The sequence below is a fragment of the Planococcus antarcticus DSM 14505 genome, from assembly GCF_001687565.2.
GTDB classification, from domain to species: domain Bacteria; phylum Bacillota; class Bacilli; order Bacillales_A; family Planococcaceae; genus Planococcus; species Planococcus antarcticus.
Genome location: NZ_CP016534.2, coordinates 3329617 through 3444959, shown reverse-complemented (window position 1 = coordinate 3444959; position 115343 = coordinate 3329617). Strand labels below are relative to the sequence as shown.

The 115343-nt window shown below is 42.3% G+C and carries 113 protein-coding genes, 8 pseudogenes and 3 riboswitches (1 of these 124 running past the window's edge); of the genes and pseudogenes, 82 read left to right on the top strand and 39 right to left on the bottom strand.

Annotated features, from left to right (window positions below; translation table 11 throughout):
• A protein-coding gene (locus BBH88_RS16915) for a forkhead box protein (RefSeq protein ID WP_065536432.1) crosses the window boundary here: on the bottom strand, positions 1–83 show its 5' end (the start). The gene continues 217 nt to the left of window position 1, outside the view; 83 of the gene's 300 nt are visible here — the first part of the coding sequence; the start codon lies at positions 81–83; its stop codon lies beyond the left edge, outside the window.
• A gap of 313 nt (positions 84–396) precedes the next feature.
• Here BBH88_RS16915 and BBH88_RS16910 point away from each other — a divergent pair, with 313 nt between their 5' ends.
• Entirely contained in the window at positions 397–1347 is a 951-nt protein-coding gene (locus BBH88_RS16910; protein ID WP_006831276.1) for a ribose-phosphate diphosphokinase, read from the top strand.
• A gap of 326 nt (positions 1348–1673) precedes the next feature.
• Here the strand turns inward: BBH88_RS16910 and BBH88_RS16905 are convergent, their stop codons facing one another.
• The 5 genes and pseudogenes from BBH88_RS16905 to istA (BBH88_RS16885) all read right to left on the bottom strand — a co-directional run bounded on the left by BBH88_RS16905 (position 1674) and on the right by istA (BBH88_RS16885) (position 6545).
• On the bottom strand, positions 1674–2387 hold the full coding sequence (locus BBH88_RS16905) for an ATP-binding protein (protein ID WP_065537345.1): 714 nt from the start codon (positions 2385–2387) through the stop codon (positions 1674–1676).
• A gap of 37 nt (positions 2388–2424) precedes the next feature.
• Positions 2425–3168, bottom strand: a complete 744-nt coding sequence (istB, locus tag BBH88_RS16900) for an IS21-like element helper ATPase IstB (RefSeq protein WP_065536433.1) — start codon at positions 3166–3168, stop codon at positions 2425–2427.
• Positions 3165–4712: an IS21 family transposase gene (istA, locus tag BBH88_RS16895; protein ID WP_065536434.1), complete on the bottom strand. Its 1548-nt coding sequence runs from the start codon at positions 4710–4712 to the stop codon at positions 3165–3167. Before istA (BBH88_RS16895) ends, istB begins: the two co-directional genes overlap by 4 nt.
• Before the next feature lie 145 nt (positions 4713–4857).
• Positions 4858–5016, bottom strand: a pseudogene (locus tag BBH88_RS16890) (ATP-binding protein); the annotation flags it as partial.
• Positions 5013–6545 (bottom strand): IS21 family transposase, encoded by a 1533-nt coding sequence (istA, locus tag BBH88_RS16885; RefSeq protein WP_006830733.1) that lies wholly within the window; start codon positions 6543–6545, stop codon positions 5013–5015. The pseudogene BBH88_RS16890 and the gene istA (BBH88_RS16885), both read right to left, overlap by 4 nt.
• A gap of 410 nt (positions 6546–6955) precedes the next feature.
• Here istA (BBH88_RS16885) and BBH88_RS18990 point away from each other — a divergent pair.
• Together BBH88_RS18990 and BBH88_RS16880 are read left to right on the top strand one after the other, a co-directional pair.
• Positions 6956–7099: pseudogene (locus BBH88_RS18990) on the top strand (DUF6366 family protein); the annotation flags it as partial.
• Positions 7100–7140: 41 nt separating this feature from the next.
• A complete protein-coding gene (locus tag BBH88_RS16880; RefSeq protein WP_006831275.1) occupies positions 7141–7551 on the top strand; it encodes a DUF4181 domain-containing protein in 411 nt (136 codons plus the stop codon).
• 370 nt (positions 7552–7921) lie between these two features.
• Here the strand turns inward: BBH88_RS16880 and BBH88_RS16875 are convergent, their stop codons facing one another.
• Positions 7922–9106, bottom strand: a complete 1185-nt coding sequence (locus BBH88_RS16875; protein WP_065536436.1) for a MalY/PatB family protein — start codon at positions 9104–9106, stop codon at positions 7922–7924.
• Between the two features lie 264 nt (positions 9107–9370).
• Here BBH88_RS16875 and BBH88_RS19715 point away from each other — a divergent pair.
• Positions 9371–9550: pseudogene (locus tag BBH88_RS19715) on the top strand (DUF6366 family protein); the annotation flags it as partial.
• Positions 9551–9562: 12 nt separating this feature from the next.
• Entirely contained in the window at positions 9563–9973 is a 411-nt protein-coding gene (locus BBH88_RS16870) for a DUF4181 domain-containing protein (RefSeq protein WP_065536437.1), read from the top strand.
• A gap of 49 nt (positions 9974–10022) precedes the next feature.
• Here the strand turns inward: BBH88_RS16870 and BBH88_RS16865 are convergent, their stop codons facing one another.
• Positions 10023–11432, bottom strand: a complete 1410-nt coding sequence (locus BBH88_RS16865; protein ID WP_006831271.1) for a DHA2 family efflux MFS transporter permease subunit — start codon at positions 11430–11432, stop codon at positions 10023–10025.
• Between the two features lie 1011 nt (positions 11433–12443).
• Here BBH88_RS16865 and BBH88_RS16860 point away from each other — a divergent pair.
• A complete protein-coding gene (locus tag BBH88_RS16860) occupies positions 12444–13343 on the top strand; it encodes an ABC transporter ATP-binding protein (protein WP_006831270.1) in 900 nt (299 codons plus the stop codon).
• Positions 13330–14541 (top strand): ABC transporter permease, encoded by a 1212-nt coding sequence (locus BBH88_RS16855; RefSeq protein WP_006831269.1) that lies wholly within the window; start codon positions 13330–13332, stop codon positions 14539–14541. The genes BBH88_RS16860 and BBH88_RS16855 overlap by 14 nt, the downstream gene beginning before the upstream one ends.
• Before the next feature lie 159 nt (positions 14542–14700).
• Here the strand turns inward: BBH88_RS16855 and BBH88_RS16850 are convergent.
• A pseudogene (locus tag BBH88_RS16850) lies at positions 14701–15210 on the bottom strand (MepB family protein).
• Between the two features lie 324 nt (positions 15211–15534).
• On the opposite strand from BBH88_RS16850, the gene BBH88_RS19285 reads away from it, so the two are divergent.
• Positions 15535–15702, top strand: a complete 168-nt coding sequence (locus tag BBH88_RS19285) for a hypothetical protein (RefSeq protein WP_154669178.1) — start codon at positions 15535–15537, stop codon at positions 15700–15702.
• Between the two features lie 514 nt (positions 15703–16216).
• Here BBH88_RS19285 and BBH88_RS16845 read toward each other — a convergent pair.
• Positions 16217–16600, bottom strand: coding sequence for a membrane lipoprotein lipid attachment site-containing protein (locus BBH88_RS16845; protein WP_238323352.1), 384 nt, complete (start codon positions 16598–16600; stop codon positions 16217–16219).
• A gap of 909 nt (positions 16601–17509) precedes the next feature.
• Between BBH88_RS16845 and BBH88_RS16840 the strand changes: the two genes are divergently transcribed.
• The 4 genes from BBH88_RS16840 (at position 17510) to BBH88_RS19710 (ending at position 20107) form a co-directional block, all read left to right on the top strand.
• Positions 17510–18691 carry a metal-dependent hydrolase family protein gene (locus tag BBH88_RS16840; protein WP_065536439.1) on the top strand — a complete coding sequence of 394 codons (1182 nt, stop codon included), beginning with the start codon at positions 17510–17512 and terminating at the stop codon, positions 18689–18691.
• Entirely contained in the window at positions 18681–18860 is a 180-nt protein-coding gene (locus tag BBH88_RS19940; protein ID WP_331243682.1) for a hypothetical protein, read from the top strand. The genes BBH88_RS16840 and BBH88_RS19940 overlap by 11 nt, the downstream gene beginning before the upstream one ends.
• Positions 18861–18961: 101 nt before the next feature.
• On the top strand, positions 18962–19897 hold the full coding sequence (locus BBH88_RS16835) for a M20 metallopeptidase family protein (RefSeq protein ID WP_331243680.1): 936 nt from the start codon (positions 18962–18964) through the stop codon (positions 19895–19897).
• Positions 19898–19993: 96 nt separating this feature from the next.
• Positions 19994–20107: a dihydrodipicolinate synthase family protein gene (locus BBH88_RS19710; protein ID WP_238323350.1), complete on the top strand. Its 114-nt coding sequence runs from the start codon at positions 19994–19996 to the stop codon at positions 20105–20107.
• Positions 20108–20491: 384 nt separating this feature from the next.
• Here the strand turns inward: BBH88_RS19710 and BBH88_RS16830 are convergent, their stop codons facing one another.
• Entirely contained in the window at positions 20492–22021 is a 1530-nt protein-coding gene (locus BBH88_RS16830) for an FAD-dependent monooxygenase (protein ID WP_065536440.1), read from the bottom strand.
• Positions 22022–22417: 396 nt separating this feature from the next.
• Here BBH88_RS16830 and BBH88_RS16825 point away from each other — a divergent pair, with 396 nt between their 5' ends.
• From BBH88_RS16825 to BBH88_RS16775, 12 genes are all read left to right on the top strand, one after another.
• Entirely contained in the window at positions 22418–23338 is a 921-nt protein-coding gene (locus tag BBH88_RS16825; protein ID WP_006831260.1) for an ABC transporter ATP-binding protein, read from the top strand.
• A complete protein-coding gene (locus BBH88_RS16820; protein ID WP_006831259.1) occupies positions 23331–24287 on the top strand; it encodes an ABC transporter permease in 957 nt (318 codons plus the stop codon). Before BBH88_RS16825 ends, BBH88_RS16820 begins: the two co-directional genes overlap by 8 nt.
• Positions 24288–24332: 45 nt before the next feature.
• A complete protein-coding gene (locus BBH88_RS16815; protein WP_006831258.1) occupies positions 24333–24758 on the top strand; it encodes a DUF4064 domain-containing protein in 426 nt (141 codons plus the stop codon).
• 705 nt (positions 24759–25463) lie between these two features.
• Positions 25464–26117 (top strand): ABC transporter permease, encoded by a 654-nt coding sequence (locus BBH88_RS16810; RefSeq protein WP_006831257.1) that lies wholly within the window; start codon positions 25464–25466, stop codon positions 26115–26117.
• A gap of 18 nt (positions 26118–26135) precedes the next feature.
• Positions 26136–27128, top strand: a complete 993-nt coding sequence (locus BBH88_RS16805) for an ABC transporter ATP-binding protein (RefSeq protein ID WP_006831256.1) — start codon at positions 26136–26138, stop codon at positions 27126–27128.
• A 4-nt stretch (positions 27129–27132) separates the two neighbouring features.
• Positions 27133–27870 carry an ABC transporter permease gene (locus tag BBH88_RS16800; RefSeq protein WP_006831255.1) on the top strand — a complete coding sequence of 246 codons (738 nt, stop codon included), beginning with the start codon at positions 27133–27135 and terminating at the stop codon, positions 27868–27870.
• 27 nt (positions 27871–27897) lie between these two features.
• Entirely contained in the window at positions 27898–28806 is a 909-nt protein-coding gene (locus tag BBH88_RS16795; RefSeq protein WP_006831254.1) for an ABC transporter substrate-binding protein, read from the top strand.
• 269 nt (positions 28807–29075) lie between these two features.
• Positions 29076–29576 carry a hypothetical protein gene (locus tag BBH88_RS16790; protein WP_238323348.1) on the top strand — a complete coding sequence of 167 codons (501 nt, stop codon included), beginning with the start codon at positions 29076–29078 and terminating at the stop codon, positions 29574–29576.
• Positions 29577–30762: 1186 nt separating this feature from the next.
• Complete coding sequence (locus BBH88_RS16785; protein WP_006831252.1) at positions 30763–30993, top strand: hypothetical protein; 231 nt, start codon at positions 30763–30765, stop codon at positions 30991–30993.
• A 367-nt stretch (positions 30994–31360) separates the two neighbouring features.
• Positions 31361–31693 (top strand): hypothetical protein, encoded by a 333-nt coding sequence (locus tag BBH88_RS16780; RefSeq protein WP_006831251.1) that lies wholly within the window; start codon positions 31361–31363, stop codon positions 31691–31693.
• Positions 31694–31784: 91 nt separating this feature from the next.
• Positions 31785–31916: a hypothetical protein gene (locus tag BBH88_RS19845; protein WP_269147321.1), complete on the top strand. Its 132-nt coding sequence runs from the start codon at positions 31785–31787 to the stop codon at positions 31914–31916.
• A gap of 258 nt (positions 31917–32174) precedes the next feature.
• Positions 32175–32387 carry a hypothetical protein gene (locus BBH88_RS16775; RefSeq protein WP_006831250.1) on the top strand — a complete coding sequence of 71 codons (213 nt, stop codon included), beginning with the start codon at positions 32175–32177 and terminating at the stop codon, positions 32385–32387.
• Positions 32388–32904: 517 nt separating this feature from the next.
• Here BBH88_RS16775 and BBH88_RS16770 read toward each other — a convergent pair.
• On the bottom strand, positions 32905–33705 hold the full coding sequence (locus BBH88_RS16770) for a GNAT family N-acetyltransferase (RefSeq protein WP_006831249.1): 801 nt from the start codon (positions 33703–33705) through the stop codon (positions 32905–32907).
• A gap of 1258 nt (positions 33706–34963) precedes the next feature.
• Here BBH88_RS16770 and BBH88_RS20055 point away from each other — a divergent pair.
• The 6 genes from BBH88_RS20055 (at position 34964) to BBH88_RS16745 (ending at position 39145) form a co-directional block, all read left to right on the top strand.
• The gene (locus tag BBH88_RS20055) at positions 34964–35110 is read left to right on the top strand and encodes a helix-turn-helix domain-containing protein (RefSeq protein ID WP_154669177.1); all 147 of its coding nucleotides are present in this window, start codon (positions 34964–34966) and stop codon (positions 35108–35110) included.
• Positions 35111–35186: 76 nt separating this feature from the next.
• A riboswitch (TPP riboswitch) is annotated at positions 35187–35287 on the top strand.
• Between the two features lie 86 nt (positions 35288–35373).
• Positions 35374–35979 carry a thiazole tautomerase TenI gene (gene tenI / locus BBH88_RS16765; RefSeq protein WP_065536442.1) on the top strand — a complete coding sequence of 202 codons (606 nt, stop codon included), beginning with the start codon at positions 35374–35376 and terminating at the stop codon, positions 35977–35979.
• A gap of 34 nt (positions 35980–36013) precedes the next feature.
• Positions 36014–37150: a glycine oxidase ThiO gene (thiO, locus tag BBH88_RS16760; protein ID WP_065536443.1), complete on the top strand. Its 1137-nt coding sequence runs from the start codon at positions 36014–36016 to the stop codon at positions 37148–37150.
• Positions 37151–37155: 5 nt separating this feature from the next.
• Entirely contained in the window at positions 37156–37359 is a 204-nt protein-coding gene (gene thiS, locus BBH88_RS16755; protein ID WP_006830901.1) for a sulfur carrier protein ThiS, read from the top strand.
• 2 nt (positions 37360–37361) lie between these two features.
• On the top strand, positions 37362–38129 hold the full coding sequence (locus BBH88_RS16750) for a thiazole synthase (protein WP_065536444.1): 768 nt from the start codon (positions 37362–37364) through the stop codon (positions 38127–38129).
• Entirely contained in the window at positions 38126–39145 is a 1020-nt protein-coding gene (locus BBH88_RS16745) for a thiazole biosynthesis adenylyltransferase ThiF (protein ID WP_065536445.1), read from the top strand. The genes BBH88_RS16750 and BBH88_RS16745 overlap by 4 nt, the downstream gene beginning before the upstream one ends.
• 349 nt (positions 39146–39494) lie before the next feature.
• Here BBH88_RS16745 and BBH88_RS16740 read toward each other — a convergent pair whose 3' ends face one another.
• Complete coding sequence (locus BBH88_RS16740) at positions 39495–39902, bottom strand: MerR family transcriptional regulator (RefSeq protein ID WP_006830940.1); 408 nt, start codon at positions 39900–39902, stop codon at positions 39495–39497.
• Between the two features lie 253 nt (positions 39903–40155).
• Here BBH88_RS16740 and BBH88_RS16735 point away from each other — a divergent pair, with 253 nt between their 5' ends.
• The 4 genes from BBH88_RS16735 to BBH88_RS16720 all read left to right on the top strand — a co-directional run bounded on the left by BBH88_RS16735 (position 40156) and on the right by BBH88_RS16720 (position 44009).
• The gene (locus BBH88_RS16735; protein ID WP_006830941.1) at positions 40156–41196 is read left to right on the top strand and encodes an NAD(P)-dependent alcohol dehydrogenase; all 1041 of its coding nucleotides are present in this window, start codon (positions 40156–40158) and stop codon (positions 41194–41196) included.
• 325 nt (positions 41197–41521) lie between these two features.
• Positions 41522–42160, top strand: a complete 639-nt coding sequence (locus tag BBH88_RS16730; RefSeq protein WP_006830942.1) for a pyridoxamine 5'-phosphate oxidase family protein — start codon at positions 41522–41524, stop codon at positions 42158–42160.
• Between the two features lie 184 nt (positions 42161–42344).
• Complete coding sequence (locus BBH88_RS16725; protein ID WP_006830943.1) at positions 42345–43277, top strand: LPXTG cell wall anchor domain-containing protein; 933 nt, start codon at positions 42345–42347, stop codon at positions 43275–43277.
• A gap of 84 nt (positions 43278–43361) precedes the next feature.
• Entirely contained in the window at positions 43362–44009 is a 648-nt protein-coding gene (locus tag BBH88_RS16720; protein WP_065536446.1) for a class D sortase, read from the top strand.
• A 175-nt stretch (positions 44010–44184) separates the two neighbouring features.
• Here the strand turns inward: BBH88_RS16720 and BBH88_RS16715 are convergent, their stop codons facing one another.
• The gene (locus BBH88_RS16715) at positions 44185–45804 is read right to left on the bottom strand and encodes a sensor domain-containing diguanylate cyclase (RefSeq protein WP_065536447.1); all 1620 of its coding nucleotides are present in this window, start codon (positions 45802–45804) and stop codon (positions 44185–44187) included.
• 896 nt (positions 45805–46700) lie between these two features.
• Between BBH88_RS16715 and BBH88_RS16710 the strand changes: the two genes are divergently transcribed.
• The 6 genes from BBH88_RS16710 to BBH88_RS16680 all read left to right on the top strand — a co-directional run bounded on the left by BBH88_RS16710 (position 46701) and on the right by BBH88_RS16680 (position 52957).
• On the top strand, positions 46701–48104 hold the full coding sequence (locus BBH88_RS16710; RefSeq protein WP_065536448.1) for a hypothetical protein: 1404 nt from the start codon (positions 46701–46703) through the stop codon (positions 48102–48104).
• Positions 48105–48166: 62 nt separating this feature from the next.
• Complete coding sequence (locus tag BBH88_RS16705) at positions 48167–48907, top strand: class F sortase (RefSeq protein ID WP_006831661.1); 741 nt, start codon at positions 48167–48169, stop codon at positions 48905–48907.
• Between the two features lie 571 nt (positions 48908–49478).
• The gene (locus BBH88_RS16700; RefSeq protein ID WP_065536449.1) at positions 49479–49817 is read left to right on the top strand and encodes a hypothetical protein; all 339 of its coding nucleotides are present in this window, start codon (positions 49479–49481) and stop codon (positions 49815–49817) included.
• Positions 49818–50458: 641 nt separating this feature from the next.
• Positions 50459–51820: a copper amine oxidase gene (locus BBH88_RS16690; RefSeq protein WP_065536451.1), complete on the top strand. Its 1362-nt coding sequence runs from the start codon at positions 50459–50461 to the stop codon at positions 51818–51820.
• Positions 51821–52004: 184 nt separating this feature from the next.
• Positions 52005–52358 (top strand): anti-sigma factor, encoded by a 354-nt coding sequence (locus BBH88_RS16685; protein WP_006831064.1) that lies wholly within the window; start codon positions 52005–52007, stop codon positions 52356–52358.
• A gap of 50 nt (positions 52359–52408) precedes the next feature.
• The gene (locus tag BBH88_RS16680; RefSeq protein WP_065536452.1) at positions 52409–52957 is read left to right on the top strand and encodes a copper resistance CopC family protein; all 549 of its coding nucleotides are present in this window, start codon (positions 52409–52411) and stop codon (positions 52955–52957) included.
• A 665-nt stretch (positions 52958–53622) separates the two neighbouring features.
• Here BBH88_RS16680 and BBH88_RS16670 read toward each other — a convergent pair.
• The 4 genes from BBH88_RS16670 to hxlA all read right to left on the bottom strand — a co-directional run bounded on the left by BBH88_RS16670 (position 53623) and on the right by hxlA (position 56291).
• On the bottom strand, positions 53623–53979 hold the full coding sequence (locus tag BBH88_RS16670) for a winged helix-turn-helix transcriptional regulator (protein WP_006831067.1): 357 nt from the start codon (positions 53977–53979) through the stop codon (positions 53623–53625).
• The gene (locus tag BBH88_RS16665) at positions 53951–54811 is read right to left on the bottom strand and encodes a Cof-type HAD-IIB family hydrolase (RefSeq protein WP_065536453.1); all 861 of its coding nucleotides are present in this window, start codon (positions 54809–54811) and stop codon (positions 53951–53953) included. Before BBH88_RS16665 ends, BBH88_RS16670 begins: the two co-directional genes overlap by 29 nt.
• 282 nt (positions 54812–55093) lie before the next feature.
• Positions 55094–55648: a 6-phospho-3-hexuloisomerase gene (gene hxlB, locus BBH88_RS16660; protein WP_065536454.1), complete on the bottom strand. Its 555-nt coding sequence runs from the start codon at positions 55646–55648 to the stop codon at positions 55094–55096.
• Position 55649: 1 nt separating this feature from the next.
• Positions 55650–56291 carry a 3-hexulose-6-phosphate synthase gene (gene hxlA, locus BBH88_RS16655; RefSeq protein ID WP_006831070.1) on the bottom strand — a complete coding sequence of 214 codons (642 nt, stop codon included), beginning with the start codon at positions 56289–56291 and terminating at the stop codon, positions 55650–55652.
• Positions 56292–56572: 281 nt separating this feature from the next.
• On the opposite strand from hxlA, the gene BBH88_RS16650 reads away from it, so the two are divergent.
• From BBH88_RS16650 to BBH88_RS16640, 3 genes are all read left to right on the top strand, one after another.
• Positions 56573–57136, top strand: coding sequence for an NADPH-dependent FMN reductase (locus BBH88_RS16650; RefSeq protein WP_006831071.1), 564 nt, complete (start codon positions 56573–56575; stop codon positions 57134–57136).
• 395 nt (positions 57137–57531) lie between these two features.
• Positions 57532–59304, top strand: a complete 1773-nt coding sequence (locus BBH88_RS16645) for a SulP family inorganic anion transporter (protein WP_006831072.1) — start codon at positions 57532–57534, stop codon at positions 59302–59304.
• A 17-nt stretch (positions 59305–59321) separates the two neighbouring features.
• A complete protein-coding gene (locus BBH88_RS16640; protein WP_040852833.1) occupies positions 59322–59660 on the top strand; it encodes an ArsR/SmtB family transcription factor in 339 nt (112 codons plus the stop codon).
• Positions 59661–59742: 82 nt separating this feature from the next.
• Here BBH88_RS16640 and BBH88_RS16635 read toward each other — a convergent pair whose 3' ends face one another.
• On the bottom strand, positions 59743–60213 hold the full coding sequence (locus tag BBH88_RS16635; protein WP_006831074.1) for a DMP19 family protein: 471 nt from the start codon (positions 60211–60213) through the stop codon (positions 59743–59745).
• Between the two features lie 384 nt (positions 60214–60597).
• On the opposite strand from BBH88_RS16635, the gene BBH88_RS16630 reads away from it, so the two are divergent.
• From BBH88_RS16630 to BBH88_RS16615, 4 genes are all read left to right on the top strand, one after another.
• The gene (locus BBH88_RS16630) at positions 60598–61581 is read left to right on the top strand and encodes a ring-cleaving dioxygenase (protein WP_006831075.1); all 984 of its coding nucleotides are present in this window, start codon (positions 60598–60600) and stop codon (positions 61579–61581) included.
• Positions 61582–61646: 65 nt separating this feature from the next.
• On the top strand, positions 61647–62189 hold the full coding sequence (locus tag BBH88_RS16625) for an NADPH-dependent FMN reductase (RefSeq protein WP_065536455.1): 543 nt from the start codon (positions 61647–61649) through the stop codon (positions 62187–62189).
• Between the two features lie 431 nt (positions 62190–62620).
• Complete coding sequence (locus tag BBH88_RS16620; protein WP_006831077.1) at positions 62621–63226, top strand: flavin reductase family protein; 606 nt, start codon at positions 62621–62623, stop codon at positions 63224–63226.
• 308 nt (positions 63227–63534) lie between these two features.
• Complete coding sequence (locus tag BBH88_RS16615; RefSeq protein ID WP_006831078.1) at positions 63535–64071, top strand: glutathione peroxidase; 537 nt, start codon at positions 63535–63537, stop codon at positions 64069–64071.
• 57 nt (positions 64072–64128) lie between these two features.
• Here the strand turns inward: BBH88_RS16615 and BBH88_RS18975 are convergent.
• Together BBH88_RS18975 and BBH88_RS16610 are read right to left on the bottom strand one after the other, a co-directional pair.
• A pseudogene (locus BBH88_RS18975) lies at positions 64129–64525 on the bottom strand (RidA family protein).
• Positions 64526–64576: 51 nt separating this feature from the next.
• On the bottom strand, positions 64577–65530 hold the full coding sequence (locus tag BBH88_RS16610; RefSeq protein WP_269148239.1) for a carbon-nitrogen hydrolase family protein: 954 nt from the start codon (positions 65528–65530) through the stop codon (positions 64577–64579).
• A 518-nt stretch (positions 65531–66048) separates the two neighbouring features.
• On the opposite strand from BBH88_RS16610, the gene BBH88_RS16605 reads away from it, so the two are divergent.
• Genes BBH88_RS16605 through BBH88_RS16585 form a run of 5 tightly spaced genes read left to right on the top strand, consistent with a single transcriptional unit; the run spans position 66049 to position 69797 of the window.
• A complete protein-coding gene (locus BBH88_RS16605; protein ID WP_083387806.1) occupies positions 66049–67740 on the top strand; it encodes an AAA family ATPase in 1692 nt (563 codons plus the stop codon).
• A gap of 26 nt (positions 67741–67766) precedes the next feature.
• The gene (locus tag BBH88_RS16600) at positions 67767–68228 is read left to right on the top strand and encodes a hypothetical protein (protein ID WP_065536456.1); all 462 of its coding nucleotides are present in this window, start codon (positions 67767–67769) and stop codon (positions 68226–68228) included.
• 2 nt (positions 68229–68230) lie between these two features.
• On the top strand, positions 68231–68443 hold the full coding sequence (locus BBH88_RS16595; protein WP_065536457.1) for a DUF2997 domain-containing protein: 213 nt from the start codon (positions 68231–68233) through the stop codon (positions 68441–68443).
• A 2-nt stretch (positions 68444–68445) separates the two neighbouring features.
• Positions 68446–69174, top strand: a complete 729-nt coding sequence (locus BBH88_RS16590; RefSeq protein WP_065536458.1) for a ComEA family DNA-binding protein — start codon at positions 68446–68448, stop codon at positions 69172–69174.
• Positions 69174–69797, top strand: a complete 624-nt coding sequence (locus BBH88_RS16585; protein ID WP_065536459.1) for a 4Fe-4S single cluster domain-containing protein — start codon at positions 69174–69176, stop codon at positions 69795–69797. Before BBH88_RS16590 ends, BBH88_RS16585 begins: the two co-directional genes overlap by 1 nt.
• Positions 69798–69829: 32 nt before the next feature.
• On the opposite strand, the gene BBH88_RS16580 is transcribed toward BBH88_RS16585, so the two are convergent.
• Complete coding sequence (locus BBH88_RS16580; protein ID WP_331243669.1) at positions 69830–70276, bottom strand: nitrilase-related carbon-nitrogen hydrolase; 447 nt, start codon at positions 70274–70276, stop codon at positions 69830–69832.
• A 97-nt stretch (positions 70277–70373) separates the two neighbouring features.
• Here BBH88_RS16580 and BBH88_RS16575 point away from each other — a divergent pair, with 97 nt between their 5' ends.
• A complete protein-coding gene (locus BBH88_RS16575) occupies positions 70374–71366 on the top strand; it encodes a 2-hydroxyacid dehydrogenase (RefSeq protein ID WP_065536460.1) in 993 nt (330 codons plus the stop codon).
• Positions 71367–71510: 144 nt separating this feature from the next.
• Here BBH88_RS16575 and BBH88_RS16570 read toward each other — a convergent pair whose 3' ends face one another.
• The gene (locus BBH88_RS16570) at positions 71511–71888 is read right to left on the bottom strand and encodes a hypothetical protein (protein WP_065536461.1); all 378 of its coding nucleotides are present in this window, start codon (positions 71886–71888) and stop codon (positions 71511–71513) included.
• A gap of 277 nt (positions 71889–72165) precedes the next feature.
• Positions 72166–73521: a hypothetical protein gene (locus BBH88_RS16565; RefSeq protein ID WP_065536462.1), complete on the bottom strand. Its 1356-nt coding sequence runs from the start codon at positions 73519–73521 to the stop codon at positions 72166–72168.
• A 269-nt stretch (positions 73522–73790) separates the two neighbouring features.
• On the opposite strand from BBH88_RS16565, the gene BBH88_RS16560 reads away from it, so the two are divergent.
• The 3 genes from BBH88_RS16560 (at position 73791) to BBH88_RS16550 (ending at position 77704) form a co-directional block, all read left to right on the top strand.
• Positions 73791–74183 carry a (deoxy)nucleoside triphosphate pyrophosphohydrolase gene (locus tag BBH88_RS16560; protein ID WP_006831084.1) on the top strand — a complete coding sequence of 131 codons (393 nt, stop codon included), beginning with the start codon at positions 73791–73793 and terminating at the stop codon, positions 74181–74183.
• 43 nt (positions 74184–74226) lie between these two features.
• Complete coding sequence (locus tag BBH88_RS16555; protein WP_065536463.1) at positions 74227–77121, top strand: DEAD/DEAH box helicase; 2895 nt, start codon at positions 74227–74229, stop codon at positions 77119–77121.
• A gap of 136 nt (positions 77122–77257) precedes the next feature.
• Positions 77258–77704: a methionine sulfoxide reductase gene (locus BBH88_RS16550; protein WP_065536464.1), complete on the top strand. Its 447-nt coding sequence runs from the start codon at positions 77258–77260 to the stop codon at positions 77702–77704.
• A gap of 306 nt (positions 77705–78010) precedes the next feature.
• Here BBH88_RS16550 and BBH88_RS16545 read toward each other — a convergent pair whose 3' ends face one another.
• Entirely contained in the window at positions 78011–78997 is a 987-nt protein-coding gene (locus BBH88_RS16545; RefSeq protein WP_065536465.1) for a YhdH/YhfP family quinone oxidoreductase, read from the bottom strand.
• A 112-nt stretch (positions 78998–79109) separates the two neighbouring features.
• Between BBH88_RS16545 and BBH88_RS16540 the strand changes: the two genes are divergently transcribed.
• Positions 79110–79532: a MarR family winged helix-turn-helix transcriptional regulator gene (locus BBH88_RS16540; protein ID WP_065536466.1), complete on the top strand. Its 423-nt coding sequence runs from the start codon at positions 79110–79112 to the stop codon at positions 79530–79532.
• Positions 79533–79575: 43 nt separating this feature from the next.
• Here the strand turns inward: BBH88_RS16540 and BBH88_RS16535 are convergent, their stop codons facing one another.
• A complete protein-coding gene (locus tag BBH88_RS16535; RefSeq protein ID WP_238323346.1) occupies positions 79576–80811 on the bottom strand; it encodes an AI-2E family transporter in 1236 nt (411 codons plus the stop codon).
• A gap of 424 nt (positions 80812–81235) precedes the next feature.
• On the opposite strand from BBH88_RS16535, the gene BBH88_RS16530 reads away from it, so the two are divergent.
• Entirely contained in the window at positions 81236–81607 is a 372-nt protein-coding gene (locus BBH88_RS16530; RefSeq protein WP_065536468.1) for a DUF4181 domain-containing protein, read from the top strand.
• A 48-nt stretch (positions 81608–81655) separates the two neighbouring features.
• The gene (locus tag BBH88_RS16525) at positions 81656–82030 is read left to right on the top strand and encodes a DUF4181 domain-containing protein (protein WP_065536469.1); all 375 of its coding nucleotides are present in this window, start codon (positions 81656–81658) and stop codon (positions 82028–82030) included.
• Positions 82031–82126: 96 nt separating this feature from the next.
• Here the strand turns inward: BBH88_RS16525 and BBH88_RS16520 are convergent, their stop codons facing one another.
• Positions 82127–82711, bottom strand: coding sequence for a TetR/AcrR family transcriptional regulator (locus tag BBH88_RS16520; protein ID WP_065536470.1), 585 nt, complete (start codon positions 82709–82711; stop codon positions 82127–82129).
• Positions 82712–82868: 157 nt separating this feature from the next.
• On the opposite strand from BBH88_RS16520, the pseudogene BBH88_RS16515 reads away from it, so the two are divergent.
• Positions 82869–83603, top strand: a pseudogene (locus BBH88_RS16515) (glucose 1-dehydrogenase).
• Between the two features lie 40 nt (positions 83604–83643).
• Here the strand turns inward: BBH88_RS16515 and BBH88_RS16510 are convergent.
• On the bottom strand, positions 83644–84243 hold the full coding sequence (locus tag BBH88_RS16510) for a hypothetical protein (RefSeq protein WP_065536471.1): 600 nt from the start codon (positions 84241–84243) through the stop codon (positions 83644–83646).
• A gap of 77 nt (positions 84244–84320) precedes the next feature.
• Positions 84321–84665, bottom strand: a complete 345-nt coding sequence (locus BBH88_RS16505) for a hypothetical protein (RefSeq protein WP_065536472.1) — start codon at positions 84663–84665, stop codon at positions 84321–84323.
• Positions 84666–84787: 122 nt separating this feature from the next.
• Here BBH88_RS16505 and BBH88_RS16500 point away from each other — a divergent pair, with 122 nt between their 5' ends.
• Positions 84788–85177 carry a DUF4181 domain-containing protein gene (locus BBH88_RS16500; protein WP_065536473.1) on the top strand — a complete coding sequence of 130 codons (390 nt, stop codon included), beginning with the start codon at positions 84788–84790 and terminating at the stop codon, positions 85175–85177.
• Positions 85178–85182: 5 nt separating this feature from the next.
• A complete protein-coding gene (locus tag BBH88_RS16495; RefSeq protein ID WP_065536474.1) occupies positions 85183–85587 on the top strand; it encodes an RDD family protein in 405 nt (134 codons plus the stop codon).
• A gap of 674 nt (positions 85588–86261) precedes the next feature.
• Here the strand turns inward: BBH88_RS16495 and BBH88_RS16490 are convergent.
• Genes BBH88_RS16490 through BBH88_RS16480 form a run of 3 tightly spaced genes read right to left on the bottom strand, consistent with a single transcriptional unit; the run spans position 86262 to position 88426 of the window.
• A complete protein-coding gene (locus tag BBH88_RS16490) occupies positions 86262–87329 on the bottom strand; it encodes an IS3 family transposase (RefSeq protein WP_065536475.1) in 1068 nt (355 codons plus the stop codon).
• Complete coding sequence (locus BBH88_RS19510; RefSeq protein ID WP_065536476.1) at positions 87326–87838, bottom strand: transposase; 513 nt, start codon at positions 87836–87838, stop codon at positions 87326–87328. Before BBH88_RS19510 ends, BBH88_RS16490 begins: the two co-directional genes overlap by 4 nt.
• A 60-nt stretch (positions 87839–87898) precedes the next feature.
• Positions 87899–88426: a hypothetical protein gene (locus tag BBH88_RS16480; RefSeq protein ID WP_065536477.1), complete on the bottom strand. Its 528-nt coding sequence runs from the start codon at positions 88424–88426 to the stop codon at positions 87899–87901.
• A gap of 174 nt (positions 88427–88600) precedes the next feature.
• Here BBH88_RS16480 and BBH88_RS16475 point away from each other — a divergent pair, with 174 nt between their 5' ends.
• Positions 88601–89326 carry a class I SAM-dependent methyltransferase gene (locus BBH88_RS16475; protein WP_065536478.1) on the top strand — a complete coding sequence of 242 codons (726 nt, stop codon included), beginning with the start codon at positions 88601–88603 and terminating at the stop codon, positions 89324–89326.
• Between the two features lie 132 nt (positions 89327–89458).
• Positions 89459–90517, top strand: a pseudogene (locus BBH88_RS16470) (LLM class flavin-dependent oxidoreductase).
• Between the two features lie 45 nt (positions 90518–90562).
• Here the strand turns inward: BBH88_RS16470 and BBH88_RS16465 are convergent.
• The 3 genes and pseudogenes from BBH88_RS16465 to BBH88_RS16455 all read right to left on the bottom strand — a co-directional run bounded on the left by BBH88_RS16465 (position 90563) and on the right by BBH88_RS16455 (position 93284).
• The gene (locus BBH88_RS16465; protein WP_006831099.1) at positions 90563–91237 is read right to left on the bottom strand and encodes an HAD family hydrolase; all 675 of its coding nucleotides are present in this window, start codon (positions 91235–91237) and stop codon (positions 90563–90565) included.
• Positions 91238–91537: 300 nt separating this feature from the next.
• Positions 91538–92476, bottom strand: coding sequence for a Gfo/Idh/MocA family protein (locus BBH88_RS16460; protein WP_006831100.1), 939 nt, complete (start codon positions 92474–92476; stop codon positions 91538–91540).
• Positions 92477–92617: 141 nt separating this feature from the next.
• Positions 92618–93284: pseudogene (locus BBH88_RS16455) on the bottom strand (sulfite oxidase-like oxidoreductase).
• Positions 93285–93359: 75 nt separating this feature from the next.
• Positions 93360–93470, bottom strand: a riboswitch (SAM riboswitch).
• Between the two features lie 169 nt (positions 93471–93639).
• On the opposite strand from BBH88_RS16455, the gene modA reads away from it, so the two are divergent.
• The 5 genes from modA (at position 93640) to BBH88_RS16430 (ending at position 97377) form a co-directional block, all read left to right on the top strand.
• The gene (gene modA, locus BBH88_RS16450) at positions 93640–94410 is read left to right on the top strand and encodes a molybdate ABC transporter substrate-binding protein (RefSeq protein WP_006831103.1); all 771 of its coding nucleotides are present in this window, start codon (positions 93640–93642) and stop codon (positions 94408–94410) included.
• Positions 94407–95090 carry a molybdate ABC transporter permease subunit gene (gene modB / locus BBH88_RS16445; protein WP_040852838.1) on the top strand — a complete coding sequence of 228 codons (684 nt, stop codon included), beginning with the start codon at positions 94407–94409 and terminating at the stop codon, positions 95088–95090. Before modA ends, modB begins: the two co-directional genes overlap by 4 nt.
• A gap of 4 nt (positions 95091–95094) precedes the next feature.
• Complete coding sequence (locus tag BBH88_RS16440) at positions 95095–95733, top strand: ATP-binding cassette domain-containing protein (protein WP_006831105.1); 639 nt, start codon at positions 95095–95097, stop codon at positions 95731–95733.
• Positions 95734–95823: 90 nt separating this feature from the next.
• Entirely contained in the window at positions 95824–96843 is a 1020-nt protein-coding gene (locus tag BBH88_RS16435; RefSeq protein ID WP_006831106.1) for a ThiF family adenylyltransferase, read from the top strand.
• Positions 96844–96861: 18 nt separating this feature from the next.
• On the top strand, positions 96862–97377 hold the full coding sequence (locus BBH88_RS16430; RefSeq protein WP_065536479.1) for a MogA/MoaB family molybdenum cofactor biosynthesis protein: 516 nt from the start codon (positions 96862–96864) through the stop codon (positions 97375–97377).
• Between the two features lie 193 nt (positions 97378–97570).
• Here the strand turns inward: BBH88_RS16430 and moaC are convergent, their stop codons facing one another.
• Positions 97571–98059 (bottom strand): cyclic pyranopterin monophosphate synthase MoaC, encoded by a 489-nt coding sequence (gene moaC, locus BBH88_RS16425; RefSeq protein WP_006831108.1) that lies wholly within the window; start codon positions 98057–98059, stop codon positions 97571–97573.
• Between the two features lie 219 nt (positions 98060–98278).
• Here moaC and BBH88_RS16420 point away from each other — a divergent pair, with 219 nt between their 5' ends.
• Complete coding sequence (locus tag BBH88_RS16420) at positions 98279–98905, top strand: Yip1 family protein (protein WP_006831109.1); 627 nt, start codon at positions 98279–98281, stop codon at positions 98903–98905.
• 43 nt (positions 98906–98948) lie between these two features.
• Here the strand turns inward: BBH88_RS16420 and BBH88_RS16415 are convergent, their stop codons facing one another.
• Together BBH88_RS16415 and BBH88_RS16405 are read right to left on the bottom strand one after the other, a co-directional pair.
• Positions 98949–99767: a YsnF/AvaK domain-containing protein gene (locus BBH88_RS16415; protein WP_006831110.1), complete on the bottom strand. Its 819-nt coding sequence runs from the start codon at positions 99765–99767 to the stop codon at positions 98949–98951.
• 143 nt (positions 99768–99910) lie between these two features.
• Positions 99911–100732 carry a YsnF/AvaK domain-containing protein gene (locus BBH88_RS16405; protein WP_065536480.1) on the bottom strand — a complete coding sequence of 274 codons (822 nt, stop codon included), beginning with the start codon at positions 100730–100732 and terminating at the stop codon, positions 99911–99913.
• A 293-nt stretch (positions 100733–101025) separates the two neighbouring features.
• Between BBH88_RS16405 and BBH88_RS16400 the strand changes: the two genes are divergently transcribed.
• The 5 genes from BBH88_RS16400 (at position 101026) to BBH88_RS16380 (ending at position 103813) form a co-directional block, all read left to right on the top strand.
• Positions 101026–102144 carry a GTP-binding protein gene (locus tag BBH88_RS16400; protein WP_006831113.1) on the top strand — a complete coding sequence of 373 codons (1119 nt, stop codon included), beginning with the start codon at positions 101026–101028 and terminating at the stop codon, positions 102142–102144.
• A gap of 12 nt (positions 102145–102156) precedes the next feature.
• Complete coding sequence (gene rpmG / locus BBH88_RS16395) at positions 102157–102306, top strand: 50S ribosomal protein L33 (protein ID WP_006831114.1); 150 nt, start codon at positions 102157–102159, stop codon at positions 102304–102306.
• A 48-nt stretch (positions 102307–102354) separates the two neighbouring features.
• Complete coding sequence (gene rpsN, locus BBH88_RS16390; RefSeq protein WP_006831115.1) at positions 102355–102624, top strand: 30S ribosomal protein S14; 270 nt, start codon at positions 102355–102357, stop codon at positions 102622–102624.
• Positions 102625–102701: 77 nt separating this feature from the next.
• Entirely contained in the window at positions 102702–102821 is a 120-nt protein-coding gene (locus BBH88_RS20050) for a hypothetical protein (RefSeq protein WP_169823204.1), read from the top strand.
• Between the two features lie 137 nt (positions 102822–102958).
• Complete coding sequence (locus tag BBH88_RS16380; protein ID WP_006831117.1) at positions 102959–103813, top strand: STAS domain-containing protein; 855 nt, start codon at positions 102959–102961, stop codon at positions 103811–103813.
• A gap of 34 nt (positions 103814–103847) precedes the next feature.
• Here the strand turns inward: BBH88_RS16380 and dapA are convergent, their stop codons facing one another.
• The gene (dapA, locus tag BBH88_RS16375; RefSeq protein ID WP_006831118.1) at positions 103848–104738 is read right to left on the bottom strand and encodes a 4-hydroxy-tetrahydrodipicolinate synthase; all 891 of its coding nucleotides are present in this window, start codon (positions 104736–104738) and stop codon (positions 103848–103850) included.
• A 128-nt stretch (positions 104739–104866) separates the two neighbouring features.
• Positions 104867–105045: riboswitch (Lysine riboswitch) on the bottom strand.
• A 106-nt stretch (positions 105046–105151) separates the two neighbouring features.
• Here dapA and BBH88_RS16370 point away from each other — a divergent pair.
• From BBH88_RS16370 to BBH88_RS16340, 7 genes are all read left to right on the top strand, one after another.
• Complete coding sequence (locus BBH88_RS16370; protein WP_065536482.1) at positions 105152–105763, top strand: class I SAM-dependent methyltransferase; 612 nt, start codon at positions 105152–105154, stop codon at positions 105761–105763.
• Positions 105764–105821: 58 nt separating this feature from the next.
• Complete coding sequence (gene ypfJ / locus BBH88_RS16365; protein ID WP_065537348.1) at positions 105822–106667, top strand: KPN_02809 family neutral zinc metallopeptidase; 846 nt, start codon at positions 105822–105824, stop codon at positions 106665–106667.
• A gap of 494 nt (positions 106668–107161) precedes the next feature.
• Positions 107162–108328 (top strand): TraB/GumN family protein, encoded by a 1167-nt coding sequence (locus BBH88_RS16360; protein WP_040852841.1) that lies wholly within the window; start codon positions 107162–107164, stop codon positions 108326–108328.
• A gap of 123 nt (positions 108329–108451) precedes the next feature.
• Positions 108452–108697, top strand: coding sequence for a hypothetical protein (locus tag BBH88_RS16355; protein WP_065536483.1), 246 nt, complete (start codon positions 108452–108454; stop codon positions 108695–108697).
• 100 nt (positions 108698–108797) lie between these two features.
• On the top strand, positions 108798–111845 hold the full coding sequence (locus tag BBH88_RS16350) for an efflux RND transporter permease subunit (RefSeq protein WP_006831124.1): 3048 nt from the start codon (positions 108798–108800) through the stop codon (positions 111843–111845).
• A gap of 424 nt (positions 111846–112269) precedes the next feature.
• A complete protein-coding gene (locus BBH88_RS16345; RefSeq protein ID WP_065536484.1) occupies positions 112270–113700 on the top strand; it encodes a DHA2 family efflux MFS transporter permease subunit in 1431 nt (476 codons plus the stop codon).
• A 164-nt stretch (positions 113701–113864) separates the two neighbouring features.
• Entirely contained in the window at positions 113865–115076 is a 1212-nt protein-coding gene (locus BBH88_RS16340) for a NupC/NupG family nucleoside CNT transporter (RefSeq protein ID WP_006831126.1), read from the top strand.
• Positions 115077–115343 lie beyond the last annotated feature (267 nt).

Below are 115343 nucleotides of genomic sequence, written 5' to 3'. Positions count from 1 at the left end.
TAAATTTCTTCTAGAGATCCTTTTCCATCGAGTGAAATTAAAGCAACTACTATTTCCTCAAACCACTTATTAGAATTTCTCACTTTATCTCCTCTTTTCTCTTTTACACGGAAATACTTCTTCTGTAAGTAACTTTAACACTAATAAGTACATAGTAGAAAAAAGAGCAGATAAGCCTGCGATAGAATACTTATTTTAAGTGAGCAGCTAAAACATATAATGTACCTTCAAACTAAGTCTTTTTATAAAGGAAATCTCATTCAACCAATGGCTATTCCCCCAATAAAGAGTTATCATAAAACCAACTGCTGCAAGTCAAGTGCTAGTAGATTGACGTGCATAAGAGCTAGTTATCCATCAAATTTCATAAAAAAAATTATCGAAGGAGGCTATCAAGTGGCTTATCAATTAGGGGAAAACTTTAAGCTGTTTACATTGAATTCAAATCCAGAACTGGCCCAGGAAATTGCGGATGAGCTCGGTTGTCAGCTGGGGCAAAGCTCCATTAAACACTTTAGCGATGGGGAAATTCAAATTCACATTGAAGAAAGTGTTCGAGGTGCAGAAGTCTACCTGATCCAGTCGACGTCTCAACCCGGAAGTGAACATGTCATGGAACTATTAATCATGATTGATGCGTTAAAACGGGCATCTGCAGAAACCATCAATGTGGTCATTCCTTATTACGGCTATGCGCGTCAGGACCGGAAAGCGAGTTCGCGCGAACCCATTACAGCAAAACTGGTAGCCAATATGCTAGAAAAAGCAGGAGCTACTCACATTATCACAATGGATTTACATGCTCCTCAAATCCAAGGATTCTTTAATATGCCGGTAGATCAGTTGCTGGGTGGAAAGATTTTAGAGAAGCATTTCTTTGATAAAGGATTGGCAGATGCCATTGTTGTAGCGCCGGACAATGGAGGACTGGGAAGAGCTCGTAAGTTGGCAAGTCATTTGGACGCTCCGATTGGTTTTATCGATAAGCGCCGGATGCATCCGGGGGAGCCCGAAGTGGTGAATATTGTCGGAGACATTAAAGGCAAGAACGTCATCATCATTGTGGATATTATTGATACTGCAACTACGATTTCTTTAGCAGCTAATGTTCTGGTTGAAAATGGCGCGAAAGCTGTTTATGCTTGCTGCACGCATGCTGTTTTATCAGGCCAAGCAGTTCAAAGAATCGAAGAGTCGGCCATTACGGAACTGGTTGTTACCAATACAATTCGCTTGCCTGAGGAAAAAAAGATTCCAAAAATCACGGTTCTTTCGGTCGCTCCTCTGTTGGCTGAAGCCATCGAACACGTTCATAACGAAAAACCAGTCAGTCCTTTATTCGAATAAACTCTCGTGTTCTGTAGTAGACAGGGGACTTCTGCTATCAAGGAATGATTCGAAAAGTTCTACCTAATCCCACAAAAAAGCACCGCAGAAGATTTTTCTGCGGTGCTTTTTCTAGTTGTTTTGCGTTCATTTTCAATGGCTGTGAAATTTGTTCTTTTGTTTTTTGTGCAGTACATAAAAAAACGCGGCAATAGCTAAAGAAGCAACAAAGGCTCCGATTGTAATTTCACCAGGAAACAGAAACGACAAAATTAAAAAGGAAACGCTGTAACCGTCAAGTAGAAATCAACAGTTTTCCAAAAATAAGTTCCAACAGTTTTCACCAATTAAGATTCAACACCTTGATTGCTGAATAACGTTTTTCGATATCTCATCCGGATACTGTCTTGCGTCTCGTCGAATGTGAGAATCTCGCTTCTGTGAAGAAGGCGATCTAAAATGGCCGTCGTTAAGGTCGGATCCCCTAAGAATTTGCCCCATTCACCTGGGCCTTTATTCGAAGTCAAAATGAATGCCGCTTTGTCGTACATTTCATAAATGAATTGGAAAAACAGGTGAGCCTCTTGAGGCTCATAGGCCATGTACATCACATCATCGATGATGATCAAGTCAGATGCGGTAATGCGTTTATATCTGGTTTTGGATTTGCTGGTGTATTCTTTGGATTTTAGGACATAGATCAAGCGCTCCATCGATATAAACGACACCTGATACCCACGTTCGATGGCGTGGATACCTAAGGCAGTCGATAAATGGGTCTTACCGGCGCCTGTCGGCCCCATCATGATTAGCGTGAAGCAGTCATCAATCCAAGACAATTCCTTTAGCACATTCAGCTGCTTTTCTCCGATGGCTGTCTGTTCCTCCAAGCGGAAATGCTCAAATGTCAGTAATTCAGGGAACTCCGCCCATTTCATTAGCTTCTCGCTGGTTTTTCTTTCCCGGCTGAAGAAGGACAAGCTCGAGAACCACTCGTGCCATAAAATAGAACCAGCTCGGACAAAAACCAGAACCACTTCGGACATCTGAGAACCAGTCATAAGAATAAGAAGACCGCCCAAGGGCGGCTTCTTATTCTTATGACTGAATCCCGAGTCTTTCACGCATAGAAATCTTGCCATCAATGAAAATGGAATGCGAACTATGGATGACCCGATCAAGAATGGCATCGGCTAGCGTCGCTTCACCAATCTGTTCATACCAACCGCCAGGTTCAAACTGCGAACAGAAAATGGTGGAGGCATTCTGGTATCTCGATTCGACGATTTCCAATACATCTCGAGCTTCATGCTCGGTCAATGAAACAAGTAGCCACTCGTCTAAAATTAATAAATTTACCTTTCGGTAAGCTTTCATGATCTTTTGATACGTCCCATTTAATCGAGCCAGGGCCAGTTCATCCAGTAATTCCGGCAGGCGCATATATTTGGCCGTATAGCCGTTTCGGCAAGCACTGACGCCAAACGCGCATGCTAAATAGGATTTCCCGTTTCCGGATGCTCCTTTTAGGATGACGTTCTGTTTTTCACCGATGTAATTGCAGCTGGCTAAACGCAAGATAGTGGTGCGATCCAGCTTGCGGTCTTCGTAATAGTGGATGTCTTCAATGCAAGCGCCTGGCATACGAAAATTCGCTGTACGGATCAGCCGATCCAATTTGTTGTTCTTCCGGCGGATATACTCGCTGTCGATCAATAAATTGAAGCGATCTTCGAAAGATAGCTCCCGGTATTGAGGATCGTTCATTTGGTTGTAATAGGTGTCAGCTATAGCGTTCAGGCGCATTTCGTTTAGTTTGGTGATCGTAGATTCAATGGTCATTTATCTTTCCTCCCGTAGTAGTCTGCCCCTCTGACAAATCCATGCTCTTTTGAAAGGCTGACAGTTTTCTTTTGCGACTGAGTCGCCGTTTTGATGTCACGCTCGGTTTTGAGTATCGTTTTGATCGTATTGAGGCTCACTCTTGGAGAGAAGGCCAATGACTTCTCACAAGCCACCTCAAGTTCGTGTTCACTATATTGTGCAACGAGTTTAGAGAGCCCTAAGCACAGCTTGAGTGCCTGCTTTTCATTGGTTCCATTGGCTAGAATCGTGCGGACAGCTTTTTCCGTAGAGGGTCCGACGGACTCTCCCCATTCAATGAAATGCGCGGGTGTAAACGTTAGAAACTGCTGATGCTTGGCTGGCAGATGTTCGAAAAGCGTAGACGATTGGCCGTCTTTACCGAATAATCGCTTGTGAGAGGCAATTCGGAAGTTGTTGAAGAACACCTCCACCATTGTTCGGGTCACCCGAATTTCCACAACGTGTTTAATGTATTCATAAGGCACGGAATAATACATCTTGTCTTCTTCGATATGATAATCTGGTTGTAAAGTAGCTTTTTTCCATTGAGCCATTTCGTACCGGGAAGCAGGCAGTGGGAGAAGCGCAAACTTCTCCTCTTCCAAGAAGGCAGTGAGCCGGCTTCCTTTTTTCTTTTGAAACTCTTTTTTATTAAATTCCTCGAGCTTAAGCCGGACGGCTTCATTCAGTTCTTGCAGTGAAAAGAACACTTGATTCCTCAGGGAAGCGATAATCCAAGTGGTGATGGTACCAACGGTTCCTTCGACACTGGGCTTGTCCTTAGGTTTTCTGACGCGTGCCGGTATAATGACGGTCTGATAATGTTCCGCCAACTCTTGATATGTCCGATTGATCACCGGATCGATATAAGATGGTTTTTCAACTCCGGTCTTCAAATTGTCAGGTACAATCGTCTGTGTAATGCCTCCAAAGAATTCAAATGCATGGATATGTCCGGTAATCCAATGAAGCGAATTCATTGAATAGAACCCTTCGACATACGAGTAGCCACTACAGGACAAAGTAGCCGCAAAAAGAGAGACCTCGTGAACTTCACCGGCTGTTTGATCTCGGACGCTCATAGTAGAACCTGCCCAATCAACTTCAAGGGTTTCGGCTGGCTTTCGTTTGATGCGCATAGTCGCTTTGGTTGACGTGACGAACTTGGTGTATTCCCGGCAGAATTGACGGTAGCTGTAAGGAATCTGATTTCCGTTTCGGCAGATAATCACATACTCATGCCACAGGAGCGAGAGCGTCACACCCGTTTTCGCCATTTCTTTATGGACGTAGTCCATATCAGGCAAGTATCTTTCATCTTTCACATGCTTCTCGGGAAAAAGAAGCTTTTGAAGTTCTCTGTCTCCGAGATCCTCTGGCAAGGGCCAGGAAATCCCTTTCTTTTCTGCCTGTTCCAGCACTTCAGTGATCGTATTCCTTGAACACTTACAACTGGCTGCGATTCCACGTTTGGATACCTCCTGAGCATCCAGCCGTAGAATCTCTCGATATTTGATCATAAAAAACCTCCTACACAATCAATTTACGGAATATTCCGCAAACTAATTATATAGGAGTGGTTCTCTCATGTCTTAAGTGGTTCTATTTTTTGTCCGAAGTGGTTCTAAAATATGGCACAGGTGGTTCTATTAAGTGGCTGTATGCACGGCAACGCATTTCATAGCTAAGCACTTCATGGATAAACTCATGATAAGTCCATCCTTTTGATTCGGCTTCACGAAGGAAATTCGGCAATTCTTTGGCCGTCTCTGCCAATCGCAAGGTTCGGCACTTTTCTTGTAGCCCCTCGTAGGGATGACTCATCGCTGCTCACCTCCTTGAAGGACGGAGAGGTAAATGTCCGCTGTCCGTTCGGGAGCCACGAGGTCTTTGTATTTCTCATTGATCGTGCCCACTTTTGACAGGTTCTTTTGTTGCTGAATCTCTAACGAGCTGGCGATGTCCCGTAAATCATTCGCACTCGACAATTTGAGACGTTTCAACTCATGCAGTGCTTCATCGACAAAGTCTGGGTAGTTTGCGATAACGGATTGCACAACCTTCAACTGATCGATTAAATGACGCGGGTATCTTTCGGTCAATTGCTCAATTAACCAGTCGGCCATTTTGGTATCCGTCAACTGTTCTTGAATCTGTTCGATCAATAAATCTCGCTTGATCGTATTCCGTTCTCGGTGGGATTCTTCGGAAATGAGTTCTCCTTTGCCGGTCGCCAGTGGGTGCTTCGCTAAAACCTCTCCGTGTTGCTGAAGGCGGATGTACAAGTAGGCGCCATCGCTTTGAACATAGACAATGTTCGGTGCCCCTTTTCGGTAGGTACCGCGCGGTACACTGTAACGGTTGGCGTCAAAGCGAATGACATTGTCAGGGCCAACATCTCTTGTTATACTCGAAGTGAAAACTTTTTCAAAAATGTAAGTACCAGAGACCTTTTGCAGGTGTTCCTTTTCCAGGGCGTGCACCTCAAAGGGTCTTTTTTTAATATTGTGATGGACTTTGTAATTGCCGGTCCGTTTAAGCCACTTCATGCAGGCATCCTGCCAATCGATTAAATTGGCAAACGTGCGGTTTTTAACGAAATTGTATTTTACATATTTGATGACTTGTTCGATTTTCCCTTTGGACTGCGGATCCGATTTCCGGCAAAGGTAGACTTTGAATTTTCGCGTCTGCTGGTACTTGGTAAATTCGGCCGTCATAATCAAATCTCCGGAATTCTCACTGACCATTAATAGCCGGTCTTGGTCGTAAACGATTTCTCGGGACATGCCCCCAAAATGGCGAAAGGCATTCTCATGCATATGTATCAGATCGCTTGCCCGGAAGGGCCGGTCCAAGAACTCCACATACTTAAACCTCGAATGCGCCAGCACAAAACCGATAAAATACAGACGTTTGAAAGTACCATCGGTTGTCAGTACCTTTTTCTGCCCAAAATCCACTTGAATCTGTTGTCCCATGGGAAGCTCCGGAACGGCACTGAATGTTCGTTCTTCTGCTTGCTTGGGAATGTGATAAATCTCCCGCAGCTCATTCACGTAATTCCTCACGGTATTTTCAGCGATAGCACTTACGCCCAACCGCTCTTCCAACCAATCAAAAATCTGTGCCCCTGTCAGATCCGGATGTTCCTTCAGCCAGCCGACAATCTCCTCATGATACGGATCCAATTTCTTGCTTCTGTTTTGAAGCGACAGAACGAATTCACAAAAATCATCGGGCGTCATATTTCCGTAATCAATCACCCGGTTTCTGGATATCTTCAGCTTCTTGGCGATTGCGCTATTTGAAAAGCCCGTGTCGCGCAGTTGATGAATCTCATTGTAAATCATAAACTTTTCCACTCCTCATTCCTCACTTTCAATAGACTCTCTCAAGTATATTAAAAGTGCATTGGTATTGGTAAACTGTTGTGCCTTATTTGGTGAAATCTGTTTACCTTTATTTGCGGAAAACTGTTTAGTCTAGTTTAGCGTTTACAAACGCCGACAATCACCATTACGATCGACAACAGCAGGTTTACATGCATAGATTTTCCCTCCGTCCTATTCAAAATTTCGTATCTTATTCAAATGCCCTTTTTAAAAAACAATAAAGAGCAAAATCGAAAATATATGTCATAATAGCATTATGAATTAATTGAATTATTAGTAAATTGAGGAGTGGATAGCCAGGTGGATACAAAGAAGAATCCAAAAGAAAAAAGAGAAGATTTGAGGCAAAGCGAGCTGAAAAAAATCCCGGAGGATCTCTGCGTGATGGGTTTGATCGTGGCAGTGGCGGCAATTTGACGGACGTATCGGGCGACATGGGCTGGAAAGGGATGGCCTTATTAATTCTAGTATTATTTCTGGGCTACGTCATCTATCAATTCTTTTTTAGTTGAAGGAGGAAGTTTGATTATCAATCACTCAATGAGGCACTTGCATGGTGTGGCTAAAAATCGGATTGTCTTTTGTGATTTTGTTTGTATGGATGTCGTTAGTGAAATTTTCCTTGAAAAAAATATTTAAAATCGAGAAAGAAAAACAAGGCTGGGTTTCCTATAACCATATCAACAAACTGCACCAGAAAGTCGACTGGACTGTAAGAATTACGGCGATGCTTGCACTTATCACCATCATATACTTGCTGATGTTCATAGAATACCCATTAAATTTTTTCTGGGGGGCGTGGATTTTGCTGACGGTTATAGACTATTCCGTAAGAGGCTTTTTTGAATGGAAATACTCGGACAATCCGAAGCAATCTATCCTGACGATGGGAGAGATGGTTATTTTGGTAATCGGAATAGTGGTAATTCTTCAGTTTGATATGCTCAACTTGGTATATTATTAATACGACTATTCTCCAAAAGGAATCCAGATGCCATGTGCCAGTTCCTTTGGGATTAATGAAGTGTTTGATTTGATTACGGAGCGTAAGGGCAAGAATAAACTTTCTCAAACAGTCTGCCAGAAGCATAGTGCCGCCATCCTTTTATCATGTGCCGCATAAGTGGTTATCTAAAATACTATTATACTCGTTCTGCTGGTGGTTGCTGAAGAAGCTGAAAAAAAGAAGAAAAACCAGTCAGCGATAAAAAGGCAGTTAAGATTTCTGCATACGCACCCCGAAAAAAAAGAAGAAAAAACAAAGCCTTCAGCAATTCCTCCAATGGAATACCTGAGGCTTTATTTATTGGATTGACAGTCTTTTGAACATGAAATTAAGTATCGTCATTGTTGGTTAACGCGAAAGCAATCCGGTCAATGCCTTCGGACAACGTAGCTCTCGGACATGCTGCATTTAATCGCAAATACCCCAGACCTGCGGATCCATACTTGCTTCCGGGCTCTAATGCGACTTTTCCGGTAAACAATAGTTGTTCCATGACTTCATCTTCTGTTAAGCCCAGTTCACTGTAATCGATCCACAACAAATAAGTCGATTGTGGCTCCATGACGCGCAAGCCTGGGACTTTTTTCTGCAATTCTCTAATGGCAAAATCGATATTGTCAGAAATAATCGTCAGCATTTCCTCAAGCCACAGCTCGCTGTCATTGTATGCAGCGGTTAAAGCAGCAGGCGCAAAAGCATTGAGCATGCCAGAGCCGTGAGCGAGGGCGTGTTTTTCTAACTTGGCGCGTTTTTCTTTATCAGTTGCCACAATCATCGCCACTTGGATACCGGCTAGATTAAATGTTTTTGTCGGAGCCATACACGTAAACACTCTGTCGCTTTCAGTACCTGCGATTTTTGCCAGCGGCGTATGACGACTTTCACCCATCATTAAATCACCGTGTATTTCATCTGAAATAATAAGGACATCATGCTTGCTGCACAACCGAATAATTTCGGTTAACTCTTCTGGTGTCCACACGCGGCCACCCGGATTGTGCGGGTTGCAAAGAATGAAGAGAGCAGCATTTTGCAATTTTTCTTCAAAGTCTTCGAAGTCAATCGTGTATTGTCCATCTTGCACAATTAGTGGTGAGTATAGAACTTCTCGGTCTTGATGTTCAGCCAGTTGGAAAAAAGAAGGGTAGACGGGAGGTGTCACCACTATTTTATCGTTCTTTTCGGTGAAGGTTTCAATGATAGATGCAATTGCCGGGATAATGCCTTGATGAAAAAGAAGCCAATCCCTTTCGATTTGCCAATCGTTTCGTTTTGCTTGCCAATTGATCACGGCAGTCCGGCAGTCTTCACACATAAAAGAATAGCCGAAAATTGAATGCTCGACGCGGTCATGCAACGCTTTTAGGACAGGGGGCGGTGCAGGGAAATCCATATCTGCAATCCACATCGGCAAAATGTCTGAGCTGTCTTCTAGATTGTATATCGTTTTCATGGAATCCCATTTAACAGAACGGGTATTTTTTCGATCGTATATGTGCTGAAAAGAATTCATGTTGGTATCCCCTTATCAAGTTGATTTTAGAAAATCCATTAGCTCTAATGATAGAGCAACGGAGAGAATTGCCAAAGCAACTAATGAGAGCATAGCCCGTTCCTGTCAATCTTTCAAGCCGGTCTTCAATTGCTTTTTGTTGAATACTGTAGAGGGTCTATCCAATATATGTCATAATAGGGACAAGATGATTGAGCGTTTCGGAAATGAAGAATAGGAGCATGCCCTATAGACGCAAAGAAAACGACATAAGAAAAAAGACAGCAATGGAGACAAAATGAGCAAAAGAACAATCAGACAGGAAATCTACGCGATGGAATCGATCGAGGAGAAGGAAATGGCAATGTAATAGACATAGCAGGAGATATGGGTTGGAAAGGCATGGCTTTATTAATTTTGGTATTGTGTGTGGGCTACGTCATTTACCAGTTCTTTTTTAGTTAGAGGGGGATTCAGATGCTTTGGTTGAAATTCGGTTTGTTTTTAGTGGCTTTATTTGGTGCGATTTGGTTAGTGAAATGGGTTTTAAGAAAAATATTCAACATTGAGAAAGAGACAACCAACTGGTTTTCGAATAACCATGTCAATCATCTGCATAAAAAAATGGACTGGGGAATCAGAATTGCGACGATGATTGCAATGTTCGTGGTGCTGTATTTGTTTTTTTACAAAGAGTATCCATTCGCTCTTTATTTAATCATCTGGGTTGCATTCATGTTTATCGATTCCTCGGTAAAAGCGTTTTTCCAATGGAAATACACCGATAACCCCAAACAGTGGATTCTGACGATGAGTGAAATTACGATTTTGGTCATTGCCGCACTTGTTGCAACAATTCAATTAGATTTGATTAATCTTCGACTCTAACTGCAAAAAAATACACCGATCCTTTAATTAGGATGGGTGTATTTTTACGTTATTTGGTAGCGGCCCGAGTGTTTTTGATAAACAAGGAACCAACCAATCCAATAGCTGCAGCGACCAATACTGCGTAAAACGCATAATGGGTACCGAACGCCAGAAACTCTGGAGGAATACCTGCGCCAAACTCTGCAATGTAATTTTGTTGACCGGCTGTGAATAAAGTGATCGCAATTGCCGTACCGGCAGCTCCTGCCAGTTGAGTGAGGGTATTCATGGCGGCTGATCCATCCGCGTATAACTCTGGTGGCAGCTGATTCATCGCGTGGGTTTGCGCGGGCATAATCGTCATAGAGATACCCAGGAACAAAATACAAAGAGCAGCAATGACTTGCCATACCGGAGTTGTCGCTGACAAAATCAATAGGAAGACGATAGCCGCAACCGTCACGAGTGCAAAGCCGGCACGTGTGAAGATGCGGGCACCCACACGGTCAAAATTGGATCCGACGATCGGAGCCATGATGATGTTAATCAAGTTAGCTGGCAGCATCAATAGGCCTGCGGCAATCGACGTGTAAGCCAGTACACTCTTCAAGTAAATAGGAATCAGGATCGCCACTGAAAGAATGACGAACAAAGTGATGAACATCAACAATGTGCCCAGCGCGAACATAGGGTATTTGAAAACGCGAAGGTTGACCATCGGCTGGGGCATCTTCAGCTGACGACTGATGAACAGCAGCAAGGCGATCATGCCTGCCAGTAGCGGAGCCCAGACAGTTGGCTCTGTAAATGACGTTTCTGCCAATGTCGCCAATGAAAAGATAATGCCTCCAAAAGAAACTGTCGATAGGACGAGCGATGCGACATCAATTTTTGGCTTGGAAATATCGGAAACGTTTTCGGTCTTTAAGGCACCTATCAATAACAGGATATTCAACACGATCATCACCCAAAAAATATAATGCCAGCTGCTGGCATTGATGATCAATCCGCTTAAGGTAGGCCCTAAAGCTGGGCCTGCCGTGATGACCAAACCAACAATGCCCATCACCGATCCGCGCTTTTGGATCGGGAAGATCAGCAGAATGACACTGAACATTAAAGGTAGGAATATGCCTGTTCCGATCGCTTGAACTAAGCGGCCGATCAGCAAAACAGAGAAACTAGGTGCCAATGCGGCAAGCAACGCACCCAGCGAAGAAATGAGCAATGCTGAAACGATTAACTGGCGTGTTGTGAACCAGCGAACTAAGTAGGCAGACAACGGCACCAAAATGGCTAACACCAATAAATAGCCAGTCGTAAGCCACTGGGCAGTACCCGCACTAATGGAGAAGTCTTCCATAATATTGGTCAACGCCATATTCAATGCAGTTTCACCAAATAAGCCAATAAAAGACCCGATCATTAAGATAGCAGCCATCGTTTTTGGTTTTTTAACGTGTGCATGAGAGTTCATAAGGCAACTTCTTTCTATCTGTAGTTTTAACGTGCAAATTTCCTCGAAACACCGATACTTTCAATAACACCAACGAATCTATTTGCAACTATAGCAAAAATTCGTTAGAAAACTCAATGTAATTCGGAGGGCGAGAAGGGTTCTCTGCCACAGGTTAGCCATATTTTCTTTTTCAACTAGCCATCAAAATGGATATGGAAGTGTGTTAGATCGATTAGTCATAATGAAAACGCCCGTACTAAATATTCGGGGATCTACTGCTGCTTGGAGATTTCTGAACTAGCCTGTTGCAGCAAGGGCTAAAGCCCTTTTGGAACATGTGCTACTACTTCTTGAAAAACCTCAATAGTCTTTTGGAAAAAATAGCAAAATAAAACCAAAATGATTAATTTGAAAAATAGAACTTTATTGAACCCACCACACATTATCCTAAAAGAATGCGGCAGTACCTTATCAGTTCTCAAACGGAAAAGCACAATCGACTTAGAAACTGTCGATTGTGCTTTTGCGATTTAGTGGCTTAAGAGAAGCTGTCTTTTTAAAGAACTAGCAATACCTGTGTGACAACAGCAAAGACTGGGGCAACTCAAGCAAAGGGCTGATCATTAAGGTTAAAGCAATCTGTGGTTAACCTGGAAATGCGGTCATTGCAAGCGCCAATGCGATAGAGGCAGGGCGCAAATATTGTAGGATTCAAATTGGCTTTGTTTGCATATAAGAATCCAGTTGGTTCAAACAATAGAGGAATGGCCCCACTAATTCGCGGTTCAAAAAGTGGCAATCGACGAATCCACCGTTACGATTTAGTTCTTTTAAAGGAGAGTGTTATCGAATGGAAGAATCACTTAGGAAAGATTAAATAGGAGAGCCTGTTATTTTTTGTTAGATCGGTTTTCAATTGTAAAATCCACTAATTCAATGGAAATTATTCTATGTTAAGATATAATCTAGGACTTAGAAAAGCAAATCGTTAAAAAATTCTGCACAGATTTATTCTAAGGAGGGGTCAAAATGGATTTAGTCATAAAAGAGTTAAACAAATCATTTAATAACAAACATGTATTAAAAGGGATCAACTTAACGATTAACTCAGGACAGATTTTTGGGTATTTGGGGAGAAATGGCGCTGGAAAAACAACGTCCATGCGAATTTTGATGGACGTGTTTGAAGGAGATAGTGGATCGATTCTGATGGACGGCAAAGAATTTAAACCGACTGACCATAGAATTGGCTACTTGCCTGAAGAACGCGGAATGTATTCGAAGTTTAAAGTGAAAGATCAATTGGTTTATTTTGCTGAACTCCGAGGTGCTAGCAAAAAAGAAGCTCAGCATTCCATGAAAAAATGGGCCGAAGAATTTGGTATTGCTATTTATTTAGACCAAAAGCTTGAGACGCTATCAAAAGGAAATCAGCAAAAAGTTCAAATTGCACAAGCTTTTATTTGTGAGCCGGATATTTTGATTTTGGATGAACCGTTTTCGGGGCTAGATCCTGTCAATTCGAAAATCTTTCAAGATTCTTTATTGAATTACATAAGAGAAGATCGAATCATTATCTTTTCTTCCCACCAAATGGGGTATATCGAGTCGTTTTGCGACGATATTGCCATTATCAATGACGGGAAGATTGTATTAGATGGAGATTTGAATGACATTAGAAAACAAATGGGCGAAGGAAAGCTTCGTTTAAGAGTTGCTGATCAGCGAAACTTAGATTTTTTAGCAGCATATGATTATACAATCGAAAAAGAAGACATTATTTTAACGCTTCATCCAAATGAAACGAAACGGTCATTTATTGAAGGGGTATTCAGCCAAGGGATCGAGCTGACGATGTTTATGGATTACTTACCGAGTCTTCAAGAAATATTCATTGAGAAAACAGGTGATCAAAATGAAAAAGCTTAAAACCGTTTTTAATTTCGAATTGCGTGGAATGATTCAAAAGAAAAGCTTGCTCGTGACAACAGCCATCATGTGCGTGATTGTGCTGCTAATTACCACGATCCCCACTTTTATGATTTGGTTTGAAGGGGAAGAAACAGAAGAAAATCCAAGTAAAGCAGCCGAGGAATTTACGTTAGTATACGAAAATGATGAGCTCAAAGAAGCCATCAGTCCCATGTTAGGTGAAGAAACCTACTCGACGGAAGAGGAACTAAAAGATGCAGTTCAAAGGGAGGAAGTGACTTCTGGATTTGTCGTTGAGGACTATGACCGCTATACCTATATCTCCTACGACAGCAAAACGGATTCAACTGAACAACTGATTTTCGAGTCGCAGTTGGAACAACTCAATGAGAATCGATTGTTTGACGAAAAAGGGATGGATAGTCAAGAAGTCCGCGAAATTTTGAATCAACCCATCGAACAAGAAACCGTCTATCTAGGGAAAGATGCCGGATCTGGAACAGCTATTGCCTTTGGTGTCATGATTACGATGTATTTGCTCATCCTCTTGTATGGAGCGAACGTTGCGACATCGGTAGCAAGAGAAAAAGACTCACGTACGATGGAACTACTTATCACATCCAGTAACCCGCGAACATTTATACTCGGAAAAGTAGGAGCAGTAGGACTGACAGGTATTTTACAAGTCGCATCGTTGATTGTATTTGGTGTCATTGGATTTATGCTCAATAAAGAAAATTACCCTGACGTTCTTCTGGATATGGTGCAAGGGTCCATGACGATAGATGTACTACTGATTTATATCTTATTTTCAGTACTAGGCTATATCTTATACTTGTTTATCTATGCGGCTTTAGGAAGTTTGGTTTCAAAAGTGGAAGATGTAAACTCTGCAGTTACGCCGATTACGTTCTTGTTTGTCTTGGCTTATCTAGCTGCAACATTTGCAATGATCGTGCCGGATAACCCCGTTGTAAAAGTCACATCGTTTATACCGTTTATCTCGCTATTTACGATGCCGATTCGGTACATGCTGACAAGTGTACCGATGACATCTCTGTTAGTTTCCAGTGCGATCATGGTGTTAACAGTAGTGCTATTTGCCGCGTTATCCATTCACATTTATAAATTCGGCTCCTTAAATTATGGAAACCGTCTCAAATTAAAAGACGTAATCAGATCGTTTAAAAAATAGTTCAAGGGCCTTGTGCGAGCAAGGTTCTTTTTTATGGAGATCTAAACCTGTGCATAAGAAAGAACTGCGCGTAAAGGTTTTTCTGTTTAACTAGTAAATTCGACTTCATTTAATCAGTAGAATCTGTCTTCACAGCAATCATGTCCAGGTTACAGAAAATTATAGAGAATATAGTTCTATGATTTTTTCTTTGGATAATTTAGTTGGGTTGCTCATATCAACAAAATAAGGCAACTGCCATTCCTATGTTTTCATCGCTTGTTTGCTAGTAGTACTATCCCAGCCTGGGTAAACTCGTATGGCCATTTTTCCCTTTGTGGAACTGGACTTAAGAATATTCTGTTTGAAAAGAATTTCTTTTGGGAAAATAAATTGTCCAAATTCAGTATCATTTTTACATACAGTTACAACTAATAAATCAGGTGCTTCCTCATACGAATAAGGCTGATTTTTATTGTTTTCATCTTTTTCCCAAAATACAACAAACTGTCCGGTTTTCGTCGGTGTTGTATTCGCTACTCTGAATCGAACTGTTCTAAAAGATAGTTGGAATGTACCAGCACCATACGTTGAATTTTGCTTTTCTTCTTGAATCGACGTCAACATCAATTCATGGGGTTCATAAATCATTTTACTTACATAGCTTAATGCTGTATAAAAATCCTTCATTATTCTACTCCTAAAATTCATAGTTATATGCTCAATAGTAACGCCCGCTTATAAGAATACCACCGGGTTATGAAAATAGAGGAATGCCGATACTTTCCGTATGATCGCCCACAAGCTTTCGTTCGATTTCACTTGCCCCATACAAATTCACACTAAGAAACCCGCCTTCACCTCAACCCTAAAATAAAGGGAAAAGCACAAATGAAAAAAGAGTAGCTAAAGCCACTCTTTTCTGAAATGTTTGCTTAACAATATCCCTTAATTACAAAAATAGAAACTTAACGATTCTTTTGCCATTTGTAAAAAGATATAGAAAAAGTGCTAATGAACAACACTAAAAAAGAAGCTCCTAAAATTAATGGGATAAATGTGAAAGCATCAATACTGCCACTCGAAGTTGTCCAACTTGAAGCACCAGCGGGTCTTGAGAGCATGATTGCCATCCCTTCTCCGTTAGCTCCAAATATTAAAAACAAAATACCCAAGCACTAAAAAGCAGTAGGAATTCCAAACAACTTAGTCATTTTATTTTTCATTTTATTCTCTCCCCGTATTTTAAAAAGTGGCCCGTTTGTTAAAGATCAATCTTTCTTAATCACGCAGTTAGCTAGCACAATATGCCAGTAAGCCATGACATCAACAGCCTCATTTGCGACTTCTTCTGATCTTTCGTCAATGCGAATTAACGCCCCATTTTTCGATCTCAACCTCACTCATTGGTATATATGCTCAATAGTAATGTCTGTATATAAGAATCCCACTTGGTAAAAAACAGAGGAATAGTGAAAATGGTATCTTGCTGTAACCGTCAAACTAAAAGGAGGTGTCACAACACCTCCTAAAGCATACACAGAAGGCCAATTGATCGACCCGATGAAAAATTTTAGTGAATCAACAGATGATGAGGAAGACCTGGGAATTCTTAAAGAAGTTGAAGGTACACTTTGGCAATCTGTCTTCAATTTGACAAACTGTCATGTGAAAAATGACACCGCTTAAAGTGATATCATTTGTCGGTTGTTACTATTAGATTTTCTGTCTGTCCGTTCCACGTAATTTCCACTTTTATTTCCTCATCTTCTTGAATAACAGCACAACCTCTACAAGCTCCATTTGCAATACTTCCCGTTCCATCTTTTATGGTTATCCCAGTTCCTTCTGATGTACCCAAATTAGCTTCAAGTTTGTATTCTATTGTTTCTGGAGGATCATCTTCACCGGTATATGTTACTATTCCATCTTTTACTTGATTAGTACCGTCGGAAACATCCACGACATAAAAGACATCCCAATTTTCGCTGCTACCTGAAAAGGTGTATCTATCCCCATTTACGCAACCAGTCAGGATAAATAAAAGTACTAAAAACATAATCATTTTTTTCACAAGCATTCCTCCAATCCTAATTGTAAATGATCAGTAATGACTTCTTTTCCCTATTCTACCTTATTATTCATAGAGTAATAACAAGTTCCACAAAATTAATGAAAAACTCAATTAGTTTTTTGTTTGACCTCTCGAATTTAAGGTCTTAATTCAATGTTTAAGCAGCCATAAAATTAGTGGGATCTACAAGCGGTTTAATAGCTGGAAATAACATCCTATAAGGCTCGCTCGACGTGAGGATAAACTAAGTTTAAACAACAGAGAAATGTCTGGAAAGAAAGCTGTACATCCTCCAAGTGCAAGGTAACGAAATTTTTTCATGCGTATATAATAGCCCACTTCCCACAACCATAGTACTGCTTTTTCTATAGCCCTCCGGTCGACATCGGTAGCATACGAATATTTCTGCTGATAGCGATTCCATAATTGTTCCATTGATAACTCATACATATTCTTAGTAAAAGAATCGAAGACCAACTGCTCCTGCATTGCTGCGCCGACAAGAAAGCAAGCCTAGTTTGTGACATTTTCAGAGAGACGGACATCAGTTTATTTTTCACTCCACTTATACAGAATGTTTTGGGCAATGTTAGAATTTCTTTATTTTTCGTAGGATCTTGTGACTTTCCACGAAGAATCACTTACTTATTCGCGTCATACGCTATATAGTAAGTAGACGAAACAGAATAGTATTTTGATAATTCGAACTATATAAGTTAGTTCGTAGACAAAAGAGCAAGTGATGCAAAATAGAGCTTTTTTGAAGACTTCTCACCAAAGTAGAAATTTGCAGAAACAAGTTGTCGCATTTTATTCCACTTATGCTTTTAGTTTATTCGCTGCCTGGTTGTTGATTGGATTGACGTTCAGTCGCTAGTAGAAATAGTAATTGACCATAATAGAGGAGGAATTTGATTGTCTTTGAAAATAGAAAATGTCACGATTTATACAGGGAGAGGCGACAAGCTAGTCGAGTCGGCTATTGTCATTGAAGATAACAAAATCATTGCTGTTGGAGAAGAAGCAGTTGAAAGAAATGCAGAAAATACAATGGATGGTCACGGGAAAACCATTTTGCCTGGTTTTTTTGATATGCACATTCATCTGGGCATGGATGGTATTGCCGATCCATTCGCTCAAATTGCCACGGACAGTCAAGCGACTTCTGCCTATCGCCATCAGGCTAATGGGAAAAAACAATTGGAGTCAGGTGTCACAAGCGTCCGTAACTTAGGTTCTAAATGGCATATTGACTTAGCATACCGCGATGCTGTGGCGGCAGGTCTTGTAACGGGTCCAACGGTTTACGGTTCTGGTCAACCCATCGTCATGACGGGTGGCCACGGATACCCACTTGCTTCTGAAGCAGATGGAGAAGACGAAATCCGTAAAGTGGCACGTCAAACTTTAAAACAAGGCGCTGACGTCTTAAAGCTAATGGCGACTGGTGGAGTGATGACGCCTGGAGTCGATCCGGGCTCTCCGCAGTTATCGGAAAACGAAATGAAGACGGCAGTTGAAGAAGCGCTTCACGCTGGAAAAACGACCGCTTCACATGCACAAGGAACCATCGGCATTCAAAATGCTGTACGTGCAGGAATAACGACCATTGAACACGGCATTTTCCTTGACGATGAAACGATTGAACTAATGATCAAACACGGCACCGTAATGGTTCCGACTCTTGCAGCGCCTTATTATATTGTGAAAAATGCAGATTCAGGTGCGATTCCACCGCATGCCGTCAAAAAGGCTACGCATTGCTACGAAGCTCATAAAGAAAGTTTCCGAAAAGCAGTAGAAGCAGGTGTTAAAATTGCAGCGGGTACCGATGCAGGGACACCGTTTAATTTACACGGCGATTTTGCTAAAGAACTTGAATTGATGCATGAAGGCGGGATGACTGTTCGTGCCATCATTTCTGCTGCAACTTATGATGCGGCTTCTGTCTTGAATGTTCAAAACGAAACCGGGTCATTGGAAAAAGGGAAAATAGCCGATTTTATTATTCTTTCTGAAGATCCAGAAGTAAGTTTTGCTGCTTTTCGAGCAGTCGATACCGTTTATAAGCGAGGAGAAATTGTTTATGTCAATTAATACAAAGAAGTTGTCTGTACAAAATGAAAAACTCCAGCAACTGGTAAGCAAATTAGAAAATCTTTACCCTGAAATGGTCAGCATCCGCCGCCACCTTCATCAATATCCTGAGATTTCCATCAAGAAGTCGAAACACCCAACTACATTGCAGAATACTACCGCGCGTTAGGGTTAGAGGTTAGAACCGGTGTGGGTGGACGGGGTGTAGTCGCTAAATTCAATGCGGATCATGCATAAAAAACCATTGCGTTTCGTGCGGATTTTGATGCTTTGCCAATTCAAGATCAAAAAGATGTGCCTTACAAATCGACCATTCCAGGCGCTATGCATGCTTGTGGTCATGATGGCCATACAGCGGCACTCATGGTTTTTGCCAAAACTTTAGCTGAAAACCCAGAACAAGTGCATCATAACGTAGTCTTTATCCATCAATTCGGAGAAGAAGAATATCCAGGTGGTGCACAAGCCATGATCGCGGACGGTTGCCTTGAAGGCGTTGACGCAGTTTATGGCTGCCATCTTCAAAGCATGATGCCCTCAGGAACCATGTATTACAAAGAAGGCTATATCCAAGCAACGGTCGATACGTTCGTCATTACCGTTACCGGAAAAGGCGGTCATGGTGCCATTCCGCAGGAAACAGTCGATCCGATTGTCACGGCTTCACACATTGTCACGGCACTTCAGTCGATTGTCAGCCGCAACACAGATCCCCTAAAGCAATTGGTTGTTTCGGTCGGATCCATTAACAGCGGCCAAGCCAATAATGTGATTCCAACAACAGCGGTCATGACTGGGACCATTCGCTCGTATGAACCAGAAGTTCGCTCGCTTGCTACCGAAAAATTGGTCGCAATCGCTTCTCAAATTGCAAAAGCGTTTGGCGCTGAAGCTGATACCATTTTTGAAAAAGGCTACGACGCTGTGTGGAATCACTCCGCGGAAACCCAGTTAGCGAAGCGTGCAATGGAAGGGGTGTTAGGCGCTGAAGAGGTAGCCGAAACACCTTCTGTTATGCCTGGTGAAGACTTTTGCTACTATACACAACATGTGCCCGGTTCTTTTATTTTTGCCGGCGCTCAATTAGCGGAAGACGAAAGCGTTTATCCGCACCATCACGCTCGGTTCGACTTTGATGAAACAGCGATGCTCAATACAGCTAAATCATTTGCTGCAATCTTAATCGAATACGATTGTGTGAAATAAAACAAGCAACTATTCAATAAATCTCACATCCAAAGCCAGTAGAGAAAAAGCATTGCTTTTCTCTACTGGCTTTTATTATTTACAGGCTTTGATGAAATGCTTCTCTCAGTGACAGTTCTTGGAGCTGATGGGGCGATTGGCAACACATTCAACATCAACGGACAACGAGCGAGGAGGATTTTTGAACTTACCAACCAAGGTGGAATTTAAAAAGCTAGAGAAATTCATCATGAAACTAATGATTTCACCACCAAGCTTTTAAACAATGGCCCTTACCAAACCTTAAAAAAATTTTGAAAGAAAAAGGCATCAATGCCGGATATTGCCGTCAGCCAATGAAAGAGTTAAGTGAAGAAAAAAGTGAGATTACTAAGGAAATTGCAGCAAAATATTTTTAAATTTTACCAGTTATTATAGAAAGCTATTTGCAACGATAGAGAAAGAAAGTAGATATCAAAAAAGGAAGGAAAGCTAAAAGCTTTCCTTCCTTTTTTGATTCCTAAACAAAATTAGTAATGGCACTAAGTATAGAAGTAGATCAATCGTCCTCTAGGGAACCCAAAGAACACAAAACCTCAAAAATCCGTTACAAAATCACTTTGCATGAAAAGCGACTATTCCAAACTCATCTAAATAGTCTTTCAACACACTGACCTCTTGTGCTTTGTTTGCTAAAGCCACATGACCATCAGGGCGAACGAGGTACAAAGCATTTTGCTGGAATCCCGCCTTCTGCATTTTGGGCTCCCATGCAAATTCATGGACCTCAAGAGATTGCGCGTGGGCAAAGTCCATCAGTTCTTTGCTGGCTTGACCGTAAATATGGATTTGCCAATCAACAGATCGCAACGGAAAGAAATTGTCGCTGCCAGCTAGTTCGATCCACGGCAACCGCATGCCAGCAAAAACTTTTCCTGCTTTGCCTTTGCTAAGGGCACTTTTCCGGTAGTTAATGTGAATCTGAGATAAAATTTTAAAGCCGTTCTTTTTGGTAAGTGAGACTTTGAATAATGAAGGCAAAACGTATGGGATAAAAAATTTACGCAAAACCGTACCCGGAAGCTTTTGATTGATAATGGTTTGGAATGCTTTATCGGTCGTAGCGACTAATGTCCGCGCAAACGCAATCCGTTCTGTTTCGTACGTTTCCAATATGCTGTGAGCGGCTTTTTCTTTAATTACTGCTGCCAGTTTCCACGATAAATTGAATGCATCCCCGATGCCGGTATTCATGCCTTGTCCGCCTGCAGGACTATGGAGATGTCCTGCGTCTCCCAATATAAAGACGTGGCCTTTAGCAAAATGGTCACTTACGCGGTTATGGACGCGGTAAGTGGAAAACCAATTGACGCGCGAAGCAGTTACTTCGATTTTCTTTTCGATGTAATCGCTAATGTTGCTGTATTCAATTGCCATATTGTCATTGAATTCCTCCGGTACAACGCCGAGGATTCTTTTTGTGTATTTATTTCGGACGGACATATACAACATAAAGCCGTCATTATCCATATACATGTCCATCTTTTCCATTTCAACTTCCGATTTTTCGGTTTCTACATCAGCCACAAAGAATAATTGATCATACGTACCACCAGGAAATCCGAGGTCCAGCCCTTTTCGGACAGTACTACCCGCACCGTCACAACCGCATAGGTAAGCGAAATCAGCCGTTTCTTCCGGGTGACCTTCTTTTTTCAATACCGCATTTACGGTTTCTCCAGTGTCTGTAAAAGAAGATAATTCCGTATTCCATTCCACTTTGATTCCTAGTTTTTTTAGTTCATCAACGAGAATTTCTTCATGTTCATCTTGAGGCAAACTGAGGATAAAAGGAAACGGACTCAGCCCTTTGCCGAAATCATGAAATTTCAAATTAGCTTTGACTTCTTTTCCATCACTCAAATCTAACGACAAAATCGGTTGCCCTCTGCTGACGATTCTGTCGGACAAGCCCAGTTGCTGGTAATGCTCTAATATTCGCGCATGAACAGCCAGTGCACGTGACGCTGTACCGGTTCCGGATTTTTTTTCGATGATCCGAAAAGGGACGCCAAAATTTGCAAGGCTGTACGCAAGATCAAGTCCGGTTGGGCCGGCTCCTACGATTAATATTTGTGGTTTCACGATGAAGACCTCCTATTGAGTTGATCGGCTATTTACTGATGGAATTTCCAAGTTAAATTTAAAAGATAGCTAAAAACGAATATAGGGAAATTTATAAAAATGTCACAGCAATATTTTCTGTTTGATCTTGTTGGTGTAATGCAAGGTTGGTTGAGCAACGGATGAAACGAAATGCCGCAAGAAATATTATCTTGTATTTCTACTATATCCTTAATCGGTCCACTTCAAGCAAACAAGGTTTAAAATAAATCGTAAGTTAAAGACAATCCATAAGCAGCAAAGGAAAATCCTTTGTTTCTTTTTATTCTTCTTTTTTTATCTAATTTCCCATTTCTAGGAACTATTTACCTTCTTATTCGTAAAATAAGAAGGAAGTAAATTTATGGAGGTGATTTTATGTCAAAACCAGCGATGCAACTGGTCAATTTAAAAAAGACGATCGGTAAAAAACCGATTATCAAAGGACTGGATTTTGAAATAAAAGCAGGAGAAGTGTTTGGTTTTTTGGGGCCGAACGGAGCGGGCAAGACGACAACAATCCGTATGATGGTCGGCTTAATCGATATCACAGAAGGTGATGTGCTGATTGAAGGAAAAAGCATCAAAACGGATTTCAAAGGAGCCATCCAACATGTCGGGGCGATTGTTGAAAATCCGGAGATGTACCCATTTTTAAGCGGTTGGAACAACTTGAAACAATATGCGCGGATGGTTAACGGTGTCACAGAAGATCGCATGAAACAAGTAATTTCACTCGTAGGGTTGGAAAAAGCGATCCACGAAAAAGCGGGAAGGTATTCACTTGGAATGCGACAGCGTTTAGGGATTGCACAGGCTTTGCTTCACCGACCGTCAATTTTGATACTAGATGAGCCGACCAACGGACTGGATCCTTCGGGAATTCGGGAAATTCGCAAATACATACGTAATTTAGCTGAAAAAGAAAATGTCGCGGTTATCGTATCTAGTCATTTACTGACGGAAATTGAATTGATGTGCGATCGGATCGGCGTTATCAAAAACGGTGAATTGATTGCCATCGAAGCTGTCCGAGGCGTCGAAAACGAAGAGGCTTTAAAAGAAGTCTTTATCGAAGTTGAGCCACTTGAGCCTGCTAAAACTTATTTGGAAACGCAGTTGGCGAACAAAATCGGGGTGACAGCGAAGGAACTTTCTATATCGGTCAAACATGAAGAAATTCCTGCCATTTTAAAAAAGTTGATGGAACAGGGGGTTAGTATTTATGGCGTCCGGGTGCTGCAAGCCACTTTAGAAGATAAATTCTTTGACTTGATTGGAGAGAATACCATTGAGTAACTTCATGAACCTGATCTGGAACGAGCAAATCAAATTGTATGCCAAAAAATCGACTTGGATAATGTTCGCTGTGTTAGCAGTTATTGCTTTAGGCGGGGGACTTTTGACGAAATTTATGGATACTGAATCTAATTTTAAAGAATACGGGGAAAACTGGCAGGCGGAAGTGCAGGAAGAAAATGTACAGCTAGCAGCCGAAATGGAAGAAGATGAATTTCTGGAATTTTCCAATCCTATAATTATTGAAGAAAATAACTATTATTTGGAAAACAATATCAAACCCCAACCTTATGATGGCTGGGAATATGTGCTAGAAAATAGCTTCCTTTCTTCACTGATTAGCTTGTTCACCATTATTGTGGCAGCAGGCATCATTTCAAACGAATTTAAATGGGGAACAATCAAATTATTGCTGATCCGTCCGATTTCGCGGACGAAAATTCTATTTGCTAAGTATGCTTCGGTATTAATCTTCGCACTGTCGTTGCTGCTCTTCTTGCTTGTGGCCTCGTGGATTACAGGCGCATTGCTGTTCGGTCTAAATGGGTTGAATCCATCTATTGTTCAGCAACAAGCAGGTGGCTTCGCCCAAAATGGAGCATTGGGTGAAATTGTGCAGGCCTATGGATTGAGTCTGGTAACGCTTGTCATGATGGCGACTTTCGCATTCATGATTTCTGCTATTTTCAGAAGCAGCGGGATGGCAATCGGCTTGGCAATTTTCTTGATGATGGCAGGCAATGCGATTGTTGCGTTCCTGGCACAATACGAGTGGTCTAAATATATTTTGTTTGCCAATACGAACTTGGAGCAGTATATGGGGGGCGGCGAGCCGATGATCGAAGGAATGACGCTGACATTCTCGCTTGTCGTGCTATTGGTCTATTTCGCACTATTCTTAGGAGCGGCATGGACAGCATTCACAAAACGCGATATCGCAGGGCAATAAAGACGAATTTCAATTAAAGCAAGATTAAAAATTAGGAGGATGATTATGAAAAGAACAGTAGAAGTCGTATTAGGAATTATTGGTGCTTTAGTTTATGCACTTACCGCAGCATTAGGAGGATTTATGGTTTGGCTCCAAAACAATAGAGACATACTGGAAGAATCACTTAATGAAACAGCTGAACAAAATACGGAAATTGGCACGGGCGATGTGGAAGCAATGATTGATGCATTAGGTACAGGCGGCTGGTTACTCGCTATCGCTTCGGTTGTTGCCGTTATTTTAGGGATTGTGGCGATGGTCTTACTTAAGGGCAATAAAAAACCGATGGTGTCCGGAATTATCTTCATTGCGACAGCAGTGATCGTAGCGATTGTCACGGGCGGAGCTGGCATTATAGCAGGCATCTTTTATGTAATTGCCGGTATCATGTGTCTCGTCCGGAAACCTAAGCAAATGATTGAGGGATAAGTTAGGATGTAGAAATGGACGGTCCGGCATATGCAGTTGTATATGCCGGGCCGTCTTTTTATGTTAGGGGACTTGGTTCGTAACAAGCGAACATGAATTTGACTTTGACGCCAGCGGCAAAAAAAGGGAAGTACACTTAGCTGATGACGAAAATCGGGGATCTTGGCTTTTATAGAGCGCTTAAAGAATCTCTTGAAACGTCCGTAGACCATAAAGGGATTTTTACGTTTCATATGCAAATCCAGCTCTTTTGCCAAAGTTTGGAGAGTAAATATCCCGAAAAATGGAAAGTGAAAAAGGACACTCGGTTTTTCTAAATCAGCTTAACTTCCTGCTGGAATCAAAGCCGAAATAGCTATCCTAACCTCATACGGTCAAATAAGTAGCAAATAATATGATATACTTGAAAATATCGAAGAAAAATACTTGGCTAACGGTAAAAATTGAAAAATGCTTTTTTAATCATTTAAGAAAAAAGCGTGCAAACGTAAAAGGCTTACAGTCGGAAAAGTTGCTGCCATACAACAGCACTCAAATTCTCGGGGGCTTGTAAAATGTGGATCAGGCAACTTAAGAACGCGACATCACGTCGCGTTCTTAAGTCGCCTTTTGTTTTTTTTGCGCGTATGCTTTTTGAAATTTACCGCCATCGAATAAAGTTCGATGTTAGCCGTTGTTTTCTGATCGTAGAAGGGAGGTGTTTCAATGGAAAAGTGGGCACGTTTTCTTGAGGTGAACGCTTCTCGTATTTTAGAATTGACAATTGACCATGCCATACTTGTTTCGTTGGCAATTATCGTGGCGCTATTGATCGGCATCCCGCTCGGCATTTACTTGACCACGAACCAATACCTTGCAGACACAGTTCTTCAAATTGCTTCTATTACATTGACGATTCCCAGCATTGCACTTTTTGGTGTGATGATTCCTATCTTTTCTCTGATCAACCAGGGAATTGGATTTGTACCAGCTTTTGTAGCATTGGTATTGTATTCACAGCTGCCGATTATCCGTAATACCTATACGGGCATAAAGAATGTCAACCCGGAAATGCGTGATGCTGCCATCGGCATGGGCATGAAAACGCATCAGCGTTTGTTGCGTGTCGAGATTCCGAATGCATTGCCAGTTATTATGGCTGGTGTCCGGACCGCGGTTGTCATGAATATCGGAATAGCTGTCATCGCTTCTTACATAGGTGCTGGCGGTCTTGGCATTCTGATTACACAAGGGATCAGCAGAGGCGACAATTATTTGATCATCAGTGGCTCCATCGCTGTTGCGATACTTGCGATCATTGCGGATTCTATCTTACTATTGATTCAAAAACGTTTTACGATAAAAGGATTAGTCGATTAACTGCAGAGAGGTGAGTCTATGATTTCATTTAATCATGTAACAAAAAAGTACGGAGAAGATATAACAGCGATCAACGATGTTGATTTTACTGTTGAACAAGGGAAAATTGTCGTGTTGCTTGGCCCCTCAGGCTGTGGAAAAACAACATTGTTAAGAATGGTCAACCGGTTGGAGTCTATTTCAGAAGGCGAAATCATTATCGATAATGAAAACTCCAAGGATTTGAACCCCATTGAATTAAGAAGAAAAATCGGATATGTCATTCAAAGCAACGGGCTTTTCCCGAATATGACGATTGAAGAAAACGTTATGCTGGTTCCAGACCTTCTGGGGTGGAGCAAAAAAGACAAGCGGGAACGCTTCGAGTACTTGATGAATCTGATCGGACTGGATGTCAAAGATTACGGAAAGCGCTTTCCTCACGAATTGTCGGGCGGCCAGCAACAGCGCATCGGCGTGGTGCGCGCACTTGCCGCCGATCCTCCGGTTATGCTGATGGATGAACCGTTCGGCGCGCTTGACCCGATTATTCGCGACAAGATACAGGAAGAGTTTTTGCAAATCCAGCGTGAAGTGAAAAAGACGATTCTTTTTGTCAGCCACGATATCGACGAAGCGATCAAAATGGCGGATAAAATCGTGCTGTTGCGCGACGGTGAAATTATGCAATTCGATACGCCTTCGGAAATGTTGGCGCATCCGAAAAATGAATTTGTTTCCCAGTTTTTCGGCAAAGACCGTGCCATTAAGAGCTTAAGCTTGCATACGGTTGAAAATTTGAGGGAAGTCATCGGACTTGGTCCTGTTGATGAATCCGTCCAAGATACAAAAACGATCAATGTGCATCAGGATTTACGTAATACATTGTCAATGCTGTTGAACCAGGAAGCTGATCAAGTTATTGTAAAAGATGATCAAGGTGAAAGCATCGGAACGATTACAATCGATCTTGTCCAAAAATACCTGCATTTTGAAATAAAAGGGAAGATGTCCGTCTCCCAGGAAGGGTGATCCGGTGAATCGCAAAAAGTTGATAGGTAATATGGTAAGATACTCGCTTTATGCATTGGTCGCCGCATTTTTTATCTGGGCGATTTCCAATAACTATTTTGACTATATCTTCACTCAATCGGAAACATTTTTGGTGTTGTTGAGACAACATATTGTACTGGTGCTGGTTTCTTCACTACTCGCTATTTTAATAGCGGTGCCGGCCGGCATTCTCATCACCAGACCGAAATTCAAAAAAGCGGAATGGCTGGTTTCCAATGTCGTTAATTTGGGACAAACAATTCCCAGTCTGGCAGTCCTTGCGCTAATGATCAGTATTTTAGGCATTGGATTTCAAACAGCAGTTTTCGCGCTGTTCATTTATTCGATTCTGCCTATCTTCAGAAACACAGTGGCAGGCATTGACTCTATTGACAAGAACATGATCGATGCGGCAAAAGGGATGGGCATGAAACCACATCAGATTTTATTTCGCATCGAACTTCCCAATTCAGCTTACTCAATTCTTGCAGGTATCCGGACGGCTGTCGTATTGAATATTGGTACAGCGGCTCTTGCCTATGTAGTGGGTGCAGGTGGTCTTGGAGTTTGGATATTTACCGGAATTAACTTGTTTGATAACGGTTTCCTGATTTCTGGAGCCATACCGGTAACTCTATTGGCGATTCTGGCTGATTATATACTGCGTAAAGTGGAATATGTTGTTGTGCCAAAAGGATCAAGGCGTATTGAGAAAGCGTAGCGAAGAAAATAGGAGGTATCAGAATTTGTGATTAAATCACTCAAACTTATCCCTCTGCTGATCATCACGGTAATCCTGTCGGGCTGTTCGGGCTTTGGAGTTGCAGGAAAAGAAGTGACTGTAGGGGGCAAAAACTTTACTGAACAATATTTATTGTCAGAGATGACGGCTTTCTTATTAGTAGAAGAAGGATTCAAAGTCAACCAAATGAACAACCTGGGCAGCAGTGTTGTTCGCTCAGCACTAGAAAACGGTCAAGTGGACATGATGTGGGAATACACAGGAACGGCGCTCATCACTTATATGGGCGAAGAATCCATCGCTGATCCCGAGGCTGCTTTTCAAAAGGTGAAAGAAATTGATAGCGAAAACGACATCCACTGGATGAATATGTCGGGAGTCAACAACACCTATGCGCTCGTCATGAGAAGCGAGCAATCGGAAGAGCTCGGGATCAAATCCATTAGTGACCTGTCAGCCTATATTAATGATAATCCTGGTGAGTTAACGATGGCTGCCGATGCTGAATTTGCGAATCGTTCAGACGGCTTACCAGGGGTAGAAGAGACCTATGGCTTTGAATTCGGTTCCGGCCAAGTACGCCAAATGGATCTGGGTTTGACACAGCGGACGTTGAACAATGAACAGGTTGACGTTTCAGTAGCCTTTGAAACAGATGCCACTGTTAGAAGTTATGACCTAGTGGTATTGGAGGACGACAAACAATTCTTCCCTCCATACAGAGCAGCTGTGGCGATCAATCAAGAGGTATATGAAGAATATCCCGAAATTGAAGAAATCACAGCTCGTTTGGCAGAAAACTTAAACAGCGACATTATGAGAGAGTTGAATTATTTAGTTGACGTTGAAGGACAGAGTGTTTCAGTTGTTGCTTATGAGTGGCTTGTTGAAAATGGCTTTCTGGAAGAAGAGTAGGAACAACGAGAAGAGGAAAGAAACTCTTCTGAAATCCATCTGACGCAGGACGGGAATCCGTCACACCATGAGCAGATTGGCTGAGAAGGCGTATCCGGAGGGCCATAAAAAGTTCGTGTAACACAAAAGCAGATACTGGATTTCTCATAGAAAACGCACCAATCCTGAGTTGTAACCGGCTCTGGGATTGGTGCGTTTTTGCTTTTTCTGGCTTGTTGTGGTGTAACTTTTCTCCTAACACGGTGTCTAATGGACATAAGGGGGCAAAGATGATGAAATTCAAACTATTCTTTTTGGTTGTAGTTATACTTTTGGCAGCAACAGCTTGCTCTGAAGAACAAGGAGATGTGGTGGATAACAAAATCACGAATCCCGCAATAGAATATCCGGAAGAAATGCCTAAAGCGCCTCCAAATCTCAAAGTAGCGGTAGACGGAATTGAAGTTTCCGCTATTCTCGGCGCACATGCATGGAGCTATTTCGATGAAGAAGAGAATGCTCGGGTATCTGTTGAAGCAGAAACCATTTCTCCTTTAGAAATAGCCATGAATCAGAAAGCCCCTCCAGTAAATGAAATTGCAGTGATCGAGCTTAGATTTGAAAAAGAGCCCAACTCCTATGGTTTCTATATATGGGGATCAAAACATCGTATGAAAGGACCATACAGCAAAATCATACTTGACGAGTCCACCGGGAAAACGGTTTATGAAGTTGTCGCAGCTTGGGAACAAGGGACTGCGCATTATGTTTTTTCTTTAACAATTGAGTAGGATGCCTGCTGCTGAATTAGGGTGTTTGTATAGGAACCTTATGAACAGCTGATATGCAACATCGTCGGGTTTTAGTAGGATGCGCGTCTATATACGTTGAACTAATTATTTATAATGGGAACGAATAAAGATTCGGAGAAGGAAAAGTGGAAGTCGGCAAAAAACCAACTGCTCTTGTATCGTTATGCCGGTTTCATTGGAAAGATACTGCTCAAAGTTCTTTGGTCTATAGCTTTGCGACGAAGCTAGCGTAGCGATGCAGGAGCATATCTTTGCCCTTCGCCGTCTTACACTCTTTATTCTAAGCATCCTTGAGCAACAAGCCACCAAGATACGAAGCAAACCAGCGGAGGCTCCTATGAGAGCAGCGTAAGTGACATGGAAAGTGGAAGCCCTAGTTCGCGTTCGGTGCAAGCTCTTAGCAGCTGATTTGCGGAACATTAACAGGCCGGAATCACATATAGTTATAAATTAAGTTACATTCAGAAACCTGCTTTTTATAAACTTTAAAAGAAAATAGGCGAGCATACACTTTTTAGAAAAATGATAAATTCAAAAGGTTATTTCTTGCTGAATGTGGCTTACGTATTGTCGATTATCGAACTTCTTCTCTTTTTTTATCAGCTAAAAAATCACCTCAGCGCAAAAAGAGAAAGCTAACTATTTAGTGGAAATTCAAGGAAGGACGCAAGGGTAATTAGAACCCTCCGTCCTTCCTTTTTATAAGTTCTTCAAAAAAACTAGTTTTAATAGGAATAACTCATTGTCATTAATAAGTTTTCATAAGAATGCACGGGGGATCATTGAAAAAGAAATGTATTTAGGGTGTATTTATTAATAAACTGAAGGATTATTTTAAATTTTATGTTTTTTTAAAAATGGGTATAAAATAATGGGATATAAGTACATTTATAACTTTTTATTTTTCTTTATTTACCTAATTGCTCATTAATTTTTATTTTAATTAAAAAAATAGTGAATTACAGGTAGATAGAACTAAATAAATATGGTATAAATAAACAATGTAATCTGAATTACTCGATATATGAGAAAAATTAATTTTTTAAAAGTTTTCAAAAAAAACAAAATATTTAATAGGAAGCGACATTTTTCTAGCGAGGTATTCTGTTGGACTCTTTACAAAATAGTTCATAATTAACGAATTTTCAACGGGTGGTGGGAATCCATGAAATACATGCAGTATAAAAGTGTGATTGAGCGAGAACATAAAAAGTCTCTTAAAAAAGTGATGTATAGAATTTGCGTAGATGAACACTTAAACACTAATGAAGGCGCAAAAAAGTTGGGAATAGCAAAAGAACTCTTCGTTTATTGGCGGCATTACTATCGTTTCGATAAAAAGCAATTACTATTTGATGAAATAGCAAATGGCTTAACGACTTCAAAAAACCATTAGCTGATTGATTTGAAAAATCTTGATTTAAAAAGTCCCTCTTCATTTGAGCAAAAGGTTCGTTTGAGAGCTTAAAGGAAGCAATCAATCATTGAATTGATTAGCACAAATAGTCTTTGTAGCCACGTCGTTGGATTACCATCGAAAAAACGAAGCTGCTAGTGGTCGAAATGGGACAAGATGTCGGTTATAAACAGTAGAAACAAATCTGGAAATGGTAAGTCTATGCGGAATAAATGTTTAAAATATTAGCGAACCAGTTAAATTTTCTACTTTTTTTCGTGCGTCATGACTAGGTAAAAGACCTCAACTTCATTTCAGCTGACATATCGACTAACTAAGAAAAGAAATACAAAGGAGATAAAAGAAAATGCCCGAAAACCAGCTGGTTCCTTTAGAATCAATCACCTACTTTTTTACACGCTCAAAAGATGTGCATGAAGAAAACGGCACCCTGTTCGTTACGTTATTTGCCCGTTTAACGAGAGAGTTTACGAAAAGCGGTGGGCAAAAGAAAGTAGAATCTGTATGGGTCGATATAGAGGAAAAAAAGATGGAGCATGCGACCAAACAAATGATGGTCTTACCAAATTACATTCACCGATATAACATTTCGAAAGAAGTGTTTTGGGGGCTATTTAAAGTTTCTGCAGACTGTCGGAAAGAACTTTATTATGTAACACCTTTCTCAATCTTGAAGTAGGATTAAAAAACGATTTTCTTTAAGACAAATTGCACTTGTACAGTAGATAAAATATGCAAAACTTATTGAAAACAAAAGGAGGATATACATAATGGTTGTTATCACAAAAGGCTTTGTGAAAATGGGGAATGCGTCTACACGACGTCAGCTGACTTATGAGGAGTTCATTGAAAGTTACAAACAATACAAAGCCGAAAAAGCTAAACTAGCCGCTCAAGCTTAGTAAGTTCAGATCCATAGAAAACTGAAAAGGCGCTGTTATCCAACTGAGGCAGGTGTCTAGTCAGTTCAACCTTGTACGCCAATCTATTAAATGAGGATGTGGAAAAAGGAGTGAGTGCAGAATGGGGGCCATTGTAAAAGGAGGAAAAAGAGTCTGTAGACCTACCAGCATTCATCCGCAAACTTATGAGGAAATTAAATACAGAATATAATAGAGACAAAGCCAATCTGCACGTAAAGGCCGGGGAGGATATGACTCATGGTAAACAACAGCGACATAAAAAAACTGACAGATGAAGATGTATATTTTCTTCTCTATTTAAACAAAATCAAAGGATTGCCGTTTCATCAGTTAGAGGAAGAGTTTACTCTCAGTAGAGATTCTGTCGAAAAAATTATGGATGGCAGATCTCGAAACAAGTGCTATCTAGGTTACATGGCAATCGAAAAATACCTCAAAGAGACGGCATAATAAGTTAAGAAAGATTTATTGGCTTATTAAATGACCAAACGAAATACACATCTTTACTGTTTGCATGCGACAGCTTATAAAAAGCTGCTTGGATATAAAAAAGGAGAGAAGAGGTTGAGCAAGTACCTCTTCTCTCCTTTTTTGTTGGTAAAAATGAATGAATAGTTTCCACTTAGTTGGACAGAAAAAACAATAAGCACATTTACATTGATCAGACCACAAGAAAGTGTTCCGGAAATCTGGTGGTATGCGTGGTGTCAGGACGATGGCAGTGCCTTTCTTTCAAATGGGTGTAGTGTGGTTTTAGTAGAAAGTGGTCAAGAATTTTTACCTTAACCTAGAAGCAAACGAGTGATTTGAAAAGTATACGTCAATAATGTAAATTCATCATTCAACAATAGAAGATTTGCATATCGCCAGTTATCGAACGAATTAACTAACTGCAGAAGAATCCACCAAAAATAAAAATGAAAACAGGAGAAAGGGCAAACGCATGGTACCAAGCGTTTGCCCTTCTTTAGTAAGCCAACATCTTGGCCATGTAAATTTCATTTTGCGGTTCGTTGTGAATGATCATGGAGTTTCTGCGAATGCCTTCTGATTCGTAACCATTTTTTTCGTAAAGCGTTCGAGCTGGAACATTTGCCTCTAAAACAGTGAGTTCAAGTCTACTGATGGCTTTTGTGATTGCCCATTCCTCTGCTTTCTGAAGAAGCGAGGATGCGATTCCTTTGCCTTGCGAATTTGCTTGAATGGCAAGGCGCAGTTCAGCGCGATGCGTGGCTCGTTTGGCATCATTGCCCTTGACCATCAAGTAGCCAACGTGCTGTCCATTTAGAATAGCAAGAAAGATGATCGAATGGCCGCTTTGCTTCCACTCAATAATTTGCTTTCTCACTTTTTGTGTCGACAGTGCGCGCTCCTCTTTTCCGTACAGTAAAAAGTCTGATTCTCCTTCGATGCTTTTCTGTAAATCTGCGAGAAAACGGGCATCACCGTGTCCGGCAGAGCGTATGAGTAAGATGTCTTCATTGTTTTTGATTGCTTCTTTTTTATTCAAAAGATCTATCCTCTCAAAAATGACATAGCGATTAGGTTCAACGTGATTGACGGTGTAGCCTGCATCTGTCCAGGCCTGAAAATGCTTAGCGGGTGCTTTCGTCTTTTTCCACCAGCTGTGATTGAGGTAAGCACTATGAGGGAGATTTTGCCCCATAATCTTTTCGATTTCAGTAAAATGTAATGTAATAGTCGGGTTTGTTGATGTTGAAAAATAGTCTGCTAATGGGATATATTTCTTTTCTAATGTCGTGTTCATTGAGTTAAATTCCTTTCGATTGACATATTTTTAGGTAATGGAATTACAACATTCGATAATATTTTTTACTTCATCCGCATAAAAAAGCGGCTTGTGGTTTATGCTTTTTATCGCTTGATCAAATAATCGCTGCCTTTTTTAAAAAGGGTAATAATGCTGTCAAGAAATGAATATTTCTTTGGCGATACGCAGTTTTTTGCCCCCTCTACAGTATTCAGTCTTTCTACCACATAAATTTCATGCAGCAAGCTTTTAAAAGCCTTTTCTCTCGATAGTGCTTTTGAAACGGCTGTGTTTCACTAGAAAACTTCTTGAATGATAAAAAATGCGAACTGCTAGTAGGCGGTTCCTAAGCCCCCGCTCACCTCTACTTTTGATTCTCATAAAAACTTTTCGAAATCCCAATAGATGGTGTTTGTAAGACACGATATTCGCACAGCAGGTAACTCATCATGGTAAAAAGAAATGCCTTGCTGTTCGTCTTGTTATATGATTTTTAACATTCTTTGAAATAATCAATACAACCATCTTCATGTCGAAATTTTTTCTATTTGTCTAAATCGTGCCTTAATATCCATTAGCATTTAATAGACATAGACCTTATATACCCACTATTCTTATTTTTATTTACATATTTTAAAATTGATAGACCTTTATACACTAAATTCTTCGTTTTTTTGGAATAGAAGTAGGGAATGAAGGTTCTTAAATTCAAGCAGTAGACTCAAAAAAAAGTCAGATAAAGCATATCTTCTGAGCGGAACTTATCAACAAGTGGGTGGTCCGAGTTGGACAAAGGAATTTGACAAGTTAGCGAAGTGCAAGTAAATAATTAAGAAAATTGGCATAAGGATTTTGTCTCTCGTTCTCGGAGAAAAGGAATTGAGAAAAGTATTGTAGGCGACGCAATCGTGCAAAGATAATCCGAATTAGTAGGTGCATCTGTGTAAAAAGATGGAGGTATTATAGATTTGTTCGGATGCAGAGGGTTAGTGGTATATTCAGCATACGACTTTGAAACCGATTGGACTGTATAAAATGAAGCTAGTTATCACCGCAAATTATACAAGGATCATCAGAAAGGATAGACAGTAAATGTTCTTTTTTACTATTTAACATTTTCTGAAAAGCGTATTCTTTTTCATGTATACTCTGGTTAAAGTCCAACGGTATAGGAGATATGGATGTCGGTTGGCGTTTGTCAAAAATGAAATTCGTTTTCCAGATGAACATGAATCGAGAAACAGAAGCTAGTTGAATGGATGTGATCCACAGAGCCTGTAAATTCCGTCTCTATCCTGACCAGGAATTGCAGATGGCCAAAAGATTCGACTGTTTTCGTTGGCTACTAAAAACAACAGTCGAGAAGCCCCCACTTCAAACAACCGGCGATGGCGTTATGTAGCGGGTAGTTTACTACGAACTGGATAAATATCACAGGAGATGTTACGCTTACTTTAGATATTTTGAAAAAACTGAATATAAAACACTGGGGGAGTCTTTTAAGACTGAGACGGAGAAATCCGGACCCTTTGAACCTGATCTAGTTGAAACTAGCGTAGGGAAGTGGTCACTATATGTTGTATCAACACATAAGATATAGTCAAAACCACTCCGTCGCTGGAGTGGTTTTTTATGCTTAAGGATTTAGATTGGAGGAGTAAATATATGGAGAATAATAAGCTGCATATTATTTCAACAGGAAAGCAAAAGCCGGAACTATTAGCAGATATTGTCGGTAGGATTCATCCTTACATCGATTGCATACATCTTCGTGAAAAAACGAAAACAGCAAAAGAAATATATAAAATGGTCGAGCTTTTAATAGATCAACAAGTTCCTCTTTCAAAAATAGTGATTAATGACAGGGCGGATGTTGCCTATGTTTCAAATGCAAAAGGAGTTCAATTAGCCTATCATTCGCTACCTGTCGAAATTGTAAAAAGAAAATTTTCGAATTTAACAGTTGGCTGTTCCGTTCATTCTATTGAAGAAGCTCAAATGGCCGAGCAACAAGGAGCGGATTATCTAATTTTTGGCCATGTGTATTCGACTCAATCAAAACCAGGGCTACGTCCAAAAGGGATAGATCAGTTAAGGTCCGTTTCTGAATCAGTTTCAATCCCAGTCATTGCGATTGGTGGAATAATGCCGGCGAATATTAAAGATGTTATCAAAGCAGGAACACAAGGAGTCGCTATAATGTCAGGGATATTAGAAGCAAAAGACCCCTTTGAGACGGTACAGCAATATCGGTCCTATTTGTCTAGCTAACGTTTTTTACTTAAGCGGTTAAAGGAGGATTTTAATGAATAAAACTTATGATGCCATTGTAGTCGGCGGCGGCGTCAATGGCGGGGCAATAGCATATAATTTGGCGAAAAGAGGGATGGAAGTCTTATTGCTGGAAAAAGACAGGCTTGTAAGTAAAGCATCCGGAGCTGCAGCAGGGATGCTGGGCGCCCAAGCGGAGCTGGATGGAAAGGGTCCACTTTTTCAATTGGCTAGGGCGAGCAGGACGATGTTTAGTAACTTAGCGGATGAACTGAAAATGGCGAGCGGAATTGATATTGAACTTGTGAATAAGGGAATGCTGAGACTCGCCTTAACTGATGATGAGCAACAGGAATACCATCGGATCATTGAGGCCCATAGACAGAACGGCGAGCTAGCAGAATGGCTCACCGGCGAGGAAGTAAGAAAAAGAGAGCCAGCATTGTCTAGTGAGATAATTGGTGCAATGTATCTCGAAAAAGATGGCCAAGTAGCAGCCCATCAGCTGGCTTTGGGGTTTTTAAAATCTGCATCAGCACTCGGATCTGTAATTAAAGAATATGTAGAAGTTCATTCCTTTCATTTTTCAAACGGAAAAATTACTGGGATCGCTACGAATGAAGGCGATTTTTTAAGTGACAGTGTAGTAGTAACGGGCGGAGCTTGGAGCGAAAAGTTGCTGATGGAAACGGGCTTACAGCTTAAAACCTATCCTGTGAAGGGCGAATGTTTTTCTGTACGGACAGAAGCCTCTTTATTGTCCAGCACAATTTTTACAAATGACTGCTATCTTGTTCCAAAAAAAGGAGGAAGGATCATAGTAGGGGCAACCGTCATACCGAATACATTCAATCAACAAGTGACTGTAGAAGGGGTTTCTTTATTGATGGAGAATGCAAAAAAACTGGTACCTTCCATAGCACAAGCTGAGTGGGAAGGAGCTTGGGCTGGAATTCGACCGCAGACTGCTGATGGCCTGCCTTACTTGGGTGAACATCCCGGTTATAGAGGTTTGTTCATAGCAACAGGTCATTTTCGAAACGGAATTTTGCTGGCGCCAATTACCGGAGAGGTGATGGCTGATTTGGTTGAAGGAAAATCTCCTCCAATTGATATATCTTCTTTTCGTGTGGATCGATCAATCAGAAAAACCAATCTAATCATGAGGTGAAGAAAATGAAATTGACGGTTAATGGGGATCAAGTAGAAATACCAAATACAGTGAAAACAGTGACTGGACTGCTGCAGTACTTAGAATTGAACCAGAAAGTAATCATCGTTGAAAAAAATGCTGAAATATTGGGGAAAGCGAAACATACAGAAACTCTGATTTGTCATGGGGATAAAATCGAATTAGTACATTTTGTAGGAGGTGGATGAACATGTTAAGAATAGGTGATTATGAATTTTCATCCAGACTATTGCTGGGCACTGGTAAGTATCCTGATTTTGATATACAAAAAGAAGCAGTAGCTGTTTCGGGTACAGAAATTCTGACATTCTCAGTTCGACGGATGAATATATTTGAAGCCAGCCAGCCTAATTTTCTGGAAAATTTAGATATTGCAAAGTACACATTACTTCCAAATACAGCCGGAGCCAAGACTGCAGAAGAAGCAGTCCGGACTGCCAAATTAGCGAAGGCATCAGGTCTTTGTGACATGATTAAAGTTGAAGTGATCGGTTGCCAAAAAACGTTGCTTCCGGATCCAATTGAAACATTAAAAGCATCAGAAGAGCTACTAAAAGAAGGGTTTACGGTCTTGCCATACACATCAGATGATGTTTTATTGGCAAGACGTCTCGAAGAATTAGGCTGCCACGCCATCATGCCGGGTGCATCTCCTATTGGCTCTGGCCAGGGAATCATCAATCCGTTAAACCTTTCTTTCATCATTGAACAGACAAGTGTTCCTGTTATTATCGATGCCGGAATCGGTACACCTTCTGACGCTGCTATTGCAATGGAAATGGGAGCGTCAGGTGTCTTGCTGAATACAGCTGTGTCCGGGGCAAAAGATCCCGTGAAAATGGCCAAAGCTATGAGGCTTTCAATCGAAGCAGGGAGGCTGGGATTTGAAGCAGGACGAATCCCGAAAAAACGATACGCTACTGCCAGTAGTCCGGTTGAAGGGATGAGCATCAGTTGAATGGACGATACTCACGACAAGAGCTTTTTGAACCAATAGGAAAAGAAGGACAAGCGAAATTGAGAAACAAGCATGTGTTGGTGATCGGTGCTGGCGCATTGGGAACTGGCTGTGCTGAAATGCTTGTGCGGGCAGGTATAGGCAAAATAACCATTGCGGACCGGGATTATGTAGAGTGGAGCAACCTTCAGCGCCAGCAGCTTTACACTGAAGAGGAAGCAAAGCAGCGAACTCCTAAAGCAATAGCAGCTAAAAAACGCTTAACGCTCATCAACTCCAAAGTGGAAGTCCGCTGTCATGTCATGGATGTCTCGGTCGAAGAAATGGAACAGCTCGTGGTGGGCGTTGATCTGATTCTCGATGCTAGCGATAATTTTGATATCCGAATGATTATTAATGATATTTCTCAAAAACATCGGGTTCCTTGGATTTACGGCGCATGTGTTGGAAGTTACGGAATCAGTTATACGATTATTCCAGGTGAAACACCGTGTCTAAACTGCCTACTGGAAAATATACCGATGGGCGGCGTTACATGTGATACGGTGGGGATTATCAGCCCCGCTGTCCAAATGGTCGTGTCTTTTCAAATTTCAGAAGCATTGAAAATTTTGGTCGAAGATACACTTAATTTAAGAAACAAACTGGTATCTTTCGATCTTTGGAAAAACCAACATTCATCTATTAACGTTGATAAGGTTAAAAAAGAAGATTGCCCATCTTGTGGATCGAATCGTTCCTATCCATATCTTGCTTTCTCAAATCAAATAAAAACTGCTGTTTTATGTGGGAGGGATACGGTTCAAATCCGTCCTTCTGAACCGATAGCTAGAGACTTGGAAAGCTTGGATAAAGTTTTATCCAAACAAAAAGGAAAAGTTTCACGCAATCCATATTTGTTATCTTTTTCGATAGAAGAACACCGGCTTGTTATTTTTAAGGATGGCCGAGTGTTAGTTCACGGGACGAAAAGCATTTCTGAAGCCAAAACTTTGTATCGCCGCTACTTTAGTTAATTTGTCCATATCGTGCTGTTAAACTAAATGAGTCTCAAAAGTCGACATAAACTAACCGGAGACTAGTACATTAAACAACCTATGAAAACGAATGTGTCTACTTTCATTGCTCAAGTGAATCAATTTCATAATGTCCATTTTTATAAAATAAGAGAAGGCCGAATGGGCGTAATCATTCGATAAAACTTGTCAGTCTCCTGCTGGGCTTGTTTTTCATCTTGCTGCCAAGCTTCTATCCAATACTAGGAGGGGTCTTCGGTAATTTCTTGAATTTGCAAGCAGTGATCAGTACAAACAAAAACCACCTGCATTCTATCTATAAAGATGAAATACAGGTGGTTTTAATTTGTTAGAAAATCTTGATTTTATCTTTTTTATGGATGTCTTCCGTGCCAGCATCCAAGGCAGTCTTGTAATACATGGCTTTATGTTCGATGACTTCCATAGTTTTCTTTAGTTCTTCCATCTGTGCTTTTACAATCTCTTTTCGTTCCATAAACATGTCAAATCTTTTCTGAAGCGTCGAATCTCCATCAGAACACCAATCAATGAAATGTTTGATTTCTTTAATCGGCATGCCGGTAGCTTTCAGGCACTCGACTATTTTTAAGGCAGCAATATCGGATTCTTTAAACAAGCGGGTGCCGCTGTCAGTCCGTTCTACAAAAGGCATTAGCCCTTCTTTATCATAGTAGCGCAAAGCATATACAGAGAGATTCAATTCTTTTGCAACTTCACTGATGGAATAGGTGGTCATGTTTTTTTTCTCCTTTTTCTTATCTAAACATCGAGCAAACTCTATGCAATGCGGAAATTTTATCATGGCATTTATGGATTGTCAAAGCTGCATCCGGAAGACCTCAAAAGATCTTATCGCTTGCCCTAGAGTTAACTAGAAGGAGTACGATTGGGTTGCAAAGGGAACGGTGCAAATAGAGATAAATGGAGCTTTCGTTTTGCTCTATATAAGCACGTTCTCTTGAAAATGATAAATTCCAGGAGGTTTTTCTATGTTAACTGTTAAAGCACGGGCTATTGATGGTCCGGATCAATCATTTCGAGCGGCGGAAATTGAGCGGCGTGACCTTGATTCCAATGATGTACTGATTGATATCAAATATGCGGGCATTTGCCATTCGGATATCCATACAGCCCACGGAGAATGGGGTCCAGTGGATTATCCCCTCGTACCTGGACATGAGATTGCGGGAATCGTTAAGGAAGTAGGACCAGAGGTTACAAAGTACAAAGTAGGCGACCGAGTAGGGGTCGGATGTATGGTTGGCTCTTGCGGCGAGTGTAAAAATTGCCAGAACGGGGAGGAACAATACTGCCTTAAAGGCATGGTCCCTACCTATGCTGGAGTTGATAAATACGGCGAGCCCACCCAAGGCGGCTACTCAACTCACATTGTAGTGGTCGAGGATTTCGTTGTCCGAATTCCGGATAGCATCGGGCTTGACGCTGCAGCCCCATTGCTTTGTGCGGGGATCACGACATTTTCTCCGTTGAATCATTGGAATGCAGGGCCAGGCAAGAAAGTAGCGGTCGTTGGGATGGGCGGACTTGGCCATATGGCTGTTCAAATTGCCCACGCGATGGGAGCGGAAGTGACTGTCTTGTCTCAGTCTTTGAAGAAAAAAGAAGACGGTCTGGCATTAGGTGCAGATGATTACTATGCCACAAGTGACCCGGAAACATTTGAGAAACTTGCTGGAAATTTTGATTTAATCATCAACACGGTCAGTGCAAAAATCAACTTGGATGCTTATTTGGGGCTGATTGCTCTTGATGGCACTATGGTAAACCTCGGGGCTCCTGCAGAACCGCTGCCAGTAAGTGTGATGAATTTGATCGGCCATCGCCGTTCATTTGCAGGTTCACTAATCGGAGGCATCCGGGAAACTCAGGAAATGCTGGATTTCTGTGCAGAACACAACATTGCGCCTAAGATTGAAGTAGTTTCGGCCGACGGGATTGACGAGGCCTATGACCGCGTTTTGGCTTCAGATGTGAAGTATCGATTCGTGATAGATATCAGCACGTTGTAAAAGGTATGTGTGATAAGTTCGGATGATAAATAGAAGATGCCTTAAAAGCTTAGCTTTTAAGGCATCTTTTTTGCGTATATAAGGTGAAATAAAGAAATCGGCTTTTCTACACCGCTTCACCCAATCTATATAATCTTTAAGTTTACCGGCTGAGCTGAAAAGCATCGGTTTTTTTTCACAAACGCTTGTTTAAGCATACCCAATAAGGAACAGTAAACCACAATATATGAAGGCACCTAAAAAAGAAAACAGTAGGAAGTGTATAATACAAAATAAGATTGAGAAGTGATGAAAAAGAAATGTGATGCGAAAGGAATTGAGAAGGTTGAAAACCGAACCAACATTTCCAAATACCATAAAGACAGTGGAAGAACTTCGGGAAATCACCGGCAATCCGAGTGAACTCGTGAATAATAAAGTCATTTCATACGTGGATGAACATTGCAGAGATTTTATCGAGAAATCACCATTCCTCACCATATCAACAGCGGATGAATTCGGATTGTGCGATGTGTCGCCGCGTGGAGACAGTGCCGGTTTTGTGCATGTGATGAATGACAAGCAGTTGATCATTCCTGAAAGACCGGGTAATAAACGGATGGACTCTATGCGGAATATCTTATCGAATCCAAATGTCGGGTTGTTGTTTCTAATCCCGGGACTGGGTGAGACCTTGCGTATTAATGGAAAAGCTAGCGTCATTCACGATGAAGAACTGCTAGATAAAATGGCGGTTAATGGAAAAAAGCCGCTCCTGGGCATTGGTGTGGAGGTGGAAGAATGCTTTATTCATTGCGCCAAGGCGTTCCGGCGGTCAGAGCTATGGAATCCTGAGGTATGGGCAAATAAAGAGGGACTTCCAAAAGGCGCGAAGATTCTAGCAGCTCATGCGAAAGTGCCGAATGCTGATGAAGAGGCGATTGGCAAACTTCTGGAGAAGAGCTATCGAGAAAATTTGTATTAAAAGTGGTGAGAATAGGAGAACAATGCGAAGAACCTAAATAGCTAATTGCCAAATTTTAGTGACTATATACTTGTTTAACTTCAAAGAAAGAGGGAATCAGGAACTATAAGGGATTAAAATGGGAATTACATACATAAGAGAGAGTTAAATTTGTCCCTTAAATTAACGGAATGGAAGTGTTTACATGTTGAAAAAAGCGATACCTGTCTCCTTGGTTACCATGCTAGCGGTAGCAGGCGCAACCCCGACTTTGGCAGCGGATATGAGCGCGGCCGATGTGCTGCAAAAATCCAATGAGGCAATGTCTTCTCTGGATAGTTACTCCAGCAAGACGATGATGGAGATGACGATGCCCGACATTGCAACTGGAGAATCCATCACAGTCCCAATCCATACGGAGGAAGACGTGACATTCAATCCTTTTGCCATGCACCAGACGGTCACCACTTCTACACCTAACGGGGAAGAAGAAACAGTGGAATCCTATTGGACAGAAGAAGGATTTTACCAGGAAGATCCAATGGAAGGTTGGGTGAAATTGCCGAGTGAACTTTCCGAGGGCTTGGATGAACTTATGGCCATGACGACTGCTGGCGACCAAGTTGCCCAGGCAGAAGCACTTGGAGAAGATATGACGGTAAAAGATACAGGAGATGCGTATCAGTTAAGCTATGAAGGTGATGGAGAAGCTTTGATGGAAGCTGTTCTTGCTTCATTCGAATCCATGATGGGCGAAGAAGATGCATCGATGTCAATGGAAGGAATGATGGAAGAAATTAATTTCAATGACATCAACTATGAAATGACTGTTGAGAAAGAAACTTTTCACCTGACGGAAATGTCCATGTATATCGATATGGATATCTCAGCAGAAGGTGAAAGCTTGAATTTGGTCCAAAGCATGGACATGTCTATCAGTAACTTTAACGGAGTAGAACCCATTACAGTGCCGGAAGACGTTTTAAATGGTGCGGTTCCGCTTGAAGGAATCGGTGAAGAAGGCGGAGAATTGCCGGACACGGCAAGCAATGATCCATTATTTGCTTTTGCAGGTATGGGATTGGCTGCATTAGGTGCTGGGATGCTATTCTTTAGAAGACGCTCGATTACTCAATAGAAAAACAAAAAACCGTATCTCTGAATACGGTTTTTTTCTATGCAACTGTTGGTTCGATTTGAAAGAGAGGTGCAAGTCGGCTCCATGTATAAATTATACTTAACCATTCTTTTTGTGGGTCTGGCGATAATGGGCTTTTATGGTTTCCAATGGTGGCAAAGTTCTCAAGCAACTCAGACGGTTTCATTGGCTGAAATTGAAGGCTGGACCAATGCCGAACGAGAAGAGGTTGCAGAATCTGTCCAGCCGGCCCTGAAAAATTCTGCTGAAACGGTTCAAGAACCGTCAGCCCTCATGAGTGACAAGATGGACCAATATCAACCAGGAGAAGAAATCGGGCGGCTTGTAGTTCCTTCCATTGAAAAAGGATACCCAACTTATTGGGGAGCGGATGAAGCAACACTGGACCAAGGAGTCGGGATGTATGTCAGTGAATGGACGGCTACTCCTGACCAAAAGCGGCATACGGTCTTGAGTGGCCATCGAAACACTGTTTTCACGGGATTGGATAATGTGAAAAAAGGCGCCGAGATATTCCTGGAGTATGCAGGCAAGCGTTATGAATATAAGGTTGAAGAGATGTGGGTGACCGATGCCGACGACCGAACCGTTATTGTCGATAAAAATGAAGCCACACTGACGTTAACAACTTGCTATCCGTTTAATTACATTGGGTATGCACCGGAACGGTATATCATTCAAGGGCAACTTGTTCAGATTCAAGAGATATAAAAAGTTTATTCAATAAGGATGATGGAATATCGCCCCAATGTTGCGGATCCGAAGAAAAAGGTTTGTCGCTTTAATCATGATAGTTAAACAAAAAAAGGATACTGACGTGTTCAATGTCAGTATCCTTTAATGCTAGATGATTTAGTTTTCAGGCCAGCTTGTGTGCGTTACTCTACTACCCGTAAATGTGAATACGGTTTTTACCTTCTCTCTTAGCTGCATATAAAGCTTCATCCGCTGTTCTAATAGTCTCTTCTATATTGATCGAATTGGAAGCTTCCCAAAATGCGGCTCCTATGCTGCAACTGACAGAAGCCGTCTGTCCATCGAGTAGGTAGGGCTTGTTAATGGATGAAATAATTCTTTCTCCAACCACTTTTCCTCTTTTGGCTAGATTTTCTTTCCCCGCCGGTAAGACAACAATAAATTCATCACCGCCCACTCTGGAAATCATTTCTCCTTCTCTGACAATTTTCTTCAGCCGCTGAGCTACTTGAATAAGAAGTTCGTCGCCTGAATTATGGCCCAATGTGTCATTAATCATCTTAAATCCATCTAGGTCTATATATAAGACAATGGCCATTTTATGTTCTTGGACAAATTCGCGCAAGTAAAAATCCAGTGCATATCGATTTGCTAAGCCTGTAAGTTCATCCCGTTTAGCTACTTCCTTCATCTCCACTAAAGCTGATTCTGTATGGGTAAGATCCGAAACCAGCTTTCTTAACGAAAGGGATAAGGTTTCCAATTCCGATGTTCCTCTATAGAGTGGGATCTGAACGAGTTCGCCAACTCTCAGGCGGTCGGCCGCATGTGCGATATTTTTTAATGGAGAAGCCAGCCTTCCTGCAAGAAGCCAGCCGAGAATAGCGAAAAACACAACAAAGATCAATCCAGATACCAAGAAGAACAGTAACAGTTCTTTTGTTGATGCATAAGCAACTTCTACCGGTTGTCTGACTAAAATCGTCCATCCCAAACCCGGATACTCCTTATAGCCATTTTCCATCATGTAGCCAGTTACGTACTCTTTTCCGTTCGGCCATGTTTCGATGATCGATCCATTTTGATTGGTTCGAGCGAGCTCTATGCTCTCCAAGCCTAAAGGTTTTCCCAACAAGTCATCGGGACCTAAAATGACGACATCATCTATTTTACTAACAATCAAAAATTCAATGCTGTCCCGATTTTTCAGCGAATCGAGCATAGAAGCCTCAATTTCTTCTACCCACTCCCAGCTCAAGTGAGTCGCTAAGACACCCATAAAATCGTTGTTGTCGTCGTAAATCGGTGTGCTGATATCGACGAACTTCATTGCTTCCCCGGTCGGGTTGGGCAATAGGTCAGCAAGCAGCACGGCTTCATGGACATCCCCAATGAAAGTTTTTTCCAAGGCTTCTGAATAAACGGGGCGTTCGGAAATATCAACTCCTTTAAGAATTGAGTCTGTAGACGCAATGACTGTGCCATCTTGATCAGTAAGGCCAATCCATGAAAAGGCGGGGAAAGTCGACTGTGTCTGGTTGAGCATAGTTCCAATTTTTTGTTCATCCTCCAGCTGCCTAATGTCTGACAAACTGCTGAGCATAATGGTTTCGCCGTATCTGGACCACATATACTGATCCAAATTATTCTCCATCAAATAGGCAGCTTCACTAAGTGAATTTCCAATTTCAACCTCGACCTGTTTGATCGAGCGCTCTCCATAAACAATACCGAAGATAAAAATCAATAAAATAGTAGTGCCGGCAAAAATAATGGATAGTTGCGTCCGAAGACTTAACGAAAAACGCATGACTCTTCCTCCAAAGTTCTCAAAAATTAACGTTCTGTAATAATGGGCGTTCGAAAAAGCCGTTAGCGTATGTGGAAATTTTGACCACAGAAAACCCAGTTGAAAAGCTGTGGGTACATAGGATAAAGACTTACCGAGTCTTTGAATCTTTATCCCGCATTTGACGAAGCAACTAGCATATAGCGGGTTTTCTATAAAATCGCACTTTACTTCCAGCGCGGAAGTAAACTTAGTCCTGTAAATAAAGTTTCACTCTGTTAACGCGAGAAATCAAAAGTAGAAATAGATGCTTCTTCTCGAATGCGTAGTGAAGTGATCTATATAGACCGTCATCTTACCATAATATAGTATATATTAACTAACATTTATAGGAATACTTCAAATTAGTACATTAATTTGAAGAAGAGAGAGCGTAAAATATCTTGTGTGAATGAATAAATAGAAAAAGGAAGATCTTTTCTTGTGGGATTGAGTCGCCGTAACAAAATTTGGCTTTTTTTGATTTTCCAATTTAAAATCTACAACCTGAAATTTTCCATACGCTTGAAGAGAGAGGCTCTTTTTAGGAAATGTTAAAACTTTTAGTTAGGTACCTAAAAGAAAAAATTAGTGACTCGTTATTAATAAAACTGAAAATGGTAAAAAAAAACAAAAAAATAATTAAGAATGTTTAGATAAATAATAGCGGGGAATGCAACAAAAGTAACCTCATTACTAGTGGATTACATAATTATGAAATTTATTGCAGATCCGTATCACGTTTTAAATAGCCATTTCTAATCGGTTTAAAAGAAATTGATGAAAATGTGATCTGTATTTATCTTTTATGCGTTTAGTAGTAGCAAGGTTATTCACAAAGTCGTCAAAGAAACAAAAAAACAAGGAGGAATTTGAACATGAATTGGAAACAAGCGAAGAAAACCGTAGTAGCCGTACCATTGAGCGCAGTATTATTAGCATCAGCTGGATTAGGAACAGTGAGTGCATCGACAGGAAGCACGCAAATCCCTGAGGTGGCACCGACAGTTGATACACCAGCAGCACAATTACGTTTAGATATCAGTAATTTATTTTCTACGCATTTCATTTATCAAACAGAAGTAGCGCTTCTGTCTTACCATGAAGCAAAAGAAGGCGGGCCGACTGGTGAAGGACTTGAAGCGGCACAAGAGCAACTCGTAGCAAATGGCGGCGATCTGACGGAAGCTATCAAATCCGTGTATGGTCAAGAAGCAGCGGATGCTTTCGATAAAATTTTCGATACGCAATACGATGACAGCGCTGGTTATGGTGCAGCTGTAGCAAGTGGAGATCAAGAACAAATCGATCAAATCAAAAAGGATTTGCTTGAGACATTCCCGACAGACTTAGGAACTCTCTTGAGTGAAGCAACTGGCGGAAATCTTCCAAAAGATACCGCAATTTCAGTTCTTCAAGAACATGAAAAAGACGTGATGCAATTCCTTGATAATTCAGTTGAAGGGGATTTCGAGGAAGCCTATGCGGAATTCAACGAAGGCTATGAGCGGATGTTCACGGTCGGTACAGCATTATCGAGTGCGATTGTGAAACAAATGCCAGAAAAATTCGAAAATACGAAAGCTGTCACACCAGCTGCTGATTTAAGAGCAACGTTCAGCCAGCTACTTGGAGAACACTTCTATTATCAGACAGCTACTTCTATTGAAGCGTATAAAGCTGCTACAGGCGAAGGCGGAGAAGCTTTTGAAGTAGTCGGTGAGATGCAAGAAGCAAATGCGGTCGAAATGGCAGCTGCTGTGGAATCTCTTTACGGTAAAGAATCTGCTGACGCATTTAACGAAATCTTTTCAACACAGTACGAAGACAGTGAAGCACTTGGCAAAGCAGTAGCCGAGGGCAACACGGAAAAAGTAAATGAAATTACGGATGAATTGCTGAACACATTTGCGGTTGATTTAGGAACTGTACTGAGCGATGCAACAGGCGGGAAACTTCCGAAAGAAACAGTAATTAGTGTTCTACAACAGCACGAACAAAGCACAATTGACATTTTGAACAGCTATGCGGAAGGTGATTATCAAGCAGTTTATGAAACCTTTACAGAAGGTCATGCATTGATGTTCACAATCGGTCAAGCTTTGTCAGGTGCAATCGTGCAACAAATGCCTGAAGAATTTGCTGCAGCACCAGGAATGCCGGAAACAGGCATGGGCGGCATGGCTGATTCAGGAACGATGAACTGGATGCTAGTGACGTTCCCATTGTTGGCACTTGCAGGTGCTTTGGTTTTCACAAGAAGAAAAGCATTGAAAGAATAAGTGAATAAGTAGAGAGGGGAATGGTTTCCTCTCTTTATTTTTCTATAAAAGGAGCGACTTTAATGACTTCAATGATCAAAAAAACCTTCCTCATTTATATCCTCTTTCTTTTTACTACCCTCAGTGGCAGTCTAATTCAGGCTACCGAGTCTTCACCTTCAGAAGGCGATCTTGCTTTTCAGCAAATGAAAGAACAAATTATACGAGAAAATAACATTGTTGAAAAAACAGTAGAGCAAAAAGAGCGGCAAAGTAATGCTATTGAAAAAACGGCGGAGCAAAAAATACAACAAAAAACTCAGTCTATCCAGGAAGCTTCTCTTTTAAAAGAACAAAAAGCAACTGAAAAACAATTGGGCATCACTCCTGCATTGATTGAAATCCCGGCAATTGATGCACGGGCGGAAGTCATTGAGGTTGGCCAGACGGCAGCTGGCAACATGGAAGCACCAGCAAATATCCATACAATCGGTTGGTACGAACCCGGAATCAAACCAGGAAGTGACGGAAATGCGGTTCTAGCCGGTCATGTGGATGGTCTTAGTGGACCCGGTACTTTTTTTAATCTGAAAAAACTAGAAATTGGTGATGAAATTCATATTACAGGGACAGGAGGAGAAGAACTCACTTTTGTCGTGAAGGAAAAAGAGGCTTATCCGCCAGTTGATGCTCCTCTTGAGGATATATTCGGCAGCAGTACAGCACCTCAGTTGAATTTAATTACTTGTACGGGTATTTTTGATACGGAAATTGGGCATTATGATGAACGGTTGGTGGTTTATACAGAATTGATGGAGAGTTAAGATAGATTGTGAGAAAGAATGGGGTAAAACAAAATATTACTTTGCAGATAAACTCGGCTATCCCATATACCTTTTCGATTTGAAAACCATCAACAGTATGTTGAACTAATGATTTCTACCTGTCGATATTCCTTAAAACAGCTTTGTTTTCACGCCCACAGGATGTGGGTCATACAACGGGCCCCACTGTTTTGCTCTCTGCCTTTAGTCATACAGCAGCAACACCGAAAAACGTTTAGTATATAACAAGTTTCTTAGCGCGGGTGTCCCGACTTTTTCGGAACGAGCTCGCGCAGGGCAATCGTCTTTGTTCGATCCAAAGTGCTGAGCTTCCTTGTCGCAAGTTTCTGCGGAATCTCATCCTTCGTTTTTGCACCACCTATCGCTCTTTCTCGTCAGCGTCTTTGTCAACTAACCAATGGGTTATGGAATATATATAACAGAATCGTTCCTATTATATATTATTAGTTCAACGAAATTTCGTTAGCCCTACATGGTAGTTATATCGGTTAATGCCTACAGATTTATTCTTGATTATCAATGGAATTTAACATGCTTAAGAGGAATCAGCGTGCTTTCCAGAACTGTATATAGAAAAAAGCAGCACAGGCAAAGTGAAGTTACTTGCCTGTGCTGCTTTTTGGAAATAGAGATCTTTGATGTAGCCACTTTATTTGATAGTAAATTAGAAGCAGCACCATTCATGGCTTCAAGTGAACTTTCTTCTGCCGGTTCTGTAGTCGTTTCTTTTTCAGTAGGGCTTTCTTGTTCTGTGACCTCTGCTTCAGTATTGCCGTGGGCTGTCGACTATTCTTCTTCACAAGCTGCCAGTAACAAAATTCCTGCAGTGAGTAGTAGCCCGAATTTTTTGTTGGTCACTTTTTCTCTTTCTCTTTTTTCTTCTTTATAGAACATGAGATGAAGCGAATTAGATAAGTTGAATTAAAGAAACAGTTTTTTCAACTCAATGAGGTAGGGAAACGAAGAAATCGCTCCAGACGGACGCTTTGGGCTCACAGGATGTGGGTCATGCAACTGGCGCGACAGGACTTCTTGTCAGTTGCCAAGGACGTCGCCCCAGCCTCCTCGTCGCAAGCTTCTACGGGGTCTCCTTGCTCCAGCAGGAAAGTCATTGAACGAAGAGAGTTCGGGCAATGGCTTTGCGACGAAGCTAGCGCAGCGATGCAGGAGCACATCTTCGCCCTTCGCCGTCTTACACTCTTTCTTCTAAGCATCCTTGAGTAACCAATCATCAGGATACGGAGCAAACCAGCGGAGGCTGTTATGAGATGCGTAAGTGACATGGAAAAAATCCACTCAGACAGCCCGATTTCGTTCGGCGCAAGCTCTTAGTAGCTGATTGGCGGAACATTAACAGGCTGGAATCATTCGTTCAACTTATATAGATTACTTTATATAGAAGGAAAGACATCAATCCACTTTCTTTAATAATTGAACAATTCTATTTAATTTTGAACTAAAGTGATCTAAATGACTTAGCTGTGCGTTATGTCTGTATAACTAAAAAAAAGAAAAAGGGAGCGATACACGATGAAATTAAACAAAGTTCTTTTAGCCTTACCACTCAGCCTATCTCTACTCGTACCAACGGCGGCACTGGCAGACAGCCACGGCCACTCAACGCCAACAAGCGAATCTGCTATGGAAGCAAGCACGATGACACCTGCTGCAGAACTGCGCATCGCACTCGATACGACCTTAACCGAACATGCCTTCTTGGCAGTCGAAGCGATGAGAAAAGGCGTCGATGGCGCGGAAGATTTTGACCAAGCGTCGGGTGCATTATTGGCCAACGCCGATGACCTGTCAGCTGCCGTCGGTTCCGTTTACGGCGACGAAGGCGCTGCACAGTTTGACGAAATATGGAAATCACACATTGGGTATTTCGTGGATTATGTCACAGCGACCGCTGAAGACAACCAAGAAGGCAAAGACCAAGCTCTAGCCGAATTGGAAGAATACAAAGTGGAACAGTCGAAGTTCTTTGATACGGCCACGGGCGGACTATTGCCAGCCGCAGCGGTTCAAGAAGGTTTGGACGTGCACGTGGATCAATTAATTATGGCGTTTGATGCCTATGTTGCGGGTGATTTTGAACAAGCGTACTCGCTTGAACGGGAATCGATTCAACACATGAGCATGTTCGCAGAAAGCTTGTCGATTGCCATCACGACACAGTTCCCAGAGAAGTTCGAAAATACCAATCCCGATACACCTGCCATTGATTTGCGTGCGACACTGAACACGACGTTCACGGAGCATGCAGGACTTGCCGCAATGGCGATGCAAGACGGTGCCGATGGCGCTGAAAGTTTTGACCAAGCATCCGCCGCGTTGCTGGCCAATGCCGATGACTTGTCGGCCGCTGTTGGTTCGGTCTACGGCGAAGAAGCCGGTGCCCAATTTGAAGAAACCTGGAAGTCGCACATTGGCTACTTTGTCGATTACGTAGTGGCGACCGGTGAAGAAAATGCAGAAGGGCAAGAACAAGCACGTGCGGAACTGGATCAGTACATCCTAGACCAGGCGGCCTTCTTGGATTCAGCGACAGAAGGACGCGTTCCGGCTGATGCCTTAGAAGAAGGCTTAACGGCACATGTGGAACAGCTACTGACGGCATTTGACTCATATGTTGCAGGCGATTACGAAACCGCGTATAGTTCGATTCGTGAAGCGTATGCCCACATGCAAATGCCGGCAGCGGGCTTATCCGCCGCGATCGTAGACCAATTCCCAGAAGAATTTGGCGCAACGGAAATGCCATCTGAAATGCCGAAAACAGGCATGGGTGGAACAGCAGACACCGGATCATTCCCATTCATGTGGGTATTGGCTGGTTTGATGCTTGCAGCGCTTACGACTGTTGTTGCGGTTCGCACACGTAAACAGTAAGCTTAGTTTTATTGGAAAAAGCTAGCCTACCCGGCTAGCTTTTTGTTTACCACAACAGCTGTGAAGGATGCTAAATCGGTCAGTACGTTGCCCGATTCTCCCTCTAAATTCAGCTTAAGCAGGGCTGCCCCTGAAGTTAATTTATAAGTTCGTCATAAACTGAATACGGAAAGGAGTTTCAATTATGGAGATGGAGTGTGACCTTGTGGTGGACTGCATCAATGGATCTCTGCCATTTGAGAGAAAATGGGAAGAAGTTGAAAAACACTTGGAAGCTTGTTGGGAGTGCCAGGAACTTATGGAGTCGATAAGTGAACTCCCTTATCTTGTGAATGCAAGAGTGTTCTCTTCTGATATGAAAGCAAGAATTCTGGCGATAGTATTCCAAGAAGAACCGGATTCCATTTCAAAGAATAAATTTTTCCATAAAAGAACAGCGAGGTTGTCATGTGTTACTGTGCCATTCTTCACGACATTACTTCGTCATGTTACAAAAGGATCAAAGTTGATCTTTGGAAAAGAAACAATAAAAGGCTGAACCCATCGGAAATTAATTCACGAAAAAGAAGGGGAATGGAGAGATAAGAGATGAAAAAAATAGCTATATTACTCATATTATCCATTTTTTCGATGCCGTTGATTGGTCAAGCACATACTACGCTTTCTTCGTCATCGCCTGCAGAGGGAGATGTCGTGACTGAACAGTTGGAAGAGGTGGTTTTGACTTTTGGAACCGTTATCGAACAGGGAAGTCTAATGGCGCTAGAAAGTGAAGGCACCACTTACGAATTTGACGAGATTGTATTGTCGGACAAAATCATGACCGGGTCCATAGCAGAGGAATTGCCAAATTCCACTTATACCATTAATTGGAAAATAATTGGCGCAGATGGCCATCCAATCGAAGGAGAAATGCCATTTGAATTGAATGTTGAAACTGTTGCAGAGGATTCAGCTACAGAAGAAGCAGCACTTGAAACAGAAGAAGAGGCAGTAGTGGAGGAAGAACCGCCAGCTGTGGATAAAGCGGCTGTCCAAACCTCAGAAGATGAAGGGAATCTGCTGATCACTGTTGTGCTTGTAATGGCAGTACTTGCTACTGGTTTTATTGCTTATCGACTTTTGAAAAAAAAGTAAAGTACGATCGAATATAGGAAGAGGAGCTTTGTATAAAGTCTCCTTTTTTTTGCGCCATTTCTCGCTTATGCAAAGATAATTGGTGTCTTGATGCACTGAAATATGGAATAATAGAAAGGATGGAAGAGTAAAATAATTTTATGCGATTTAGCGAATAGGCTGGAGGTGGTTGGGTGGAGTGGTTGAATTATGTTATCCCGATACTCTTTATTTGTTTGTTTATTTACGGATTAGTCAAACAGGTCCAACAATCTGTGTTATTACGCAAAGCGGTTCTACCTGATCGGTCTTTCAATAAAAGGGTACTCGTTGGCAACCATCTCTACAGTTTTTCATTTGGTGGATTTGTTTTTCTTCTTATACTAAATGCGTTTGTTTATGTCGGAGTCTTTCCTCAGACTCAACAAGTTGGCAACACGGTCAGCCTACTTTCTTTTCTGTTTTTACTGTTCATGTTCGTTTCGAAGTTTGTAATTATACCAAAAGATCGGGTTCGTTTTCTTCGACCAATTTCGAAAAGAATGGAATAAGGCTAGATATTGCCAAGTCCAAAAAACCCTTCATCTAATGAATGAACTGAACCCCAAATGGTAGCCACTTTAAAAAAGTGTCCCATTTGGGGTTCAGTTCATTTACTGCAATCCGTTTTGTTCCTTTAACAGTCTTTAGTTGCTTTCTATCTTCGTATCCAGCAAGTTATGCTCCATATAATCTTTGCCCCATTCATACATCGAGTCAAGGATAGGGATAAGGCTGTGTCCCTGATCGGTAAGGGAGTACTCTACTTTTGGAGGAACAACCGGATATATCTCGCGGTGTACAATCAAATGTTCTTCGAGTTCACGCAGTTGAGTCACGAGCATGCGTTGGGTGATGCCCGGCATCAGATTTTTCAACTCGCCGAAACGTTTTGTGCCTTCTTTGCCTAAATGCCATAAGATCAACATCTTCCACTTTCCGCCGATGATCGAAAGGGTCAGTTCTTTTTCGCAATTAAAACTTTTTTCTCCTAGGTTGGGCATTTTCTTCTCTTCCTTTCTTGGTTGCGACCGCATTCTCCGGTTCCAGAATAAACTTATCTATTGCATGAATTACGCCTTCATCGTTGTTCGTAAAAGTGATGTAATCAGCAATATCTTTCACTTCCTGTACTGCATTTCCCATCGCGATGCTGAAACCTGCCGATTTGAGAAGTTCGAAATCGTTGTGATTATCACCAATTCCGATGATTTCTGAACGATCGATGCCAAGCTTGTTCGCTAAGAATAAAAGTGCATTCCCTTTGTTTGCTTCGGGATGGGTCACTTCAAGGTAGTTCTTTTTCGATTTCTCAATATAGGCGGAGTCACCGAATATAGCCTGCAATTCTTTTTGAAGAAGAGCCAGAACATCGGGTTCGTCGATAAAGAGCAGTTTCGTGAATCCTTTTTGCGCAAGTTTGATCAAGTCGGGTTCTATGGCGTATGGCACTTGGACAGCTTCGGCATAAGCAACGAGCTTGTCGGTTTCCACAGCACCGTAAAGAATGTCGTCTTGATAGACTTGCAGGTGTATGTTTTTCTCGCGGGCAATGTTGAGTAACTTTTGTGAGATGTCAGGGGAGACCGAGCGCTCATACAATACGTCATCTCCATCTGCAGCCTTGATCATTGCCCCTTGATAGGTGATCAAGGGTGCATTGATTCCCAACTGTTGTGCAATGAGTTTTGCGGAAGAAAACATTCTTCCGGTAGCAATCGTGACAATTGTTCCTGTTTTCATTGCTTTTTGGATAGTTGCCACGGTTTCTGGCGAAATTGTTAACTCATCTGTGAGCAGCGTGCCATCAAGATCGATTGCAATCATTTTATACATAGGCTCTCTCCTTGGAATTCTTTTTATGATGTGAAGGGTTTAACAACTTAGGCCTTCAAATAGCAGGACTCTGACAGGTGAAGCGTCCATACCTATTAATTTTCACGGTGCCCTCATGAAGTATCCTCCTGTTGTCTGTTCACCTTGGCACGTTAGTTATCCAGCTGTCCAGTGAAAATGCTTGAGTTAAGAGGCTGTTAGAAACAACGCACAATTCCTTTCTGTTCGGTGAATAAACAAATAAGCTTGAGCCTCATCAATTCAGGCTCAAGCTTATTTGTTTTATTCTAAATTTGCGTGCCTGCCGTACATTGCGTCAGACTTTATCCCTTTTTTGTCCATGAACTTCAGAATGACGGCATCATAGAAAAGCAGAAGTGATTGCTCAAACAACGAGCCCATCGGTTGAATTGACTTATTGCTGGAATCGTCTGATTTTGATCGGGCAGGAATTTCAATTTGAATGTCTCCAAGATTGCCTATTGTAGATTCCGGATCAATGGTAATGGCCACTACCGTTGCGCCGATTGCTTTGGCTTTTTTCGTCATTGCTACAAGACTTTGAGTTTCACCAGAACCGGAACCGACAATGAAAATATCATCTGATTCTAAATTCGGGGTGATTGTTTCTCCTACCACATATGCATCCAGGCCAACATGCATCATCCGCATGACAAACGCTTTTGCCATAAAGCCAGAGCGGCCTCCGCCTGCTACGAATATTTTTTTTGCTTGCAGGATACCAGTTGCCAGCTTTTCAGCTTCTTTGTCATCGATGAGCGTGAGTGTCTGTTTTAGTTCGGCCAAGATTGTATTTGTGAAGCCTGTGATGTGCATATTATGCTGTCACGCTTTCTTTGATCAGCTTTTGGATTTTCGCCGCTTCTGCGTTCTTGTCTTCCTTGCTTGTGATGCCTCCGCCGACGATGATCAGGTCGGGTCGTGCTTTGATCACTTCTGGCAATGTCTCCAGTTTGATCCCGCCTGCAATGGCTGTGCGGGCATTTTTCACGACGCTTTTTATGGTGCGTAAGTCTTCGAAAGAATCTTTGCCTTCTGCCTGCAAATCGTATCCGGTGTGAACACAAATATAATCAGCTCCAAGCAGGTCAAGCTCTGCAGCGCGTGTTTTAATATCTTTTACGGCAATCATGTCTACTAAAATTTTCTTTCCTTGTTTTTTCGCTTCTTCGACTGCGCCTTTAATGGACGAGTCTTCTGCTTGTGCCAGGATTGTGATGATGTCTGCGCCTGCAGCAGAAGCATTCGACACCTCATAAGCCGCTGCATCCATGATTTTCATATCAGCAAGAACTTCCAGGTTAGGAAATGCAGCTTTTATTTCTGAAACAGCCTTTAGTCCTTCTTTATTGATCACGGGCGTTCCAAGTTCAATGATATCGATATATTCCTCTACTTCTTTAATGATTTCAATGGCTTGTGGAATGTCTACCAAATCTAAGGCTAGCTGTAATTTCATATATGTGAATCTCCTCGTTTTCTTATTTTGGGTCACGCTCAGTTTAGGGGCTACTGTCAATCTTGTGAAGTACGCACTTTAAAATCACATACTGACAAAAAGTATACTGTCAGTATCCAAACAGACGAAATACAAGTAAAATCGAACATTGCCGTCTTTCTAAAAGAATATTCGAACATTTCATTTGAAGCTGAGAGATATTTGCCTTATGATGAAAAGACACCAAGGAGTGAATTTTCAGAGACCAATGGTATGAACACAAACTGAGGAGGAAGTTATTCATGACGAAGATTGGGATTGTCACAGGAAGCACACGCCCTGGGCGCAACAGCCTGCAAGTTGCACAATGGGTCAAAGACATTGCAGACAAGCGTGGAGACGCTGAATACGAAATCGTGGATCTGAAGGATTACAACTTGCCGATGTATGCAGAGCCGATTTCGGCAGCCTTCAGCCAGGATTACAAGACCCCTGAAGCGATTCCCTGGTCCAAAAAAGTTGCGGAATTGGATGGCTATGTCTTTATTTGTCCGGAATACAATCATGGTGTGACGTCCGCATTGAAAAATGCCATCGATTATTTGTATCCGGAATGGAACAATAAAGCGGCAGGCATTGTCAGCTATGGCTCTGCAGGCGGTGTCCGTGCAGCTGAATCATTGCGCATCATTTTAGCGGAGCTACAGGTAGCTTCTGTCAGAAGCCATCCCGCAATGTCACTGTTCACTGATTTCGTTAAGATGAGTGAATTCAAGCCGGCAGATGTTCACGAAGGTGCCGTGACCACATTGCTCGATCAAGTTAACGCGTGGACCAATGCGTTTGAGCCTCTTCGGAATAAATAGAGAACGAATATTGACTATAAAGAGCAATCCGAATTTCTGGATTGCTCTTTTTTTATTGCTGAACGAAAGCTTGCTCAGCTTTCTGCAAGCACCGTCTCAGCCATTTTTTTCGCTACGCTCAGTCCAGTCATCGTTGCTTACGCAAGAGCCGAGTGCCTAAACACTAAAACAACAAGCGGATGGGAGATAAGGTGATCACGGACACAGCAAATAAACCTAACAGAGTGTCCGGCGAAAACAGGCTTACAAAATAGCCATACTAGAGCTGTTGGTGTTAGTAGTTACTGGTTCAATATTGTTATAGAAAGTTGACAATTATTTTTACGGGGTATATATTTGAATTATATAATATTCAAATAATCAGATATACTATAAAATAAAAAGAAGGTCCTCGTATGGAGAAGAAGTCGATTTTCACTGGAAGATATGCAGGCTACTCATTCCAAAGCTTTAAAAAAGATTTGTTATCAGGCATCGTTGTAGGCGTAATCGCCATTCCCTTGGGCATGGCTTTTGCCATCGCTTCGGGAGTGAATCCGGAATACGGAATTTACACGACCATCATTGCAGGTATTCTGATTTCGATATTTGGTGGGTCTAAATTTCAAATTGGCGGTCCGACGGGAGCATTTATTCCAGTTTTGTTCGCCATCGTCATCGCTTATGGCTATGAAAGTTTGCTGTTGGCAGGGTTTATGGCTGGGATCATCTTGCTTCTTATGGGTATTTTTAAGCTGGGTTCGTTGATAAAATACATACCACGCCCAGTGACAATCGGCTTTACATCTGGAATTGCCGTTATTATCTTTGTTGGACAGGTTTCCAACTTTTTGGGATTGACCGGTGTAGAAAAGCATGAATCTTTTTTACCGAACGTAAAAGAAATTATCTTGCACATTCAGACAGTCAATTTGTACAGCGTCTTAACCGCTGTGATCTGTCTTGCCACAGTAATACTGACCCCTAAAATTATTCCAAAAGTTCCTGGACCTTTGATTGGTTTATTGGTTTCCACAGTCGTTGCAAGTGTTTTTTTTCCAAGTGAAGTTGCGACAATTGGTTCAACTTTTGGTAAAATTTCAAACAAGCTTCCAGAATTTCATTTTCCTGAAATCACTTTTGAGCGCCTCCAGCTGCTAATTGGTCCAGCTTTTGTCATTGCCATGCTTGGCGGGATTGAATCTTTACTATCGGCTGTTGTTGCGGATGGCATGACCGGCAGTAAGCATAACAGCAACCGGGAATTGATTGGACAAGGGATTGCGAACATGGTGACACCGCTTTTCGGCGGGATTCCTGCTACTGGTGCCATTGCGAGAACAGCGACCAATATAAAAAATGGAGCCGTTTCTCCTTTTTCAGGAATCATCCACGGTGTGGTTGTTTTATTGGTCCTGATTCTTTTCGCTCCTTATGCCTCGACGATTCCACTGGCTAGTATGGCGCCTGTGTTAATGATTGTTGCTTGGAACATGAGTGAGCGGCATGTATTTGTCTCGCTGTTAAAAACTAAAACAGCAGATTCTCTAGTGCTGCTTGCCACTTTTTTATTGACCGTTTTTGTCAGTCTGACGGTAGCTGTAGAAGTCGGGTTACTGTTTGCCGTCGTTTTGTTCACCAAACAAATGAGTGAATTGCTGATTACAGCCAAAGTGCTGCCGGATCCAGATCATAAAGATGAAAAAGTGGGGACTCACATGGTGACAGATATTCACGATTGCCCGCAAATCAGCATCTACAATGTGGAAGGACCTTTGTTTTTTGGTTCAGCTCAGGCCTTTGAGCAATCCATTATGAATACGATCCATTACAAACCGAATGTATTGATGCTCAGAATGGGGAAAGTTCCATTTATGGATACAACGGGTGAATCGTATTTGTCCAGCATTATCAAAGATTTTTCAAAACAGGGTACTGTCCTGATCTCCGGCATGAAACCACATCCCATCAGTGTCATGAAAAAAACCGGATTGTATGACTATACTGGAGAAGAGCATTTCTTTGAGCATACCGGTGAAGCCATCGATTTTTCTTTAGAAAAGCTCGACAAAAATAAATGCTTGGGCTGCCAGCATTTTGCCTTCAAGGAATGTACGGCTCTTTCGGCTGGAATTGAATTCCATAAAGCGAAAATAGATAAGCATGAAGAAGTCCTAAAACAGCTATAGAGAGGAAGGGGAACATTTTGGATATGGAAATGCAGCAGTTCAAATCTGACTTTTTCAAAGCACTAGCACATCCGCTTCGGATTCGAATTCTGGAAATTTTGGCTGAAGGGGACAAGAGTGTCAATGAAATCCAGCAGCTAGCTGAAAGCGAAGGTTCGTCCGTTTCGCAGCAGCTGACCGTCTTAAGGTCGAAAAATATTGTTACAGGCAGCAAAGAAGGGAATCGCGTTATTTATTCGTTACGAGATCCTATGATCATCGAGTTATTGGATGTGGCCAGGAAAATTTTCAATAACCAGCTATCGGAAACGATCACGATATTGGACCGGCTGAGTGAGGGTGAAAAAGTAGAGTAGTATTGGAGGTTTTTTTGAATGGAAGACAAGGTAACAGAGAACAGGGAAATTTCCTGTGCTCTGTTATCTATCTCTTTTTAGACTAATCGTCAACAACGTCAATTAAGTCCGTATGAATCTTTATGAAGTATGCTTCTACTAACTGCTCTAGTTTCCCGTCAAGCTGATAGTATTCACCGTCAGCCTTTTCAATGACTTTATAAAACTCCTCTTCTTGACTGGCATCATTTTCTAAAGCAATATACACGTTCCACATTTCATGACCATACTTTCTCTCAATCATTGCGTAATCATGAGCACCGATTTTCTCAAGGGCAGTGATTAATTCATTTAAATACCGTTCGATGCCATGCTCTTTACTATACGACTCAGTCCAGCTGAGTAGAGTTTCATGTCCGCCACTTTCAAGCTCTGAATAGTAGTGAAACGCAATGAATGCTTCTCCTAAAATGCTATCTGTAGTTGGCAAATCGCAAGCGCATACAACTGATATAACGGCGTTCCATATATCGTCCTTGGTTAATAAATCTTTTCGGTTCATTGTTGGTTTCATCGTATTCCCCCTGATTATTTTTTCCTTTGCAGTCCTTCTAATTTCTTTTCTTTTTAGTATAACAATGTTTCTATAAATCCCCTTACTGATTAAAAATGAGATCGCTTCAAATCCAGCTATAAAAGAGAGGAGGAGAGTCCAAAAAGAAAATCGATTCAATTAGTTGACGTCAAAAAAACTACATGGTATTATTACCTCGAATTAAAGATAAATTGTTTCGAGGTAGTTTGCTTTGATAGAAGCTTGGATTTAGGTTGAATTTACTGATTGTAAAATTGAATGAGCTTTCTTTGAGCAGTTGAAAATTATAGAACGATTAAATTTTTTTAATCATATATCTCGAATTCGAGATAATAATCATCTTTATAAAGAGGAGAGAATTTGATGAACGAATTAAAAGGAATCCACCATGTGACAGCCATTACTAGCAGCGCCGAAAAAAACTATGAATTTTTTACGTATGTATTAGGCATGCGATTAGTGAAGAAAACCGTCAATCAAGACGATATCCAAACTTATCATTTATTCTTTGCGGATGATAAGGGATCGGCGGGAACAGACATGACGTTCTTCGATTTCCCAAACATCCCAAAAGGCACTCACGGGACAAATGAAATCTACAAAACCGCTTTCCGCGTACCGACAGATAAAGCGTTAGCTTACTGGATCAAGCGCTTTGATAAATACGATGTGAAACATAAAGGCATCCAGGACGTCTTTGGTAAGAAAACCCTGTCTTTCGACGATTTCGACGATCAGCAGTACATGCTGGTATCGGACGAAAATAATGAAGGCGTAGCTTCCGGAATACCATGGCAAAATGGACCCGTGCCGCTGGAGTTTGCGATTACAGGACTTGGCCCCGTTCATATTCGGATCGCAGATTTTGACAGCTTGAAAGAAGTATTAGAAAGTGCGATGTTGATGCGCGAAATTGCAAAAAAAGATGCTTTCCATTTGTTCGAAATAGGAGAAGGCGGAAACGGAGCGCAAGTGATTGTCGAGCACAATAAATTGTTGCCGTCTGGACGCCAAGGCTTTGGCACTGTTCACCACGCCGCTTTCCGTGTAGCGGATACGAGCGTATTGCAGGAATGGATCGACCGCATGCAAAATCTTGGATTTAGTACCTCCGGCTATGTCGACCGCTTTTTCTTTGAGTCGCTATATGTACGTGTGGCACAGGGAATTCTGTTCGAATGGGCAACGGATGGACCGGGCTTTATGGGCGATGAGCCTTATGAAACAGTCGGAGAAAAATTATCTTTGCCACCGTTTTTGGAACCAAAACGTGATGAGATTGAACAATTAGTACGCCCGATCAATACGATACGCAGCACACAGACGATTGAAAAAGAGGTTTTATAACAGTGGGAAAAAGAACAAGTGTATTTACTAAATTATTTGGAACTAAACAAGAGGAGGAAATAACAATGACAACATTAAACATCGGCATCATCTTAGGATCAACACGCGAAGGGCGCTTAAGCCCACAAGTAGGCAGCTGGGTAAAAGAATTGGCAGACAAACGCGGTGACGCGAACTATACAATTATCGACATTGCTGAATACAAATTGCCGCTACTTGGCGAAAATGGTGGCGACGCATCTGGTGCAGCCGGCTGGTCTGAAGCAGTCACTAAACAAGACGGCTTTGTTTTTATTACACAAGAATACAACCATTCCATTACAGGGTCACTAAAAAATGCACTCGATTACTTACGCGAGGAATGGAACAATAAAGCAGCGGGTATCGTATCGTACGGATCTGTCGGCGGAGCGCGTGCTGCAGAACATTTACGTGGCATTTTGGGTGAATTATCTGTAGCGGACGTACGCGTTCATCCAGCATTGTCTCTGTTCACGGATTTTGAAAACGGCGCAGTGCTAAAAGCAGCAACAGTTCAAGCGGATTCCGTCAACCAAATGCTCGACCAAGTAATTCCGTGGTCAACAGCATTAAAAACGATCCGTTAATTTACTTTTCAATAGCCGACAGAATGTGCCCAAATATCCGCGCATTCTGTTTTTTAGTTACAATGTAGAAAGAGAGGAAATAGATTAGATAAGTGAGACTTATTATTTTTATATTTCTAGATATTCCACAAAATAGCTCCGCTCTCGGGCCCGCAGGATGTGGGTCATGCAGTTGGCGCGACAGGACGTCGCGATGCCAACTGCTAAGGGCTTGCGCCGAACTAACTCTATACGTCCGAGTGGATTTCGACACTTCGCTATCCCGCGGGAGTCTCCGCTGTTTTGTTACATATCTTTAAATTTTCTACTCAAACAGAGAAAAATTCATCGTTTGTTATCCAGTAAACTGCTTAACGTCGGCGCGGCCAAAGCGACATTAGAAAATAGCTCATTTATATAAAGTAATCTCATCAGCAAAGGAGCAGATAACAATGATATCAATTGATCCGGAACACAATGAGGAGCGCGACAATTATAAGCTATTAGTCGGTTCGATTATTCCGCGGCCTATTGCATTTGTCACGACGCAGTCAGAGTCGGGAGTGGTTAACGGCGCACCGTTCAGCTATTTCAACATTGTTTCTTCCAACCCGCCGATGGTGTCGCTTGCGATTCAACGACCAGCAAGCGGAATGAAAGACACGGCTCGTAACATTTATGGCAACGGTGAATTTGTGGTGCACATTGTAGACCGTGACAATGTAACGAAAATCAACGAAACGGCAGCTTCTTTGCCGCCTTCGGAAAGTGAATTAGAATTAGCAGGTCTGACGCAAGTACCGAGTTTAGCGGTAGCAGTTCCGGGAATTAAAGAATCAAAAATCCGTATGGAATGTCGCTTAGTAGAGTCGGTACCATTTGGCGGCGATGGTCCAGGGAGTGATTTGTTCATCGGTGAAATTATTCAGTTCCATGTGGATGAAACCATTTACGAAAATGGACGCATCGATCCGGAACGACTGGGAGCAGTTAGCCGTTTGGCAGGAACTAATTATGCCGCTATCGGCGAGATTTTTTCGTTGGAACGTCCGAAATAGAAAAAGACAACAGAATGCTGAAATGAAAGACTTTGTTTAACTTGTTCGTTAATGATTTGGAAGCGGGAGACTTTTTCGAGTTATATAGCTGTTGGGTCGGAGAAGAAAAAGAAGAGCGCGCAGGATCAATTACACTACAATTAGGCCAATTTGATAAAGCGCAACTTGAACTGCCAAAAAGACACTTGTCCGATTTGGAAAGTAGCTCATTATCATGCTACTGCAGCTAATGGGGTATACTGAAAGAATGAGGTTCTGTCGAAGAAAAAAGCATAAAGTTCCGACACCCATAAAGAAGGAGGATATTTATGTCGATTTATTCGTTAAAAACAAAATTATCAAACGGTGAAGAACTGCAGCTAGAGACATTAAAAGGTGAAGTTGTCTTGATCGTGAATACCGCGAGTCAATGTGGATTAACGCCCCAATACGAAGAATTAGAAACGCTTTATAAAGCCTATACGGAAAAAGGGTTTGAAATCATCGGGTTCCCGTGTGACCAGTTTGGTGGGCAAGAACCAGGAACTGACGAAGAAATAATGGAGTTCTGTACAATGAACTTTGATGTTAGTTTCCCAATTGCTCAAAAAACGGAAGTAAACGGAGAAGCAGCGCATCCTCTTTATCAGTACTTGCGTAGCCAAGCTCCAGCGGATGAAAAGTTTGATGAGGCGGGTGTTTTGCAAAGAGAAGACCGCGACATGGTAGAAAGCTCTGATATCCAATGGAATTTCACTAAATTCCTGATCGACCGCAAAGGAAACGTCGTTCACCGCTTTGCGCCAACTGTGAAGCCGGCACAAATCGAGACCACCATTGAGCAGTTAGTAACTGACGATAAGTGAAAAGTAAAAAGCACAGCCAACGGAATGATCCTTTGGCTGTGCTTTTTTCGTGATGGATCAAACGTTAGCAGCCCAAATTCCGATTTCAATCTTGATGTTGGGCAAACCCAGTTCTGTAAGGTACCCAATCGTCATGGCAGGATAATCAGTGCCAAATAGCTGTGACCACTCAGCATATAAGAAATCCCAATCGATCTTTTCGGTAGCTCATACGTTTACTTTGATGATACTTTGAGCAGTTAACTGTTCTGAATAGAGAACTTTTTTAATGTTCTTAAAGGTATTGGTGATTTGGGAATAGAAGCTTTCGGGAAGCTTGCCGTTCGAGTCTACATCAATTTGCCCCGAAGTCACATACAGTTCAGCATTTCTAGGGGTTCTCGTAATGTGTGTAATTGCCGACAGGTTCTGGCATGCCTACGGGATTGCGTCTGGTAATTTTATCGTTTTCCAATAGGCTCACTACCTTTCTTTACAGTTTAATTTCTAGAAAAAGAAATGATGATCAGCTGTCCCACACCACGTTTTTCTGCGCCTTCTCATTCACGGACAGCTGAAAAACATCCGGTCTAGCGTAGTGTCCCGATACGTCAAAGTCGAACTGGCTTTCAGTAATTCGGTCTAAATCGAGTTCGGCGTAGAGAATGGTTTCTTCTCCGTATACCGGCTCGACAATTAATTCTCCGAGCGGCCCGGCAATACAGCTTCCGCCGCGAGACATTTCCTCCGGCAATTCTTGAAATTCAGCACGTGAAGAAATAGCTTCCGGATACATGGATTTAGTCGAATACTGATTGCACGACAACACAAAGCAGCGACCTTCTGCAGCAACATGTCGAACAGTTGAGGTCCACGTATCCCGCGCATCAGCAGTTGGCATGACATAAATCTGGATCCCTTTGTCGTACATCGCAGCGCGCGCGAGTGGCATATAATTTTCCCAGCAAATCAACGCGCCAAGGCGTCCGTAAGGCGTCTCGAAAACAGGCAATGTACTGCCATCTCCTTGTCCCCAAATCAGACGCTCCGATCCCGTTGGTTTTAACTTACGGTGCTTACCAAGCAATTCGCCATCGGGTCCGAAAAATAAGGCTGTGCAATACAAGGTGCCTTGGCTACCGGTCGAGTCTTTTTCGATGACGCCGATTACGACGTAAGCTTCAGCTTGTTTCGCTGCTTCCCCAATCGCTTCTGTTTCAGGACCGGGTGCAGTGATGGAGTTGTCCCAATACCGCCAAAAATCTTTACGGCCTTCCGGGGTACGGCTGCCAACGACTGCACCAAACGACATGCCCCGCGGATAAGCAGGAATGAACGCTTCTGGGAAGACGATAATTTCAGCTTGTTGAGTGGCTGCTTCTTGAATCAAGCGGACCGTTTTGGCGACGCCTTTTTCTTTGTCCATGATTTCAGAACCAGCTTGGACGACGGCTACTTTGAAAGTGCTTTTTGTTGTCACTAACTTTCATCCTTTCTTAATATGGAGTCACTTTAAAAAAATGAAATTTCTGATAAATGTCTTGGAAAAAAGGTGAATCTATTCTAGTATCGAATGTATCTTAATACAGAACAATCAACTATAGGACAGTAAACAAAATAATGATTTAAAATGTAGAAGTAACAATATTTTTTGGTCACAGAAAAAATCATAAGTTTATATTTTTCAAATTTGTAACAGTCATGAATAGTAAATAAAAACTAAAGGCTGTAAATTATCTACTTAAAAAATATGATTTGCAATCTAGAACTTTATGGTAATCATTTATGTAATATTAATTGATTTCGACATTTCGTAGTATTGATACTGCGACTTTTAAATCATTATTTAAAAGTATTAATAAAGAAAATAATATAAAATAGGATTGTAACTAAATCATATGTATAGCTATATCATTTTTTGTTTAATTTCATCAGAAGTATTGTGTCTTAGCAAGCTGATAACATGCAAATAGTCTTAAATAGATAAGGGGGAAAATTATGAGTGAAATAAATCTAATAAAAATAGACACTGAAAAGCAGTACGTAAAGAATGATTTGGAATCTGGAAAAACTAAGTTAATGGCTAATCTTTTTAAGGCTCGATTTCCATTTCTGTATTTAGCGACGTGGGAAGAAGATAGGGCTTTGGCATTGATATCTTCAATTGCCTCTAACCATGAATTAATAAAAACTACTCGAAAAGTAATAACGTGGAAAGTTACCGAGGGTATTTCCGAGTCGAAAGATAGTATAGGGACCAAGGCTCCCTTAAAAGCTTTGGAATATATCGAACAGTATGAAGATCCAGCTATTTTTGTATTACAGGATTTCCATGTTTATTTTGGTGATTTAGGGAGGCATCCAGACTTACAAATCATACGAAAACTTAGAGACATAGTTACCAGTTTGAAACAAAGCCCAAACCCGAAAAATGTAGTTTTTCTTTCTCCCATATTAAAATTACCTATTGATTTAGAAAAGGATATAACGATTGTAGATTTCAATCTCCCAACTTTTACAGAAATTAAAGCTACTCTAAATGAAATGATTGAAATTAATCAAATTAGTGGCCGGATTGAAGTCAATTTAAATGAAGAAGAAAAAGAAAAGATAGTAAAAGCAGCATTGGGCCTTACATTATCAGAAGCAGAAAATGCTTTTGCTAGAGCTATGGTTGAAAATGGAAAACTTACTATTAGTGATGTAGATATAATTTTAGAAGAAAAAGAACAAATTATTAAGAAAACCGGAATCTTAGAATTTGTAACAAACAGTCTAAACATGGCTGATGTGGGGGGATTGGAGAATTTAAAAAGGTGGCTTCGTAAAAGAAATAATTCTTGGTTTGAATCTGCTCAAGTGTATGGTCTTCCTGCGCCTAGTGGAGTTTTAATAACAGGAGTTCCGGGATGTGGAAAGAGTCTCATTAGCAAAGCGATAAGTGAAACTTGGCAGCTTCCACTACTTAGACTTGATATAGGAAAGATATTCAGTGGAATAGTAGGAAGTAGCGAAGAGAATATGAGAAAAGCAATTAACACAGCAGAAGCAATAGCTCCGTGTATATTGTGGATTGACGAAATTGAAAAGGGATTTAGTGGACTAAATTCACAAGGAGATAGCGGAACAAGCTCGCGTATTTTTGGTCAGTTCTTGACTTGGATGCAAGAAAAGGAAAAAGCTGTATTTGTTATCGCAACTGCTAATAATATATCTTCTTTACCTCCGGAAATGTTACGTAAAGGAAGATTTGATGAAATTTTCTTTGTAGATTTACCAACATTTCGTGAAAGGATAGAAATCTTTAGAGTACATCTGAATAAACGGTTAAAAAACTATAAAGTAATAGGTGATTTTAAAATTTCAGTTGAAGTTCTGCATAACCTAGCAAGTTTAACGGAAGGATTTGTAGGTGCCGAAATTGAGCAAGTAGTAATTGATGGTTTATTTGAAGCGTTTTACGAAGAACGAAGTGTGAGATTAGTTGATTTCCAAAAAGTGTGTAGGCAATTTGTTCCTCTTTCAATTACTCAGGCAGAGCATATTAAAGCAATTCGTGACTGGGCAAGTGTCAGGGCAGTTGCAGCAACTCCTCAAGAGGATCGAAGAGACTATTCAGAGAGTAGCGATGTAAGTGATAGTAATGTTGATGTAAAATCTTCTCGTGGTGGTCGTACAATTGACTTTTAAACTGCTTATGGAAGGAGGAGAAGGTAATGAGTATAGAATTGATATTGATTCCTATTGGCATTGCAGTAGTACAATCAGTCGGTGAAAGGATAGAAAGAAGTAAGGGGCAAGAAAAGACATATAAAATCAAAACTGTAATGAAGAGAGAACATCTTTTGAAGCAAGCAATAGAACAATATGGTTGTGAAGTGAAAAATCTGAATCAAAAAAATTATTTAACTGAAATCGGAGATATCAAAATTCACTTCCAATTAGATGGAAATGGAGTTTTTGAAGCAGTCTTTGATAATAGCGTAGCAACCAAAGCGGCACTGGAGTTTATTGAAAATGTAAATGAAGAATATAAATATGCAATTCAACAAGAGACTTATCGAAAGCTTTTACAGCGAGCAGAACAAAAAGGCTTAGATTTAGAATCAGAGGAAATACAAGGGGACCGCTCTATTCTGCTAACGTTTAATGTGAATAGTATGAGAGACGGGGGTTAATAATGAAGAATAAAAAAATTCAAATCAGAATAACTGAAGATGGTAAATTTTTTGCTGAAACGATAGGAATGAAGGGTGAAGAATGTTTGTCGGTTATTGAGATATTGGAAGAGTTACTGGATGCAGAAACAGTAGATTCTGATTACACTGTAGAATATTTTGAAACAGAATTAAAAAATTCCAATAATCAAATCTTGAAGATAAAGGGGGAATAATAATGGCGTCATCGTTAACTTCTAAGGGGAAAGCATGGGAATACAGAAATTCACTTTGGATACTCTGGACTTTATTGACACTTGGATTTTTAAATTATGTGTCTTTCTTCTATATTTCTAGAAAAGTGAAGCAAAAAAAATGGTTTAGAGCAGGAATTGTTTATTCAATATTTTTTATTCTATTTGCCTTAGCAGAAGGTGCATTTACAGGGATTTTTATAATTAGTTGGCTTGTTTCTATCTTTCACGTTTTTAAAATCAGAACAGAGTATTTATTAAGACTTGAAGCGATGCAAACTTCAGGATTCGAAAATAGTGAACTTAATAAACTAAAGGAAACTATTGCTAGAGAGTATGGTAGAGCAGATACTAGTTATACAACTTCTAATATGAAAGCTGAGAAGAGGGTACCAATCGCTTCGCAGGAACAATCAGTCAAGGTAGAAAGCAATAAAGTTAATGAGAGAACTGCAAAGAAGCAAGAAATAGATATTAATACTGCCTTAGAGAGTGAAATTGCTGAAGTTCCTGGCGTTGGAAGTATATTTGCTTCAAAAATAGTGATGGTGAGAAGCCAAGAGAATGGATTTAAATCTTTTGAACACTTTATTCAAACACTTTCTGTTAAACCTCACTTAGCGGAAAAAATAAAGTCGCATATTGTCTTTTCAGAGATTCCCCCCACTGAACATCAAGTGAAAAAGACAGAAGGAAGGATAGTGGATTTTTAATGGAATTGATTATTCATCGCTATTTGCCTGTAACTACTGTTGAAGGACCTGGAAAGCGTTTTTGTCTATGGGTTCAGGGCTGTTCGATACGTTGTGAAGGTTGTGGTGTACCTTGGACGTGGGCGAAAGAAAACGGCGAAAAAGTAAGCGTTGAACAGTTGTATAAAGAAATTAAGAAAAGTCAAAAAGAGAACAATATAGAAGGGGTCACATTTCTTGGTGGCGAACCCTTTGATCAGCCAGAAGCGCTGGGGAATCTTGCTGAAATGGTCCGTAAATTAGGATTGTCGGTCATGACTTTTTCGGGCTATCTAATTGAGGATTTAAGAAAAAAAACAGAATGTCAAAAATTACTAGCCTCTGCCGATTTATTGATTGATGGACCTTTTGTGCAGAAACAATTAGATTTGAGTCGTCCATGGGTTGGATCATCAAATCAACGCTATCATTTTTTAACGGTACGTTATCGTCACTTAGAAAAAAAAATAATTGATATTGATAATAAAGTCGAAGTTCGTGTTTCGAAAGATGGGTCCGTATCTGTTAATGGTATGATAACTCAGCGGAATTTAGAGGAATTGTTTGATGCCAATGACTTTAAGAGAATAAAAAATAAGAAGTAAAAAAATTCCTCAACGATAAGCATCAAATTTAATTAAGCTTGACTACCTATAGAAGCAAAAATTATTATCTTTACGAACTTATGCATATAGCCATCGGGTCCGAAAAATAAGGCTGTGCAATACAAGGTGCCTTGGCTACCGGTCGAGTCTTTTTCGATGACGCCGATTACGACGTAAGCTTCAGCTTGTTTCGCTGCTTCCCCAATCGCTTCTGTTTCAGGACCGGGTGCAGTGATGGAGTTGTCCCAATACCGCCGGAAATCTTTACGGCCTTCCGGGGTACGGCTGCCAACGACTGCACCAAACGACATGCCCCGCGGATAAGCAGGAATGAACGCTTCTGGGAAGACGGTAATTTTAGCTTGTTGAGTGGCTGCTTCTTGAATCAAGCGGACCGTTTTGGCGACGCCTTTTTCTTTGTCCATGATTTCAGAACCAGCTTGGACGACGGCTACTTTGAAGTTAGTGGATTTTTCCATCTATTTCATCCTTTCCTATCTTAGTCAATTCTATCATTGTTATAATATTCTTATAACTAAATAAGCTAAAGATCACACTTAGTAAAGTAGGCGCCAAATGAAGCCGAAAGTTTATATTGCCAGACCTATTTCAAAAAGAGTAGAAGAATATATTGGCGAGCACTGCGACTATAAGAAATGGCAAGGAGAAGGATCGATTCCGCTAGATGTTTTAATGGAAGAAATAAAGAACGTGGAAGGAGTGCTCGTGCAGCATGCACCTATTACAAATGAGCTGCTAGAGCAAGCGCCTCATTTAAAAATTGTCAGCAATTCAGCAGTCAGCTACGATTCCTTTGACTTAGAAGCCATGAAACAGTACCACGTACTTGGTACGCATACGCCTGTCGTGCTGGATGAAACGGTAGCAGATTTGGCATTTAGCTTGATGCTGGCTACTGCAAGACGTGTGCCTGAACTGAATAATTTCGTCAAGCAAGGAAAATGGGACACGCAAACAAAGTCCCAGCAGTTATTCGGCGTCGATGTCCATCACGCCACCATGGGCATTATCGGAGTGGGCCGCATTGGTGAGAAAATTGCTAGAAGAGCCAAATTCGGTTTTGAAATGGACGTCCTTTACAATAGCAGAACTCCCAAGCTTGAGCTCGAAGAAAAATACGGCATCGTCTACAGCGAGCTGGAAACACTTCTAAAAAAATCCGATTTTGTTGTGTTGATTGTGCCACTGACTCCTGAAACTCACCACTTGATGGGTGAAAAGCAGTTTAAACAGATGAAGGGCAATGCGATTTTGATCAACTGTGCTAGAGGGGCAGTGGTGGACGAAGAGGCTTTGATCCGAGCTTTAGAAACAGGAGAAATTCGTGGAGCAGGACTTGATGTTTTTGAACAAGAACTAGTCTCACCGGAAAATCCACTCTTGCAGATGGAGCAAGTCGTCGCTCTGCCACATATCGGGTCCGCCACAGAACAAACCCGTGCAGCAATGCTGATGCAAGCGGCAGAGAATTTGGTTGCGGTTGTGACAGGTGGAGTTCCTCAAAACGTAGTTAAAGAATTGCAGGGGCTGTTGGGGAAGTGGGCCTAGCAGTTAAATCGCCAGATAAATAAAACAATCTAACTTCATGCAAAAAGGCCAAAGAAGTCGTCTGAGCTTCTTTGGCCTTTTGGGTGGATGCAGAATAATTATAAAGAATCTCAGTGCGAACCTAGCTTTTCTAGTGGATAGACTTTACGTATCCTCGGCTTCTTTTCTGGAAGCTCGAACATATTCGAGCCAGAAAAACCATAGTGTCACTGCAGCGCCAATCCACAAGGATGGACTCGTGAGTGAAATGCTGTTATTAGGTTCTCCCCCAAGCGCCGCCGAGACGGCGAGCACAAGTACGGGCACCGCAATCATCAAGACAGGGAAGATGATCATATAGCGCTTTTTCTCTCGTCGGGTTTTAAGAGTCAGTGCGCTCAGTAAGACCATGAGCGCAATAACCGCAAAAAGAATCCACGGAGGAATACCAAGCGCAGCAAGCGTCCCTGGGAAATAGTCATTCACCAGAAGTGAAGATAAATTGACCAGTAATACGGTAACGATTAGCCAATACGTTTTCAAAATAAAAATCCTTTCGATGCTGGCATAGTAGTTCAGCCTTTCCCTTAGTGTAACAAAGTAGATTCGACATGACAGGGGATGAGAAAAATTGGTTTTTGTGTATGCGATTTAAGGTGAAAAGGCATCTTCAATCATAAAATAAATGCTAAGGGCTTTCAAGAGATGAAGGTTATCGTTACATAAAACTCGAATTATGTGCGGTTGTTTCTTTAAGACTTTAGATAGTAGCCATTTCAACGAAGGGTCGACTAGTTCCACGCTGTAATCCATTATGCACTCAAAGAATGACGTATAAGGCTGCTATCACCAAATAGCAAACAATCCAGACCAGCAGGGCGAATTTAAGATTTAGCTTGAATGCGATACGAACTGACGTCTTTCGGCTAATGGCCGCAAGCAGTAAATTGAGTCCCGAAAACGGAGAAGACAGAATGGCGAGCATCCAGCCCGCCAGCAATCCAAGGCTCAAATACAGGTGGTCATCCGCAAACAGCGGAGAGTTGCTCAAAGTGATAGCAAGAATAGCTGCTGTAATAATTGGGTGAACACCAACCCATGCAGGAATGGTCATCAGCAATGCCAGGACCGGAATCAGAATCAGAACATGGGTGATATTCAAGGTTTCCAAAAGATAGCGGATCCAATCATCAGCTCCATTATTCAAGAGAGCTGTACCAAAAGCGCCGGCAATGATGAAAATCGATAATTCATTGCCCATTGAAGGGACTTTGCCGCGAACATATTCTTGAAAACTCTGAAAAAGTTCGCGCGGAGGGCCTATTAACAATGACCATATGGCAGAGACGACAATTGCAGCTAGTGGAATGATGGTCAGTACCGACAAGTCAGTCAGGCTTTCGGTAACCAGGATGACGGCGGTAACAGCCAGTAAGATAAGAGCGAGCTCAAGCACTTTTCGCTTAGCTGCTCCGAGTGTCACCGGATTTTGGGTAGTAACAGCTTCTGGAATAGTGCTGCTGTTTTTGCGTTCTTGCAGAAATCCGATTCCCATCATGATCACCGTGACAGCGAGGCCAATTGGGAAAAGCTGCAGCCAAGTAACATCAAAATAGGAAAGCACCAATGCCATGGAAATGAAATAAGGCGACCACATGAAAGCCATCACAAAGCCTCTGCTCAAAGCCTTCAAGCGCACTTCGTCAAACGGCTTGAATGAGGGGGTGTTTGTCAGGTCGTAGAGAATTGGAAGAGTTCCGACATTCATGACGGCGCCGACACTGCCGGCAGCTACTGTTGTGAACAGGTAAAGGTGATGCGTCTTTTTGATGTAATAGGCAAAAATGACTTCTATGTACTTTAAATACTGTCCTTGCTGAATCGGAATCGAAAGCAAGGGCACAAAGATGAAAATCGCCAGAAGGTTAGCGTTGGTCTGAAGCGCAAGAAAAAATTCCCGCAATCCATTGCCACTGGCGTCCATCAATATCCCCGCAACGAGCAACACCGAAATCAGGATCTTCGGCGTCCGTGGAAGGTATGGAAAATAAGAGACGAGGACGAATAACGCGAACAGGCTGATCAAGAAGGCTGCGTAAGGAAAAGAAATAAAGATAGACAGCAAATAAGTTCCACCCATAAGCAGAGTGCTGAGGGGGCGGAAGGTTGGTTTCATATACAGAACTCCTTTTGAAAGACACTAAAGAACAGTTTTACTTAGTTTGACAGAAAATTTCTGGGGCGTCTTTAATGTTGCTCTAAACTATTTCGTTAGCATCCCCTGTGAAAGTCGGATTTTCTAATAGTCAGGGAAGTAATTTAGCTAAGGAGCATTTTAAACTATAAAGAAGAATATATCTTGAATAGGAAATGTTAGAATAAAGGGAATTAAAAGTTTGAGAATTGTAAATAACTTTAAGTTTTGAGAAGTAGGTGAAGAAGGCTGTGAAAAAAGATATCTACGTAGTCGGAGCAATTATCACAAGCGGCAAGAAAATTTTATGTGCACAGAGAGGAATGGACAAAAGCTTACCTGGTCTGTGGGAATTTCCTGGAGGGAAAATAGAGGAAACTGAAACTCCTCAAGCAGCGTTACAAAGAGAAATCCAAGAAGAAATGCACTGCCACGTTGAAATTGGGGAGCAGTTAGAGCATACGGTGTATGAATACGAATTCGGGGTTGTTCATTTGACTACGTTTTACTGCCAGTTAGTCGAAGGTACTCCAGTGCTAACCGAGCACACCGCAATCGAGTGGTTAGAAGCGCATGAACTAGAGAAGCTAGAATGGGCACCGGCAGATATCCCAGCAATACAGAAATTAAAACAGACGTATTAAGCTCAGGAATAAGAGAATTAGTTGAAAGAAGCGAGGGACGAAAATGAATTTTCTACAGAATTTAGAAGACTCTCTATACAAAGGTTTCATCGATCAAGCAAAACCGAGCGGTGAACGCTTCAAGCCGACTTTGCTGGTCAATAACACGAAAACAAACGAGACTGTATTGAATTCCATTACGGAAGAGTTGGGTAGCTGTCAATCATTTCTCTTTTCTGTAGCATTCGTGACAGAAAGCGGTTTGGCGACGTTAAAAACTCATTTATCGGATCTTGACCGAAAAGGAATAAAAGGTAGAATTTTAACTTCGACATTTTTAAATTTCAATCAGCCTAAAGTGTTCAAAGAACTCATGAAAATCAATAATGTAGAAGTCCGCTTATCAAGCATGAAAGGCTTTCATTCGAAGGGCTATATCTTTTCGCATGAAACGCATCAAACTTTGATCGTCGGGAGCTCTAATTTAACGGCACAAGCATTAAAAGTGAACTATGAATGGAATGTGAAATTAAGTTCACATGAAAATGGAGAATTGGTCCATCACTTTTATCAGCAATTCGAAGAGGTTTGGGAAAGTGCGCAACCGCTGACAGAACAGTGGATTGCAAGTTATGAATTATCATACATACCGATTGAATACCGCAAAGAATTAAAAAATGTGGCTGAATTTCCAGAGGTATATACAGAAAACCCTTTAAAAGAAGCCGTCAACATCAAGCCAAATAAAATGCAGGTCGCCGCTCTTCAAGAAATAGAGGCAGTACGTGAAGCTGGAAATGACAAAGGCTTGGTAATTTCTGCTACTGGGACTGGGAAAACCTATTTATCGGCATTTGATGTGCGAAGTTTTGCTCCGAAAAGAATGTTGTTTATCGTTCACAGAGAGCAAATTCTTCAAAAAGCAAAGTCGGACTTTATTCGAATACTAGGCGGAGTTGAAACTGATTTCGGTATTCTTTCTGGTAATTTAAGAGAGACAGATGCGCGTTATTTGTTTGCAACGATTCAAACGATCTCAAAAGAAGCAACGCTCAATCAACTAGATCCGCAGGCTTTTGACTATATTTTGATTGATGAAGTGCATAAAGCGGGAGCTAAGTCGTATCAGAAAGTGATCGAGCATTTCCAGCCGAAGTTTCTCATGGGCATGACGGCAACACCGGAACGGACCGATGATTTTAATGTATATGAGCTATTCGACTATAACGTAGCGTATGAGATTCGCTTACAAGAAGCGTTAGAAGAAGACATGCTTTGCCCGTTTCATTATTTTGGGGTAACAGATGTTGAGTATGAAGAAGGCGTGATTGACGAAGCGACCGTTTTTTCAAAGTTAATAACAGAAGAACGGGTCGATCACATTTTACAAAAGATCGGTTATTATGGTCATTCCGGTGAAAAAGTAAGAGGCCTCATGTTTTGTAGCAGAAAAGAAGAAGCGGAAAAGCTTTCGTTAGAGCTGAATCGGCGTGGATTAAAAACCGTCGCATTGACCGGCCAAAATTCACAAGAAGAACGCATTTTACAAGTCGATCGATTGGAAAATGGTGTGCTTGATTACATTCTAACTGTCGATATTTTCAATGAAGGTATCGATATTCCGAGTGTCAATCAAGTAGTCATGTTAAGACAAACGCAGTCCAGCATTATTTTTATCCAGCAACTTGGCCGAGGACTTCGAAAGCACGGGTCAAAAGAATTCGTAACCATCATTGATTTTATTGGGAATTATAAAAATAATTACCTCATTCCTGTCGCATTGTCAGGTGAGCGTTCACAAAACAAGGACACTATTCGCCGTCGAATGAAAGACACAAGTTATATCAAAGGAATTTCCACGGTGAATTTTGAAGAAATTGCGAAAAATCGTGTGTTCTCAGCGATTAAAAAGAGTAATTTAAGTGATATGAAAATTCTTCGAGAAGCTTATATAGAGTTGAAAAACAGAATCGGACACATTCCACAGCTTCAGGATTTTATTCAACACAAGTCTATCGATCCGTTAGTGATTGTTCAAAAATACGCAACGTATCACCAGTTTTTACTGAAGCTTAAAGAAATCGATCCGCTCGTAACTGTCTATGAAGAGCAGGTTTTGACGATGCTTTCTTTAGAGATTCTAAACGGCAAAAGGCTGCATGAGATCCTGCTGCTTGAATTGTTAGTAGAAAAAGAGCAAGTCACGATGGATACTTACGAGCAGTCTATAAAGTTCCATCATTGCACGGACGATTCCGAAACCTTGGCTTCGGTACAGCGCATCTTGGATTTAAGCTTTTTCAACCAAGGTCCACGTAAAAAATACGGCAGTGAACCACTTGTGGTCTTTGGGGAGAACGGTATTCATTTTAATGAAGAAATTCAAGAAAGCTTGAAGAAGAGTGCGAGCTTTCGAGCGATGCTCATTGACCTAGTAATGAGCGCTAAAGAGTTGAGCAAAAGCTACGAATGTGATCAGGCTTTAACGCTTTATAAAAAATACACACGTAAAGATGCATGCCGATTATTAAATTGGGCAAGTGATGAAAGTTCCACGATTTATGGCTATAAAACAAAGCACGGCTCTTGTCCAATTTTTGTCACGTACCACAAAAATGACGAAGTAGAGTCGAGCGTCGCCTATACAGAAGGCTTTATTAGTCCAGAAATTTTCAAATGGTCAACAAGAAGTAATCGCACCTTAGCGTCGGGAGAAGTAAAAACCATAATAGATGCTGCGGAAAATAATATTGATCTTCATTTATTTATCAAAAAAGATGACGATGAAGGCGGAGATTTTTATTATTTGGGTCAAGCTCTTCCAGATAAAGAAAACATCGAACAAGCCTTAATGACGGACAAAAATCTAAAAGAAATCCCGGTAGTTCATATGCATTTAGCGTTGGAAAATACTGTGGAAAGTAAGTTGTATCATTACATTGCGAGTGAGGAAAATTAATTTCTTCGCCCGTTAGTAAAGAGAATTATATCGATGAAAATGTATCCTTTTTCACGCTCTTCCGCTATCTCTAAAGTACAAAGGCACCTGCTATCAAGCAGAAAGTCCAAAAAAACTTTAGAGGAGGTAGAAAAAGATGAAGGAGTACTACGTAAAGAAAATTCAGCACCCACAACAAGGTGAGCTTTATCAATTCTTAGAGCGGGACGCTGAAACTGGCGAGGAACAAGCCATTGATCCGTTTGAGTCTGGAATGCTGCAGCTTCAAGTAGAGCAGGAGCCATCGCCTGAACTTTTTTCCGTCATGTCAAAGCGGGGTGCTGATGCAACAGGGTTTTACCGTGGCGCAAAATTTGTTGTGCAACGAGGGTCGAAGTTTGCCGCTTCGACTTCGCCCAAATGCCCAAAAAAGTACATCAAACTACGGGAGAACCTAGTACTCGACAAGCTGCTCGTGCCATTTCAGCACCAGCTCTTATTAATGGAAGACACGGAGTTCGATTCGTCGACGTTGGCGATGGGCACAGTAATCGGTGGCTGGGCACGCAGTTCGCTTGGCTGGAAAGCAGCGAGTAAAAAATAAGAGTTAAACGAAAAGCGGAAAAGCTCATTTGAGCTTTTCCGCTTTTTAGTTTTTTGAAATAGTTATCGTACTTTCATTTCGCCTCCCGCTACATTCAAAGAAGAAAACTTTCACCAAGTGGTTTGGAGAAGTGTCCGCTCGACTCCTGCGGAATAGCGAGATGGCCGAGACCCCGCAGGGAACGAAGTGACTGAGGAGGCTTGGACACGAGCCCGCGGAAAGCGAACGGTAAGCTTCGGAAACCCACGACTTGTTTAAAGTTTCTCAACAACCTTTTCGCTTTTTTCCGTTTTACCCTAAAAAATCTTACAACTTAACAATCGTTCTTCCTAAATGCTGCCCATTTTTAATGGCATCAATCGTGTGAGACAATTCTTCAAGCGTTACTTCGTCAGTTAACGTCGTTTGGGCGATATTCCATTCGTTGGCCATCTTCTCCCAAATATCTCCACGCTTATGGATCGGTACATTGACCGAATCGATTCCGAATAAGCTTACACCTCTAAGAATGAATGGCAATACGGTTGTCGTCACCTGAAGACCGCCGGCGTTGCCACACATGCTCATACTGCCGTCGTAAGCAAGTTGAGGAATCAATACAGAAGTCACATCTCCGCCGACCGTGTCCACGACGTAATCGAATCGGGTCTTGTTTAATGGCTTTTTCAATTCCCCTAGCTCATCTGCAAAAACGACATTTGTTGCACCAAGTGATTTTGCGACTTCGACTTGGTTTTCTTTACGAACGAGTGCGGAAATGTTTTGGAAGCCCATTTTCGATAAGATTTGGAGCGCGATACTGCCGACTCCGCCTGTTGCACCGGTAACTAAGATCTGGGGATTGTTCGCCGCATCCATACCGTTTTGTTCTAAGGCGCCGATAGAAAGTGCTGCAGTAAATCCAGCTGTTCCAAATACCATAGCGTCCTTCAAGCTCAAGTTACTAGGCAACGGGACGATCCAGTCTGCAGGAACACGTGCGTATTCCGAGAAGCCTCCTGTATGGCTCATGCCCATCGCAAAGCCTGTGACAATGACTTCTTGTCCTTCTGTGAAGCGTGAATCCGTTGACTCAACGATCGTTCCGCTCAAATCGATTCCAGGTATCATCGGATAATTGCGGATAACTCCGGTGTTTTTCTGAACAGCTAACATATCTTTATAATTGATTGAGGAATAGGCAACTTTGATTAAGACTTCGCCTTCTGAAAGTTCATCGATCGTGACCTCTTCTAAACCATACGTAACTTGGTCATCTTGTTCGTTAACTCGAATCGCTTTGAAAAGATCCATAAATAATTGCCCCTCTCTATTTGTTGTTTCTGCAGAATAGTTCTGTGACAAAAATATTTGAATACAAAACCTAACATGATAAGATGGATACTGTCAATATGGAGGAGATCAGATGGAATTAAATAACTGCATCAACTACTTGCTGAGTATTAGCCAAAACAAAGTGTTTAAACACCTTAGCAAGCTATTAGAAGAATACGACTTAACACCCGCTCAATATGGGGTATTAAATTGTCTATGGAGAGAAGGCGAGTTATCTCCTAAACAAATTGGTGCCATGATTCATTTAGAAGCTTCGACAGTGTCTGGAATTTTAGATAAGATGCAAAAGGCAGGCTTTATTGAACGTTCGATAGATCCTGAAAACCGCAGAAACATTTTAGTGGTCACCACCAAAAAGTCAGTAGCGATTCAAAAAGACGTGGAAGCGACGACTGAAAGATTAAATCAGACGGTCTTGCAAGATATGTCAGATAGCGAAAAAGAAGTTTTAAAGAAATCACTAGAAACCATCATACAATCTGAGTTTGATTGACTGCTAAAGAGCTGCCGAATCGAGGGATTCGGCAGCTCTTTTTTTATCGTAATTTTCTTTTCAAACTCAGCTGTTTTTTCTTTTTCTTTTCTGAAACAAGCGGTTTTGGTGCTGGGTTGTAATCATCAGCGTACAGTCCAGTATAAGTTTGGTACCAATTGAACAGGTGACTCAAAATCACTTTAAGGACAGCATAAGCTGGGATTCCGAGAATAACACCGGGAATACCAAAGAGGTTACCCGCGGTCAGCAGGACAGCAATGATGGTGATTGGATGGATTTGCAGATTACTGCCGAGAATAAGCGGCTGAATGACGCGCCCTTCTAATGTCTGCTCGATAAAGAAGACGATCAGTACTTTAACGAGCATAAAAGGCGAATGGACGACGATGGCAATAATGACGATGGGAACGAAAGCGATAAAGGAGCCTAAAAACGGAATCAGGTTTAAAACTCCTGCCAATATTCCGAGCGTCAGTGCGTATTTGAGCCCAATGATACTAAAGCCAATCCAGAACATTAGCCCGACAAAAAAGGCGACGAGCAGCTGCCCCCGGATATATTGGCTAATCTGCAAGTTCATTTCGCGCAGCAACAGGTAGCTTTGTTCGCGCATGTTCGAAGGCACAAGCTTCATGATGTGATAAGGCAGATGATGGCCATCCTTCAGCAAATAGAAAAGAATGAAAGGCGTCGTAATGATGGCAAGTAGGGTCGTTGACAAGACACCAAAGACACTGCCAATGCCAGTAACAGTCGTGCCGACGACATTATCCGCCTGATCCGTGATGGATGTGGATAAGCTGTCTGTACCTCCGGTTAGCTGCGTTTGCAGCTGTGATAGCAAATTGCTTTGGAAAAAGCTATCGATTTGAGAAACAAAGCTGTTCAAGTAGTCTTGCCAGTTTTCCAATAAGCTCATTGTCTGTTCTCGGATAATCGGGATCAACGTGGCAATGCCCCAAGCGAGCAACCCAGCAATCACGACAAAGACGATTAAAATACTAGCTGAGCGTGGAAATTTCTTCATTTCCATCCAATCGACGAGTGGATTTAGCAAATAATACAAGACACCCGCCATGATTAGCGGCAGCCCCATGACGTCGAAAAAAGCAATAAATGGTTGGAAGATGAAGCTGACTTTAGGCAGTAATAGTAAATTTAATAAGATCAATAAAACAATGATCAGTATGGATACCGCTTTGTTATTCAGCACCCATTTCGCAAACCAGGATGCTGCATGGCTTAAGGCATTTTTGTTTTTATCCTGCTCCATCATGTCCCCCTCTTTCTCATCAAGCTGTTTTGCGATAATGTCCACATATAAGTCTAAAATACCCGTATCATGGAATTTTCACACCAGCTCAAATGTTTTCTTCTACTCTTCTATATAGAGTGGAATTTCCCTCTACTAATTCTTTTTTATCCACATGTGGATAAGTAGTAAAGAATGACGAAACGACAAAGTTATCCCCAAATGTGTATGAAACCATCCACATATTCAAGGTTGCACTTAATAAATGAGCAATTTTTCAATTCTTACTCTTTATTAAAGGATAGATTGTGGGTAACTAAGATTCAGTCCATACAATCCTACTCTTGCTGTCTGAAAAACAGTTGTACATCCAAGTTAAAGAAAAGAATAATCGAAACTTTTATCTGTTTTGTTCGTAGAATAAGAAAGCGATCAGGAGGTACGAGATATGGATACAAGTTTATTGTTTATTTGGCTACTGGTTATTTTCGGTTTTCATTTTTTTAGAATGTTTTTGAAAAAGCGCTTTGGGATTGATAAAGAAGCACAAGCGGGGGTTCCAGTTAATAAATTTGAACGATGGAATGGTTGGTTAACTGTAGCTGCGATCATTGCACTAGCCATAGTGATTCAAGGTTCGCTAGAGAAATTTGCCTTTTGGCTATTTTTGATTTTCTTTATGGGGAGTGTTGCACAAATCTATTTAGAGTGGAAGTATTTAAAAGGATCACGAAAGTATCAGGTGTCACTTCTTTACTTTTCAGTCGTGGCAGTGGCCTTGGTTGCTTTCATTAAGGTTGTGTCATCGCAAGTAAGCTAGTAGTCGAAGAGCTTTCCTGCAGCCTGATTTTTGGAGAGGTAGAGTGAAATGGAGGCGTTGGTTTTAATTGGATTTATCGCTATTATGTTGCTACTTGGCTTATTGCTCAAGCGAATAGAAACAAAGTATGGAGTGAACCGAGCAACAGCTACAAAACCAGTGAAGAAAATCGAACGATGGATAGGGTGGACCATTGTCACGGGTTTGATTGTAATTATGATTTTGTCGGTAAACGGGTTAGCTATTAATTACATAAACGTCTTATTGTTTTTCGGTATAGTGGCACTGCTCCAAACTGTTTTCGAATGGAGTCAGGTTAGGAATACACAACGATCTGTTATCAGCTTAGCTTTAACTATTGTTTTTGTCTTGTCGCTACTTGGATTAGTAGAGGTTGCGCAATGGGCGCTTGCAAATTTGTAAAAGAGATAGAAAAGATATCTCGCTTTATCCTTCACCTTGCCAGGGACAGCATTCTGATAAAAGCATTCCGCTAAGGGAATGCTTTTTTCATTAGGTCTACTTATCCAATACTACTGAACCGTCATAAATTTTGCCATGAAGTTTAGCCAGTTCACCAGCCATGATTTCGGGGGAATCTTCGAAATCATGTTTGATCCAATACAGGAAAAAACCCAGGCTGCCGTAAGTCATGAAGTAATTGAGCGTTGGGATTTCCAAATCGCTTTTTTCTTCTAGCTGTAGCTCGGTGGCGGCTATCTGAACGAGGCTTTCGCAAAACTGGTTTTGTGAACCGGGAAGTACTTCTCCTTTAATAATCAGTTGAAAGATAAACTGGTTTTGATAAATATATTCGAAAATTGGCAAGTGGCGCTGGACATCTGTCGAAGAAAAGCGTTTCAGGTCTTGAAAGCTTTTCCGGAAATAACTCGCGAGACCACTCAAATGATCGTCGACGATGGCCGCAAGCAACTCGTTCAGATCTTTGTAATGAGAGTAGAACGTGACGCGGTTACAACCTGCCTGTTTCGCGACTTCCGTAATGGTCAATTCGTGCAAGCTTTTTACTTCCAATAGCTTTAATAGCGCCGTTTTTAGCTTTTTGTGTGTCCGCACGATGCGGCGATCTTCTATGCTGTTCACTTTATTTTCCTCCCCTTGTGTCTAGAAAATGGACAAGTTTATGAATTAAGTATGACATGGAATCTTTTTATTGGACAAACAAGATATTTGTCTGTTAACTTACAAGTGTAGTTTAAATATAAATCGATTTCCAGTAAAATCATAGAAGGAATAGAAAATGGCACGTTTAGAAAGCAAAGTAGCAATTATTACGGGTGCGGCACAAGGAATGGGTGCATCACATGCGAAGAAATTCATCGAAGAAGGCGCGAAAGTGGTCATCACGGACTTAAACGTAGAAAAAGGCGAAGCTGTAGCAAAAGAACTTGGAGACAATGCAGTATTCGTTAAATAAAATGTAACGAACGCTGAAGATTGGGAAAAAGTTGTAACAGAAACTGAAAAAGCATTCGGTCAAGTAGATGTATTGGTCAACAACGCCGGCATCACGATGGCGAAATCAATTTTACAAACAACTGAAGAAGAATATCGCCGCATTGTGGACATTAACCAAGTATCCGTATTCCTTGGAATGAAGACAGTGATTCCAGCTATGCAAAAAGCTGGCGGCGGTTCAATCGTCAGTATTTCGTCTATGAACGGTTTGGTAGGTGGAGCAATCGGTTACACAGATACAAAATTCGCAGTTCGCGGCATGACGAAAGCAGCAGCACTTGAATGCGCAAACTATGGCATCCGTGTAAACTCTGTACACCCAGGCGTTATCGCAACTCCAATGGTTGTTCAAGAAGATACGAAAGCAGCTGTTGAAGCATTCTCGAAAACAATTCCGATGAAACGCGTTGCACAATCTGAAGAAGTTTCTAACATGGTCTTGTTCTTAGCTTCTGACGATGCTAGCTACTCTATAGGTTCAGAGTATGTCGTTGATGGTGGATTAACAGCTCAGTAAAACAAAAAAACCGTTACGCTGATTTCAGCGTAACGGTTTTTTAGTGTTTTGAATTTTTATTCATAAACAACACGAGTAAGGGTCCAAGAATCGGAATCCAAGCGAGTGACTTGAGCTTGGCATCTGGATAAAAGCGGTAAACGGTATAGACAGATAAGCCCCATAGGACGAACCAGTCGACGGTCATAACTGACACAAGACCTGATGCGAAGAATGCTTCTTGGTAAGCAGCGAGCGAAAATCCTTGCAATAAAGTTAGTGCATTGATGACCCAGAATAGCATTAAAACAATTAGCCAAAAGCGTGAGCTGAGAAAGCGGACAAGCCAAGCAGGCGTTCGGATTCCTCTATCTGCTTGGCGACTGCCAAACGCAAAATAAGGAAGAAGTGAAAAAGCACCGACTCCAAAAGACAGCAGCGCAAACGGCCACGCCGGCCATTTTTGCCGGTCATTGAGCAACAGTACCGTTACAAACATTAACGGGAACAAGCCAAGCGAATTAAACACAGCGAGTACGAGTGGATCGATGGCACCAAGGTCACCACTGAAGATGCTCGACAAGATCGGGTCCGTTTCGCCGCCAGGTGCGAGAAACACAGCATAGCTGATTAATAATAGCCAGACAATCAAAAAAATCACGGTCAACACTCCTTCTGTAGCGTCAGCTATTAAGCTAGTTGTTCCCTAAAAAAGATGTAGGCAAACGAACAAGTGGATTAGCTGACATGGAAAAAAACCATAAGGGGAAACAAAGCGAGAATTAGTAGGCTTCTGACTTTGCTAGATTTCCACGTAACGATGCTTGAACCAATTCCGCCTACAATCAGTAAAACAAGACCAATTGTTTTTATCATGGGAACAGAAAAGGTGTCACTGAATTCGATGAGAAAAGCCCCTAAAGCAAAAGAGCCCATACTTAGCAGAAATTTTGGTGATGCAAAATCGGACTTTACGGATTGTTGATCAGCCGCGTTCATTTTGAAATAAGCCCACGTCATCATTGCGACTGGTACACCAAACGCAATGAGAAAAGTGATAAGTGAATCTGTATCAGTGTTCAATGGAAGTGCCTCCAATCGTAGGTCTTCATATTGTTACTTGTAGTTGAAAAGAATTAATATCGACCGAAGAAGGTGAATACCTCTCTTTTGTAGAACTTTATCAGTCAAAGGAGTTCTTGCCTATGAAGATGGTAACATTTAGCGGCTTAATTTTTCTTTTAGTCTTTTATTTTCTTTTCACGAATTTCTATTTAAAGAAACATCGTGGAATAAAAAGAACTTCAAAAAGCATTTTTCACGAAGATAAAAATCGGTATGGAATCATTCTGCAAGGAATCATTCTTGTAGGGTTTGTTTACGCATTAATGTACATATTTGTAGAACTAGATATCTCGGAGCTTTCGCTCGCTACACAGTTGAGTCCAATCGCTGGGCTGTTTGTTTCCCAAAAATTCTTCACAGGACTTGAGGAGTGGATCTTGCACCGAGACAAAGAGCGGTATTGGTATGAATGGTCCGAAACTGTACTGACTTTATTAGTATTTGGGTTATTCATTATGATGGAAGGATGAACAGTATGACTGAATTAACGAAAAAACGAATGAAGGCCATATTGATTGATAACGCGATTTCTACATCGGTATCGTTTGCGGTAGAGCCCTTGTTAAAAGGGAAAGTGAAAAGCTGTTTTGTTTATCCGTTGGTGTCGCCGACCGTAATTTTCTGGGGCTTGGAATATGCCCAGCTACGGCTCAACGGCCAGACAATTGGACAGAAAATGATGAGCATCGAGGTACAGAAAGAAGACGGTGGTGAGCTGCCCCCCGAACAGATTCTGAAACGCGTTGTGCACCGTAATATTGTCAGCCCCTTCGTGTATTTGAAAGATCGTGCCCAGTATGACGCCTACGAAGGCGAGAAATTCCCGCACGATTTGTATTCGCATACAGTGGTGAAAGAAGTGAAAAATAATAAGTTCTAATTATTCGACTTTCCAACATAATGGAAAGTCATTTTTTGTTTATAACAGTTTACGGTTCCAGTTTTCTTAGAAAAGATTGGACTGACTGTATAGTGCATAGAACGAATAGGCGAGTATGAGTAATCCAAATCCGATGTTGATCTTTTTTGTTTTTTCATTGTCGTTTTTTAAAATGATGAAAAAGATACCGATGAAAAAGAAGTCAATAAACCAACCAATACCGATTTGGAAAAAGGCTAACATAAAACCAAAAGAGCCATAAGCTGAAGTGCTTTTGCAGCGTTAATAATTTGATAAAGTTACCTCGTATCCTTTATTAACAAAGGTCAATTCTGTTTTATTAAAAGAACCAATTTGCTAATTGAAAAAGTCCCGTTAACAGGAGCACTTCAAAAATCATAATAACTGAGAACCGTTTTCCTTTCTCAAAAAAAGATTTGATCACTACGAAAATAATTGCTACACAAAAAATGCCAAAAAGTATATGCCAATCCATATTCAAGACAGTTTCCTCTTTTCAAGTAGTAACAATCTAGTCGCAGCTGTTTATTCAATAAAAAATTCTTCCGTTGTAACATCATTTTTAATTTCCTCAACTAATTCTTCGTTTCCATCCAGAAAATCGGTGTTTGTCAATATAGTTGTCGCATCTCTCTGTTTTCGAAAACTGCTATTTATTCCTTCTGCCGTTGAAGCAACTGATCCGTCCGCGCCTTCTCTTTCATCGGATTCAATGCGACGGATTCATGCGGTTGCCAATTTCTTGTCGTTCTTGCCCACCGTTCCGGCCGATTTTGTTTCGCTTGTATGTAAACTTCATGCCGATTTTTCAGTACTTCCACGTGAACACCCGTGTGACGCTGTTCTGGCGTCACAAAGTTAATACTGCTGTGCTGATGCTCATGCGTATGCCAGTGGACGAACCGAGTGGTCCATTCCCGTGCCTCTTCAAGAGAGGCAAATCCGTCAACCGGAAACTCTGGCCGGTATTTAAGTGTCCGAAAAATGGCTTCCGAATACGGATTGTCGTTACTGACGCGCGGTCTGGAGTATGAACTTTGAATCCCCAGTTTCTCAAGCAACGTCTGGAACGTCGCGGCTTTCATCGGGCTGCCGTTATCGGAATGCAGTACCAGTGGCGCTCCGTGTATTTTTTCGCTGACGACGGTTTTTCTGATCAGATCGGCCGCATGATTGGCATCTTCCATTTCCCAGACTTCCCAGCCGACAATCTTTCGACTAAACAGGTCAATGATCAAATAGAGTCGATAGTAAAGCCCTTTCACCGGACCTTTCAGCCACGTGATATCCCACGTCCAGACCTGGTTCGGATCCGTCGCCAAATAGCTCTCCGGCAACTTCGCTTTCGGGCGTTTGCTTTGACCGCGGTGCTGTTGCATCTGTTCTTGGCGCAAGATACGGTACATCGTCGATTCAGAGGCGATGTAGATGGACCGATCGGCGAGCTTCGGCACAATCTGGGAAGGAGGCAAGTCCACAAATTCTTCTTTCTTAACGATTTGCAGCACTTCTTGTCGCTCTTCTTCACTCAGTTTATTTTGAGGCACAGGTCGCTCGGCGTGGGGGCGTTGATCTTCTTTCACTTCGCCACCGGAGACCCACCGTTCATACGTGCGGACATTGATATTCAATTCCTGACAGGCACGGGCCAAGCGGGCCCCGTTGCGGTTCGCTTCTTGGATGAGTTCAACCGCACGTCGGCGATCTGGCGGGCGGATCATTCGTCCTCTGGATCCCCCCAAATCGCTCGGGCCTTTTTTCGCAGAAGCAATAACGCCGCAGCTTCAGCCAGCGCCTTCTCTTTTTTTCGCAGATCTTTTTCCACTTCAGCTGTCCGCCGTTTTTCTTCCTTCAGTTCCTGAGAAAGCCGTTTGGTCTGGTTGATTTCACCAGTGTTGGCCCCTAGACAACTGATGCGCCAAGCATCAATCTGTTCTTTGTACAATCCCTTTTTCCGGCAGTATTCCGCGAGTTCCGTTTGCGTCATTGCGTAGGTTTCCAGCACCACCAGAAACTTATCTTCACTGTTCCAGCGTTCGGATGCTTGGTCATTTCCCGGTGTCGCTTGTCCGGCACTGCGTGCTTGTTTTCGCCATTTATAAAGTGTTTGTTTGGAAATTCCGAGATCTTCCGTGATGCTTTTAACGGATTCGTTTTGAGGGGGCATCATCCGTTTCAAGATAGCGTCCTTCTGTTCTTTCGTATAACGCGTTCTATTTTCACTCGTCATGTCGCACAACCTCCATCTAATAATTAAAGTATAACAGGAGAGTTTCGTACGACAACCAGCCTAACACAGGGGGAAATTAAGATTGGAGGCTATTGTGTCCTTTTCTAACTCTTGAGGGAAAAACCAGACAATGACATCTTCGACATCGTCGTTAGAAATATAGTCTGTCAATGGATAAACTGCTAACACGTCTTCAAGTTCTGGATACCCTGAACCTGCTAAGTATTTCACCTCTTCATTTTTAACGAGACCATAAGTATACTCCCAATTCTCAGATGCGTTTAGAAATGCAATTGTATGGTTTAGATTTACATCAAACACATTCAGGTTGGTAGGAAAAACTTCGAAGTCTGTGTAAAATATGTTAAACAAGAAGCGGCGCTCGGTAATCATGAGTGCAACGGAAAGCGCCCCGTTTTCATCTATTAGGATTACTTGCTCTTCATCCACCATCGGAATAAGTGTGGCATCTGTTGATTGCCGCAACTCTTCGAATGCACCCTCTGGAGTGGTATGGTATGCGGTCACAAGATAGACAGTAAGGATTGTTGCGGCAACCCCGATAATCCATAAAAGAATTTCCTTCATGTTCTGCCTCCATCATTCGGATAGACCTAGGTTAAATCGTACGTTGGGTCTACTGTAGTTTAATAGTCCTGGGTTGATTAGTCTATGTTTATTCGTAATGAATATAAATCATTTTCTTCCACACTTTGTTCTCTACCGCTATATAATGAAAGAAAAATCGGAAGGGTGATCGACATGAAGCTGTACAAGGAACTGGCGGAATGGTGGCCGTTGATGTCGCCGCATACGGAATACGAGGAAGAGGCCTATCTTTTCTTGAAAATTATCGAGCACTATCATCCCGCTATCAAGACAGCGCTAGAATTCGGTTCTGGAGGCGGCAGCAACGCTTTTTACTTGAAAAAGCATTTTTCGATGACCTTGACAGATTTGTCGCTGGACATGCTGAAAGTCAGCCGTGAGTTGAATCCAGATTGTCTACACATGCAAGGAGATATGCGGAAGATTGATGTTGGAACCGAGTTTGACTTGGTGTTCATCCACGATGCGATTTCCTACTTCACCGATAAAGCTGATTTGCTGGCGGTCATGAACAATGCGAAAAAGCATTTGAAACCGGAAGGCCTGCTGTTCATTATGCCGGATCAGTATAAGGAAACCTTTGAACCGCGGACAAGCCACGGAGGGATTGACAAGAACGGACGAGGCATGCGTTATTTGGAATGGAGCTATGACAGCGATCCGGAAGATGGGGTGACGGAGACGGAATATGCCTACGTCATGCGCGACAGAGATGGACGGATTACCCATGAGCATGACAGCGATAAAGCCGGTTTGTTTTCCATGCCGGAATGGGAGGGACTGCTCGCAGAAGCGGGATTCCAGGCTCATTTTGAACGAGTGGCGTTTTCGAAAGAGCCGGGAACTTATTTTGGCATTGCCGCGACGCAGCTGAATTAAAAGAAGAAGGGAGCGGTTCCAGGATTGTTTTGGAAATTGCTCTTTTTTGTTGGCTTGGTATATTAGTTTTGGTGCCTCATTCTTCGGACTATGCTGTGAAGTAGTGAACAATAGGAAGGGATGATAATGGACATGGAACAATACCGCATCAACCCGGACAAAGGGATGGAGTTTGGCATTTATACATTGGGGGATCATCTCCCAGATCCACTTACAGGACAACGGATTTCGGCAGGAGAGCGAATTCAAGAAATCATCGGCCTCGCGCAGTTGGCAGATCAGGCGGGACTCGATTGTTTCAGCGTTGGGGAGAGTCATCAGGAATATTTCACGACCCAGGCGCATACAGTCGTGCTGGCAGCGATTGCGTAGGCGACACAAAACATTAAGATTTCCAGCTCTTCTACCATCATCAGCACGTCAGATCCGGTGCGTGTTTTCGAAGATTTTGCTACCATCGATTTGATTTCGAATGGCTGTGCAGAAATCATCGCCGGGCGAGCATCGCGTGTCGGTTTGTTCGAATTGCTCGGCTACGATATCCGTTATGATGAGGAATTGTATGAAGAGAAATTTGAGTTGTTGCTGCAAATTAACAGACAGGAAACAGTGGACTGGAGCGGCCGATTCCGTGCACCGCTGCGGGACGCACGAGTCATTCCACGTCCGCAGGCGGGATCGCTTCCGATTTGGCGCGCGGTTGGTGGTCATCCAGCAAGTGCCATCAAAGCAGGTCATGCCGGCGTACCAATGATGCTCGCGACACTTGGAGGTCCTGTAGAAACCTTTAAGCACACCATTGATGTCTACCGCGAAGCAGCCGAGGAAAGTGGCTTTACCCCTTTGGAGTTACCAGTGGCGATGGCTGGATTTTTCAATGTTGCTGAAACGACACAACAAGCAATGGAAGAAGTTGATCCACATGAGGACAAAGGAATGCAGAAAACCAATGGTCGAGGTTATCCACAAAATGCTTTTATGCACGGTGCTGAAATGGACAGCGTTATGAACATCGGCAGTCCCCAGCAAATCATTGAAAAAATTCTTTATCAACACGAATTATATGGACATCAACGCTATATCGCCCAAATGGATTTTGGTGGCGTACCTATCGACCGCTTAAAGCGCAATATCGACTTAATCGGTACAGAAATTCTGCCAGAAATTAGGAAGTATACGGTGAAAAAATAACCAAAAAAGATGGTCCTGGCATTTAACCAGAATCATCTTTTTCGGTTATTGCTGATTTACTTTTAAAGCAGATACAAAATCCAGAAGATCCTTCAAAGGCACATCCGCCATCGAATCTAACCGGTGCTCAACATTCCCGAACTCCATTGTACTCGTTATCTTGTTCGGCACAACCACACAACTCATACCGGCTCGCTTAGCCGCCGTTGCGCCATGAGCAGAATCTTCAAAAACAAGACATGCTTCAGGAGACAAATCCAAACACTTAGCCGCTTGAAGATACAATGCGGGATCGGGCTTCACTTTTTCGACATGGTCTGAAGTTCGGATGCAATGGAAATGATCAAACAGTTCTAGATTTTTCAAATGACCTGAAACCCAGCGATAACTAGAACTCGATGCCAAGCCAACTTTCAAATCCAGCTCCTGTGCCATCTGCAAATACTCAACTACGCCATCGCGTGGTTTTTCCTGCGACAAAACCGAAAGAAACTTTTCTTTATATTGTTTATTGAGCAACTCATGTTCAACCGGCTTGCCAATTTGCTGCTCCATATAATGAAATGGTGAAAAACCACCATCTGTACCGACTTCATTTTGCCACAGCGCGAGTGGCAGCTCGCTGTCATACTGACCGAACATTTCTTGGAGAATGTGATATTGGTGCGTTTCTGTATCAAAAATCAATCCGTCAAAATCAAATATAATTCCGTTTATCATAAGGCACGTCCTTTGCTGCTTAAATGAATAAGCTTAACTGTGAAATTAATCCTACGTAGTCTTGTCGCAAAGCCCGTGAACACATTGTCGTTAAAAAATACCTGAAATACAGTATTCACAATTCTATAGTGATTCAATGATATAAAGCAAAATAACGGAGACTCCCGCGGGATAGCGAGACCCTGGTAGCTGGAAGAGCGACGCCCTGTCACGCCAGCTGCATGACCCGCGTCGTGCGGGCCCGAAAGCGCAGTTGTTTTGCAGAATATCAATTACAGAATAGGGCTCATTTTCACTCATTCACGTCAGCAACTTTGTCACTTCACGTGAAATGGCGTGTGTATTGATTGCTGATTCGAGCTGTCCATTTTTCACGCAGTCGATAAATTCGGCTAGCTCGTAATACATCGAATCGAATTCGTGTACGACAGACAAATCTTCTGTCTCGCCACCTCTGTATTTAATCGTGATAAGTTTAGGGTCGCTGATGCGGTCGATTTCAATAATCCCGTTCTCACCTTGAATTTCACTTGGCATAAACGAATCCGAAATCTTCGAGTACATAATGACTGCTTCTATTCCGGCATAATTCAAAATCATGCTGCCTTGTCCATCGGCACCTGTCGACAATAAAAAGTTATTCTTCATGGCTGATTCGGGGGTGCCTGCCAAATGGATGATGGGTGCAATGCAGTAAACGCCTAAATCCATTTTAGCACCATTGCCGAGCTCAGGTTTAAAGGCATTTTCAATGACACCATTCTTATAATTATCATAGCGTGAAGAATATTGATTATAATGAAAGACAAAACGGCGGATCGGCCCGATTTTATCCATATTCTTTTTCAAATTCAAGAAAGACGGAACAACCGTCGATTTCATTGCTTCCATATAAGTTGCTTTATGAGTCTGCGAAGCTCCAATGACCTGGTCCATTTCCTCAACGGACGTAACGGCAGGCTTTTCGCACAGAACATGAATGCCATGTTCCATGGCCAGTATGCTTTGCTGGGCATGGAAGGCATTGGGAGATGCGATATAAACCGCATCGATATGGCCGCTTTTGAACATAGCTTTCATATCGGTATAGACATTTTGGACTTCGTACTTAGTCGCAAATGCGCTAGCGTTCTCCATCGTACGGGAATAAACTGCGCCAATCGTGAATTCAGGATGTTCTTTGGCCGCTTTTATAAACCGATCAGTAATCCAATTTGTTCCGATAATGCCAAATCTCATTCCAATTCCTCCTAAAGAAAAGTGATTATAGTTTTCTTAACCTCTATTCTAACCTAGATTTTAAAAAAGAGAGAAATTAGTCTTTTCTTCTGTGCAATTCAAAAACACCTTCCAACTCGGGAGGTGTTTTAAAAGAGTCAATCAAAAATCTTTTTTCTCCCATTCATCCTCTGGAATTTCGAGGTCTTCACCCGAGAAGCGCTCTTCCTGAAACGGATCAGCATTCATATGAAAGCCGTTTTGTTCTCAGAAACCGGGCTGGTTTTCACCGATGAATTCGATGCCGCGGACCCACTTGACACTTTTTCAGAAATACAGGTGGGGGACCATGAAGCGCAGTGGATAGACGTGTTTGGCGGTGAGTGGCTCACTATCAAGTGAATGGGCAAGCTAGTACGTCTTCCCGGTCGAGGTCGGAGAGGGCAACATTAGTAGTGTAATCATAGTCGTCGTGAAGCATGACATAGCTGCTTTTAGGCATTACGCCCAGGTCTTTTAACAAGTCGACAAAGCGGACGCCTGTAAACGTATTGTCAAATCGGGACCAGCGCGTCACACAATGGATGTCGCGGGTCACAGTCGTTTGCGGCAATTTCAACAGATCATCACAATGCAGCGTGATTTCCTTGTCGACTTGTCCAAAAATTTTCAAAGTCCAAGTGGCCATATCGTATTCCGGTACTTCGCCTTCATGCAGGACTGGAAGGCGCTCCGTCAAGACTTGTCCCGGAGGCAGGCGTTCGGCCAATGAGGGATCCACTACAGGCACTCGTGTTCGTTTGATCCTTTCGGCTTTGCTCAACTTCATGCGATCACTCCTTTAACTAAATAAAACTCTTCCGCTAAAAAGGAGAAGAGTGGTTGTCTGCTGGTAAAATTCTCTTGCTCATCTCTCAGAACAACTCGGTTCTGTTGGATTTGGGACCATTCCAGCTAGTGAACTGGCGGTCGCCGGGCGTTGTCGGGCCATACCCTTTGCCTCTCTTGATAAGGATGTACAGTATTTAATTTTTTGTGTGACTTATTTTATCTAAACGAACGGTTTCTTACAAGATTATTCGGAAAATTATTCAGCTTCTCTCCAGCTGGCGTTATACTGGAAGTACGTAGAGGATTTGCCGGAATGGGCGAGCTCGATTTTAGAAGAATAAGGGGTCCTTTAAATGAAAAAAATGATGTGTCTTCTAAGTATAGCTATGTTGATGAGCGGCTGCGGCAATACGTCAGCAAACGATGATGAACTGCTTGTTTCGACAGCCTCCAGCCTGACCGAAGTGATGAAAAGGATGGAACAGGAGTTTCACAAGGTGGAACCGGATATTGAACTGAGCTTTAATTACGGCTCATCCAGCAAGCTGAGAAGCCAGATTGAACAAGGCGCACCGACAGACCTGTTTTTATCGGCTAGTGAAAAAGATATGGAATTGCTCGAAAAGCAGCAATTGGTTGAGTCGGAAAGTGTCAGGCCATTTGCTGGAAATCGTCTTGTTCTTGCTTCAGGTAAAGAATTTCCAGAAACTACAAATTTTGCGACTGTTTTATTGAATACAGAAGAAACTATTGCGGTGGGAGAGCCGGACAGCGTGCCACTTGGAGCTTATACAAAGCAAGAATTTGAAAGCCAGAAGCTATGGAAACCGCTTGAAGGCAGGCTTGTTTATGCCAAAGATGCCCGTCAAGTCGTGACGTATGTTGAAAGTGGGAATGCTGATCTTGGCATTATTTATTCTTCTGATGCTGTTATTTCCCGGGAAATAGTAGGGATACTTGAAGTGCCGTGGAAAATGGATTCTATTATTTATCCAGGAGCCATCGTAACAGCTTCTGGAAATCAACAGGCAGCATCCGTTTTTCTGGATTTTGTCACCGGTCCAAAAGGGCAGGCTATTCTTGAGCAATATGGCTTTTTACCGGCAGATGGAGAAACACCATGATGGCGTATGATTTGTCGCCACTTTGGTTATCACTGCGAGTAGCAGCTATTTCCACATTATTTGTGTTTTTGGTCAGCCTTGCGCTGGCGCGATTCATGAGCCGGCGCGAATTTTTCGGCAAAAGCCTTGTTGAAGCTTTGATTCTTTTGCCTTTAGTTCTACCGCCGACAGTCATTGGCTTCGGCTTGATTGTGTTGTTCGGTGTCAACGGTCCACTGGGCATTTTGCTTGAGCAATGGTTCGGATTTCGAGTGGTTTTTACTTGGATTGGTGCAGCAATTGCCTCTTTTGTGGTGTCTTTGCCGCTGATGTATCAAAGTGTCCTCGCTGCTTTTGAAAAAGTAGATCCGCGCTGGGAAAATGTTGCACGGACGATGGGGGTATCTGAATGGCGCATTTTTCGGACCATCACATTTCCGCTGGCCTGGTCGGGCATACTTGCCGGATTGATCCTGGCATTTGCACGGGGAATCGGCGAATTCGGTGCGACACTAATGATCGCAGGTTATATACCAGGTGTGACGGAAACGGTGCCGCTGGCGATTTACTTTGCTTATGAAGCAGGAGATATGGAAAAATCCTTGTTTTGGGTGCTGATTATTTCCTCACTTGGGGTAGCCGCCATCACATGGGTCAATTACTGGCGCAGAAAGACCGCCATGCGTATCGGAAGGGAGTGAGCAAATGCTTTTAGTGGACTTTCAAAAACAGTTAGACCATTTTAGTTTAAAAATGGTATTCGAGCTAGACCGAGAAATCCTGGCACTGGTTGGCTCTTCCGGTTCCGGTAAGACAACACTGCTGAATTGCCTGGCGGGAATTGTTCATCCAGATGCCGGGCAGATTTCATTGAATGGCACAGATTTTTTTAAAAGCGGACAAAAGCCGCTTAAGATTCAAAAGAGGAAAGTCGGCTATTTGTTTCAGGATTATGCGTTGTTCCCGCATTTGACTGTAGAACAAAATATTTTGTACGCAGTGCCTCGGGGAACGGATATCTTACATATTACGGAACTGACAAAAATTCTAGGTATCACCAGTCTGTTGGCCAAATACCCCCATCAGATTTCAGGTGGTGAAAAGCAACGTGTCGCATTAACACGTTCTTTAGCTGCCCAGCCGGATATCCTGTTGCTTGATGAACCCTTTTCAGCCTTGGATGACGCCAACCGTGACCACTGTCAGGAGGAACTGTTGCGGATCCACCAACAATGGCAAATTCCGATGATCTTTGTGACACACCGGATTGCGGATGCTGAGAAGCTGGCAGATCGCATTATGCGGATTGAAAAGGGACAAATGACAGAGAAGACCGTGGGTTGAGGACAACTGAAGTTTTAGGTAAATCATGGTAAAGTGACAATAACGAAGAAACTGTTTGAGCAATCAAACGGCTAGAAAGTAGGAAGCAAAGTGGATGAACGCTATTCAAGACAAGTCTTATTTAAACCGCTTGGCCAAACGGGTCAGCAAAAACTATCTTTAGCGACAGTCACCATCGTTGGATGTGGGGCTTTAGGGTCGGCGATTGCTGAAACATTGACGCGTGCCGGTATTGGAACCATCCATCTGGTCGATCGTGATTACGTGGAAAGATCAAATTTGCAACGTCAGCAATTATTCACGGAAGAAGATGCACGTCAAATGATGCCAAAAGTGGCGGCGGCAGAGCAACGGCTAAAAGCCATCCGCAGTGATTTAAGATTATTCACGTATTTAGAGCATTTGGATGCAGCAGGGATGGAAAAACTCGCGGCAGTTAGTGAGTTGATTTTAGATGCTACGGATAATTTTGAAACTCGTTTGTTGATTAACGACGCGTCTGTAAAATTTGGTGTGCCATGGATTTATGGAGCTTGTGTGGGCAGTTCAGGTGTCGTGTTTCCATTCGTTCCAAGCGAAAGCTCGTGTTTTCGCTGTCTTTTGCCCGTCCTTCCAGCAATCAATGAAACATGTGATACGGTCGGCATCATTTCACCAGCGGTCCAGGTGACGGCAGCGCTTCAATGCACAGAAGCGCTGAAATGGCTGAGCGGAAACCGAGAAGCGATGCGGAAAAAGATCCATCATTTCAATTTGTGGGATAATAGCCAGCTGGATATCGGCGTTTCGCGCATCAAAGATCCACAATGTAAAACGTGCGGAGAAGACGCAGTGTTCCCATCGCTTACCGAAACAGGTGTGAGTTCCTATGCGGTTTTATGCGGCCGTGATGCGGTTCAGATTCTGCCTGATCCGAACCGGCCTATCACTTTAGATGATGCTGAAAAAATTGGTAACCGACTTGAAGCAGGGGTAAAACGAACGCCTTATTTCGTCGAATTGAAAGTCTTCCATCACCGCATGGTGCTGTTCGGAAATGGCCGTTTGCTGATTCATGGTGTTCGCAACGTGGCGGCAGGCCGAAAATTATACCATCAAGTATTCGGGTAAACAGGAGGGGGAATTTGCATGTCGGAATCGTTCCAAACGGATCATCAAGTGCGCATGGCGGTATTGACTGTCAGCGATACGCGGACAAAAGAGACGGATACCGGAGGCCAGCTTGTACAGCGGCTCGCCCGGAATGAAGGGCTGGAAATAGTGGAGTATGACGTAGTGGAAGATGATATTGCGGCCATTCGCGTTATCGTGTCCGACTGGCTTGAGAAGGATCGAATTGATGTAGTTATTACTACTGGCGGAACGGGAATTGCCAAACGCGATGTCACCTTGGAAGCCGTCAAGCCGTTTTTTGAAAAGGAAATTGATGGGTTTGGTGAACTCTTTCGTTACGTTAGCTTTTCCGAAGACATCGGCACGAAAGCGCTTCTAAGCCGCGCAGCAGCAGGTGTTGTCAATGACAAAGCCATCTTCGTTCTACCGGGATCCAGGGGAGCTGTGAAACTTGCGATGGAACGGCTGATCCTCCCGGAAATCCAGCACATTTACTCTGAATTGAACAAACACCACCAGCCAGGTTTTTAGTAAGTTGCTGAAAAAAGATTCACCAACCAGTAAAAAGTAAAAGCCTATGGAACCGTCAGTTCATGACAGGTCCATAGGCTTTTTAGGTACAGTTGATTAAGCGGTGAAGTTGCCGTCATGGCTCAGCAGATCGGCGGATTTTCCGTCGATCATCTCGGTACTGTTGTTGATGAAAATTATCTGGAGTGGACCGTCAGTCGCGTGCGTAATCACCTGATTTCCCGCCGGTTTTCTGGAGTAGCATCGTCGGACCGATGATCATTTCCTTACCGGCGGCTTTGCACATATCGTAGATCGTCAAAGCAGCAGCTGAAGCGGCCGTTAGAGCTTCCATCTCAACACCTGTGGGCCCCTTCGTTTTGACTTCGGCTGTCAGCAAGACTTCAAAATGATTAACATCTTCATCGACGTTCCACTGAAATTCAATATCGACACCACTAAGAGCCAAGGGATGGCACATTGGAATAATCTGTGCGGTGTTTTTGGCGGCCATAATGCCGGCCACCTGAGCGACGGCAAAGACATCACCTTTTTTATTGGTGCCTTCTTTGATCTGTTGGTAAATCGCTTTGTTCAGCAGAACAGAAGTAGTGGCACGGGCTGTGCGGACGCTGTCTTTCTTATCGGAGACGTCGACCATTTTTGCGCGGCCTTGAGCATTGAAATGAGTCAGTTCTGACAACGGAATCATCCTTTCAGTAGTGAATATTTTCAGTATAGCATGACTGATGGAAGACATGATTGTTCATGTGACCATTCAATCAAGCATCAGTGACCTTATTTTACGCTCTCAAAATCGAGGAATTTATCTTAATTTGACGAGTGGGTATAATTTCTATTATTTACAATATTATTCCAGTGTGTTTGAATAGAAATAGCATAAGAAAAAGGTGGAGATCAATTGAAAACTACAGAGTATCAAGAAAATTTAAATCCATTTACCGCAATCTGGACGCGTCCACGCGCTAGCGTTCGATACGTCATTGAAGAGAAAGCGTCTAGTTTTACCTTCTTATTAATTGTTTTGTCAGGCTTTGTGGGAGGTCTTCTTAGCAGTCTAGATTCAGAGCAGTTTCTTCCTGTAGGGGGAATCTTTTTGCTGGCTCTGTTAGGTGGACCGATTGGAGCTGTAGTGAGTACGGCTATTGGTTCCGGTATTTACCTGTTGGTTGGCCGGTTATTTAAAGGTGAAGCCACGTATACCGAAATGTTTCGTGCAGTATTAACGGGGCAAATTCCGCAAATTTGGCTTTTTCCCATGCTAGTGTTTTGGATGCTGCTATTTCCAGAAACTTATTTTCTACAGTCAGGTGAGATGCCATTTGAAGACGGCGATCTGCTATCGCTACTTTTCATCCTTATTTTAGGGATTGTGTCTATTTGGACGTTCATCGTTCAATGCAAAGCTGTTGGGGAAGCGCATAGAATTTCCGCCTGGAAAGGTTTTTTTATCATCGTTATTCCTGCAACGGTGTTTATTGTAATCATCGTGGCCATTATTGCTGCAGTTATGATTGCAAGTGTATAAGTTGTTCAAAAAAACAAGGCAACCCTAATGGTTGCCTTGTTTTTTATGGTTTCTCCACTTTCTTGACATCTCCTGTCTCTTCAACATCCGCTACTTCCCGCCGAACGGTTTCATTGATGACTTGAACGTCTTTGACTTTGCGTTTGCCGATGACAATTTCTTCACGGATCACTTTCTTTTTGCCGATATCCAGGCGCTCTTCGGAGAGCGGAATGTAGATGGCATCGCCTTTTTCGTAAGCTTGTTTTGGTGTCAGCACCTGCTCATCTTTTTCGGTGTCCATTTCCGCAGAAAGGGGGCGTCGGTCGATGACAATTTCTTCACGTTCCACTGGTACTTGAATTTCTCTATCTTCTTCCACCAGCTGCTTCTGGACCTGAATTTTACCTGTCTGGACTTTTTCCTTGTCGATGCTTAGCTGTTCCTCGTGGAGTGCGAGATGCTGCTCTTCGGTATCGGAGCCGGCAGTAGGAAGATCGCTTTCTCGGTCGGGTCGCAAAGCTGCTTCCGGTTGAGGTGCAGATGCAGGTTCACTGTTTGTGTAAAGGAGGAGCTTGCCGTTCTCGACCTGCCGGAAATAATGGTCTGTTTCTTCCGTGTGTAGTCCCATCCGGTTAAAGGCATCTTTTGTGATGTCTTCGCCAGCTAAAAAGGCAATGACTTTGCCTTTGAAATTATCGCGGTCCTGTGTGTCGACATGAACCGCGGTGTGATCGATCAGCAAGTGGATCTGTTCGTCATGATTGGATACTAGATACAGCTCTTCTTCTTCGTATCCTGCTGCTTTTAATTCACCCACTTTGATCAGTACTTGCGCCTGCGCGTCAAAAAGACCGATGAGTTTATTCCCTTTTTTCTCCATGCTCTATTCCTCCTGTGTCACTTGCACCAATTAACTTTGTTAAAGCTCTTTTACCCATAGTTGCATGCGGGATAAACCTCATGACATCAGGACGTAAAAGGCGCATCCAGATCAACTCGACCGGATGCGCCTTTTGCTGCTCATTAAAATGAGTTGCGCTCATCTTTTTTCGATTTGACCTGTTCGTCAATATCCGCTTCTTCGCGGCGTACGGTTTCATTGACCACTTCCGTGTCCTGCACTTTGCGTTTGCCGACAATAATTTCTTCACTGACGACGTCTTTCTTGCTGACTTCGACCCGTTCTTCGGAAACAGGGATGTGGATGGTTTCTCCATCATCGTAAACGCCTTTATCCGTCAATCCACCTGTTCCGGAGGTGACTTCTTCGTTTACCTGCCGGCGTTCTAAGTAGACCTCTTCGCGTTCGACCGGTACTTCGATGGTCTGCTGCTCTTCGACTACATGCTTGCCTACATTCACTTCACCAGTCTGTACGCGTTCTTTGTCGACGCTCAGGCGCTCTTCATGAAGGCGAAGATGTTCTTCTTCGTCGTGGCTGCCGGGAGTCGTCTTACTTGCCGCTCCGGCTCTTGTTTGAGTGCCATCGTATGGCTTATACGATGAACCGTAGTCGCTGTTTACATAAAGCACGAGTTTGCCGTTTTCTACTTGGCGGTAATACTCATCTGCTTCGCTGGTTCCCAATCCCATTTGAGTGAAAGCGTCTCGTGTGGAATCCTCTCCAGAAATAAAAGATTTGAATTTGCCCATTATATCCTCGTCTTCCTGTGTATTTAAATGAACATCCGTCTGGCCCTGGACCATGGACAGCTGATCATCATGCTTGGCAATTACATACATATCCTCTTCTTTATAGCCTTGTGCTTTCAGTTCACTGATTTTATGCAAAACTTCCGCTTGTACGTCGTATGCTTGAATTAAAGTTGTTTCTTTGTTTGTCATTGTCAATTCCTCCTAATAGTGATCAATCACCTGTAAAGTAAGGTAATGATAATCTACCCCGTAGTTTTTCAGAATAAACCCCTCGTAATTTCTGCGGAATAGGAAAATTATATTTTTCTTCAAGCGCCAAGCAGAGCGACTAGAAGGAGCAGAGGGGTTACCTTGGATGAATGCGAAAGTACAGCGACAAATATCCGATGAAAAATAAAGGCTTGCTTTACTGCTCTTTTTTTTGTACAATTTAAAACGTAATCATTACTATTTAAGGGAAATAGAAAGGAGGCTGTGCCATTATGGAAGAACTTGTTCCGGTTACGGTGCTGAGCGGGTATCTGGGAGCTGGCAAAACAACTTTGCTCAATCATTTGCTTCACAACCGGGAAAACCTGAAAGTGGCAGTTATTGTCAATGACATGAGCGAAGTGAACATAGATGCAGCCTTGGTCCAACAAGGAGGCTTTTCTCAGACAGAGGAAAAACTGGTCCAAATGCAGAATGGCTGCATCTGCTGTACCTTGAGGGAGGATCTCATGGTGGAGGTTGAGAAGCTGGTGAAACTTGGAGATATCGACTGCATCGTGATCGAATCATCCGGCATCAGCGAACCGTTGCCAGTGGCGCAAACTTTCACATATCAGGACGAAGCGATAGGAATCGATTTGACAAAAATTTGCCGCTTGGATACGTTAGTTACCGTAGTGGATGGTTATGCTTTTTGGAAGGATTTTGCATCTGGAGAGTCGCTGCTGGAAAGAAGCCAAGAGGCGACAGCAGAAGACGTTCGGGAAATTTCGGACTTACTGATCGATCAAATCGAGTTTGCCAATGTCATTCTAGTAAACAAAATGGATTTGGTGACGCCGCAGGAACGAAACCGACTAAAGGGGTTGCTTGCATCACTAAATCCGGATGCGCAGATCATTGAAACCATGAACTCGAAAGTGGCTTTGGACAAAGTAGTAAACACGGGCTTATTCGATTTTGATAAATCGAGCCAAAGCGCCGGCTGGATCAAGGAACTGAACGAAGAGCATATTCCCGAATCCGATGAATATGGCATTGCTTCATTTGTCTACCGGAGCAAAAAACCGTTCCATCCAGAACGGCTGATGGAATGGATATTGGAATGGCCAGTGGAAGTTGTTCGTGCCAAAGGCTTTTTGTGGCTTGCAACAAGAACTGAAGCGGCGGTTTTATTGTCACAGGCCGGGCCATCGCTTGGCATTGAGCATGCAGGCCAATGGGATCTGGAAAATGGCGTTAAAATGACCGAGTTGGTGATGATTGGCATTGACATGGACCAAGCAGGTATAGTCAAAGAGCTGGATCAGTGTTTGCTGACAGATGAAGAAGAGACACAGGATTGGACAACATTCCATGATCCACTGCCAGGATTTCAATTACTTTCTTGAGGAGGAAAAACGATGAGAGTCAATATAACATTAGCATGCACAGAAACCGGGGACCGAAATTACAACACAACGAAAAATAAGCGGACAAACCCGGAACGCATTGAATTGAAAAAATACAGTCCACGTCTCAAGAAGGTCACGATTCACCGTGAGACGAAATAATTTTTTGTGAAATATAAATCGTAATAATTACTTTTAGGAGGTAGAAGAATGGCTAAAAAATCAAAAGTTGCACGTCATAAAAAGCAGCAGGCAATGGTTGAACGATATGCAGAACTGCGTCAGGAACTGAAAGAAAAAGGTGACTTTCAGGCATTGGCAAATTTGCCGAAAGATTCATCTCCAGTCCGTTTAAATAATCGCTGCGGTGTGACAGGGAGACCACGCGGCTTTATGCGCAAGTTCGGCATGTCGCGGATCGTTTTTAGGGATTTGGCGCATAAAGGCCAGATTCCCGGTGTTAAAAAGGCCAGTTGGTAGAGCGATCTTTCATGTCTTTTCTTTCTAAAAAATTTAAAAGAATGGAAACTGTCGACTAGCAGCACATTCCCATCACGGTGAGCAGTGGTGTTGCGGCTTATGAATCTGGAGATAATGTGGAAAGTTTGTTGTCGCTTGCTCATGGTTTTCTCTACAAAGCTAAGGCTAGTAGCAGAAATTGCGTCATTGGAAACTAATACAGAACTGCACCGTACATCCGTCTTTGAGGCGGATGTATTTTTTTGCGGAAAAACGGTAAATAAACCCATTACAATCCTCGGTTCAAAGGCTATAATAAAGGCATAAAAAAATATCTTTGCCTTTGGAGGTTCTGATGGAAAAATACAATCGATTGCTGGGTGAACGGGTGATAGCAGATAAGGCATTAGTTGCTCAGTTAATTCATGAAGAAGCGGTCAAACACACTCCCCTTGAGCAATTGCTAGAGCATAAGGAATTAGTGGAGGTCGTCAAAGCAGCCAGAGCCGATTTTGTGGAATTGCTTGGAGAATCCATCATCAATAGCTGTGACGAGGAAAAAGTGCTTGCAGGTATCGCAGCTTGGGGAGAAGCGACAGGGAACTTCTTTTTTGAAAACAATATGGCATTGGATGATGCTATGGCGGAAACCTCGCTTTACCGCAAACACATCGGAAAAATCATTAAGACAGAAGCGATTCATAAAAAAATGGACCTTCCGCTTCTTTTTAATGTCATGGAGTTTTTCCATTCATTGCTGGATCATGCAGTATATTCGTATACAAATACTTACACGGGTTCGTATCAGCGGAAATTGAAATCGGCAAGAAAGGAATTTCTTGAACTGTCAGCACCGGTCGTCCCTGTCAGTGATCAGATTGCCATTTTGCCGTTAGTAGGCAGTATTGAAATTGACCGTGCCCGCTATATTCTGGAGAAGACACTGCTATCCGCCAATCAGCTGAAAATCAAGATGCTCATTGTAGATCTGTCGGGAGTGGTACGGGTAGACTCGATGGTGGCGGAACAAATTATCAAAATTGTCCAGTCGCTGAAGCTAGTTGGGGTACGGTCCATTCTGACTGGCATCCGACCCGAAATCGCCAGAACGTTGGCTGAAATTGGCGTCGATTTAAAAGACCTAGAAATTGGCGGCAGCTTAAAGCGGGTTTTGGAACAGATGAAAGATAACGAATTTAAAAAACGTTGAAGCCCGAGGGCTTCAACGTTTTTTTGTGATGAACTTAGTTAGTAACAGCCTCTGAATGCAGATCTGGCAATGATTTACGCAATGCTGAGGCTTCTTCTTCGGTCAATGAAAGCATCGGCAAGCGTACACCACCTACCTGGACACCGGTCATGTTGAGCGCTGCTTTGACCGGAGACGGATTTGGCGCAGCGAACAATGCTTTCATGGTCGGCAATAAACGTCTATGGATAGCCGCTGCTGTTTTTACGTCACCTGTTTTAAAGCTAGTAATCATGTCCTGCATAGCGCTGCCGATAATATGTGCAGACACTGAGACGATACCAGTTCCGCCGATTGACAGCATCGGTAAAGTCAGACTGTCATCACCGCTGTAGACAGAAAAAGATGCCGCTGTTTTTTCAATGATTTCTGCAGTTGCATCTAAGTCGCCGCTCGCTTCTTTGACAGAAACAATGTTGTCAATCTTGGACAGGCGGATAATCGTCGCTGGGGACATAGTGACCACGCTGCGCCCTGGAATATTGTAAAGCATGACTGGCAGACGTGTAGACTGGGCAATTGCCTGGAAATGTTGGAACATACCTTCCTGTGACGGCTTGTTGTAATAAGGAGTGACCAACATGACGCCGTCAACGCCAGATTCTTCCGCTTGTCTCGTCAATGAAATGGATGCGCGCGTATTGTTTGAGCCGGTCCCTGCGATGACTGGGATTCTGCCGGCGACGATGTTGACGGTAAACTGGAACAACTCTACTTTTTCATCTGTTGATAAAGTCGGAGATTCACCTGTTGTTCCCGCGATGACAAGGGCATCTGAACCGTTCGCTATCAAATGCTCTATCAGTTTCTGAGTTGCCGGAAAGTCAATTTCTCCATGTTGATCGAATGGTGTTACCATTGCTGTAATTACTTGGCCGAAATTCATAAAAAACACACCCTTTTCTAATTTTTGTCGAAGCTTAGAGGTGAGGGGCCAGTCAGGAATGAACAAAAAAAGCAGCAACGAGGGGTCCCGTTGCTGCAGTAGAAACAATGTTTACCATTCGTTCCTGTGCATCAGATAGCCCTCCATATAGTTTCCTATATGACAGTCCTGCATTTGTTGAATGCAGACCCAGCGAACAGAAATATGAGATTTCCGCCACTTCGGCAAATCCCCCTTTCGGCAAACGTCAATGGATCTCATTGTCCTCGTTTTGCGTACTGGTGGTTTTTGCGCCTCTATCCTACTCCATGAAAGCTGGAGCAAGAAATATTTAATTAGCTGTACTATAACAAATTTCCCTGTCAATTACAAGATAGAGAATGTAAAATCTTACGAAAAAGGAGTGATCCGGGATGAACGAGCAGACCTATGAATACCAGTTGAACATCGTAACAGAGGGAAACCAGCAGGGCTTCACGGATTCTTTGCACCATAACCGATACGAACCGACACCCTATGAGCTGCTGGACAAGCTATTCCAGAATTATAGCCTGTCCTCTGGAGACAGACTGGTGGATGTGGGATGTGGAAAAGGTCGCTTAAACTTTTATGTGCATCATTTATTTGGTGCAAAAAGTGCAGGTATCGAAATGAATCCAGTGTTCTACACCGAAGCTCTCGAAAATAAAAAACGATATTTGAAAAAGCATGCTGCTGCGGAGTCTAGCATTAACTTTTATAATTGCTTGGCACAGGAATATTCGATCGTAGCACAAGACACTATATTTTATTTTTTTAACCCTTTTTCCGTGGAGATCTTTATTGCTTTTATCAATAAAATTTTAATCTCAGTCGAAACAAACTCACGGAAAGTAGAAGTGATCCTGTTTTTTGCCTCACAGGAATACAGCGACTTTTTGGAAACTAGCACCGTTTTTCAATTGATAAAAGAAATCCAACTGCCCGATTTCCATAAAAATCCGCGCGAACGATTTTTAATTTATCGTCTGCCTAAAATGGATTAGAACTAGGACGATAACGGGTATGTTTACAATAAAAACAGTTGCGAAACGAGGAACCTTTATGGAATGGAAAGACAGAAAAGCCAGTAGAAACGTTGAAGACAGAAGAGGGAAAGGTGGTGTAATAGTAGCAGGAGGCGGCATCGGCAGTATTTTGATTGTGCTGTTAGTAGCATTTTTAGGCGGTGACCCGGGTGTCATTCTTGATCAATCAAATGGATCATCAGTGTCGACTTCAAACCAGCTGTACGAGTCAACAGCGCAAGAAGAAGAGTTGGCTGAATTTGTTTCAGTCGTTTTGGCTGATACCGAACAGGCCTGGACGGAAGTATTCGAAGAAGAAGGAATGGAATATGTCGAGCCGACATTGGTGCTTTACAGCGGAAGTGTTGAGTCTGCATGTGGGACGGCAGGTGCAGCCGTCGGTCCATTTTATTGTCCAGGCGACTACAAACTTTATATTGATTTGAGTTTTTACAATGAACTACACACCCAATTTCAAGCACCAGGCGATTTTGCTATGGCCTATGTAGTGGCACACGAAGTCGGACACCACGTCCAGAATCTTCTTGGTGTCATGGAAGAAGTGCAGCCTCTCCGCAACCAACTAAGCGAAGAAGAATACAATAAAGTGCAAGTTCGCTTGGAACTGCAAGCTGATTATTTATGGGGTGTTTGGGCAAATCATGCACAAGGCATGGGCTATCTAGAAGAAGGCGACCTAGAAGAAGCACTGACAGCGGCAAGTGCTGTAGGAGACGACACCATTCAACAACGTGCGCGTGGTTACGTAGTACCCGAAAGTTTTACACACGGCAGTTCCGAACAACGCCAAAGATGGTTCAAAAAAGGCTTTAAGGCCGGCAATTTAAAAGAAGGCGACACATTTAAAGCGACTGATTTGTGAGTGTAAATATTGAACTGAAGAGTTAGCTATTTAACTATAATATTTGAAAAAGACGAGGAAATCTTTTCAAGCGAACACTTTGATCAACAAGAAGTGAACGCGTATCTGGTGTGATAGAACAAAGCTAGCATAGCGATACAAGAGAAGACAATTTTTTCGTCGTCTTTCACTCTTTCTTTTAAGTGTTTTCAAATGACTAATTGTTAAGATGTGGAGTAAACCAACGGAGACTCCAAGGGAGCAGCGAAGCAACATGGAAAGAAATCCACTCGGGCGTAAAGCCCGAGTTAGTTCGGTGCAAGCCCGCAGGAAAGCGGAGTTGGTTTGCGGAACGTCTTTTAAAACTATTAATTCACCTTACATAGAAATCACTTTTTCAAATGCGATTAAAAGGGTGGAGCATTGATATTTTTGCTGATGTGATTCATTATATAAAATAGACAGTCTTTTCATGTGAGGTGAAAAGAAATATAGTTCTGTGAAGGAAGTACAGCATGATGGATGACAATATCACACGCATAGAATACAACGGCAAAGAATTGATCCTAATCGGTACGGCACATGTTTCTAAAGCTAGTGCAGAGCAGGTTAAAGCTGTTATCGAAGCAGAGCAGCCGGATTCAGTGTGCATCGAACTCGATGCGCAGCGCTATGAATCGGTTACGCAAGGCAGCAAATGGAAAGAGACAGATATTTTCAAAGTGATCAAAGACAAAAAAGCTAGCTTGCTTTTGATGAACTTGGCGATTTCTTCTTTTCAAAATCGACTCGCAGATCAGTTCGGGATTAAACCCGGACAAGAAATGATTCAAGGAATCGCGTCTGCTAAAGAGGCAGGAGCAGAACTCGTGCTGGCGGACCGCAATATCCAAGTGACGTTTTCGCGTATTTGGGGCAATATCGGCTTTATGGGAAAAGCACAGTTGTTGACATCTGTATTCTTCAGCATTTTCAGCAAAGAAACCATTTCAGAAGAAGATTTGGAAAAGATGAAATCACAAGATACGTTGAACGCGGTAATGGACGACTTTACACAAGCCTTTCCTAAACTAAAAGAGCCGCTTATTGATGAACGAGACCAGTATTTAGCGCAAAAAATAAAAAATGCGCCTGGAAAAAAAATCGTTGCGGTTCTTGGAGCAGCTCATGTGCCAGGCATTATCAAAGAAGTTCATAACGAACACGATTTAGCGAAGTTGTCGGAAGTTCCGCCAAAATCAAAATGGCCGAAAATCATCGGCTGGGCAATTCCGCTGGCGTTGGTCGCAATGATTGCCATTACTTTCATGAATAATCCGGCAGCCGGTATCGACCAAACCATTAGCTGGATCCTATGGACAGCCTGTCTTGGCGCTATTGGCGCTGCTGTAGCTTTTGGTCATCCATTAGCAATACTGACAGCTTTCGTCGGCGGACCAATCGGGGCACTGCACCCCCTTTTGGCTGCAGGCTGGTTTTCCGGGCTTGCGCAAGCCTACATTCGTCGCCCCAACGTTGGAGATTTTCAGACTTTATCGAAAGACGTGTTTACACTTAAAGGATTTTGGGACAATAAAGTCACGCGCGTTCTGTTGGTCGTTGTTTTGACAAATGTCGGAACTGCGGCAGGCAATGTCATCGGCGGCGTGGATGTTATCCGCTTGTTTTTCCAAAATCTATAATCGGATTTTTAACCGGACAGCGCAATTTGGCTGTCTGGTTTTTTTAGTTTACTGACGACGTTTTTTCCAGGGAAAAGGGTATAGATAAGTAACAGATTGCTAAAAATAAAGAGGCGCTTTACGATGGGCTTTTTTCTGGTTGGGATTTTGCTCTGGTCTCTAGTCATTGTGTCGATTGTGCTGGCGATTATCGGTCTTTGGAAAAGATCATGGAAAGCAATTGCTTGGAGCGGAATCACGTTGCTTCCGCCAATTTTACTCATTTTTATGGGAGGGCAGGGAATGTGGTTCCGGTTGTCTATTCTGTTGCCGCTGCTGTTATTTGTCGCTGCTTTTCTGATGAAGCACCAAAAGATGTACACTTTGTAAAATCGGATGGAATTTTCATCCGATTTTCTGTGCTATTTACTAGTATTTTTAATGCTATAGTTATACAATAATTATACAAAAATGCAGAGGAGACGGGCCGATGAAGTATATACTAGACCGAGGCAAGTTATTCATATTTTTAATTTTAATTCTGTCGATTGTAGGGGCGTATGTCTTTATCACATTACCTCAACGTGAGATTCCCGAAACACCGTCAAGCCTAGTTTTGATTTCAACAATCTTGCCGGGTGCAGGACCGGAGGAAGTGGAAACTTCCATAACCAATCCGCTGGAAAGTGAAATCCAAAAGGTAGATGGCATTGCCTCGCTGCAATCAGTGTCTGCCAATTCTGCTTCCATTATTACGTTGGAAATAGAAGACGGTGAAAATCCGGATGAGTTAATCAACAGCATCCAGCAGCAAGCAGGAAATGCCACATCAGGGTTCCCTGATAACGCATCAGAGACAACGGTAGAAAAACTAGATTTAACTTTTCCTTTAGTCTCATATATGTTCTATGGAGACAAAGAAGAACTGGCAAATATGGAAGATGCTTTATCGACGCTTTCTGAGGAAGTGGAAGCCGTTTCTGGAGTTGCTGGAACAACGGTTAAAGGCTTGAATTCACAGCAAGTTCTGATTGAACTTAATAGTGAAGAGTTAGCAGCTAACCAGCTTCAGCCATTTGAAGTGCTCCAATCGCTTCAACAAGCGAATCAGCCATTGTCTCTTGGAACACACGATAACGGCAATGAGCAAGTCAGCCTGACTGTGCAACAAGGTCAAGGCATCGAGAAACTAAAAGAACTGCAAGTAGGTGCAGCAGCAGTTCCACTTGCAGATGTTGCGACGATCGAAACGGTAGATCAAGAAACGGAAGATATTGTCACGTTCGAAGGCGAAGACGCCATTTCGTATACCGTCTTTTTGCAGACAGGACAGGATGTTCCTGCTGTAGATGATAATGTCTCTGAAATTATTGAAGAATTTGCAGGAGATCTGCCAGCCGGAGTGCAAGCAGAGAAATATGAATCTCAAGCGGATAATGTGAATGAAATCTTCGACGGCCTATATGTTTCATTGGCTATCGCTGTATTAGCTGTTTTGATTGTCACGACAGCTGGATTAACTTTGTATGGATCTTTTGCGGTTGCGTTAACCGTGCTAGTTTCGGTACTAATCGGGATGATTCCGATTCCATGGCTGGGCGTTGACTTAAACCAGATTTCAGTTATCGGTCTCATTATTGCGATCGGTATTCTAGTCGATGACAGTATCGTGGTCAATGATAATATTCAGCGGCGTTATAAGCTAGGTGATTCAGCACTTGATGGAGCCATTACCGGTGTCCGCGAAGTGTACCCATCTATTATTTCTTCTAGTTTGGCGATTGTCGTCACATTTTCACCGTTATTGCTGTTGTCAGGTGGTAATGGTGCGTTTATCAAGGCCTTGCCAAGTATTTTAATTACGACGATTTTAGCTTCAACGGTGCTATCGATTACACTTGTACCAATGATGCAATATTTGAAAACGAAACGAAGAGCGAAAAAAATTTCGGATACTCCTGGATTTTTAGGGAAACCACTCGAGAAAATCGCTTTGTTTTATTCAAATAAAGTATTGCGTGGCGTATTAAAACGCCCTCTACTTGTTGGAGTCGGAGGCTTGTTGGTCGCGACTGGGCTATTGTCCCTTGCGCTCTTTACGCCTTTTGAATTTTTCCCAGCAGCTGACCGCGAAGAAGTAACAATGAATGTCCGCCTGGCAGAAGGCACAACGATTGAAAATACCGATGAATTTCTTGCTAGTTTGACAGAAGAAGTCGAATCTGAAGATGACAACATTGCTGAAATCTCAATCTTTTCGGGTGAAGGCTTGCCGAACTTGTTTGCATCTTCAATGAATAATACAGGAGGCAACACAGGTCAAGTGGTATTCCGCATTGACCGTGACCAAACAACCGCTGCTGATTTTATCGATAAATGGCAGCCCGAGTTACGCGAGCGTTTCCCAGAAGCAGAAATTTTCTTGGATACGATTGTTCAAGGTCCACCTGTAGGGGCTCCAGTTACAGTGGATATTACAGGTGAAGATATTGAAGAGTTAGCATCTCTCCGCGACCAATTAAAAGAACAGATGCTTGCAGAAGGCGCTACGATTGTTACAGACAATTTAGGTGATCCGGTTCCAGCGATTGAGTATGTGCCGAATCAAGATGCGCTACAAGAAAACAAGATCGCACTTAGTTCAGTAACCAATCAACTGCAGCTTTTGACACAAGGTGTGCCTCTATACACCATTTATGAAAGTCAAATGCCGTATCAAGTGTTCTTAAAGCAATCCGGCATTGACGAAGGTCAACCAATTGATTTGTCTCAATTCGAGGTTCCGGCACTTAGTCAACAAGGACCACCGACATTGGTTCCGATGGATGAGTTGCTAACACCAGAAGACACAACGAAATTGTCACAAGTGCCGCATAAAGAAGCGGAACGTTCGATTACGCTTCGTGCATTTGGTGACGTTGCTGACTTTGAAAACAAAATGCTAGCAGTCGTGGATACAGAGCGTGAGTCTTTGCCAGAAGGCTATGAATTATCAACGGGTGGAGAAAACTCTGATCAGGAAGCTTTCTTTGCTGAAATTAGCATCCTGTTCCTAGTGGTCATTTTGCTCGTGTATCTCGTTATCGCATTCCAGTTTAAATCGTTCAGCTTGCCATTCCTTGTCTTAATCGCCGTTTACTTAGGTGTTTCTGGTGCCATTCTTGGATTGTTCTTAACGCAAACGCCGCTAAGTTTCCTTGGCGTTATGGGAATTGTTTCGCTGACAGGAATCGTGGTACGAAACGCAGTCGTCTTGATCGACTTTGTAGAAACGCGTCGTCTATCGGGAAACTTCGATATTAAAGAAGCTATTATTGAATCTGGCTATGCTCGTATCAAACCCATTCTTTTGACAACCATTACATCGATTATTGCACTCGTGCCAATTGCGTTGTCAGGAGATCCACTGTTTGAACCATTGGCTGTGACCATCATTGCCGGTTTGGCATTCTCCAGCCTGTTTACACTGGTGATGATTCCAGCGTTGTACCTGGTATTCTACCGGGTGAACCGACGCAGAAATAAAATTGCAGAATAAAATGGAACTGTGCAGCCTTCGGGTTGTGCAGTTTTATTTGTTTACAAATTGCATGAAAGAAATTAGCTACTATCCGTCGATCCCGGCTGAACGACGCTTGTCGTATCGACTATTGTCAGCGATCGTGTAGTAGAAAGAGGTTTTTTTTATGGCGCTTCGGTTTAAAAGCATTAGCGATATTTTATTCTTTCAAGAGTGGCTGAAAAGAAATGAAGCACAATAGCAGAGACTCTTAGCGACGCAGTGGCAAGATAAGAAATCTACTTGAACGCTGCAGCTGTTGTCATGATGTTCTGTGCCGACAGTACAGCTGTTTAGCAAAGTGTCGATAGGTAAAATTATAGATTCAACCGGTATAGGTGAATATTTGAAAAATGAGAGGGTAAGCCATTTAATAAAGACAAATAGTAGGGGGGAACAGGAAATGGCAGAAATTCAACAGAAGAAAGTAGACGATAATATTGCAAATGGCCCTTTTCTGGCAGTGCTAATGGCTGGAGTCTTTATAGCCATTCTCAATCAAACCCTGCTGGCAACAGCTTTGCCCAGTATCATGGACGACTTGAGTATTACCGCCAACACAGCGCAATGGTTGACGACGGTATTTATGCTGGTTAATGGGGTTATGATTCCAATTACCGCTTTTTTGATTGGAAAATTTTCTACACGTAACTTGTTTTTTGTAGCGATGGGTCTATTTGCGACAGGCACAATCATTTGTGCTTTTGCTCCAGGATTCTCAGTTCTCATGGTCGGTCGAATTGTTCAAGCAGCGGGTGCAGGCATCATGATGCCTTTAACCCAGACCGTACTGTTCATTATATTTCCAGTGGAAAAGCGCGGACAGGCTATGGGCTTATTCGGTTTGGTCATTTCTTTCGCCCCAGCAATCGGTCCAACACTGTCAGGCTGGGTCGTCGGGCAGTACCCTTGGCGTGCCTTGTTCTATATCGTGATTCCGATTGCACTGCTGGATCTAATTCTGGCATATTTTTTCCTGAAAAATGTCACCAAGCAGACTTTCCCAACTTTGGATCTCTTATCGATAGGACTGTCGACTCTGGGCTTCGGTGGAATTCTTTACGGCTTCTCGAGTGGCGGTTCACTTGGGTGGGACAGTCTTGCAGTGGCGGCCTCTATTGTAATCGGTATCGTTTCGTTGCTATTCTTTATCCGCCGCCAGTATCGACTAGATGAGCCAATTCTGGAATTCCGAGTGTTTTCCTATGGTATTTTCACCTTATCAACGGTGCTGAGTGTTATTGTATTTATTTCTATGATCGGCAGCGCGACAATTCTGCCGATTTATATGCAGAATATGCATGGCTTTACGGCACTCGAATCGGGGTTGATGCTGCTCCCAGGGGCAATCATTATGGGTTTGATGAATCCCATCACCGGCAGAATTTTTGATAAATTCGGCGGCAAGTGGTTGGCTGTTGTCGGCTTATCGATTGTGACGGTTTCGACTTTCCAGTTTACGGTGCTGACGGCGACAACTTCTTTCCTTTACTTGACCGTCATGCACGCCATCCGGATGTTTGGTGTTGCCATGGTTATGATGCCGGTGACGACGGCTGGGCTCAATCAGTTGCCAGAGCGGCTAATCCCTCATGGCACAGCAATGAGCAATACAATGCGGCAAGTATCGGGGTCGATTGGTACGGCACTTTTGGTAACCATCATGACTAGTACAGCGCTAGATCCTGAACAATACGGAGTACAGGGATTGATACGCGGCGTCAACATTTCGTTTGCTGTAGTTGGTGTCTTGAGTATTATTGGAGTGGGTTTGGCTTTTTTCCTCAGAAAAACCAGTCCTGGAATGGAGCAAGAGGGTGGAGAAACAGAATAAAGCCCGGTATAACGGGTTGTAGGACTTATGTATGCGTTATCATTTTGTCACACGATGGTCATTTACTTCTTTCATTAGATTTGGTAAGATGTCTGACGACAGCAGAGTTAAACAATGTATTTGCTTAATTTTCTGGTAAAAAAATATACCGATGAGGTGAAGTTGTGAATTTATTGTGGGGCATCTTTGGCGTATTCGTTGTTCTTGGAATCGCCTTCTTATTATCAAGCGGCAAGAAGTCTATTAAGCCACGGACAATACTCGGCGGATTAGCCATCCAAATCACGTTTGCATTTATGGTGTTGGAATGGGAATTTGGAAGAAAGATGTTGTTGGGTCTCTCGAATCTAGTTCAGAACGTCATTGATTATGCAGGTGAAGGAATCGCTTTCGTATTCGGTCCAGCGGCTGATGTACAAGGCTTCGGTTTTGTTTTTGCTTTCCAAGTATTGACGATTATCATTTTCTTTTCTTCTTTAATTTCTGTACTTTATTATTTGGGGATCATGCAACTCGTCATCAAACTTCTGGGAGGCGCATTGTCGAAGCTTCTTGGAACCAGTAAAGCGGAATCGATTTCAGCAGCGGCGAATATTTTCGTTGGTCAAACGGAAGCGCCGCTTGTCATTCGCCCGTTTATCGCGGGAATGACTAAGTCTGAATTATTTGCAGTCATGACAGGTGGACTAGCTTCTGTAGCCGGTTCTACTTTGGCGGGTTACGCACTTCTTGGTGTACCGCTTGAATACTTGCTGGCTGCAAGCTTCATGGCTGCTCCAGCCGGTTTGATCATGGCTAAAATGATGATGCCGGAAACAGAGGAAGTCGAAGAAAAAGAGTTTGTTATGGAAAAAGATGAAGCTTCAGTTAACGTTGTAGATGCGGCAGCACGTGGTGCATCTGACGGTCTTCAATTGGCGTTGAATGTTGGTGCGATGCTGCTTGCGTTCATCGCGTTAATCGCTTTGTTGAATGGTATACTTGGCGGGATTGCTGGTCAATTTGGCTTTGAGGGTCTGACAATCCAAAGCATTTTGGGTGTCATCTTCGCCCCTCTTGCATGGGCAATTGGTGTACCTTGGGCTGAAGCAGTTCAAGCAGGCAGCTTTATTGGACAAAAATTGGTGCTAAATGAATTTGTTGCGTACTCAGCTTTTGCTCCTGAAATTGCCAACTTGTCACCTAAAACGGTCATCGTTGTCAGCTTTGCTCTTTGCGGATTTGCAAACTTGAGTTCATTGGCAATTTTGCTTGGCGGACTTGGTGCGATTGCACCAGGCCGTCGTCCAGATATCGCTCGTCTCGGCATCCGTGCCGTTGCGGCAGGAGTGCTCGCTTCACTACTGAGTGCAGCGATTGCCGGAATGTTCGTTTAAAGTTTATATTACTAAGGGATCTGCAACAGCTGCAGATCCCTTTTTTGAGTTTTAGTGCTTTTCGCGAGCGAAAAGCGAGGCAACTAAGCCTTTAGTCGAGTGTGGCGGGGCAGAAGGAGCCTAGGAGCGGAGGAGATTGCGACTTACGCACGCTCCGGTTGCAATATGCCCGCTCCAGGAGTGTTATGCACGTTTGAAAAAGCTTATGCACGCTCAGAGAGACTTAAGCACGCTCAGAGAAAAATACGCACGATCAGAGCGGAAAAT

Bases quoted from the DNA above. Each gene is read 5' to 3' on its own strand.
- BBH88_RS16350 (WP_006831124.1), top strand. From the start codon at position 108,798: ATGAAGTATATACTAGACCGAGGCAAGTTATTCATATTTTTAATTTTA.
- BBH88_RS16685 (WP_006831064.1), top strand. From the start codon at position 52,005: ATGGAGATGGAGTGTGACCTTGTGGTGGACTGCATCAATGGATCTCTG.
- BBH88_RS16710 (WP_065536448.1), top strand. From the start codon at position 46,701: ATGAATTGGAAACAAGCGAAGAAAACCGTAGTAGCCGTACCATTGAGC.
- BBH88_RS16535 (WP_238323346.1), bottom strand. From the start codon at position 80,811: ATGATGGAGCAGGATAAAAACAAAAATGCCTTAAGCCATGCAGCATCC.
- BBH88_RS16550 (WP_065536464.1), top strand. From the start codon at position 77,258: ATGAAGGAGTACTACGTAAAGAAAATTCAGCACCCACAACAAGGTGAG.
- BBH88_RS16645 (WP_006831072.1), top strand. From the start codon at position 57,532: ATGGAGAAGAAGTCGATTTTCACTGGAAGATATGCAGGCTACTCATTC.
- BBH88_RS16725 (WP_006830943.1), top strand. From the start codon at position 42,345: ATGTTGAAAAAAGCGATACCTGTCTCCTTGGTTACCATGCTAGCGGTA.
- BBH88_RS20055 (WP_154669177.1), top strand. From the start codon at position 34,964: ATGGATGTGATCCACAGAGCCTGTAAATTCCGTCTCTATCCTGACCAG.
- BBH88_RS16880 (WP_006831275.1), top strand. From the start codon at position 7,141: ATGGTGTGGCTAAAAATCGGATTGTCTTTTGTGATTTTGTTTGTATGG.
- ypfJ (WP_065537348.1), top strand. From the start codon at position 105,822: ATGGAATGGAAAGACAGAAAAGCCAGTAGAAACGTTGAAGACAGAAGA.
- dapA (WP_006831118.1), bottom strand. From the start codon at position 104,738: ATGAATTTCGGCCAAGTAATTACAGCAATGGTAACACCATTCGATCAA.
- BBH88_RS16615 (WP_006831078.1), top strand. From the start codon at position 63,535: ATGTCGATTTATTCGTTAAAAACAAAATTATCAAACGGTGAAGAACTG.
- BBH88_RS16785 (WP_006831252.1), top strand. From the start codon at position 30,763: ATGAAATACATGCAGTATAAAAGTGTGATTGAGCGAGAACATAAAAAG.
- BBH88_RS16715 (WP_065536447.1), bottom strand. From the start codon at position 45,804: ATGCGTTTTTCGTTAAGTCTTCGGACGCAACTATCCATTATTTTTGCC.
- BBH88_RS19940 (WP_331243682.1), top strand. From the start codon at position 18,681: ATGTCAATTAATACAAAGAAGTTGTCTGTACAAAATGAAAAACTCCAG.
- BBH88_RS16355 (WP_065536483.1), top strand. From the start codon at position 108,452: ATGGGCTTTTTTCTGGTTGGGATTTTGCTCTGGTCTCTAGTCATTGTG.
- BBH88_RS16475 (WP_065536478.1), top strand. From the start codon at position 88,601: ATGAAGCTGTACAAGGAACTGGCGGAATGGTGGCCGTTGATGTCGCCG.
- BBH88_RS16495 (WP_065536474.1), top strand. From the start codon at position 85,183: ATGACTGAATTAACGAAAAAACGAATGAAGGCCATATTGATTGATAAC.
- BBH88_RS16530 (WP_065536468.1), top strand. From the start codon at position 81,236: ATGGATACAAGTTTATTGTTTATTTGGCTACTGGTTATTTTCGGTTTT.
- BBH88_RS16780 (WP_006831251.1), top strand. From the start codon at position 31,361: ATGCCCGAAAACCAGCTGGTTCCTTTAGAATCAATCACCTACTTTTTT.
- BBH88_RS16600 (WP_065536456.1), top strand. From the start codon at position 67,767: ATGAGTATAGAATTGATATTGATTCCTATTGGCATTGCAGTAGTACAA.
- modB (WP_040852838.1), top strand. From the start codon at position 94,407: ATGATGGCGTATGATTTGTCGCCACTTTGGTTATCACTGCGAGTAGCA.
- BBH88_RS16465 (WP_006831099.1), bottom strand. From the start codon at position 91,237: ATGATAAACGGAATTATATTTGATTTTGACGGATTGATTTTTGATACA.
- BBH88_RS19710 (WP_238323350.1), top strand. From the start codon at position 19,994: ATGCTTCTCTCAGTGACAGTTCTTGGAGCTGATGGGGCGATTGGCAAC.
- BBH88_RS16480 (WP_065536477.1), bottom strand. From the start codon at position 88,426: ATGAAGGAAATTCTTTTATGGATTATCGGGGTTGCCGCAACAATCCTT.
- BBH88_RS16460 (WP_006831100.1), bottom strand. From the start codon at position 92,476: ATGAGATTTGGCATTATCGGAACAAATTGGATTACTGATCGGTTTATA.
- BBH88_RS16605 (WP_083387806.1), top strand. From the start codon at position 66,049: ATGAGTGAAATAAATCTAATAAAAATAGACACTGAAAAGCAGTACGTA.
- BBH88_RS16575 (WP_065536460.1), top strand. From the start codon at position 70,374: ATGAAGCCGAAAGTTTATATTGCCAGACCTATTTCAAAAAGAGTAGAA.
- BBH88_RS16875 (WP_065536436.1), bottom strand. From the start codon at position 9,106: ATGAATTCTTTTCAGCACATATACGATCGAAAAAATACCCGTTCTGTT.
- BBH88_RS19510 (WP_065536476.1), bottom strand. From the start codon at position 87,838: ATGACGAGTGAAAATAGAACGCGTTATACGAAAGAACAGAAGGACGCT.
- BBH88_RS16490 (WP_065536475.1), bottom strand. From the start codon at position 87,329: ATGATCCGCCCGCCAGATCGCCGACGTGCGGTTGAACTCATCCAAGAA.
- BBH88_RS16630 (WP_006831075.1), top strand. From the start codon at position 60,598: ATGAACGAATTAAAAGGAATCCACCATGTGACAGCCATTACTAGCAGC.
- BBH88_RS16585 (WP_065536459.1), top strand. From the start codon at position 69,174: ATGGAATTGATTATTCATCGCTATTTGCCTGTAACTACTGTTGAAGGA.
- BBH88_RS16380 (WP_006831117.1), top strand. From the start codon at position 102,959: ATGGAAAAATACAATCGATTGCTGGGTGAACGGGTGATAGCAGATAAG.
- BBH88_RS16370 (WP_065536482.1), top strand. From the start codon at position 105,152: ATGAACGAGCAGACCTATGAATACCAGTTGAACATCGTAACAGAGGGA.
- rpmG (WP_006831114.1), top strand. From the start codon at position 102,157: ATGAGAGTCAATATAACATTAGCATGCACAGAAACCGGGGACCGAAAT.
- BBH88_RS16665 (WP_065536453.1), bottom strand. From the start codon at position 54,811: ATGTATAAAATGATTGCAATCGATCTTGATGGCACGCTGCTCACAGAT.
- istA (WP_006830733.1), bottom strand. From the start codon at position 6,545: ATGATTTACAATGAGATTCATCAACTGCGCGACACGGGCTTTTCAAAT.
- modA (WP_006831103.1), top strand. From the start codon at position 93,640: ATGAAAAAAATGATGTGTCTTCTAAGTATAGCTATGTTGATGAGCGGC.
- BBH88_RS16705 (WP_006831661.1), top strand. From the start codon at position 48,167: ATGACTTCAATGATCAAAAAAACCTTCCTCATTTATATCCTCTTTCTT.
- BBH88_RS16805 (WP_006831256.1), top strand. From the start codon at position 26,136: ATGATTTCATTTAATCATGTAACAAAAAAGTACGGAGAAGATATAACA.
- BBH88_RS16540 (WP_065536466.1), top strand. From the start codon at position 79,110: ATGGAATTAAATAACTGCATCAACTACTTGCTGAGTATTAGCCAAAAC.
- BBH88_RS16720 (WP_065536446.1), top strand. From the start codon at position 43,362: ATGTATAAATTATACTTAACCATTCTTTTTGTGGGTCTGGCGATAATG.
- BBH88_RS16345 (WP_065536484.1), top strand. From the start codon at position 112,270: ATGGCAGAAATTCAACAGAAGAAAGTAGACGATAATATTGCAAATGGC.
- thiS (WP_006830901.1), top strand. From the start codon at position 37,156: ATGAAATTGACGGTTAATGGGGATCAAGTAGAAATACCAAATACAGTG.
- BBH88_RS16860 (WP_006831270.1), top strand. From the start codon at position 12,444: ATGGATTTAGTCATAAAAGAGTTAAACAAATCATTTAATAACAAACAT.
- BBH88_RS16790 (WP_238323348.1), top strand. From the start codon at position 29,076: ATGATGAAATTCAAACTATTCTTTTTGGTTGTAGTTATACTTTTGGCA.
- BBH88_RS16870 (WP_065536437.1), top strand. From the start codon at position 9,563: ATGCTTTGGTTGAAATTCGGTTTGTTTTTAGTGGCTTTATTTGGTGCG.
- BBH88_RS16440 (WP_006831105.1), top strand. From the start codon at position 95,095: ATGCTTTTAGTGGACTTTCAAAAACAGTTAGACCATTTTAGTTTAAAA.
- BBH88_RS16775 (WP_006831250.1), top strand. From the start codon at position 32,175: ATGGTAAACAACAGCGACATAAAAAAACTGACAGATGAAGATGTATAT.
- BBH88_RS16740 (WP_006830940.1), bottom strand. From the start codon at position 39,902: ATGACCACCTATTCCATCAGTGAAGTTGCAAAAGAATTGAATCTCTCT.
- BBH88_RS16625 (WP_065536455.1), top strand. From the start codon at position 61,647: ATGACAACATTAAACATCGGCATCATCTTAGGATCAACACGCGAAGGG.
- BBH88_RS16430 (WP_065536479.1), top strand. From the start codon at position 96,862: ATGTCGGAATCGTTCCAAACGGATCATCAAGTGCGCATGGCGGTATTG.
- BBH88_RS16545 (WP_065536465.1), bottom strand. From the start codon at position 78,997: ATGGATCTTTTCAAAGCGATTCGAGTTAACGAACAAGATGACCAAGTT.
- BBH88_RS16690 (WP_065536451.1), top strand. From the start codon at position 50,459: ATGAAATTAAACAAAGTTCTTTTAGCCTTACCACTCAGCCTATCTCTA.
- BBH88_RS16750 (WP_065536444.1), top strand. From the start codon at position 37,362: ATGTTAAGAATAGGTGATTATGAATTTTCATCCAGACTATTGCTGGGC.
- BBH88_RS16905 (WP_065537345.1), bottom strand. From the start codon at position 2,387: ATGACTGGTTCTCAGATGTCCGAAGTGGTTCTGGTTTTTGTCCGAGCT.
- BBH88_RS16500 (WP_065536473.1), top strand. From the start codon at position 84,788: ATGAAGATGGTAACATTTAGCGGCTTAATTTTTCTTTTAGTCTTTTAT.
- BBH88_RS16845 (WP_238323352.1), bottom strand. From the start codon at position 16,600: ATGCTTGTGAAAAAAATGATTATGTTTTTAGTACTTTTATTTATCCTG.
- BBH88_RS16635 (WP_006831074.1), bottom strand. From the start codon at position 60,213: ATGAAACCAACAATGAACCGAAAAGATTTATTAACCAAGGACGATATA.
- BBH88_RS19285 (WP_154669178.1), top strand. From the start codon at position 15,535: ATGAACAACACTAAAAAAGAAGCTCCTAAAATTAATGGGATAAATGTG.
- BBH88_RS16865 (WP_006831271.1), bottom strand. From the start codon at position 11,432: ATGAACTCTCATGCACACGTTAAAAAACCAAAAACGATGGCTGCTATC.
- BBH88_RS16650 (WP_006831071.1), top strand. From the start codon at position 56,573: ATGACGAAGATTGGGATTGTCACAGGAAGCACACGCCCTGGGCGCAAC.
- BBH88_RS16855 (WP_006831269.1), top strand. From the start codon at position 13,330: ATGAAAAAGCTTAAAACCGTTTTTAATTTCGAATTGCGTGGAATGATT.
- BBH88_RS16580 (WP_331243669.1), bottom strand. From the start codon at position 70,276: ATGGAAAAATCCACTAACTTCAAAGTAGCCGTCGTCCAAGCTGGTTCT.
- BBH88_RS16400 (WP_006831113.1), top strand. From the start codon at position 101,026: ATGGAAGAACTTGTTCCGGTTACGGTGCTGAGCGGGTATCTGGGAGCT.
- istA (WP_065536434.1), bottom strand. From the start codon at position 4,712: ATGATCAAATATCGAGAGATTCTACGGCTGGATGCTCAGGAGGTATCC.
- BBH88_RS16815 (WP_006831258.1), top strand. From the start codon at position 24,333: ATGAAAAGAACAGTAGAAGTCGTATTAGGAATTATTGGTGCTTTAGTT.
- BBH88_RS16735 (WP_006830941.1), top strand. From the start codon at position 40,156: ATGTTAACTGTTAAAGCACGGGCTATTGATGGTCCGGATCAATCATTT.
- BBH88_RS16415 (WP_006831110.1), bottom strand. From the start codon at position 99,767: ATGGAGAAAAAAGGGAATAAACTCATCGGTCTTTTTGACGCGCAGGCG.
- BBH88_RS16555 (WP_065536463.1), top strand. From the start codon at position 74,227: ATGAATTTTCTACAGAATTTAGAAGACTCTCTATACAAAGGTTTCATC.
- thiO (WP_065536443.1), top strand. From the start codon at position 36,014: ATGAATAAAACTTATGATGCCATTGTAGTCGGCGGCGGCGTCAATGGC.
- BBH88_RS16770 (WP_006831249.1), bottom strand. From the start codon at position 33,705: ATGAACACGACATTAGAAAAGAAATATATCCCATTAGCAGACTATTTT.
- hxlA (WP_006831070.1), bottom strand. From the start codon at position 56,291: ATGAAATTACAGCTAGCCTTAGATTTGGTAGACATTCCACAAGCCATT.
- BBH88_RS16405 (WP_065536480.1), bottom strand. From the start codon at position 100,732: ATGACAAACAAAGAAACAACTTTAATTCAAGCATACGACGTACAAGCG.
- BBH88_RS16810 (WP_006831257.1), top strand. From the start codon at position 25,464: ATGGAAAAGTGGGCACGTTTTCTTGAGGTGAACGCTTCTCGTATTTTA.
- rpsN (WP_006831115.1), top strand. From the start codon at position 102,355: ATGGCTAAAAAATCAAAAGTTGCACGTCATAAAAAGCAGCAGGCAATG.
- tenI (WP_065536442.1), top strand. From the start codon at position 35,374: ATGGAGAATAATAAGCTGCATATTATTTCAACAGGAAAGCAAAAGCCG.
- BBH88_RS19845 (WP_269147321.1), top strand. From the start codon at position 31,785: ATGGTTGTTATCACAAAAGGCTTTGTGAAAATGGGGAATGCGTCTACA.
- BBH88_RS16825 (WP_006831260.1), top strand. From the start codon at position 22,418: ATGTCAAAACCAGCGATGCAACTGGTCAATTTAAAAAAGACGATCGGT.
- hxlB (WP_065536454.1), bottom strand. From the start codon at position 55,648: ATGCACATCACAGGCTTCACAAATACAATCTTGGCCGAACTAAAACAG.
- BBH88_RS16360 (WP_040852841.1), top strand. From the start codon at position 107,162: ATGATGGATGACAATATCACACGCATAGAATACAACGGCAAAGAATTG.
- BBH88_RS16595 (WP_065536457.1), top strand. From the start codon at position 68,231: ATGAAGAATAAAAAAATTCAAATCAGAATAACTGAAGATGGTAAATTT.
- BBH88_RS16620 (WP_006831077.1), top strand. From the start codon at position 62,621: ATGATATCAATTGATCCGGAACACAATGAGGAGCGCGACAATTATAAG.
- BBH88_RS16590 (WP_065536458.1), top strand. From the start codon at position 68,446: ATGGCGTCATCGTTAACTTCTAAGGGGAAAGCATGGGAATACAGAAAT.
- BBH88_RS16670 (WP_006831067.1), bottom strand. From the start codon at position 53,979: ATGCCCAACCTAGGAGAAAAAAGTTTTAATTGCGAAAAAGAACTGACC.
- BBH88_RS16565 (WP_065536462.1), bottom strand. From the start codon at position 73,521: ATGAAACCAACCTTCCGCCCCCTCAGCACTCTGCTTATGGGTGGAACT.
- BBH88_RS16680 (WP_065536452.1), top strand. From the start codon at position 52,409: ATGAAAAAAATAGCTATATTACTCATATTATCCATTTTTTCGATGCCG.
- BBH88_RS16525 (WP_065536469.1), top strand. From the start codon at position 81,656: ATGGAGGCGTTGGTTTTAATTGGATTTATCGCTATTATGTTGCTACTT.
- istB (WP_065536433.1), bottom strand. From the start codon at position 3,168: ATGACCATTGAATCTACGATCACCAAACTAAACGAAATGCGCCTGAAC.